This window comes from Streptomyces canarius, from assembly GCF_014650735.1.
GTDB lineage: Bacteria > Actinomycetota > Actinomycetes > Streptomycetales > Streptomycetaceae > Streptomyces > Streptomyces olivaceoviridis.
Genome location: NZ_BMVN01000010.1, coordinates 1 through 112,431, shown reverse-complemented (window position 1 = coordinate 112,431; position 112,431 = coordinate 1). Strand labels below are relative to the sequence as shown.

Sequence of the window (112,431 nt, the reverse complement as noted above, 5' to 3'; positions counted from 1 at the left end):
TCGGGTCGAGGCGCACACCGCGGCCGAGGTCCGCCTGGGCGACCGGGGCGAGGTCGCGGACGGCGGAGAGGACGACGTGGTGCCACATCTTCAGCCCTTCCGCCGCGAGGGCCTCGGCGACCAGGGCACGGCCCCGCGCGGCGGCCCGGCCGAGGAGCCAGCTGGGCAGGGAGCGGATCGCGGGCAGGGGTGCTTCGGCCATGACGGCAGCCTAGCCGAAGAATCGTTGGACTTCCCCATGAACTTTCCTCTACCGTTGGGGCTCCCAACGATTTCATGGGTGTTCCCAACGATCGCTTGTGCCGGGTACGCCCGGCCTCTGGAGGTTCGATGCGTCGCGTCCGGTACGAGTCCACCGGCGGCCCCCTGTTCGTGGAGGAGGTGCCCGTCCCCGTGCCCGGCCCCGGTGAGCTGCTGGTGCGCTGCGCGGCCGTCGGGGTCACCCTGCCGGTGGTCCGCAAGGTGACCGAGGCCGCGGAGCCGGTGCCGGTGGGCGGTGAGATCGCGGGCGAGGTGGTGGCGGCCGGCGAGGGCGTGACCCGCTTCCGCCCCGGCGACCGGGTGACCGGGTTGTGCTTCGGACACGGGTACGCCGAGTACGCCCTGCTGCACGAGGCCATGGCCTCACCGGTGCCGGACGGCGCCGACGCCGTGACCGCGGTGGCGCTGGTGCGCAGCGGTCTGGTGGCCTGGGGGGCGCTGGAGGCGGCCCGCCCGGCACCGGGAGAGTCGGTCCTCGTCACGGCGGCGGCGAGTGGCGTGGGGCATCTGGCGGTGCAACTGGCGCGGGCGCGGGGTGCGGGGCGGGTACGCGGAGCCGTGTCCGGCCCGGGACGGGCCCAGGCCGTGGCCGGTCGGACCAAGGCGGACTTCGTGCGCTCGCTCGGCGCGGACGACTGCGTGCGGTACGGCGACGAGGGCTGGGGCGATCCCGTGGACTGCGTCCTGGACGCCGTCGGCGGCGACCTGCTCACCCCGGCCCTCGCCGCGCTCGCCCCGCACGGCCGCCTGGTCGCCTACAGCTCGGGCGGCGGCACCATCCAGGCGTACGACCTGCTGGTGGGGGCCAAGTCGGTGATCGGCTTCCAGATGGCGCTGATCGCCCGCGGCCGGCCGGAGCTGTACGAGCGGTGGCGGCAGGAGCTGTGGCGGCTGTTCGCCGAGGGTGCCCTGAAGCCCGTCGTGCACGGGGAGTTCGCCCTGGAGGACGCGGCGGCGGCGCACGAGGTGATCACGGGCCGGGCCAACCTCGGCAAGGTCGTCCTGCGCCCGTAACCGTCCGCACGCTCCTTGTGACCCGCGCCACTGCCAACTACCGTTCATGGGGCGCACGTTGGACGTGGGATGTCCGGATGTCCAGATGTCCGGCCGACGAAGGGCAGGTCGCACGTGCCGTCAGGTCTTCGCGCCCGTCTCAGATCCGCACTCGCCACCGCCGTCCTCGCCGCGGCCGGAACGGTCCTGCCGTTCCTCCCCGCTCATCCGGCGCACGCCCAGCCGGCGGGCGGCTCCCCGGCGTTCGAGCAGCAGGTGCTGTTCAAGTCCGCCCAGGACCCGGGCTACGCGTGCTTCCGCATCCCGGCGGTCGTCAGGACGGCCGACGGCGCCCTGCTGGCGTTCGCCGAGGGCCGGGTCCTCAACTGCGGGGACGCGGCGGACATCGACATCGTGCTCAAGCGCTCCACCGACGGCGGGCGTACCTGGGGCCCGTTGCAGGTGGTCAACGAGGGCGCCGGCGACACCCACGGCAACCCGGCCCCGGTCGTGGACCGCGTCACCGGCCGGGTCTGGCTCGCACAGACGTACAACACGGGGCGTACGGACAGCGCCAGTTGCCCGGTCCCCTGCGACCGCACCCCGCACCTCCAGTACAGCGACGACGGCGGCCGGACCTGGTCCCCGCCGCGCGATCTGAGCCCCGAGATCCTGCCCGCCGACTGGAACTCCTGGTACGCCACCGGTCCCGTGCACGGCATCCAGCTCACCCGCGGCCGGTACGCCGGACGCCTGGTCTTCGGGGTGAACACCGAGACCTGGGACGGCAGCCGGGTCACCGCCAACCACGCGGCCCTGATCGTCAGCGACGACCACGGCGGCCACTGGCGGATCGGCGCCACCGACACCTGGCCCATCGCCACCGACGGCACCTTCCGGCAGAAGCCCTCCGAGCTCACGCTCGCCGAACGCGGCGACGGCTCGATCCTGGTCAGCGGACGGGAGCAGGACGGCACCGACCTCGGCCACCGCACCCAGGCCGTCAGCCGCGACGGCGGCGGCAGCTTCACCGCGCCCTTCCGCGACCTGCCGGACCTGTACACCCCGCAGGTGCAGGGGTCGCTGCTGCGGCTGGGCGACCGCCTGCTGCTCGCCTGCCCCGGCGATCCCGACCGGCGCCGCACGATGATGATCCGCTCCTCCTACGACGGCGGCCGGACCTGGGACGGCGTGGACCGCGGCACGGTCGTCACCACGGACTGGGCCGGCTACTCCGACCTGGTGCGGGTCGACTCCGGGACGGTCGGCCTGCTGTACGAGGGCGGCGCCGTGGACGCCCGCGACGAGATCCGCTTCGCCCGCTTCACCGAGGACTGGCCGGCCCCCCGCCGCGGCCCCGACCCGGTCACCGCCGACCTCGCGCCGCACGCCCGCCCGGCGGCGGTGCTGGGCGGGCCGGGGGCGACGGAGGGGGTGTCCGGGGGCGCGCTGGAGTTCGACGGCACCGACGACGCCGTACGCCTGCCGTACCGCACCGGGCTCCCGCTGGGCGCGAAGGACTTCACGGTGTCGCTGTGGTTCCGGTACACGGCGACGGCCGGGGAGCAGCCGTTGCTGTGGATGGGCGGGATCGGCACCAGCCAGCCGCAGGTGTGGCTGCGCGGGGAGCCGGCGAACAACCGGGTGCGGGGGCTGATCACCGTGCGGAACGGAGCCACCCCGCCGCAGACCGCGTCCGTGTCCACGGACACCGCGTACAACGACGGCCGGTGGCACCACGCCGTACTCCGCCGCAGCGGGGGCCGGCTGTCGCTGTCCGTCGACGGTGCGCTGTCCTCCGCCGCCGATGTGCCGGGCTCCGTCAGCCGCAACTCCCCCTTCGGCGTGCACCTCGGTCAGCGCATGGACAGCCGTGCCCTCCTCACCGGCGCGCTGGACGAGGTGCGCGTCTGGGACCGGGCGCTCACCGACGCCGAACTCGCCGACCCCAAGGTGCTGCGGTCACCGCAGGACACGGTCCTGTGGCTGCCCCTGAACCGCGTGCGCGGCTGACGCGTCGGGCGCGTCCGTGGCCGCCTCCGGGTCATGGGCGCGCCGCTTGGCGATGACCGCGCACACCATCAGCTGCATCTGGTGGAAGAGCATCAGCGGCAGGACGGCCAGCGAGGCCTGGGTGCCGAACAGGACGCCGGCCATCGGCAGCCCGGAGGCGAGGGACTTCTTCGACCCGGCGAACTGGATGGCGATCCGGTCCCCCCGGCCGAAGCCGAGTGCCTTGGCGCCGTACCAGGTCAGCGCCAGCATCACGGCCAGCAGGACGGCCTCGACACCGAGCAGTCCGGCCAGCCGCACGGGGTTGACCTGGTGCCAGATGCCCTGGTTCATGCCCTCGCTGAACGCGGTGTAGACGACCAGCAGGATCGAGCCTCGGTCGACCAGCCCGAGGACCTTCTTGTGCCGGGTGACGAACCCGCCGATCCAGCGCCGCAGCAGTTGCCCGGCGAGGAACGGCGCCAGCAGCTGGAGCACGATCTTCACGACCGAGTCGGCGGAGAACCCGACCGCCTCACCGCCGAGCAGCCCCGCCGCGAGCAGCGGCGTGAGGACGATGCCGACGAGGGAGGAGAAGGACCCGGCGCAGATCGCGGCGGGCACGTTGCCCCGGGCGATCGAGGTGAACGCGATGGACGACTGGATGGTGGACGGCACCAGCGTCAGGAACAGCAGGCCCTGGTAGAGGGGCTGGGTCAGCAGCACCGGCACCAGCCCGCGCGCGGCGAGCCCGAACACCGGGAAGACGACGAAGGTGCAGGTCAGCACGGTGACGTGCAGCCGCCAGTGCTTGAGCCCGTCCAGCGCCTCACGGGTGGACAGCCGGGCGCCGTAGAGGAAGAAGAGGAACCCGATCGCGGCCGTGGAGGCACCCGAGCTCACGTCGGCGGCGGTGCCCCGGGCCGGCAGGAGCGCGGCGAGACCGACCGTGCCGAGCAGCAGCACGATGTACGGGTCGATCGGCATCCAGGTCGGCCGGCGCAGGCGTTTCACGGTGCTCCGATTGCTGTGGGTGACGTGCGGTCGCGGGCCCGTGGGACCCCCGTCGATTGTCCTCCTCCGGCCATTGATCGGGAATCCCGCATACCGCTCTGACTGTCATCATGGTGCGCGATGGCCGACTAGGCTCGGCGTCGTGTACGAACCGACGCACCTGCGCACCTTCCTCGCGGTCGCCCAGACGCTGAGCTTCACGCAGGCCGCCCGGCGGCTGGGGCTGCGCCAGTCCACGGTCAGCCAGCACGTGCGGCGGCTGGAGGACGCGGCCGGCCGGCAGCTCTTCTCGCGGGACACCCATTCGGTGGAGCTGACCGAGGACGGCGAGGCGATGCTGGGGTTCGCCCGCCGGATCCTGGAGGTGCACGAGCAGGCGACGGCGTTCTTCGGCGGCACGCGCGTGCGTGGCCGGTTGCGCTTCGGCGCCTCGGAGGACTTCGTCCTGACCCGGCTGCCGGAGATCCTGGAGGCCTTCCGCTCCGACCATCCGGAGGTCGACCTGGAGTTGACGGTGGAGCTGTCCGGCACCCTGCACGAGCGGCTGGCCGCCGGCAAGCTCGACCTGGTGCTGGCCAAGCGGCTCCCAAAGGACCCGCGCGGCGAGCTGGTCTGGCGGGACGACCTGGTGTGGATCGGCGCCGAGCGGCTGCGGCTGGAGCCCGACCGGCCCGTTCCGCTGATCGTGTACCCGCCGCCGGGCATCACCCGGGCCCGCGCGCTGGAGGTGCTGGAGCGGCAGGGCCGTGACTGGCGGATCGTGTGCACGAGCGGCAGCCTCAGCGGGCTGATCGCGGCGGCCCGCGCCGGCCTGGGGGTGATGGCCCACTCCCGGCGGCTGATCCCGCCGGGCCTGTTCCGGCTGCCCGACCGGGCCGGCCTGCCCGAACTGGGCAAGGTCGACTTCGTCCTCGTCCACGGCCACCGCCGGGGCCCGGCCGAGGCCGCCGCGGACGCGCTGGCGGCGGCGGTCCTGGCGGGCGGCGAGCGGCTGCGGCGCAGGAGCGACTGACCCACCCGCTGCGCCCCGCGTGCTCGGCGCCGTAATCGGGGCGTACAGATTCGGTGGAGATTACGGCACCGAAACTTACTGACCAGTCAGTAGTTGTGTCCGCCCTACCCCATGTGCGGGCATTTCAGGGTCACCGTCCCGGCGGAACGTGAGGTTTGCTCGGTTTCCGCACCCCTCCCGCACGCCGATCGGGTGGGGTAGCTTTCACGGCGCTGTGCGGTGCGTGGACCAACGTCACTGAGGCGCGAACACGGGGAGCGAGGTTGCGCGAGTTCACCAACCCTCCGTTGGCGTCGCCGCCGCCGGTGGGCGGTCTGGCAGACGTCGTCTTCGACCATGCCCGGACCGACCCGCTGCACATCGCACTCGGCCGCAAGGACGCCTCGGGACGGTGGCGGGACGTCACCGCCGCCGAGTTCCGCGACGAGGTCATGGCCCTCGCCAAGGGGCTGCTGGCCCACGGCATCCGCTTCGGCGACCGGGTCGCGATCATGTCCCGCACCCGCTACGAGTGGACCCTGTTCGACTTCGCCCTGTGGACCATCGGCGCCCAGGTGGTGCCCGTCTACCCCACCTCCTCGGCCGAACAGTGCTTCTGGATGCTCTACGACGCCGAGGTGACCGCGGCGATCGTGGAACACGAGGACCACGCGATGACCATCGCCACCGTCATCGACCGGCTGCCGCGGCTGCGCCGGCTGTGGCAGCTGGACGCGGGCTGTGTACAGGAGCTGTACGACGTTGGGGCCCACCTGGACGACGAGGTGGTGCACCGGCACCGGGAGGCGGTCACCCCGGACTCGGTGGCCACCGTCATCTACACCTCCGGCACCACCGGCCGCCCCAAGGGCTGTGTGATCACCCACGGCAACTTCATGGTCGAGGCGGACACCGTGATCCAGCGCTGGGAGCCGGTGTTCCACTCGAAGAAGGGCGACGAGGCGTCGACGCTGCTGTTCCTGCCGCTGGCGCACGTCTTCGGCCGGATGGTGGAGGTCGCCGCGATCCGCGGCCGGGTCCGCTTCGGGCACCAGCCGCAGCTGCACGCCGCGGCCCTCCTGCCCGACCTGGCCGCCTTCCAGCCGACGTTCGTCCTCGCGGTGCCGTACATCTTCGAGAAGGTGTTCAACGCGGCCCGCCGCAAGGCCGAGAAGGAGGGCAAGGCGGGGCCGTTCGAGAAGGCCGTCGACATCGCTGTCAGGTACGCGGAGGCGGTCGAGGCGAAGGCATGGGGCACCGGGCCCGGCCCGTCGGCGGGGCTGCGGTTGCAGCACCAGCTCTTCGACAAACTGGTGTACGCGAAGGTCCGGGCCGCGATGGGCGGCCGGATCCGGAACGCGATGTCGGGCGGATCGGCGATGGACCGCCGGCTGGGGCTGTTCTTCGCGGGCGCGGGCGTGCAGATCTACGAGGGGTACGGCCTGACCGAGTCGACGGCCGCGGCGACCGCCAACCCGCCCGAGCGCACCCGCTACGGCACCGTGGGCCAGGCCATCCCGGGCATGACCGTGCACATCGCCGACGACGGGGAGATCTGGCTGCGCGGCGCGAACGTCTTCCAGGGGTACCTCAACAACCCGAAGGCCACCGACCAGACCCTGCACGACGGCTGGCTGGCCACCGGCGACCTCGGCTCCCTGGACGAGGACGGCTATCTGACCATCACCGGCCGCAAGAAGGAGATCCTGGTGACCTCCGGCGGCAAGAGCGTCTCCCCGGGCGTGCTGGAGGAGCGGGTCCGCGAGCACCCGCTGGTCAACCAGTGCATCGTCGTCGGCAACGACCGCCCGTTCATCGCCGCCCTGGTCACCCTCGACCAGGAGGCGGTCGAACACTGGCTCCAGATGCGCGGCAAGCCGAGGATGACCCCGGCCAGGCTGGTGCGCGACGCGGACCTGGAGACGGAGGTGCGGCGGGCGGTGGTCGCCGCCAACACCCTCGTCTCCCAGGCCGAGTCGATCCGCACCTTCCGCATCCTGGCCCAGCCGTTCACCGAGGAACACGGCCTGCTGACACCGTCGCTGAAGCTGAAGCGGAAGGCCATCGAGAAGGCGTACGCGAACGAGGTCGAGGCCCTCTACCGGGCCTGACCCCCTGTCAGTCTCCTTTCGTCAGCTGATCGTCACCCGGAAGACCTGGTCGGACCCGTCCGCCGCACCTCCGTTGTTGTCGCAGTTGGTGGTGGTCAGCCACAGCTGGTCGGCGCCCGGGACCTTGGTGACCGTGCGCAGCCGGCCGTAGGTGCCCACGTAGTACGCGGTCGGGGTGCCGACCTTCTCGGTGTCGCCCTCGATCGGGACGCGCCAGAGGCGTTCGCCGCGCAGGGACGCCATGTAGACGACGTTGCGGACGATGGCGATGCCGCTGGGCGAGGCCTCGGAGACGTTCCAGGTGGCCTTGGGGTTGGTCATGCCGGCGACGGAGCAGGTGCCCTCGCAGGTCGGCCAGCCGTAGTTGGCGCCGGGCTTGATCAGGTTCAGTTCGTCCTTGGAGCTGTTGCCGAACTCCGCCTCCCACAGCCGCCCGGTGCGGTCGAAGGCGAGGCCCTGCGGATTGCGGTGACCGAGGCTGTAGACGTAGTTCCCGAACGGGTTGCCGGGGGCCGGCTTCCCGTCCGTCGTCATGCGCAGGATCTTGCCGTTGAGGGAGTTCCTGTCCTGCGCGAGGTCGGGCTGCTGGGCCTCGCCGGTGGAGACGTACAGCAGACCGTCCGGGCCGAAGAGCAGACGTCCGCCGTTGTGGTAGCGGTTCTTCTTGATGCCCTGGAGCAGGACCTTGTAGCCGCCGAGCGTGCCGCCGTCGTAGGTCATGCGGACGACCCGGTTGCCCTCGGCGGCGGTGTGCATGAAGTAGACGTAGTGGTTGGTCTCCCACCTGGGGTCGACGGCCACCCCGAGCAGTCCGCCCTCGCCGTTGGTGGTGACGGCGTTGGGGACCGTGCCCACCTGGGTCCGGGTGCCGTTCCTGGTCAGCTTCCACACCCGGAAGTCGTCCCGCTCGGTGACCAGCGCGGACTGGCCGTCGGGCAGCCAGGAGGTGCCCCAGGGGATGGTCCAGCCGCTGGACAGGGTGCTGATGGAGGACGGGACCCCGCCGTCGGTGGCGCAGGCATTGGTGGTGAAGGTGACGGTGTTGCCGGGCGGGGAGACGTTGCCGGCCGCGTCCCGGGCGACGACGTCCAGGCTGTACGGGCTGTCGCAGGCGAGGCCGGTCAGCGTGGTCGACGTGCCGGTGGTGACGGTCTTGTAGACGGTGGTGCCGCTGCGCACGTCGTAGGCGACGACGGCCCGGTCGTCGGTCGAGGGCCCCCAGGTGAGGTCGGCGCTGCTCGACGTGACGTTGTCCGCGCGCAGGGTGCCGGGCACGGTCGGCGGTGTGCTGTCGGAGCTGGGCCTGGTCGTGCAGTCGACGACCGGGCTGGCCGGTGAGGTGTTGCCGGCCGCGTCCCGGGCGATGACCGTGAGGTCGTACGTGGTGTTCGGAGTGAGCCCCGTCAGCGTCCTGGCGGTGGCGGTGCCGGGGGCCTCGCCGAGCTTGTTGCCGTGCTCGTAGAGGTCGTACGCCGTGACGCCCGTGTCGTCCGTGGAGGCGCCCCAGGCGAGGGTGAGCCGGTCCTCGCCGATGTCCGGGCAGGAGGGTGCGCCGGGGCGGGTGGGGGCCTGGGTGTCGGCCGGGGTGCCGAGGCTGACGCGGTCGAGGTTGGGGCCGCCGTTGTCGGTGGTGGCCGTGGCGCGCAGAGTGTTGGTGCCCGCCTTCAGGGTGACGTTCACGGCCTTGGTGGCCCAGGTGTTCCAGTCGGCGGTGGCCGGAAAGGAGACGGCGGGCGCGGCGACGGCGCCGTTGACGGAGAGGTCCATCGGCCGGTCGGTGGCGGTGCCGTTGGCGTACCGGAGGGCCACCGACGCGGTGCCGGCGAAGGCCGCGTCGACCGTGAACTCGACGTAGGAGCCCTTGACGTTGGTGTAGTCGACGAAGCCGCTGCCCGTGTACCCGGTGTGGTTGGTGGCCACGGTGCCCTGGGAGATGCGGGCGTCCTCGGCCTGGTAGTCGGTGGCCGCGCTCGCGGTGCCCTGGCCCAGCGCGACGAGCGGCACGGCCAGGGCCAGGGAGACGGAGCAGGCCAGGATTCCGTCGCGTGTCATGACTGCCCCCTCGACTGGCTGTTGACCGGGTTCACCCGGATGAGCCGTGTTTCGCCCGGCCGCAGCATCGCGCTGTACGTGTCGGCGATCACGCCCGTGTGGGAGCCGGACCAGAGGTCCGTGACGTCACCGGAGCCGGTGAAACCCACCTGCGACCAGTTCACGGAGACCGTCGCGTTGCCGGACGTACCGGTGTTGAACAGCGCGACCACGTACGCGCCGCTGTTCTCGCGTTTGCTCCAGACCTGCTTGACACCACTGTTCACCACCCGCTGCGCGGCCACGCCGTCCTGGTCGACGCCGATCAGCCGGTCGTTGGTGAGCATCGCCCTGTCGACCGGGTCGAGACGGGTGAGGTCCGTGCCGAGCAGCAGCGGTGCCGCCGCCATCGCCCACAGCGTGACGTGCGAACGGCGCTGGTCGGCGGTGAGACCCACCTGGTCGCCGTTGCCGATCTCCAGCGAGTCCAGGTCGTTCCAGCCGCCCGGCCCGGCGTACGGCTGCCAGGCCGCGGCCGAGGCGAAGCGCGCCGAGACGTGCGACCAGTCGGTGAGCGGATAGCCGCTGCCGTGGTCCCCGGGACCGCAGTAGCACTCCACGTCGCCCTGGGTCCGCCAGCTGTTGGCGAGCTGCCGCCAGGTGGTGGCGTGGTCGATCGGGAGGTTGTTGGACAGCGCGAAGGTGATGGGCCGGCCGGTGGCGCGCAGCGCCTTGTCCCAGGCATGGACGTCGGGGACGTCCTGGCTGCCCACACCGTCGATCTTCAGGTAGTCGACCCCCCAGGAGGCGAACTGCCGGGCCCAGGAGTCGACGAACTCCTGGGCGCCCGGCTTGGAGTAGTCGATGTAGTACATGTTCTTGCAGTTGTAGTTCTTCTCGGTCTTCGAGGTGTCCGCGATGTCCTTCGCGTGGTACGGCGTCCCCTCGATCGGCGTGTTCTTCAGGACCGCGTTCTTGGCGATGCCCGGGGTGACGTAGAAGCCGAACTTCAGGCCCTTGGCGTGGACGTGGTCGGCGAGGGCCTTGATGCCGGACGGGAACTTCGCCGGGTCGACGGCCCAGCGGCCGTAGGAGTCGACGGTGAAGCCGTTGTCGTCGCACTTCTGCCAGAAGTCGTCCAGGTTGACCTGGACGAAGCCGTGGTCCTCCAGACCGGCCGCGACCAGCGCGTCGGCCTGTGCCTTGATCTTCGCCTCGGTCGGCTGCCGCCGCACGAAGCTCCAACTGCTCCAGCCCATGGCGGGGCGCAGGGCCTGCCCGTTGTCCGAACGGACGCGCACGGCGGTCGCCGGGGTGGCGTACGACGTGCCGACCCAGGCCTCGTCGATCCGCAGCCGCTGGTAGCGGGTGGTGTCGGTGGCGGCGGCCCAGGTGGAGTCGACCTCCAGGCGGACGTACCGGGCGGTGGCGGCGGTCAGGTCGATGCCCTGCACGCCGCGGGCGCTCGGCAGTCGGCCCGTCTTCACGGCACTCCCCCAGTGCCTGCCGTCGTCGCTGAGGAACACCTTGTACGCCTTGATCCGGGCCGACTGCTCGGTGTCGGAGCGGGCGTAGGCGACGGAGTCCTCGCGCTGGTTGAGCCCGAGGTACCGCACCTTCTTCGCCGAGCCGAGGTCGAAGGTGAGGGTGACGGGCAGGGTCTTGCCGTTGTCCCAGTAGGTGAGGTGGTCGCCGTCGCCGGCGGCGGAGCCGGGGTGGCCGCTCGCCGAGGCGCTCGCGGTCACGGTGACGCCGGACAGGATGCCCTGCCGGCCTGCCGTGGTCACCTTGAAGACGGTGTCGTACGGGTCCCAGGCGCCGAGCCCGGTGAGCGTGAGCACACCGCCGGACTGCGACCAGGAGACCGCCTTGCCGGTACGGAGGTCGGTCACGGACACGACGCGGTAGCCGTTGTCGCGGATGCGCAGGGTGCTGGTGCTGGGCGGGGTCAGGACGTGGACGTACTGCCGGTCGGGGTCGTCCTTGGCGATGGTGGTCACGCCGTGGGCGCCGTCGTTCCAGAAGCCCGGCTTGAGGCCGCCGTACATGTAGCCGCCGCCCTCGGTGCCGTGCAGGGACTCCCAGACGGGGTCGAGGTAGCTGTCCGCGAAGGTGTTGAAGGCAGCCTGGTTGGCCGGGAACTTACCGTTGACCTGGGCGGTCTCGGCCATCAGGGCCTTCACCGAGGAACCGGCGTTGGTGATCAGCCGGCCGAGGGTGAGCCCCCGGTCGACCGCGGGATCGGATCCGTCGTACCACCAGGCGCCGGTCGACGGCAGTTTGAAGTCCGCCTCGGTCAGGCGCGGCTGGGCGGTGTACACGGCCTGCGGATAGTCGTACGCCGGCGTCATCCCCGTCTTCTGCTCATTGCTGATCATGTCCATGATCGGCGTGTCCTCGTTGTTGTTGCTGAGCGTGTAGGCGGGGCGCTTCTCGCGGATCTGCTCGTACAGGTGGTGGCTCTCCCAGTAGGCGTTGTCGTTGTCGATCCAGAAGCCGCCGAGGTCCGGGTAGCGGTCCATGACCTCGAAGAAGTTGTCGTAGGAGAACCGGCCGAAGCCGTCGCGGGTGGTCAGGTCGACGTCCTCGCCCTTGTAGGCGGAGTACGCGGCGGAGTCGAGCCATTCGTGGCCGCCCTCGGCGTGCCACTGGGGGTCGTCGGTCATGTAGAGGACGACCTTCATGCCCTTGGCCTTGGCGGCGCCTATCAGTTCACCGAGGAAGTCCCGCTGGGTGGAGCAGGAGCCGGGGATCCTGGACGGCCAGGGGCGGGCGTAGCCCAGCCGGCTGTGGAAGGTCGCCAGGACGAGGTACTGCGTGTGCAGTTTCCTGGCCTCGTTCACCCAATAGTCCGGCGTCCAGCCGCCGTTGGTGACGTCCTTCTCCCAGGCGGCGCAGCTCGTGTGGGCGGGCGCGGTGCGCAGGCCCCAGTGCAGGAAGAGGCCGCCGACGGAGGCGCGGAGGAAGGCCTGGCGGGTCTCGTCCGCCGCACGCGGGCGCACCGGCGTGGAGCAGTCCTGGCTGGAGCCGCTCGCCGAGACCCGCAGGGCGCCGCCGGAGGTGGTGTGGCTGTCGCTCAGGCAGTAGCCGGTGACGTTCCGGAAGCCGATGTCGTGCGGGGAGCCGCCGCCCTTCTGGGTGGTGAACCGGGTGAAGCGCAGGTCGCGCGCCGCGTCGGCGATGACGGCGGGGCGGCCGTCGTCGGCGGCGAAGCGCACCCTGCTGTCGGTGAACCGCACGTCATCAGCGTTGTGCAGGTACCAGCCGTAGGCCGGCCGGGTCCCGATGCTCTTCGGGTTGTAGTCGGTGGGGTTGTTGCCGGGCACATCGGTGGACATGGTGCCGTTGCCGCCGGGCACGGTGATGTCGACGTCGTCGAACCGCACGTCGCTGATCCGGTGGCCGCTCTCGCCCCACAGGGTCGGGCTGAAGGACGGGCTGCTGCCGGTGGCCGTGATGTGGTCGTAGGTGATGTCGCTGATCGAACCGACACCGGGACTGTTCCCGCACCGTTTCCGGGTGCCGATCTTCTGCATGATCGGCGAATGGACGTCCGTCATGGTGATGTCGCGGTAGTGGACGTCGGAGATCTTCGCGCCGTCCATGGAGACCATGCCGAGCCCTGACTTGTCGGCGCCCTCGATGCGGATCTTCTCGAACTGGTAGTCGGAGAAGTCGCCGCAGGTCTCGGAGCCGAACATCAGGGCGTTGCAGCAGCGCGCGGACAGGTAGGAGTCGCTGACCCGGACGTGGCCGTTGGGGAGCTTGGCGCCGAGGGCGTAGTCGCTCTTGAAGACCAGGGCGTCGTCGTTGGCCTCGATGTGCGCGTTGGTGACCGTGACGTCGGTGGTGGAGATGATGTTCCAGCCGTCGCGGTCGCTCGCGGTGTCGATGGTCAGACGGTCGGAGACGACGTTCTTGCAGCCGTTGATCAGGGCGGCGAAGTGGCCGCCGCGGCGCAGGGTGAGGCCGTCGCCGAGCCGCAGTCCGTCGCACCGGGTCAGGGACAGGATCTTGTCGGCCTCGCCTGACTTGGGGTTGCCGGTGATCAGGTTGCCGCCGCCGTCGATGACCCCTTCACCGGTGAAGCCGATGTCGGTCAGCCGGTCGCCGTAGATCATCGCGTTGTGGAAGTGGCTGTGGCCGTAGTCCTGGTACGCGTCGTTCGCGTTGGGTTCGGGGGCGTCGTAGGTGTCGGCGGAAGAGCCCTGGAGGGTGGCGCCCTTGTCGAGCCGGAGCGTCACGTCGCTCTTCATGTGGATGGTGTTCTTGGACTTGTAGGTGCCGGCCGGGAAGCGGACGGTGCCGCCGCCGGCCGCGTTGGCCGCCGTGATGGCCTTGTCTACGGCGGGGGTGTCGTTGGTGGACCCGTCGCCCTTGGCGCCGTAGTCGCGCACGTCGTAGACGGCGGCGGTCTGCCGCTGCGGGGCCGCGAGGGCCGACGGGTGGGCGAGTCCGAGGACGACGGCGAGGACGCAGAGCACGACGGCCGCGGCCGGCCTTCTGTGCGCGCCCCGAAGGCGCACCTGACGGTTCGGCGAATGCATGACGCCCCCTCAGACGAGTTGGTAGCCGCGGAGGTTGGTGAGGAGCAGGTAGGTGTCCTGGAGTGAGCCGGAGGTGTCGCCGAGGGAGCGGTAGATGCCCCACTTGGGGCGGACCCGGTCGGCCAGGAAGGTGTCCCCGGTCTTCGACTTGTCGACGACCGTGGTGGAGCCGCTCTTGAGGATCCAGCGGACGGAGCCGGCCGAGCCGTTGCCGATCTTGATCTGGAAGTCCACGTCGGTCCACTTGTCGTGCAGCGGCTCCAGGTCCGCGCGGCCGACGAGGACGTCACCCTCGACGATCTTCAGTTCAATGGTCTGCCTGCCGTCCACCCGGCGCAGGGACTGCACGACGATCGGCGAGGAACCGGCGCCGGGCTGTTTCATCTGCATGATGTGCGTGAAGGTGGTGGTGGCCTTCAGGCTGCTGGGGATGTACATCGAGTAGGTGATCCGCCAGGTCTGGCCCTCGGTCCACTTCAGGTAGCTGCTGCCGCTCGTGCGCAGCCCGGTGACCTCCTGCCGCTGGCGGTCGTCCGAGGTGTCCCGGTCGACCTTGTGCATGTCGAAGCGCCAGTTGTCGCCCGTGGCGTAGATGTGCGGGTGGCCCGCCGGATGGGAGTCCGCGCGGTCGTCCTCGATGGTCTCGAAGGCGCCGAGCCCGTCGGAGCGCGCCGACGGTGACCACTTCGGCTGCCAGGACGCCGCGTGGGCACCGGTCGCGGGGACGACCGCCGCCGCGGCACCGCCGAGCGCGGCACCGAGCACCGCTCTTCTAGACGTGTTCATGACACTCCTTCGGCTCGCAGTTGTTCGTTCATGATCAGAAAGGCCCCGAGGCCGTGGAAGTCGTTGGTGGCCCGGGTCCGGCCGACGTAGTACGCGTAGTCGCCGACGTTCGTGCCGACGGAGATGCCGGCGAGCTGGGTACGGCCGTCCGCGCCCACCGAGAGCCGGGCGAGCACGCCCTGGTAGGCACGCCGGGCGACGGCCGTGTACCGCGGGTCGAGGTAGCCCTGCCGGACCCCGCGGGCGAGGGCGTAGGCGAACATGCTGGAGCAGGACGTCTCGGTCCAGTTGCCGGACCGGTCGCCCCGGTCCATCACCTGGAACCAGCGGCCGGTCGCCGGGTCCTGGTACGTCTCCAGTCCACCGGCCAGCTTCCGGAGGATGCGCAGGAGTTCCGGTCGGCGCGGCTGGTCCGCGGGGATCGCGTCCAGGACGTCGACCAGCGCCATCGCGTACCAGCCGACGGCACGGCACCAGTGCTCGGGGGCGAGCCCGGTGCGCGGGTCGGCCCAGCTCGCCGACTCCGACTCGTCGTAGGCGTGCTTCAACAGGCCGTTCGGCGCCTGGAGATGGCCGCCGTACACCGCCAGTTGCCGGGCCGCCTCGTCGTCCGCGTAGCCGCTGTCACCGAACTCCTCGCCGTACTCGACGAGGAACGGGTTCACCATGTAGACACCGTCCGCCCAGAGTTGGTGGGCGCGGCTGCTGGTGTCGGCGTGCCAGAAGCCGCCGTCGGCGGTGCGCGGGTAGCTGTTCAGACGGTCGCGGATCTTCCGCGCGGCCTTGCGGTAGCGGTCCTGGCCCGTCTCGTGGTGCAGGATCACCAGCAGCCGGCCCGCCTGCATGCTGTCGAGGCTGTCGAACGACTGGCCGATCGTGCCGTCGGCGCGCACGAACCGGTCGGCGTAGGCCTTGATGTACGACAGATAGCGGGGGTCGTGGGTGCGCCGGTACACGAGGTACTGGCCGTAGAGGTACAGGCCCACCGGGTACGACCAGCCGCCGATGGTGTCCGGGGTGTAGCGCGCCATGGTGGAGTCGACCACGGCCGTGGACCAGTCGGGAGCGGCGGCGGGACGGTGCCCGGCGGTGCGGGCCGTGGCGGCCGGGGCGGGAGCCGCGGTGGCCGGCGGGGCGACGGCGGGGAGCGTGACCAGGGTGGCGGTGGCGAGCGCGGCGGCCGTCAGCGCCGCCCGCAGGCGTCGGCGTCTCATGGTCCTCCTTCACGGTAGGCGGACGCGGGCCCGTCGCCGGCGCGTGCGGCGCCGTGCACCAGGGCGCGTACGGGGTGGTGGTCCGGGGCGTTCCGGCGGCGGGGTGGGTACGGTCCGGGCCGGGCGGCGCGGCGGCGGACGGCAGTCCGCGAGCGCGTACGCGGCCATCCCCAGCGCGGTCTCCACGATGCGGTAACCAGGGCTTTGCCAGACCTTTTCATCCGATGTCTGTGCGCTGGACGGTTCAGATCGATACGGCACGGCAGGGCTCTCGTTCATGTGGGTGTACCCGCTTTCCTGAGAGTGGGGGAAGCCCAGAAGGGGGACAGCGGCCATGGTCAGGGCCGGTTCACATGCATGCGCCTGGTTCAGTCAGATGTCCGGCGGCGCGATACAGAGTCGCGGCATGACGGTCACCGGTCAATGGTCCGGACCGAGAACATCGGATGCATTTCCGGCCATTCTCGGCCCGGGACACTGACTCGCCGGTCAGTTGCGACGGATTCCGCGGTCAGGAATGCGAAGCGGGCCGTGATCGTTGAGGATGGGAGTACCACCTTGTCGACAAGCGAAGGATCAAGAGGCTCGTGAGCAGCAAGGTCCCCCCGATCATCCTCAACAACGGCGTCGAGATGCCCCAGCTGGGCTTCGGTGTCTGGCAGGTGCCGGACGACGAGGCCGAGCGGGTCGTCGCCACGGCGCTGGAGGCCGGGTACCGCAGCATCGACACCGCTGCGGCCTATGGCAACGAAGAGGGCACCGGCAAGGCCATCGCCGCCTCCGGCCTGCCCCGCGAGGACATCTTCGTCACCACCAAGCTCTGGAACGGCGACCACGGTTACGACTCCACGCTGCGCGCGTTCGACACGTCGCTGGAGAAGCTGGGGCTCGACTACGTCGACCTCTACCTGATCCACTGGCCGCTGCCGTCCCGGGGCACGTACATCGACACCTACAAGGCGTTCGAGAAGCTGCACGCCGACGGCCGCGTCCGCGCCATCGGTGTCTCCAACTTCCTTCCCGAGCACCTGCGGCGGCTGATCGAGGAGACCTCGGTCATCCCCGCGGTCAACCAGATCGAACTGCACCCGCACCTGCAACAGCGCGAGGCGCGCGAGTACCACGCGGAGCAGGGCATCGCCACGGAGGCCTGGTCGCCGCTCGGCCAGGGCAAGGGCCTGCTGGAGGTGCCGGCGATCGTCGCCATCGCCCAGAAGCACAACCGCACCCCGGCCCAGGTCGTGCTGCGCTGGCACGTCCAGCTCGGCAACGTCGTGATCCCGAAGTCCGTGACGCCGTCCCGGATCAAGGAGAACATCCAGGTGTTCGACTTCAGCCTGGACGACGAGGACCTCGCCGCGATCAGCGCGCTCAACGAGGACCGGCGCCTGGGTCCCGACCCGGCCGTCTTCGACGTGGTCTGACAACCGGCCCCGAACGCACATCGCGCACCACCCGGCACGGCCGTGCGTCCCGCTCCGCAGCGGGGCGCACGGCTGTGTGCCGTTCGGCACCCCGCGGACCCGCCGCTCAGTGGAAGCGCACGTCCGCGTGCACGACCTCGAACTCCTCCAGGCCGACCACGTCCGCGTGCGCCTTGGCCGACACCGCGTGACGCAGGCCCGCGACGGCCGCGCGCGAGGCGCCCAGGGAGGCGCGGTCCAGGAACAGGGAGCCGGTCATGGCCCGGCCCCGTTCCCGGTCGATCAGCAGGGTCGTCTCGGCGAGTCCGGGCAGCGACTCGGACCTCGGCACCACCGTGGCCCGGAAGGTGTCGACGACCAGGTCGGCGTCGCGCGGGTCGAACTCCATCCTGGTGACCCGCAGTCCCCCGCCCTGCCGCGGGTGCCTGACCTCGTGGAACACGGCGGCCTCGTAGTCGGCGACGGCCATGGTGCCGGCGAAGGGCTCCAGGAGCCCCCTGCGCCGCTCGCGCATCACCGCGTCGCTGTTGCGCCGCGCCTCCTCGGTCTCCCACCAGCTCACCGTGAGGAGCTTGCCGAGTTCCCGGTCCGCGAACACGCCCGCGCCACGGTACCCGGGGCGTTCCTCCAGCAGGTCCCGCCCCTCGCTGTTCACCGATCGGATGGCCGTGTCCAGCAGTGCCGGATCACCGGTCGCGTACACCGCACGGACGAACATGAGCCTCACCTCCGGGGGAAGGGGACCTCCGACAGCGCCGGGCAGAACAGGACATATCCGTCTCGTCCAGTCTTACCGGCGGGAGAATTCACCGCAATACGCGCACATTTCGGCCGTTCGCAACTCCAGGGTTGACGGGAGCATGGCGAAGACGTCACCGTGTACGACACCCGGTAAGGAAACTTTCCTAACAGAAGGGCCCCCCACATGCGTCTCCGTACCCTCACCCTCGCCGCGGCCTCCGGCACCGCCCTGCTCGCCGCCGGCCTCCTGCCCGCGCACGCCTCCGCCGCCGCCTCCCCCAAGTCCGCGCAGGAGGGCACGGTCAGCGCCGCCGACCTGCTCGCCAAGGTGACGTCCTGTTCGCAGATCTCCAGCGGCAAGTACCGGACGGACGAGGAGACGTCGGCCACGGTCCCGGTGTGCGGCAAGAACGGCGCGGTGTTCTGGAAGGCCGACATGGACATCGACTGCGACGGACAGCGCACCACCAACTGCAACGAGGACCGCGACCCCTGGTACCAGGACGACACCGCCTTCCACCAGTCCGACGGCAAGCCGCTGAAGGCGGAGACCCTGCCGTACGTCGTCGTACCCAGCACCAGCAGCATCTGGAACTACTCCAACGCCGGCATCAAGGGCGGCGGTGTGGTCGCCGTCATCTACAACAACAAGGTCGAGTACGCCGTCGTCGGCGACACCGGCCCCACGCAGATCATCGGCGAGGCGTCGTACGCCACCGCCAAGGCGCTCGGCATCGACCCGGACCCGGCCACCGGCGGCGCCGACTCGGGCGTGACCTACATCCTGTTCAAGAACTCCACGGTCTCCCCCATCGAGAGCCACAGCGCGGCGGTCTCCCTCGGGGACCAGCTGGCCAAGCAGTTCATCGCGAACAACTGAAGCCGGTCGTCCGTCAGTTGGGCTGGCCCAGCGGGCGGACGACGACGGTGTTGACATCGACCCCGGCCGGTTGCCGGATCGCCCACACCACCGAGTCGGCGATCTGGCCCGCGGTGAGGAGGTGCCCCGGGGGCAGGCTGCCGTAGCCGTCCCAGAAGGGGGTCTCCACCCGGCCGGGGGCGACCAGCGTGACACCGATCCCGAACTCCGTGACCTGGCGCCGGGTGTTCTCGGCGAGGCCGGTCACCGCCCACTTGGTGGCGCCGTAGAGATTGCCCGGAGTGTGCACGAACCCGGCGACGCTGCCGACGAGGACGATCCGGCCGCGGGTCTCCTTCAGCGCGTCGACGGAGGCGCGGATGAGGAGGGCGGGACCGAGGACGTTGGTGAGGACCATCTCGGTCCAGCCGGACGGATCGCCCTCCGCCACGGAGTCGTGGGTGGCGACGCCGGCGTTGGCGACGACGGTGTCCAGCCGGCCGTACGCCTCGAGCGTGCGGTCGACCGCGTTCCGTACGTCGTCGTACGCCGACGCGTCACCGGCGACCGTCAGCAGTCCCTCGGGATGTCCGAGGCTCTCGGCGGCATCCCGCAGCCGTCGCTCCGCGCGCCCGGTCACGGTGACCCGGTGTCCGGCATCCAGCAGCCGCCGCGCCACAGCGGCGCCGATACCGCTGCCCCCGCCCGTGATGAGCGCGACCGGAGCGTCGTTCATGGTCCCCCTGCGTGGTGTGTCCCGCGGTGTCGAAGTGCCCGGAGTCCATCACTCGGAGACCACTCGAAGTCAAGCCCCGCCCCGCCCGGCCGGCTAGCCCCGGCGGACCGCCGTGTGCACGGTGTGCGCCGACAGGACGAACAGGTCCGGCCGTACGTGCGCGCTCGCCGGGTCGGACGGGTCGAGCAGCCGGTCGAGGGTGGCGCGGTCGTCGGCGTCCAGCGCTTCGCCGATGCCCTCGCGCAGCCGGGACAGGTGCGCGACGACGTAGGCGCGGGCCCGGTCGGTGACGGGGGCCGGCAGGTCGAGCAGGAAGGTGCGGGTCCCGGCGTGCTTGAGGCCGGCGGCGGTCAGCAGGGCGGGCCAGTCCTCGGTCTCGGCGACGGAGCCCGGCAGGCCGGCGCGCATCCGGCCGAACCACTCCTCCTCCAGGGCGTCCAGCCGCGCCTGGAGTCCGGGGCGGCCGATCCCGATGTCCCGGGGCAGGAAACGGGAGGGCAGACCGCCTTCCAGGAGGGCCAGCGTGCCGCCGGGGGCGAGCCGCTCGGCGAACGCGGTGAGCGCCGCCCGCTGGTCACCGAGGTGGTGCAGACTGCGGCTGGCCCACAGCAGGTCGACCGGGTACTCCACCTGGTCCAGCACGTCGGGCAGTTCGCCGGTGACGGTGTCGAAGCGGTCGGCCACGCCCCGGCGGACGGCCCGCGCGCGGGCGCGCTGGAGCAGGGGCGCGGCGGCGTCGACGGCGACGACCCGGGCCCCGGGGAACGCCTCGGCGAACAGGCAGGCGACCACTCCGGGCCCGCTGCCCGCGTCCACGATCAGCCCCGGCTCGGTCACCTCCCGCGCGAGCCACGCCATGGCCCGCTCGTACACCGGGGCGAACAGCTCCGCCTGCGTCTCCAGCAGGGGTCCCAGCTCGCTCCAGTCGATGTCCGTGCCGTGGTGCCCGTGCCCGTGACCGTGCCGGTGCTCGGTGTCGTGGTGGTGGTCGTGCGCCATGGTGGTCAGCCTCTCTTCCGGATGCGGTCAGGGTGCGACGGCACGCCCGGCGGAGGCCAGCGGTGTTGCCGATGCGGCAAAAACGGGATGCGTCCCGGCAAGGTCACCGGCGACCATGGGCCCGTGGACGACAATCTGGTGGAACGCTTCGTCGCGGACGGGTTCGTGAAGATCGAGGGAGCGGTCCCGCCACGGGTCGCCGCGGACTGCGCGCGGCTGCTGTGGCGGGAGACGGGCTACGACCCGGAGGACCGCGCCACCTGGAAGGACCCGGTGGTGTGGGTGGGCGGCATGGCCCAGGGCCCGTTCGCGGCGGCGGCCAACTCCCCGGTGCTGCACGACGCGTTCGACGCGCTGGTGGGCGCCGGACGCTGGGAGCCGCGCTACTCGCTGGGCACCTTCCCGCTGCGCTTCCCGCACCCCGAGGAGCCGGACGACGCCGGGTGGCACATCGAAGGCAGCTACCTCCCCGAGGGCCAGGCGCACTACCACACCAACCTGCGCTCCCGGGACCGCGCGCTGCTGATGCTGTTCCTGTTCAGCGAGGTCACCCAGGCCGACGCCCCGACCCGGATCAGGGTCGGCTCGCATCTGGACGTGCCCGCGGTGCTCCGGCCGTACGGCGAGGCGGGAGCCTCCTTCCTGGAGCTGGGACCCCAGGTGGCGGCGGCCTCGGCCCACCGCCCCCTCGCCCATGCCACGGGCCGCCCCGGCGACGTCTACCTCTGTCACCCGTTCCTGGTGCACGCGGCCCAGCCGCACCACGGCACCCGGCCGCGCTTCCTGGCGCAGCCCCCGCTGCACCCGGCCGCGCCGTACGAGCTGGACCGGCCGGACAGGGCCTGCTCACCGGTGGAGCGCGCGATCCGCCGGGGCCTGGCCGGCGCGGTCTGAACCGCTGCGGTCCGGCCCCGGCGGACGCTCACCCCGCTACGGCAGCGGCGGGTAGGCGTTCTGCATCAGCTGCTGGAACTGGGCGGAGAACCAGTGCCCGGCCAGCGGCGAGTTCGGCAGCGCGCCCGTGGGGTTGTTGCCGTTGCGGGCGTTGCCGCCGTAGGTGGGGTCGCACATCCGGTCGAAGCCCTTGCCCTCGTCGTTGGAGATGGCGGAGCTGGCTCCGTCCGACTCCCCCGGGGGCTTGACCCACACGTAGGCGTCGATCCCGGCCGCCGGCGCGGCGGTCGGCCGTTCGCCGAGGCCGGCGCCGCTCTGGTTGCACCAGTTGCCGGCGTGGATGCGCCGGTCGACGCGGCTGCCGTTGACGTAGTCGTCGACGGAGGTGAGCGGGCCGGACTTGGTGGGCCGGGCGGAGCCGCCCCAGCCGTTGCGGGAGGTGTCGATCAGCATGCCGAGGTTGCTGTTGAACCCGGATGCGACGAGCTTGTCGCGCAGTGCCTGGGCGAAGGACTGCTCGTCCACGTACTGGTTCCAGTCGACCCACTTCGACTGGCGCACGGTCTGCCCGTTGACGCTGTCGGTGACCTTGAAGTACGGCTCCTTGGTGGCGCCGTAGTTGGCGGTGTTGACGATGAAGCCCGTCACGTCGTTCACGCCGGCACCGTTGGTGGTGGCGACCTTGTAGAACTCCTGGACGGTGGGCCCGAAGTTGGAGTCCCAGCCGAGCCAGGCGTGGTGGCCGGCGTCGATGTAGTTGTAGACGTTCGGGATGGCGCCCAGCTTGTCGAGGGCGTAGCTGACGCCCTTCTCGTAGTTGCCGTTGGCCTTCATGGTCGCGCAGGCGTCGGTGCTGCCGGCGGTGCCGCCCGCGTTGGTGACCAGGTTGGGCAGGGAGTCGGGTTCGATGACGGTGGCGATGCGCAGGCCCGCGTACTTGGCGTCGGAGAGGATCGACGCGATCGGGTCGATGTACTGGCTCTTGTACTTGTCGATGTCGTTCGGGCCCAGTTCGCCGTTGGAGGCGAGGGCGGAGCAGTCGCGGCCGGGAAGGTCGTAGATGACGAGCTGGACGACGAGTTCGCCCGAGCCCTTCTGCTTCAGCGCCTCGTCCAGGTGGGCGCGCAGGCCCATCCCGCCGTTCACACCGTTGATGGCGGCGATCCGGTCGAGCCACACGGCGGTGGGCTGGTTGGCGACGCGGCTGCCGCCCGGTTCGGCGGCGGCGTGCGCCGACCACTCCGGGTTCACGTAGCCCTTGGCTCCGCTGTAGGGGTTGTCGACGCGGCTGCCGGTGTCTCCGCCACCGCCTCCGCCGCCCGTGCCCCCACCGGTGTCCCCGCCGGTTCCGCCGCCGGTGTCCCCACCGGTGCCGCCGCCGCTGCCGCCGCTTCCGTCGTCCACGTTGCAGGTGACGCCGTCGAGCGTGAAGGTGGCGGGGGCGGAGTTGGTGCCGCTGAACGTGCCGTTGAAGCCGAAGCTGACCGTGCCGCCGGTCGCGAGCGCGCCGTTGTAGCTCTCGTTGGCCGCGGTGACCGCGGTGCCGCTCTGGCTGATCTTCGCGCTCCAGCCGTTCGTGACCTTCTGGTTGCCGCCGTAGGACCACTTCAGCGACCAGGCCGACTTGGCGGCGCCGTTGTTGGTGAGGGTCACGGCGGCGGTGAAGCCGGTGTCCCACTGGCTCTGGATCTTGTAGTCGACGGCACAGGGCACGGCGGCGACGGCGGCGCCCGAGCCGCCGGGCATGGCCGCGAACGCTGTTCCGGAGGCTCCGGCGAGCAGCCCCAGGGCCACCAGCAGGGTTGTCTTGGTACGAGTCATGAGTGCGGGTTCCTTCGGGGTTCCGTGGGATCTACGGGTTGAGGGCGCGCAGATGGTCACGCAGCCCGGCGCCGTACGCGGTGGGAGTGCCGTCGTAGGCGGAGATGAGGGACGGCCCGGAGGAGCAGTCCCAGGTGTTCCAGGTCCAGCCGAGGTAGGACAGGTCGTGGTCGTCGAACCACTTCATGACCCGGTCGGTGAACCCGTGCGAGCAGGTGTTCTCGCCGATCTCCCCGGCCACCAGGGGCACGTGGGCGGCTACCGGGACGAGGGTGGAGTTCCAGCAGCTCTCGCTCGCGCAGGAGTTGAAGTTGTAGACGTGGTACGCGGCGGCGAGATTGCCGGCCGGGTCGGTGGGCTGGTACGCGGTCCACTGGCCGAGGTCGTTGGAGTACGCCAGGCCGCCGGCCATGATGACGTTCCTGGCGCCGGTGGCCCGGACGCTGTCCACGAGGTCCTGCATGCCGGCGACCTCGTAGGAGATGCCGGGGCAGGTGCCCCCGTCCCGCCAGCACTTCCAGGCGTCCATGGCACTGGAGGCCGCCCGGTCCGGATACGGCTCGTTGAACAGGTCGAACACGGCCGCCTCGTCGTCCTTGAAGGTGCTCGCCACCGACGACCAGAACGACGGGGAGTACCGCATGTCGGGCATCGGCTTCTGGCAGGTGGCGTGCACGTCGGAGCAGCCGGCCGAGTTCCCGGTGTACTCGCCGTAGGACCAGTGCAGTTCGAGGACCGGGGTCATGCCGTGCGCCTCGACGCGGGCCGCCAGTTCCTTGACGGCGGCGATGTAGTTGGCGCCGCCGTACTCGGGCTTGACGTTGGACAGGCCGAGCCAGCACTCCTCGTTGAGCGGGATGCGGACCGCGTTGGCCTTCCAGTCGGCGATCGCCTTGATCGCCGCGTCGTCCACCGGTCCGTCCCAGATGCCGTAGCCCTGCACGCACATGAACTCGCCGCCGGACCGGTTGACGCCGAGCAGGCGGCGGGTGGTGCCGTCGGCGTCCACGAGCTTGTTGCCCAAGACCCGCAGCGCGGGCGGGGTACCGCCGGACGGCGGCGGGGTCGTCGGCGGCGGGGTGGTGGGCTCCGAGTCGACGTTGCAGGTCGTGCCGTTGAGCGTGAACACGGCCGGCGCGGGGTTGCTCCCCGACCAGGAGGCGAGGAAGCCGGCGCTGACGCTCGCACCGGTGCCGAGCGCGCCGTTCCAGTCCTCGCCGGCCGCGGTCACGGTGGCGCCGGACTGGGACCACTTGGCGTTCCAGCCCTGGCTGACCTTCTGTCCGCCGGCGAAGTCGAAGGTGAGCTTCCAACCGCTGAGCGCGGCCTGGTTGTTGGTGACCTTCACCGAGCCCTGGAAGCCGCTGTCCCACTGGCCGGTGACGGTGTACTCCACCGTGCAGGCGGGCGTGGCTCCCTGGGCCGCCGCCACCGGCACGACCGCGCTCCCGACGAGCGCGACCGCACCGGTGGCGGCTAAAAGTACTGAACGCGGGGGGTGTCGCATGAGCGACTCCTTGCAGCTTGGCGCGCCGTGACGGACGCGTCGACTGAACGGAACCGCTCCCACTGGTGCGAGTGAAGGTAGCGCCAAGCGGCCGGTCTGCCCAGGGGAGTCGCCTGACTTTTCCTCAGCCGGATCCGTCGAATCTTTTCGACTCCTCAAGCACCTTGACCGCTCGGGGCCCCGTCCCCACTATGGGAGCGCTCCCACTGGTTCAAGCCTTGACTTCTCCCGAGCCGCACGCCCGCAAGGAGGAACCAGCACATGGATCCCGGACGTAAGCGCAGAGCCGTGCGCCGGCTGTGGACCGCGGTGGCCGCCGCGTTCGCCCTGCCCCTGACGATGCTGGCCACCGGCACCCCGGCCGCGCACGCGGCGTCCGTGCAGTGCAGCGTCGACTACAAGACCAACGACTGGGGTTCCGGCTTCACCGCCGACCTCACCATCACCAACCGCGGTACCGACGCCATCGACGGCTGGACGCTGACGTACGCCTACACGGGCAACCAGAAGCTGACCAACGGCTGGAACGGCACCTGGTCCCAGTCGGGCCAGACGGTCACCGTGAAGAACGCCTCGTACAACGGCACGATCGCGACGGGCGCCGCCGTCTCCACCGGCGCCCAGTTCACCTACAGCGGCGCCAACACCGCCCCCACGTCCTTCGCCGTCAACGGCACCACGTGCGCCGGCGCGCACCAGCCACCGGTGACCGTGCTGACCAGCCCGAGCGCGGGCGCGGTCTACTCGCAGGGCGAGCCGGTGCCGCTGGCGGCGACCGCGGCGGCGGCCGACAACGCGACCATCGGCAAGGTGGAGTTCTACGACGACACCACGCTGCTGGGCACGGACACGAGCGCGCCGTACTCGCTCTCGGTCTCCGGTTTGACCGTGGGCAGTCATTCCCTGGTGGCGAAGGCGTACGACAGCCTGGGCGCGTCCGCCGCCTCCACCCCGGTCGGCATCACGGTCGCCTCCGGCCCCGCCGTGGTCGCCTCGCCGTCCCAACTCGGCGTCCCGCAGGGCAAGTCGGGCACGTTCTCGGTGAAGCTGTCGACACAGCCGAGCGGGAACGTGACGGTGAGCACGAGCCGCACGAGCGGCAACACCGGGCTGTCCGTGACGGGCGGTTCCTCGCTGACCTTCACCCCGTCGAACTGGAACACCGCGCAGACGGTGACCGTCACGGCGGACTCCTCCGGCACCGGCAGCGCGACCTTCACCGCGTCGGCCACGGGCCACACCAAGGCGACGGTCACGGTCACGGAGCTGCCCGCGTCGAAGGCGTACGACGCCCGCTTCCTGGACCTGTACGGGAAGATCACCAACCCGGCGAACGGCTACTTCTCCCCCGAGGGCATCCCGTACCACTCGGTGGAGACGCTGATCGTCGAGGCCCCGGACCAGGGCCACGAGACCACCTCGGAGGCGTACAGCTATCTGCTCTGGCTCCAGGCGATGTACGGCAAGGTGACCGGCGACTGGTCCAAGTTCAACGGCGCGTGGGACATCATGGAGAAGTACATGATCCCCACCCACGCCGACCAGCCGACGAACTCCTCCTACAACGCCTCCAAGCCGGCCACGTACGCGCCCGAGCTGGACACCCCGAACGAGTACCCGGCGAAGCTGGACGCGTCGGTGCCGGTCGGCCCGGACCCGATCGCGGGTGAGCTGAAGTCGGCCTACGGCACGGACGACGTCTACGGCATGCACTGGATCCAGGACGTGGACAACGTCTACGGCTACGGCAACGAGCCCGGCAAGTGCGAGGCCGGTCCCACCGCCACCGGACCGTCGTACATCAACACCTTCCAGCGCGGCTCGCAGGAGTCCGTCTGGGAGACGGTCCCGCAGCCGACCTGCGACGCCTTCAAGTACGGCGGCAAGAACGGCTACCTGGACCTGTTCACCGGCGACTCCTCCTACGCCAAGCAGTGGAAGTACACGGACGCCCCGGACGCGGACTCCCGTGCCGTGCAGGCCGCGTACTGGGCGGATGTGTGGGCGAAGGCGCAGGGCAAGGGTTCCGACGTGTCCGCGACCGTCGCCAAGGCCGCCAAGATGGGCGACTACCTGCGGTACGCGATGTACGACAAGTACTTCAAGAAGATCGGCAACTGCACGAGCCCGTCCTGCCCGGCCGGCACCGGCAAGGACGCCTCGCACTACCTGCTGTCCTGGTACTACGCCTGGGGCGGCGCCACCGACACCTCCGCCGGCTGGGCCTGGCGGATCGGCTCCAGCCACGTCCACGGCGGCTACCAGAACCCCCTCGCCGCCTACGCGCTCAGCTCGGTCGCCGACCTGAAGCCCAAGTCGGCGACGGGCGCGACGGACTGGGGCAAGTCGCTCCAGCGGCAGCTGGAGTTCTACCAGTGGCTCCAGTCGTCCGAGGGCGCCATCGCGGGCGGCGCGACCAACAGCTGGCAGGGCCGGTACGCCGCCCCGCCGGCCGGCGCGTCCACCTTCTACGGCATGTACTACGACTGGCAGCCCGTCTACCACGACCCGCCGTCGAACCAGTGGTTCGGGTTCCAGGCGTGGTCGATGGAGCGGGTCGCCGAGTACTACCAGCAGACCGGGAACGCCTCGGCGAAGGCGATCCTCGACAAGTGGGTCACGTGGGCGCTGTCCAAGACCACGGTCAACCCGGACGGCACCTACCGCATCCCCTCCACCCTCCAGTGGTCGGGCCAGCCCGACACCTGGAACGCGTCGAGCCCCGGTTCCAACAGCGGACTGCACGTCACCGTCGCCGACTACACCGACGACGTCGGCGTGGCCGCCGCCTACGCCAAGACCCTGACGTACTACGCCGCCAAGTCCGGTGACAGCGCCGCCAAGTCCACGGCGAAGGCGCTGCTGGACGGCATGTGGAACAACTACCAGGACAGCCTCGGCATCGCCGTCCCCGAGACCCGCACCGACTACAGCCGGTTCGGCGACAGCGTGTACGTGCCGAGCGGCTGGACCGGCACCATGCCGAACGGCGACGCGATCAACTCCTCGTCCACGTTCGCCTCGCTGCGGTCGTTCTACAAGAGCGACCCGAACTGGTCGAAGATCGAGGCGTACCTCAAGGGCGGCGCCGCGCCCGTCTTCACGTACCACCGCTTCTGGGCCCAGGCGGACATCGCCCTGGCCATGGGCTCGTACGCGGAGCTCCTGGAGTAGACCGGCACCTCTTCGGGGGCGGCCCCCGCCCGCACCGGGGGCCGCCCCCCTGTCATGAGAGGACCCCGCCATGCGCAGGCTGGACCCGCGTCAACGACGACGCCCACCAGTGGGGCTGGACGGGCGCGGCGATCACCGGCGACCCACGGGTGTACGGCCGGGTGTACCTCGCGACCAACGGCCGGGGCGTCGTGTACGGCGACACGAGCGGTGGCGGTGACGGTGGTACGGATCCGCCTCCGTCCGGCGCCTGCACGGTCACCTACAAGGTCACCAACCAGTGGGCCGACGGATTCCAGGCGGACGTGCGGCTGACCAACACCGGCACCACGGCCTGGAACGGCTGGTCCCTCGGCTGGACGTTCCCGGACGGCCAGAAGATCACGCAACTGTGGAACGCCGGCCACACGCAGTCGGGTCCGGCGGTGACGGCGAAGAACGTGAGCTGGAACGGCACCGTGACGGCGGGCTCCTCGGTCGCCTTCGGCTTCACGGGAAGCTGGTCGGGCGCGAACACGAAGCCGCCGGCGTTCACCCTGGGCGGCAAGCCCTGCGCGACCGGCTGACCTCGCGGCACTGGTGCGGCGGCGGTTCCCGTGGTGTCCTGGTGGTGACGGGAAGGACGCGTTGCAGACGCGGGGAAGCGGCCGGCAGCCGCGCACCGCGCAATCCTGATCCGCGAGAAGCGGGTGACGCCCTTCCCGTCCTGTCGTACCGGGGCGGCCTCGCTCCTCGGGCCGAAGGTCCCGCGTCCGGATCCGTGCGGCCCCTGGTGACGGACGGCGGACGCGGACAGCCTGGGGGCGGGAGCGAGGAAGGGAGCCTCCGCGAGGTCGCCTTCGAGACCGGCACCCGCCTGCGCGAGGAGGGCCGGCGCCGACTGGTCGGCTGGTCCTGGCACTTCCCGCCGTACCTCTGGCACCTCGGCGCCGAGGCGACGAGCCCGGTGCGGGCCTGGGAGTTCGCCGCCGGCCCCGTGCGCGCGATGTGCGCGGCGGATCCCGAGTCCGGCCGGGCGATCGCGACCTGGGTGGGGGCCGCCGAGCGGCTGCACGCCTCCCGGGTCCGGCTGCCCCCCGCCTCACCGCCCGGGACGAGGGCCGTGGGAGGACGGCCCGCGCGCGTCCTGTTCGCGGGCCGTCACCCGGTGGGCAGCGGGACCCGCCAGCTGAGCGTGGTGCCGCCGCCGTCGGGGCGCGTCAGCTCCAGGCGCCCGCCGAGCTTCGCCGCGCGCTCGGCCATGTTGCGCAGCCCGCTGCGGCGGCCGTCGGGCGCGATGCCCACGCCGTTGTCCGAGACGGTCAGGCACACCTCGCGGCCGTCGGTCGTCAGCACCACCTGAGCGCGGTCGGCGCGCGCGTGCCGGGCGATGTTGGTGAGGGCCTCGGAGAGCACCGCCATGACGTGGTCGGCGATCTCGGGCGGTACGTCCGTGTCCACCAGGCCCTCCATGCGCACGCTGGGCGCGAGGCCCAGGACGGGGGCCGCCTCGCCCACCGCGCGCACGACCCGGGCCCGCAGGCCGCCGCCGCTCGCGGCGCCCCCGTGGGTCCGCAGCCCGAAGATAGTCGACCTGATGATCTTGATGGTCTCGTCGAGGTCGTCCACGGCCCGCAGGACCCGCTCGGCGGCCTCGGGGTGCTCGATGAAGCGGCCCGCGCTCTGCAAGGTCATCCCGGTCGCGAACAGCCGCTGGATGGCCAGGTCGTGCAGGTCCCGGGCGATCCGGTCACGGTCCTCCAGCACGGCGATCTGCTGGGCGTCCCGCCGGCGCTCGGCCAGTTCCATGGCGATCGCGGCCTGGCCGGCGAACCCCCGGAGCATCTCGGTCTCCTTGGCCAGGAAGACCGGCCGGCCCGCCTCGCGGGCCACCAGGACCACCCCGCGCACCCCGCCCTCCCCGGTACCGATGGGCACGGCCACGGCGGGGCCGAGACCGCCGAAGCGCGGGGGCTCGGACGAGATCCGGGTGTCGTGGTCGACGTCGTCGCTGGAGACCGGGGCCGCGGCGGAGAAGGCCAGGCCCATGAGGCTGTCCCGCGGGGGCAGCACGAGTCCGCGGTGTGCCTCCGCCTCCGCGCCCACGGCGATCTCCACGGAGAGCGACCCGGTGTCCGCCATGGGCAGCGCCACCGCCGCCAGGGCCGACCCCGTGATCTCCCGGGCGCGCTCCGCGATCAGCTCCAGGGCCTCCGCGCGCTCGCTGCCGGACATCAGACAGTGACCGATCTCCGCGTTCGCCAGCAGCCAGCGCTCGCGCAGCCGGGACTCCTCGTACAGGCGGGCGTTGTCGATCGCGACGCCGGCGGCGACGGCGAGCGTCGACAGCACCGATTCGTCCTCCTCGTCGAAGTCCGCGCCCCCGCGCTTCTCGGTCAGGTAGAGATTGCCGAAGACCTGGTCACGGACCCGGATCGGAACGCCGAGGAAGCTGTTCATCGGCGGATGGCCGGGCGGGAAGCCGTACGAGGCGGGGTGCTCCGAGATCTTCGGCAGGCGCAGCGGTTCGGGGTGACGGATCAGCTCGCCGAGGATGCCGTGCCCCTCCGGGTAGGGCCCGATCGCGGCGATCTCCTTCTCGGACATGCCGACGGTGTGGAAGGCCGACAGGGTCGTGCCGTCGGGCCCGATGACGCCGAGGGCGGCGTACTCGGCGTCCACGAGCACGGCCGCGGCCTCCACGATCGAACGGAGCGCCTGTTCCAGCTCCAGCTCACGGCCGACGGAGAGGACCGCCTCCAGGAGGCTGTGCACCCGGTCGCGGGTGCCCCGGGCCGCGTCGATCCGGGCCTGCAACTCCTCCAGCAGCTCGTCCAGTCTCAGCTGCGGCAGGCGTACGCGGGGCTCCTCCGGGCGCTCCACCACATGCCTCCAGGTCCCCTCACCGCGCCGGCCCGGCGCCGACGGGGCTTCTCCACGGTATCCGGTCCTGCTCCGGGGGCGGCACGCGGTACCGGCCCCCGCCCACCGGCCGCGGCCGGGACCCTCGGCCGCCGATCGGGGACGTACGGCACTGGCGCAGCGGACGGTCCTCGCCGAGGGTGGACCCAGGAGCGGCACCGATCCCCCGCGGTGTCGCTCCGTCGCGTCACCCTGACCGTCCGCCGGCCGGTGCGGGGCCGGGTCCCGGTGGGGACGGGTCCCGACCGGGCCGGGAGTGGGGCCGTCCGGCCCTTCCGGGAGGCGGGCGGGCCCGGTTCGCTGGTGCCATGCCCGAGAACCACGAGCTGCCCGGGTCGGCGCTCCTCGCCGGGCCCGTCGCGGCACCGGCGCAGGAAGACGGCCCCGGCCCCACGGTGCTGACCCTGCGCGGAGAGATCGACCTGCTGACCGCGCCGGCCCTGTCGGAACGGCTCGACGCGCTCACCGCGCGTCCGCGCCCCGACCTGGTCCTGGACCTGCGCCCGACCGAGTTCATCGACTGTGCCGGCCTGGGCGTCCTGTGCCGGGCGCGCAACCGCACCCTGGCCCGGGGCGGACGGCTGCGTCTGGTCACGAACAGCGCCCGCTTCCTGCGGATGCTGCGCCTGACGGGCCTGTGGGGCATCTTCGAGGTGCGGCCCCGGCTCCCCCGGCCCGCGCGGCGCGCCGCGTGAGGGGGGCCGATCGGCCCTGGTGCGTACGGCACCGGCAGGTCATGATCGGGCTCTGGGACAGTCCGCAGCCCGCCGTCCCCGGGGAAGAAGAGGTCGCCATGCCCGAGACACGCACCTTCACGGAGCAGGACCCGATCCGGGTCTTCCTGGTGGACGACCACGAGGTGGTCCGGCGCGGTCTGGCCGACCTGCTCGACACCGAGCCGGACATCCGCGTGGTCGGTGACGCGGACACCGCCGGACACGCGCTCGCCCGCGGTCCCGCCCTGCGCCCGCACGTCGCCGTGCTCGACGTACGCCTGCCCGACGGCGACGGCATCTCGGTCTGCCGGGAGCTGCGTGACCGGATGCCGGGGCTGGCCTGCCTGATGCTCACCTCGTTCGACGACGAGGACGCCCTGCTGGACGCCATCATGGCCGGGGCCTCGGGTTACGTCCTCAAGCAGATCAAGGGCTCCGACCTGGTGTCGGCGGTCCGTACCGTCGCCTCCGGACAGTCGATGCTGGACCCCGCGACCACGGCCCGGCTGATGCGCTCCCTGCGGGCCGATCCGGCCGGGAACCCGTCCCTGCCGCCCGAGTTGGCGGGTCTGTCACCGCGCGAACGGGACATCCTGGCGCTGATCGGGGACGGGCTGACCAACCGTGAGATCGGCAAGAGGCTGTACCTGTCGGAGAAGACCGTCAAGAACCACATCTCGCGCCTGCTGGCCAAACTGGGGGTGCAGCGCCGGGTCCAGGCCGCGGTCCTCGCCTCCCACCTCGGCCAGCACGGGTCGGACGCGGGCCCGTTGCGCTGAGCCGGACAGGACGCGCGCTCGATTCACGGTGTCCTCGCGGGAGCCTGCGCCGGCTTGCGGAAGGCCCTCAGGCTGAAGCGCGGGTCGGGGCGCGGGCGGTCCTGGTCGGGGAGTCCGGCCAGGCGGGCGGCGAACTCCTCGGTGCGCGGCTCACCGGGCGGCAGCAGGGTGAACCAGCCGCGGTGCAGGTCGGCGATGGTGGTGCGGGGGCTGCGCCCCTGCCCCGAGCCGCGGAAGGAGCCGTGTCCGGCGGGTCCGAGTCCGTGCCGGGCGGCGTGGGCGGTGACGGTTCCCGCGGCGTCGGCGGCGGGACGGCGCGGGCGGGCGGCGAGGACGGTGTCGATGTCGCTGCCGACGTCGTGCGCGGCGGCCTTGTCGACCGTGGTGACGTACACCCCGCCGGGCCGCAGCACGCGGGCGCACTCGCCGACGACCGCGCCCACGTCCTCGGGGTCCAGCAGGTGCAGCAGCCAGATGCTGGTGACCGCGTCGAAGGCGCCGTCCGGGAAGGGCAGTCGGCGGCTGTCTGCCCGTACGACCGCGCCAGGCAGCCGGGCCGACGCCCTGCGCACCATGGCCGGGGTGAGGTCCGCGCCGGTCACCCGCAGCCCCGGGCGTGCGGCGGCGAGCCGCCGGGTGACGATCCCGGTGCCGCAGGCGACGTCCAGGAGACGGCCCGGCCCCCCGGGTATCAGACCGAGGACGGCCCGTGCGGCCTCCTGGGCGCGGGCCTCGCCGCCGCGCGAGGTGTCGTAATCGCCGGCTTCCTTGTCGTAGTCGAGCACATCGCTCAGTGTGCTCCGTGGCCTGGCGCGATGTCCTCCACCCTGCGGGCGAGGGCGAAGTCCTTCGCGGTGACGGCGCCGCCCGCGCTGTGGGTGTTGACGCCGAGGGAGACGGTGTTGTAGCCGAGGGTGAGGTCGGAGTGGTGGTCCAGCTCGTCCTGGATGCCGGCGATGTGCACGACGAGGGCCGCCGCCGCGAAGTGGGAGCCCAGCCGGTAGGAGCGGGTGAGGCGGTCGCCGTCCACCGACCAGCCGGGCAGCTCGGCCAGCCGGTCCTCGATCTCCTTCTGCGACAGCGGTTCGACGGCCATGGCCCGGGCTCCCTTCACCGCGTGCCCCCCTCCGGGGCGTGGCGGGTACGGGTTCAGCCTGCCACGCCGGCGAAGGGCTCGGCATACCGACGCGGCCCGGACACCATCCGGTCGTCCCCCCGCCCCGGCTCCACTAGGGTCGGCTGCATGCCTCTCCTCGCGTCCGCTCCCACCGCTCCCGTCGACGTCACCGGCAAGGGCGTCGGCCCGCTGTTGCGCGCCTGGCGTGAGCGGCGCCGGATCTCGCAGCTGGACCTGGCGCTGCGCGCCGACTCCTCCGCGCGGCACATCAGCTTCATCGAGACCGGCCGGTCCCGGCCCAGCGAGGAGATGGTGCTGCGGCTCGCCGAGCAGCTCGACGTGCCGGTGCGGGAGCGCAACGCCCTGCTGCTGGCGGCCGGTTACGCGCCGCGCTATCCGGAGACCCCGCTGGACGACCCGGCGCTGGACGCGCTGCGAGACGGCCTGGAGCGGCTCATCCGGGGCTACGAGCCCTATCCGGCGCTGGTGGTCGACGCCGGGTACACGGTCGTCGCCGCGAACCGGGGCATCGCCCTGCTGCTGGACGGCGTGCCGGAGGAGCTGATGGTCCCGGCGCCGAACGCGATGCGGCTGACCCTGCACCCGCAGGGGATGGCGCCGCGCATCCGGAACCTGCGGCAGTGGCGCGGACATCTGCTGGCCCAGATGGAGCGGGAGATCGCCCTGCACCGCTCGGACCGGCTCCGCGCCCTGTACGAGGAGGTGGCGGCCTATCCGGTGCCCGAGGAGCCGTCCGGCGGCGAACCGGCCGAGCCCGTGCCGTACTTCGCGCTGCCGCTGCGCATCGAGCACGCCGGGCGGACCCTGTCGTTCGTGTCCTCGATCTCCACGTTCAACACGCCGATGGACGTCACGGTCGCCGAGCTCGCCATCGAGACGTTCCTGCCGGCGGATCCGGCGACCGCCAAGTACCTGCACACCCTGGCCGGTTGAGGTTGGTCGCCTCGGGCAGGTGTGCGAGACGGCAACACGTGACAGACTGCTCCCCGCGTTGATCGGTGCGCAGGGGAGGGCGTGGCGGTGAGTGAGCGGCGGGCTGCGCCCACCGTGGGCCAGGTGGTGCTGGGCAAGCGGTTGCAGGAGCTGCGGGAGGCGGCGGGCCTGAGCCGTGAGGAGGCCGCCCGGGTCCTGCGGGTGGCGTCGGCGACCGTACGGCGGATGGAGATGGCCGAGGTCGCGTTGAAGATCCCCTACGTACAGGTGCTGGTGACCACCTACGGGGTGCCCGAGGAGGAGGCCGACGCGTTCGTGCGGCTGGCCGAGGAGGCGAACCAGCCGGGCTGGTGGCAGCGGTTCCACGACGTGCTGCCGGACTGGTTCAGCCTGTACGTCAGTCTGGAGGGCGCCGCCCGGGTCATCCGCTCCTACGAACCGCACTTCGTGCCCGGTCTGCTCCAGACCGAGGAGTACGCGCGCGCGGTCATGGAGGCGGGGACGATCGGGCAGACCTCGCCGGAGACGGTCGAACGGCATGTCTCGCTGCGCATGGAGCGGCAGCGGCTGCTGGAGCGGGAGGACCCTCCCCACCTGTGGGTGATCATGGACGAGACGGTGCTCAGACGTCCGGTGAGCACGCGGTCCGAGGTGCTGCGGGACCAGTTGGACCGGCTGCTGGAGTACGCCGTGCGGGACCGGGTCACGCTCCAGATCGCCGAGTTCGCGGCGGGCCCGCATCCGGGGACGTACGCACCGTTCACGCTGTTCCGGTTCGCCGAGCCGGAGCTGCCGGACATGGTGTTCACCGAGTACCTGACGGGCGCCCTCTATCTGGACTCGCGTCAGGAGGTGGCCGCGCACCTGGAGGTGCTGGACCACATGACGGCCCGGGCCGCGTCCGCCCAGCGCACGCTGAAGCTGCTGCGGGAGCACCGCGAGAGCCTCTGAGCCCCGGGTGACCCGTAGGGGCCCGCTGGTGCCGCTCCTGGTCCGGCGTGACCCGTACGGGTCTGCGGACAGGTGCGTCCCCGGGGCCGCCCCTAGGTTCTGAGTAGTGCCCGAGGGGTGCGGCCCCCGTCGACGCGGGCGGGCCCGCCCCGACGACGCGAAGGAGGCCCGATGCCCTCGGACGCGGTGCTCTACCAGGCGGCGGCCCTGTGCCTGACCTACCCGGACGACGACCTGGTCGCCCGGCTGCCACTGCTGCGCGAGGCCGCCCCGCCGCTGCGGGCGTTCACCGACCACGCGGCCGTCACCCCGCGGCGGGAACTGGCCGCGCACTACGAGCGGGTCTTCGACCTCGGGAACCGGCACAGCCTGTACCTGAGCCGGTGGCACGACGGCGGCACCCGGCGGCACGGGACGTCCCTGGTCCGCTTCCAGGACGTCTACCGCCGGCACGGCCTGGAGTGCAGCGGCGAGGAACTGCCGGACTTCCTGCCGGCGGTGCTGGAGTTCACCGCGCGGACCGGCGACACCAGCCTGCTGACCGAGTACCGCGACGGCCTGGAGCGGCTGCGCACGCGGCTGACCGACTACGGCACCCCGTACGCGGACGTCCTGGACGCGGTCTGCGCCACCCTGCCGGCCGCACCCACCGGAACGCCCCCGTGACGCGCCCCGGCCGGGCGGCCGGGGCGCGACGGCCACCGGCGGACGATCGCCCCCCGGGCGAGGGCGCGGCAGCCCGCGTGGGGCGGGGGTCAGGCCAGCTCGGCCGTCAGGGTGATCGTCGTACCGGTCAGGGCCTGGCTGACCGGGCAGTTCTTCTTGGCGTCCTCGGCGGCGGACCGGAAGCCGTCCGCGTCCAGGCCGGGCACCTCGCCGCGCACGGTGAGGTGGATGCCGGTGATGCCCTCGCCGGGCTGGAAGGTGACGTCGGCGTTGGTCTCCAGCCGGGTGGGCGGGGTGCCGGCGCCGGCCAGGGCGTGCGAGAGGGCCATGGAGAAGCAGCTGGAGTGGGCGGCGGCGATCAGTTCCTCGGGGCTGGTCTTGCCGTTCGCGTCCTGGGCGCGCGAGGCCCACGTGACCGGCTGCTGGCCGATGCCGGAGGAGTCGAAGGTGACGATGCCGTTGCCTTCGAGCAGGTTGCCTTCCCAGACGGTGTGCGCGGTGCGCGTGGTTGCCACGATGCTTCCTTTCGCGAGTGTCGCGGTTCCGGGGTTCCCGGATGTCCCTATCCGATCACATCCGGGCTCATCGCACTCCGAAGACCGGCCCACGGCGCGTGAACGGCAGGTGACGTCCCCGCGGGACCGGAGTCCGAGGACGGTGCGGGGGGTACGGCGGTGCGGCCGGGGGTCAGGCGGCCCGCTCCTCCGCCACGTCCGGGGCGAGCGGCACCTGGGGGCCGTCCAGCTCGCTCAGCCAGCGGCGCAGCACACGGTGGATGTGCTCGGCGCCGGTCAGCTCCTCCCCGTCCCCGGCCGGTGCGGACAGCTCGTGCGGGGAGAGCAGGAACGGGTGGGACTGCGCGCCGCCGAGCCCGCCGTGCGAGCCGATCTGCTCCTCGAAGGCGAGGACTTCGCCGTCGGCGGGGTCGTAGGCGGAGTTCACCATGATGTCGGCGGTGTGCGGGAAGGAGTGGGTGCGGCGGACGGCGTCGGCGGCACCGGGGCCGAAGCGGGCCAGCGGGCCGGGCTCGTCGTCCAGCTCGGCCAGGGGGATCTCGGCACCGTAGGCGCCGAGGACGACGCCGTCGTGCTCCTCGCTGCGCACGAGGAGGAAGCCGACGCCCGGGTGGTTGGCGAGCGTGGTGAGCAGGGCGGGGTGGCGGGCGTCGATCTCTTCCTTGGTCATGCGGTGCGGGACGTCCGGGAAGGAGATGAGGCCGAGGTTGCCGGAGGCCAGCACGATCGGCTCGGAGCGGCGGGAGGGGCGGTGGTGCTCGCCCTTCTCCTCCACCGGCCGGCGCAGGGCGGCGCGGACGGCCGCGCGGGCCTCGGCGCCGCTGCGGGTGCGCTGGGCCCGGCGCGGGACGTGCAGTCCGCAGCCGGCCCGGACCAGGTCGCCGAGGGTGAGGCCGTAGCGGGCGCGGAACGTTTCGCCGGGGCTCTGTCCGTGGTCGGAGAGGACGACGATCCGGTAGGGGCGCGGGGCGTGTTCGGCGACCCGTTCGAGGAGGGCGAGGGAGCGGTCGAGGCGTTGCAGGACCTTCTCGGCGTCGCGGCTGCGCGGGCCGGAGTGGTGGGCGACCTCGTCGTAGGCGACGAGGTCGGCGTAGACGGCGGTGCGGCCGGCGAGCATGTCGCCCATGACCGCGGCGACGACGACGTCCCGTTCGACGACGGTGGCGAAGGCGCGGACGAACGGGTAGAGGCCGCCCCGGCCGACGCGCGGGCGTTGTCCCCGCAGCCGGGCGCGGGTGGACTGGCCGATCTCGCGGCCCACCTCGGCGACGAACGACAGGGCGGTGCGGACGGCGCCCGCCGGGTCGCGGAAGTAGGCGAAGTACCCGGCGCGGGAACGGTTCCCCGGGCCGCGGCGGCGGGCGGCGATCGACAGGACGAGGGCCTGCTCGGCGGCGCCGCCGCTGAACAGGTTGCCCCGGCTGGCGCCGTCGACGGTGAGCAGTCCGCCGTCGCCCGTGTGCCGTATGGCCCGGCGTTGCAGTTCGGCGGCGCTCGTCGGCCGGTTGCAGACCATCACCTCGCCCCGGTCCTTCTCGTACCAGCGGAACGCCGGCACGTCGAAGGTGCTGCCGTGCAGGATGCCGAGCTGGCTGGCACCGGTCTGGCTGGACCAGTCGGTGCGCCAGGGGGTCAGGCGGTGGGTGGGCCGGGCACGGCCGACCGCCGCTCGCGGGGTGCCGTCCGCCGGCCGTACGCCGTCGCCGCCGGACAGCCAGCGGCCCACCGTCGGCATCAGCCCCTTGCGGACCGCGTCGACCAGGACGTCGTGGCCGACGCCGTCGAGTTGCACGCACAGCAGTCCGGGCGCGGTGGGACAGGGCGGATGGTCCCGTCGGCTGCGGGTGGCGAGGCGGTGCAGGCGGCGCCGGTAGGTCTCGTCGTCGCGCACGGCGAGGGCCGCGCCGGTGGCGGACGCGACGGCGGACATCACGGCGGCCACGATGACGGCCGTCTCGGGCGCGGCCTCGCCGCGCCCGGAGGGATTGATGCGCAGGGCGAGCAGCAGCAGGGAGCCGTTGAGGAAGAAGACCAGCAGGCCGAGGACGAGGGCGGGGACGAGCAGCAGCAAGCGCACCAGGAGCGGCCAGACCACGGCCGAGAGGATGCCGAAGGCGCCCGCACCGCAGGCGGCGGCCACGGCGATGCGGGTGGCGCTGTCACCGTCGGCGGACTGGAGCTGGAAGTCGGGCAGGATCGCGGCGAGGACCAGCATGGTGACCGTGGAGACCGCCCATACGGCGACGCTCCGCCCGACCTGACTGGCGATCCGTCGCCACCGCACCCCGCCCACGCCCCGCACACCTCACGTCCCGGCCCTCCCCCACCCTGTGGCCGGGGGGCCTCCTCTCGCTTCACCGGCCCGATCGAGCCGGCTCCACCTTGTCACACGTGCGGCCGTCCGCCCGGGCGGGCCATCGGAAAACGGGGACCGGGAGGGGGTCACCGTCCGTCGTAGCCGGCCGTCGGCATCGACAGCCGGCGGTGCACCCGCGCCTTCATCTGCGCGTCGTACGCCGGCTCGGCCCGCCCCACCGTCTCCACGCGCACGCCCCGGCGCGCGCATTCGGCGGTGAACTCCTCCACCGACGACAGGGCCCGGCGCAGCACCCGGAGGCTGGGCGCGACGAACACGTCCACTCCGGGCCGCACCCCGTCCCAGAGCGCGCAGTGGTCGAAACGCAGTCCGCCGACGAGAAGTTCCCGGGCGACCACGTAGCCGTGCTCGGCGGCCCAGCGGGCGCACATCGCGTGCTGGCTGCGCGAGTCCACCAGGAAGGGGTCGGCCTCCAGCTCCACCAGGGGTGTGAGGCTGGCGATGGCGGTGACCCGCACGGTCGTGAGCGCCCCGAAGGCACCCCGCGGCTGTCCCATGGCGTCCCCCTCACCTCCGGGTTTCGCCGCCGACCCTACTCCTGCCCGTAGGCTTCGGGGAGTCGCGTGAAGGAGGCGAAGAAGGTGCCGGTGGAGATCACGTGGTGGGGTCACGCCACCTGTGCGCTGGAGGATGCGAACGTACGCCTGCTGACCGACCCCCTGTTCGCCCGCCGGCTGGCGCACCTGCGGCGCCGCCGGGGTGCGGTGCCGCCCCCCGGGGCCCGGCGCGCGGACGTGGCGCTGGTCTCCCACCTGCACGCGGACCATCTGCACCTGCCGTCGCTGGCCTGCCTCGACCCGGGCACGCGCCTGCTCGTGCCCCGGGGCGCACCACGGGCGGTACCCGGTCTGCGCCGGCTGCGGCAGCTGCGGCAGCTGCGGATCACCGAGGTGGCTCCCGGTGACGAGGTGCGGATCGGCGAGCTGCTGGTGCGTGTGGTGCCGGCGCTGCACGACGGGCGGCGGCTGCCGGTGGGTCCGCACCGCTCGCCCGCGCTGGGCTACGTCGTCGAGGGCGAGGCGCGGACGTACTTCGCCGGGGACACGGGGCTGTTCGACGACATGGCCGAGCGGGTGGGGCCGGTGGACGTGGCGCTGCTGCCGGTGGGCGGCTGGGGGCCGTACCTCGGGGAGGGGCATCTGGACGCGGGCCGCGCGGCACGCGCGCTGGCCCGGCTGGCGCCGCGGCTGGCGGTGCCGGTGCACTACGGGACGTACTGGCCGATCGGCATGGACGCGGTGCGCCCGCACGAGTTCCACGCGCCGGGCGACGAGTTCGTGCGGCTGGCGGCGGTGGCCGCGCCGGGGGTGGCGGTGCACAAGCTGGGGCACGGGGAGAGCGTGCGGCTGGAGGTCGCGCGGTGACATGGCTGGCCGACGTGTCGCGGGCGGTGACGCCCGGGCCGACGCAGCAAGTGATGGGCTATCCGTCGTTGTTCCTGCTGGTGCTGGTCGGGGCGCTGGTGCCGGTCGTGCCGACGGGCGCGCTGGTGAGTTCCGCGGCGGTGGTGGCGTTCCATCAGACGACGCCGTTCCCGCTGGCGTTGGTGTTCGTGACGGCGTCGCTGGCCGCGTTCCTGGGGGACGCGGCGCTGTACTGGCTGGGGCGGCGCGGGATGCGTTCGAAGAACGGGTCGCGGTGGCTGGAGGCGATACGGTCGCGGGCGCCGGAGGAACGGCTCGCGCAGGCGCGGGGGAAGCTGGCCGAGCACGGGGTGGCGGTGCTGGTGCTGTCCCGGCTGGTGCCGGCCGGGCGGATACCGGTGATGCTGGCCTGTCTGATGGCGGAGTGGCCGCTGAGGCGGTTCGCGCGGGGGAATCTGCCTGCCTGTCTCGCCTGGGCGGCCACGTACCAGGTGATCGGGATAGTGGGGGGTTCGCTGTTCGCCGAGCCGTGGGAGGGGGTCGTGGTGGCGGTGGTGCTGACCGTCGTCATCAGCGCGGCGCCCGGTGTGTGGCGGCGGGTCCGGGCCGCCGGGTGAGGGGGCGCCGGGACGCCGCGTCAGTCCAGCACTCTTGAGCCGCCGACCGGCAGGTCCCACAGGTCCTCGCGCTCCAGCCCCGCCTTCTCCCAGGCCGTCCGCGCTCTGGTGAGCGGCTCCAGGACCGGCTCCGCGGAGAGGATGAACGTGGCCCAGTGCATGGGGGCCATGCGGCGGGCGCCGAGGTCGAGGGTGGCCTGGACCGCGTCCTCGGGGTCGCAGTGGACGTCGCTGAGCCACCAGCGGGGGTCGTAGGCGCCGATGGGCATCAAGGCGAGGTCGATGCCGGGGTAGCGGCGGCCGATGCGGGAGAACCAGTGGCCGTAACCGGTGTCGCCGGCGAAGTAGAGGCGCTGTCCGTCGGGGTCGGTCAGGACCCAGCCGCCCCACAGGCTGTGGCAGGTGTCGGTGAGGGTGCGCTTGGACCAGTGGTGGGCGGGGACGAAGTCGAAGCGGACACCGGACAGTTCGGCGCCCTCCCACCAGTCGAGTTCGGTGACGCGGGTGAACCGGCGGCGCCGGAACCAGCGGCCGAGGCCGGCGGGTGCGAACACCGGGGTGTCGCGCGGGAGTCGGCGCAGGGTGGGGGCGTCCAGGTGGTCGTAGTGGTTGTGGCTGATGACGACGGCGTCGACGCGGGGCAGGCTCTCCCAGGGCACGCCCACGGGGGTGACGCGGGCCGGGGTGCCGAGGATGCGGCGGGACCAGACGGGGTCGGTGAGGACGGTCAGGCCGCCGATACGGACGATCCAGCTGGCGTGTCCCGCCCAGGTGACGGCGAGGGTGCGGGTGTCGACGCGGGGCAGCGGGGCCGGTGCGTAGGGCAGACGGGGGATGTCGGCGAGACCTTCGGGTCCGGGGCGCACGGCGCCTTCGCGGGCGAAGCGGGCGAGGGCCTTCAGGCCGGGCAGCGGGGCGGTGAGCCGGTCGTGGAACGTGCGGGGCCAGGCGCGGTGTTCGCCGAGCGGGCGGGGCTCGGCCAGGGGCGGGGAAGGGGGCGCGAGGGGGGCCGGCGTGCCGGGTTCGCCGGCTGCCACGGCCGTGGCCGGGCCGGGCTCATGCGTCTGCTGCGTCTGCTGCGTCATCGAGGATGCTCCCATCGCTGAGCGTCGTCGCGGAGATCGTCGAAGGCCGACCTCAAGGAGATCAACGCCCGTTGCACGTGTGGCAGTTCCAACGGTTCGGGTGACGTGAGGCTTTCCGTGCGTTCCTCGTCCGTGGCGCCCAGCAGGGGCCCGGTGGCGAGCCGGACGCGCAGCGCTCCGAGGTCGTCGCCGAAGCGGTGGCCGCCGGGCGCGGGCATGCCGAGCCGTGCGGTGAGGAAGTCCTCCAGTTCCTGTGCGTCGCCGACGCCCTGGGCGGCGAGCGGTTCCCGCAGCGGGCCGAGATCGACGTACAGGTGCCGGCCGGCCTGCGGGGGCCGGGCGAGCGCGCCGGCGGCGACGACGGCGGCGTGCGCGGCGGCGGCCACGCGCGCGTGCAGCCGTACGGTGGCCTCGCGGCGCTCGATGACGGGCGGGGGCTCGTCCAGGGCGTAGCCGGCGACCGCCGCGACCGGTGCGGGGAGACGGGCGCCGAGGGCGGTGAGGATGTCGAGCACGCGCGCGTGGAGGTGCCGTCCGCTGTCGGTGGCCGGGAAGCGGGCGACGGCGGCGGGCCAGCCGGGGGGCAGCAGGGCGCCGGCCAGGTCGGTGACGACGGTGACCTGGCCGGGCCACATCTCGGCGGGGCTGAGCAGGACGGTGTCGTGCGGGGCGTGCAGGGTGTCCCGCCAGGTCTCGTCGCTGACCAGGTGCAGGCCCTCGGCGGTGGCCGCCTCGACGGTCTCGTGCAGCAGTTCGGGCGGGGTGACGGTGGCGGTGGGGTCGTCGGCGACGGACAGCACCAGCAGCCGGGGGTCACCCCCCTCGGCACGGACCCGGCGGACGGTCTCCAGCAGCGCGTACGGGTCGGGGACCCCGCCGCCCTCGGCCGGGGTCGGGACGTGGAAGGCGGGCCGGCCGAGGACGCGGGCGTACGGGGCCCACCAGGCCGGGCACGGCCGGGGTACGAGGACGTCCGCCCCGTCACCGGCGAGCGCGGCGGTCAGGGCGAGCAGCAGGGCGGGGGCGCCGGGTCCGGCGGCCACCTGGTCGGGGACGCAGGGCAGGCCGCGCCGGGTCCAGTAGCCGCAGGCCGCCTCCAGCAGGGCGGGGGCGCCGCCGACGGGCTGGGCGTCGGCGCGGCTCGCGGAGGCGGAGAGCACGGCGGACAGTTCGGGGAGCACGGGCAGGCCGTCGCCGGGGAGCGGCGGGCCGTAGCGGACGGCGCCGTGGCCTTCTTCGAGGTCCGTCCGCCGCATGTCCGCCTCCGCGCAGTCCGTGGTGCCGTCGTGCCACCCGCTCCGGGCCGTGCCGTCCGCGTGGGCTGCCGTGCCGTCCGCGTGTGCCGCGTGGGTCTGCGACCTGTCCGGGCGGGTGTCCGTCTCGTCGTGCGTGTCCTGCCGTGTCCTGTGGTGCTCCGGGCCGGCTGTGCGGCGGGCGGTTCCGGTGAGGTCCGTGGGAGGTGCCCTCGGGAAGGTGTGTACCCGCCGGACGGCCCTCCATGGGCGGTGCCGGGAGTTGCCCGGATCACATCCCCGCGCTTTCGCCTCCCCGGAAGAGTCGGTGGCCGGACACCCGGTGGCCGAACAGCCGGTAGACGGCGCCCGCGCAGGCGGCGGCGATGAGGGCGGCGCCGGCGGCCAGGGCGGGGACCGAGTCGTCGAAGGTGCCGCCCCGTCCCGCGTCCACGCCGTGCTGGACGCCGGCGGGCGCGCAGGGGTCGGAGCCGTGGGACTCGCCACAGGTGCGGCCGTCCGAGCAGCCCCCCTCGCCGGACTCCGCGCACCAGTGGTCGTCATGGCCGCAGGAGCCCGCCCCCGCACCGGCTCCCACCCCCGCGCACTCCCGCCCGGAACCGTCCTGCCCGGCGGGGTCCTTGCCCGTGCCGGCGGCGTCCTTGCCCGTGCCGTCCCGCCCGGCGGAGTCCTTCCCGGTGTTCTGCCGTCCACCGCCGTCCTGCCCGCCCCCGTCCTGCCCGGCACCGTCCCGCCCGGCTCCCGTCCCGCCCCCGTCCTGGCCGCCGTCGTCCGGCCCGGTCACCCGCCCGGGCCCCACCTCGCCCGCGCCGGCCCGGCCGGCACCGTCCTGGCCGAAACCGTCCTGCCCGGCGCCGTCCCACCCTTCGTCCGGCCCGGTCCCGGCGCCCGGGTCCCCGAGGCCGTCCAGTCCGGGCACGGCCCCCGTGCCCTCCCGCCCGGCGTTCTGCGGGCTGTCCTGACCGCACAGTGCGCCGTCCGCGCAGGCCGTGACCGGCGCCGTGGGGGCCTCGCCGCTCCGGGTGACGGAGTGGCCGCCGGTCAGGGGCGTGCCCGGGGCCGGGGAGCCGGACGGACAGGGGGCGCCGGCGGTCCGGGCGGCAGCGGGGCCGGTGGCCCGACGCGCCCTCCCGGTATCGCCCCCGGCGGTGGCGCGGGTGGTGCCCGAGGCGGCGGCCGGCACGACCGGCGCCGGCACGCTGAGGGGGTCGCAGAACGCGGGCGCGGTGGGGGTGCCGGAGACGGGGGCCGCGGCGGCGGGGCCGGTGAGGGCGAGCACGGCACCGGCGGCGAGGGCGGCGGACAGGGCGCGGGCGGTGCGGCGCATGGAGGGACTCCTCGGCGGGCAGCGGACGGCGGACGGCAGGCAACGGGCAGCGGCGGCACGGCCGGGCGCCGGTGCGCGGTGCGGCGTACACCGGCGTGCCGGTCGCGCGCGGTGTGACCGTCGCACAGCGCGTCGGCGACACCGTGCGGTGCCCGGGTGACGGAAGGACACGGGTCGTGCCCTCGCTGCCATGACAGCCCGCGTGCCGCCGTACCGCGCGCGGCCGGAGCCCATTCGCGGGACACCCGGGGCCGGCCGGGTGACAGTCCGGCCGACGGCAGGCTCAAGGCGCCCCGGAACCCGCTCCGTACCCGCCCCCGGAGGTTTTCCGCCCCCCGCGCAGGTCACTCGGTATCCGCTGACCGGATCGTCCGCTACGCACTGCACCGGGAGGTCTCTCCATGAGCACCAAGGTCTCGGACCACATCCTCGAGCGCCTGCGCGCCTGGGGGGTGGAACAGGTTTTCGGCTACCCGGGTGACGGCATCAACGGGCTGCTCGCCGCCTGGGGCCGCGCCGAGGACCAGCCGCGGTTCATCCAGTCCCGGCACGAGGAGATGTCCGCGTTCGAGGCGGTCGGGTACGCGAAGTTCAGCGGCCGGATCGGGGTCTGCGCGGCGACGTCGGGGCCGGGTGCCATCCATCTGCTCAACGGCCTGTACGACGCGAAGCTGGACCACGTGCCGGTGCTGGCGATCGTCGGGCAGACCAACCGGACGGCGATGGGCGGTTCGTACCAGCAGGAGGTCGACCTGCACACGCTGTACAAGGACGTCGCCTCGGAGTTCGTCGAGACGGTGACCGTGCCGGAGCAGCTGCCGAACGTGCTGGACCGGGCGATCCGGACGGCGTACGCCCGGCGCTGCCCGACCGCGCTGATCATCCCGGCCGATGTGCAGGAGCTGGACTACTCGCCGCCGACGCACGAGTTCAAGATGGTGCCCTCCAGCCTGGGGATGAGTGACTACACGGTGACCCCGACGGACGAGGCGCTGCGCCGGGCCGCGGACGTGCTGAACGCGGGCGACAAGGTGGCGATCCTGGTCGGGCAGGGCGCCGCGGGCGCGGTCGCGGAGGTCCGGGAGGTCGCCGAGATGCTCGGCGCGGGGGTGGCGAAGGCGCTGCTCGGCAAGGACGTGCTGAGCGACGAGCTGCCGTACGTCACCGGGCCGATCGGACTGCTGGGCAGCCGGCCGTCGTACGAGATGATGCGGGACTGCGACACGCTGCTGACGATCGGCTCGTCCTTCCCGTACGCGCAGTTCATGCCGGACTTCGGCAAGGCGCGCGGAGTGCAGATCGACATCGACCCGCACATGATCGGGATGCGCTACCCGTACGAGGTGAACCTGGTCGGTGACGCCCGGGCCACGCTGCGGCGGCTGATCCCGATGCTGAAGGCGGAGGGGCGCGGGCGCGAGTGGTACGACACGGTGTGCGCGAACGTGAAGCGCTGGCACGAGACGATGGAGCGGCGGGCCGGGCTGTCGGCCGATCCGATCAACCCGGAGCACGTGGCCCGGGCGCTCGACCCGCTGCTGCCGGACAACGCGATCCTCACCTCGGACTCGGGGTCGGTCGCCAACTGGTACGCCCGGCACATCACGATGCGGCCGGGCATGCGCGGTTCGCTGTCCGGGACGCTGGCGACGATGGGCCCGGGGGTGCCGTACGCGATCGGGGCGAAGTTCGCGCACCCGGACCGGCCGGTGTTCGCGCTGGTCGGGGACGGGGCGATGCAGATGAACGGCCTGGCGGAGATGATCACGGCGGCGAAGTACCGGGACCGCTGGTCGGATCCGCGGCTCGTGGTGGCCGTGTGGAACAACCAGGACCTGAACCAGGTGACGTGGGAGATGCGGGCCATGGAGGGCGCCCCGTCGTTCCTGCCGTCGCAGTCGATCCCCGATGTGCAGTACGCGGCCTTCGCCCGCTCGCTCGGTCTGACCGGGATCCGGGTGGAGAAGCCGGAGGACGTGGAGGCGGGCTGGCGGGCCGCCCTGGAGGCGGACGGACCGGCGGTGGTCGAGTTCCTCACCGACCCCGCCGTACCGCCGATCCCGCCCCACGCCAGCTGGGAGCAGATGGAGGCCACGGCCGCGTCGATCCTCAAGGGCGACGCCGACCGGGGCTCGATGGTCAAGCAGGGGCTGAAGGCGAAGGTGCAGGAGTTCCTGCCGGGCCGGCAGAAGCACTAGGCCGAGCGGTGACCGGGCGGCGCCGACCCCGTGTCGGACGTGCGGTACCGGGTACGCGGTGCGGACCTTCGACCCTCTGGAGGGAGACATGCAGCGAGGCAGTGACCGGCTGAGCGTCCACCGGGACGACGAGATGAAGCACGAACTGAAGGGGCTGCTCCGGTCCGGCCATCCCACACGCGTCGAGGAGTGGCACGACCCGGAGCCCGCCGCGGACGACGATCCGGAGGTGTGGAGCGGACCGGTGGGCGGTCTGGGGTCTCCGGCGTCGCTGGAGCGGACCCGGCTGGAGCTGGCCCGGCACCTGAGCCGGCACACCTTTCCCGCGAAGCCGGGCGAGCTGGCCCGGGCGCTGCGCCGGAGCAACGCGCCCGGCGGGCTGGTCGACGCGGTGGCCGCGCTGCCGCACGGCGGCCGGTACGAGAACATGCAGCAGCTGGCCGAGGCCGTGGCGGGCGGCGCATGAGCCAGGACCAGGCGGCCGGCATCGCGCGCGGTGCCACGGCCGACGTGGGGGACGCCACCACGCGGTCCTGCTGTACGGGCTGCTGCCCGGCTGGTTCGTGCCGGGGCTCGCCGACTGGGCGATGCACCGGCGGACCCGGATCGAGGACACGGCGGGGACGAAGGAGTCCCTGATCCATTCGTTGATGATGGCGGAGGTGGGCCTGCCCATCGCGCTCACCCTGCGCTACGAGGTCAATCCGCTGCTGCTGTCCGTGCAGCTCGGCGCGGCGGCGGTGCACGAGGCGACGGCGCTGTGGGACGTGCGGACCGCCGTCCACAGCGACCGTGAGATCAAGCCCGTCGAGCAGCACATCCACAGTTTTCTGGAGTCGCTGCCGTTCGGCGGGCTGGTCTCGCTGATGTGCCTGCACGCCGATCAGGTGCGGTCGCTGCTGCGCGGGGGGCGCGGGGACCCGGACGCGTGGCGTCTGGTGCCGCGCCGGCGCCCGCTGTCGCCCGGCTACCTGACGGGCATCGGTCTGGTGGTCGGCGCGTGCGTGCTGCTGCCGTACGGCGAGGAGCTGGCGCGTTGCCGGCGGGCGGCCCGGGCGAGGAAGCACCGGGCCCGGGCCCACCGGGCCACGCTGCGGAGAGTGAAAGGAAGCTGAGGATCATGCGTATCGCGTTTCTGGTGGCACCCGAGGGCGTCGAGCAGGTCGAGCTGACCGAGCCGTGGCAGGCGGCCTCCGGCGCCGGGCACCAGCCGGTGCTGGTGTCGACCCGGTCCGGGAAGATCCAGGCGTTCAACCACCTGGACAAGGCGGACACGTTCCCCGTGGACGAGGTGGTGGGTGAGGCCTCGGCCGGATCGTTCGGCGGTCTCGTCCTGCCGGGCGGGGTGGCCAACCCGGACTTCCTGCGAATGGACGAGAAGGCCGTCGCGTTCGTGAAGGACTTCTTCGAGCGGGGCCGTCCGGTCGCGGCGATCTGCCACGCGCCGTGGACGCTGGTGGAGGCGGACGTCGTACGCGGCCGGGTGCTGACCTCCTGGCCGAGTCTGCGCACGGACATCCGAAACGCCGGCGGCACCTGGGTGGACGAGCAGGTGAAGATCTGCGACCACGGCTCCAACCAGTTGGTGACCAGCCGCAAGCCGGACGACCTGAAGGCGTTCTGCGACGCGTTCCTGCACGTGTTCGCCGGCGAGGCCGGCTGACCGGACGCGGAGGTGAGGGGGCCGGCCCGTCAGGGGCCGGCCCTTTCGTGTCGGCGCCTGATCGGGTGAGGGGTGCCGTCCCGCGGGTGTTGCCGTGGGCGGCGTCAGGTGCCGGCCGTGCCCGGGGTCGCCGCCTCGCCGCAGCCGCGCTCACGGGCGCCCTCCCGGGTGCGGGCGGCGCTCACCAGGCGGCGGGGGTTGCGGCGCAGGTACTCGCCCTCCAGCTGCGCCATGCGCTCGTTGTGGGCCCGCAGCGCGTCGTTCGAGCCGTACAGGAGAGTGTCGTGGCGCGTGCGGTGGATCGTCTCCAGCTCCTTCATGAGCTGCTGGTCGTCCAGCCGGCTGGGGTCGACTCCGGTCATGGTGGTGCCCCGCTCGTCGTGTTCGTTCATGGGCTACGGGTACCCGCCCGGCACGCACTGCCCCGAGCGATTTCCGGGAGGAATCCATGGAGCTCGCGTTCCTGAATCCACTGTACGAACATCCGGGGTCCTGGGCCTCCGCATACATCGACCTGTCGCAGCACGACGAGGGCATGGAGCACCGCAGGCATCTGACGGCGGAGGCGGTGGCCCGGCGGCTGCGCGAGGAGGGCGCCGACGAGGCCACGTGCCGGGCGGTGTACGACACCGTGGACGCGCTGCGGCACAGCACGGAGCCGTACGGGCGGGCCGTCTTCGCCCGGAACGGCGAGATCGTGCTCCAGGTGCCGCTGACCCGGGCCCCGCCGCGGGGCCTGGTGCACTGGGGCACCCTGCCGCACGTCACGCCGCTGCTGGACCTGGCCGGGGAGGACCCGGTGTCGCTGGTGGCGTACATCGACCGCGCCGGTGCCGACTTCGAACTGCGCAGCGCGGTGCTCCGGGAGGAGGCCGGGCATGTGACGGGCAGCAGGCAGTGGCCGATGCACCGGGCGAGGGCCTCCGACTGGTCCGAGCGGCACTTCCGGCTGAAGGTGGAGAACACCTGGGAGCACAACGCCCGGGAGGTCGCCGGGGCCCTCGCGGCCTGCCAGGCCGAGACCGGGGCCGACCTGCTGATCCTGTGCGGGGAGGAGCGCGAGTGCCGGTCGGTGCGCGAGCAGCTTCCCCAGCGGCTCCGGGACCGGACCGTGGCGGCCGGGCACGGCATCGGCAGCAGGCTGCTGCCGGGGGAGGTGGAGGACATCCGGGCGCGGCACGTCCGGGAGCGGGTGCTGGCCGAGGTGGCCCGGTACCGGGCCGCCCGGACGCCCGACGAGGAGCGGCGGGCCGCGGCGGTCGAGGGTGTGCCGCAGCTCGTCGAGGCGGCGCGCGAGCACCGGCTGGCCGAGCTGCTGATCCGCCCGGACGCGCCGGACACGCACCGCGAGGTGTGGATCGGCGAGGACCCGGACCAGCTGGCGGCCCGCCGTACGGAGCTGAGGAACATCGGCGAGCAGCACGCCTGGCCGGCCCGCGCCGATGACGCGCTGGTGCGGGCGGCCGTGGTGACCGACGCGCCGGTCGTCTCGCTGACGCCCGTGCTGGAGGAGGCCGGCGACGAGGTCGCGGCGGGCGGCATGGGCGCGCTGCTGCGCTGGAAGTGACGGCCCCGGCGCGGCGGGCGGTCCGGGTTACCGGGCCCGCTCCACGCGCCGTTCGTCCCAGACCGGTTCGGGTGTCTCACGGACCCGGCCGTCGGAGCCGAAGACCAGGAAGCGGTCGAAGGAGCGGGCGAACCAGCGGTCGTGGGTGACCGCGAGGACCGTTCCCTGGAACGCCTCCAGACCCTCCTGGAGTGCCTCGGCCGACTCCAGGTCGAGGTTGTCGGTGGGCTCGTCGAGGAGCAGCGCGGTGGCGCCGGCCAGCTCCAGCAGCAGGATCTGGAAGCGGGCCTGCTGTCCGCCGGAGAGCCGGTCGAAGCTCTGTTCGGCCTGTTGGGTGAGCTCGTAGCGGCGCAGCCGGGACATGGCGGCGCCCCGGTCCTGGGCGTGCTCCTTCCAGAGGATGTCGAGGAGGGTGCGGCCCTGGAGCTCGGGGTGGGCGTGGGTCTGGGCGAAGTGGCCGGGCACGACCCGGGCGCCCAGCTTCCACTCCCCCGTGTGGGCGACGTCCTCGCCGGCGAGCAGCCGCAGGAAGTGCGACTTGCCGGAGCCGTTGGAGCCGAGGACGGCGACCCGTTCGCCGTAGAAGACCTCCAGGTCGAACGGCTTCATCAGTCCGGTCAGCTCAAGTCCCTCGCAGGTGACGGCCCGTACGCCGGTACGGCCGCCCTTCAGCCGCATGGTGATGTCCTGCTCGCGGGGCGGCTCCGGCGGCGGGCCGGCCTCCTCGAACTTGCGCAGACGGGTCTGGGCGGCCTGGTAGCGGGAGGCCATCTCGTGGCTGACGGCGGCTGCCTGACGGAGCGTCAGGACAAGTTTCCTGAGCTGGGCGTGCTTCTCGTCCCAGCGGCGGCGCAACTCCTCGAAGCGGGCGAAGCGTTCGCGGCGGGCCTCGTGGTAGGTGGCGAAGCCGCCGCCGTGCACCCAGGCGTCGGCACCGGCCGGGCCCGGTTCGACGGAGACGATCCTCTCGGCGGCGCGCGCGAGGAGTTCACGGTCGTGGGAGACGAACAGGACCGTCTTCCGGGTCTCCTTGAGCTGTTCCTCCAGCCACCGTTTGCCGGGCACGTCGAGGTAGTTGTCCGGCTCGTCCAGCAGCAGCACCTCGTCGGTGCCGCGCAGCAGCGCCTCCAGCACGAGCCGCTTCTGCTCACCGCCGGAGAGGGTGCGCACCTGCCGCCACTGGGCGCGCTCGTACGGCACGCCGAGCGCGGCGGTGGTGCACATGTCCCACAGGGTCTCGGCCTCGTAGCCGCGCACCTCGGCCCAGTCGGCGAGGGCCTGCGCGTACCGGAGCTGGGCCGCCTCGTCGTCGACGGTCATGATGGCGTGCTCGGCCTCGTCGACCGCCTTCGCCGCCTCGCGGATGCGCGGCGGGGCGACGGAGACGAGCAGGTCGCGCACGGTCGTCTCGTCCCGTACGGAGCCGACGAACTGGCGCATGACGCCGAGGCCGCCGCCGACGGTCACACTGCCGCCGTGCGGTTTCAGCTCGCCGGAGATCAGCCGCAGCAAGGTGGTCTTGCCGGCGCCGTTGGGGCCGACCAGGGCGACGACGGCCCCTTCGCCCACCCGGAAGGACACATCGCCGAGCAGCGCCCTCCCGTCGGGGAGGTAGTACTCCAGGTGCGCGGCTTCGAGATGTCCCATGGCCAGGCATTCTCCGAGCCACCCCCCGCCCGGGGCAAACCGTTATCCGCCGCCCGCCGGGCAGCGAGCGGGACCGGGGCCCGGCACCTCCCGGCCCGCCGGGCAGGGCAGAACACCGGCCGGCACGAGGAACTCCACGGCCACCGACTGGGAGCCGGTCTGGTGGCGGGCGCGGTGGCGGGCGGTCGTGGTGGTGCCGGATCTCACGAGCGGGCTCGTCGGACCACCGCCGCATCGGCCGCCGCCTCCGGGCCGCCGGGGAATGCGGCGCGCGGACCGTGCGCCACCGTGCCCCGTCGCGGCCCCGGACGCCACAGAGACCATGGGCCACCGTGGCCGCGCCAGCCAGCCCGCGCCGAGCCGGCCCGCCCGCGCCGGCCCCCGACGACCTCCTGTCGGTGGCGGAGCCGTCGGCTACCCCGTCGTCCCCAGTGCCTCGCCCGCCGGGCCGCTCTCGCCGGCCGGTTCCACCGTGGCGCCCTCCCAGGACAGGGCCTTCCAGCCGTCCGCCGGGGAGCCCTCCAGGACGATCACACCGGTGTTCTCCAAGGGGTGGGCCGCGGCGAAGGCGACGTCGACGTTGGCGGCGCGGGCGGCGGTCCAGACGCGGATCGCGGCACCGTGGCTGACCATGGCGACGGACCCGGCACCGCTCGCGGCGGCCTCGGCGACCACCGCGTCGTACCGGGCGAGGGCCTCCTCACCGCTCTCCCCGCCGGGCATGCGCAGCGCGGTGTCCCCCGCGGCCCAGGCGAAGACCGTGCGCAGATACCGCTCGCCCTCCGGGGTGTGGCCCGGCAGCATCTCCAGGTCGCCGGCGGACAGCTCGCGGATGCCGTCGCGCACGACGACGTCCAGGCGGCGGGCGGCGGCCAGCGGGGCGGCCGTCAGCTGGGTGCGGATCAGCGTGGACGCGTAGAGCGCCTCGATGTCCTCTCCGGCGAGCGCCTCGGGCAGCGCGGCGGCCTGCGCCTCGCCGAGCGGGGTCAGCCCCGGGCCGGGCACGGCGGTGTCCAGCAGGTGGTTCAGGTTGGACGGGGTCTGGCCGTGCCGGACGAGGAGCAGGCGCATCCGGGTTCTCCTCTCGCACCGGGCCGGCCGGCGCACAGGACAAGAAACGGGCACTTCAGGGTAACCGCACCCCATGAGCCCAGACGTGGACCTGACTACCCCCGCGACCGCCGCCCGCGCCCCGCTGCGCACGCTGCTCGACCTCGACGGCCGCCTGTTCAACGCCGCCGCCGCCTGGCACTGGCCCGGCGCCGAACGCGTCCTGCCCCGCCTGAGCCGCAGCGCGAACCACGGGGTGCTGTGGTTCGCGACGGCCGCCGCGATGGCCGCGAGCCGCACACCCCGGGCCCGCCGGGCGGCGGCCCGCGGTCTGGTCTCGCTCGGCCTGGCCTCGTTGACGATCAACACGCTCGGCAAGCGCTCGGTACGCCGGGCCCGGCCGGTGCTGGACCCGGTGCCGCTGGTGCGGCAGCTCAAGCGGCAGCCGATCACCACGTCCTTCCCCTCCGGCCACGCGGCGTCCGCCGCCGCCTTCGCGACCGGTGTCGCCCTGGAGTCCCCGGCGTGGGGCGCGGCGGTGGCACCGGTGGCGTTCTCGGTGGCGATGTCCCGGGTGTACACGGGGGTGCACTTCCCCAGTGACGTACTGGCCGGGGCGGCACTCGGCGCGGGCGCCGCCTTCCTGGTACGGCGTCTGGTGCCGACCCGGTCCCAGATCCGGCGGCCCGACCGGCCGCGCGCCGCGGCCCCCGCGCTGCCCGAGGGCGACGGTCTGGTGGTGGTCGCCAACCGGGCGTCGGGGACGGCGGACCGGGTGCGGGCGCTGCACGACGCGCTGCCGCGGGCGGAGATCGTCGAGTGCGCGCCGGAGGAGGTCGGCGACGAGCTGGAGAAGGCGGCGGCCCGGGCCCGGGTGCTCGGGGTATGCGGGGGCGACGGCACGGTGAACGCGGCGGCCGTGGTCGCGCTGCGGCACGGCCTGCCGCTCGCGGTGCTGCCGGGCGGCACCCTCAACCACTTCGCCTACGACCTGGGCGTGGAGGACGAACGCCAGCTGGCCGAGGCCGTCCGGTACGGCGAGGCGGTCCGGGTGGACGCGGTCCGGTTCACCACCCGGGAGGCGCGGGGGCTGTTCCTCAACACGCTGAGCCTGGGGGTGTACCCGGAGCTGGTGCGCGCGCGGGACAGCTGGTCGAGCCGGATCGGCGGCTGGTCGGCCGGGGTGCTCGGCGCGCTCCGCGTGCTGCGCGCCGGCCGGCACCCGCTGGAGGTGGAGCTGGGCGGTGAGCGGCGGCCCCTGTGGCTGCTGTTCGTCGGCAACGGCGTCTACCACCGCATGGGCCTCACCCCGGGCCGCCGTACCGATCTGGCGGACGGCCTGCTGGACGTGCGGGTGGTGCACGGCAACGGCAGGCCCGCGCTGCGGCTGCTCACGGCGGCGGTCGCGGGTCCGCTGACCCGCTCGCCCGGGCACGCGGCGGTCCAGGTGGACCGGCTGCGGCTGACCGGCATCGCCCCGGACACCCCGCTGGCGTACGACGGTGAGGTGACGGCGGTGTCGGGCGAGATGGCCCTGGAGAAGCTCCCGGAGGCACTGACGGTCTACCGCCCGCTGCCGGCCACCCGTTGAGGTACGCGGGACAGTGCCCTTCTTGCCCACATAGTGAAACCCGGGTCTCATCATTCGGCACGCCCGCGTACGGTTGAGCCGTACCGGCGGACGGGTCCGGCCGGTCCGCCGACGAGGGTGAAGGGGTTCAGCCATGCCGAAAGCGCAGGAGACCGCCGTCTACACGCACGGGCACCACGAGTCGGTGCTGCGGTCGCACACCTGGCGGACCGCCGCCAACTCCGCGGCCTACCTGCTCGGCGCGCTGAAGCCCCACATGAGGATCCTGGACATCGGCTGCGGACCCGGGACCATCACCGCCGACCTGGCGGAACTGGTCCCCGACGGCCGGGTCACCGGCGTCGACCGGGCGCCCGGCGTCCTGGAACAGGCCCGGGCCACCGCGGCCGGACGCGGTCTGACGAACGTCGACTTCGCGGTGGCCGACGTGCACGCCCTGGACTACCCGGACGACACCTTCTGCGTGGTCCACGCCCACCAGGTGCTCCAGCACGTCGGCGACCCCGTGCGGGCACTGCGCGAGATGCGCCGGGTGACGAAGCCGGGCGGGTTCATCGCCGTACGGGACGCGGACTACGCGGCGATGACCTGGTACCCGGCGGTGCCCGGCCTGGACGACTGGCTCGACCTGTACGAGCGGGTGGCCCGGGCCAACGGCGGTGAACCCGACGCCGGGCGCCGGCTGGCGGCGTGGGCGCGGGCCGCGGGCCTGCGCGACGTCACGGCCGGCTCCAGCACCTGGACGTTCGCCACGCCCGAGGAGCGGGCCTGGTGGAGCGGCCTGTGGGCGGACCGCACCCTCGCCTCCGAGTATGCCGACCGGGCCACCGGGGGAGGTCACGCGACCGCGGAGCGGTTGCGGGCCGTGTCGGAGGCCTGGCGGGACTGGGGCCGGCGGGAGGACGGCTGGTTCGCGGTCCTGCACGGGGAAGTCCTGTGCCGGAAAGAAGCCTGATTCGCGGATTTCCGGAAACACGGACCGCAGGAGGTTCACATGATGGTTCCCATCCTGCTGGTCCTGCTTCTGGCGCTGATTCTGTTCGGTGCCGGATTCGCGTTGAAGGTACTGTGGTGGATCGCCCTGGCAGTGCTCGTCGTCTGGCTGCTGGGATTCCTGGTGCGCGGCACGACCGCGGCCGGCGGCAGGGGCCGCTGGTACAGGTGGTGAGCGATCCGCCGCGCCGGTGTCCGGCGATCCGCCGCACTAGTGTCCGTCGCGCGGAAGCAGCGGTCCGAGCGGCCCGAGGTCCAGGTTGAGGTCCTCGGGCCGCAGTCCGTACCGGTCCCGCAGCTCGGCCATCCGCTCCTCCAGGAGCATCAGGGTGAGCCCGATCCGCTCCTCCTGCTCCTCGGTCAGCTCACCGGTGTCGAAGCGGCGCACGGCCTGCCGCTCCATCAGCTGGCGCAGCAACTCCACCACCGTGAGCACGAGTTTCACCAGGTCGCGTTCGACCGTGTCGGGTTCCAGGTCGAGCCGTTTGCGGCGCTGCCGCGCGGTCATAGGAGCTCCTCGAAGGGCGACGGGACCTGCTGGTTCACGGAACTGATCAGCGCGTTCAGGTCGATGCGGACGAGATCGACGTCCGCGATGCGCAAGGTGATGTCGCCGGTGATGACGACCCCGCCGGCCAGCAGCCGGTCCAGGAGGTCCACCAGCGCGATCTCGCGGCGTTCGACTACGGTCACCGCGCCTCCCCCGATTCCACACTCGGTTCCGCTCCCGATTCCTCACCGGAAAATGAGTAAGCGGCCCACGGACCGGTGAGTTCCACCCGGATTCCGGGCGCCTCGTCCTTGGTCCGGTCGACCAGTTCCACGAATTCCTCGGAATGCGCCCGGGGCACCAGATAGGCCGCGTTGAGCACATTGCGTCCCGGCGTTCCGGAGAGCGCGGAATTCTGCGGGGGATGCATCCGGAAGTTCTCGGCGCGCTCGGCGAGGCGCTCGTGCAGGGAGTGGGCGAACCGCTCGGCCTGCTGCCACTTCTCCTCCTGCGCGTGGCTCTGCTGCCGCCGTCGGCGCAGGTAGTCCCGCCCACTGGCCGGCCGCGCCGCCGCGGCGGGCTCGGGCTCGGCAGGCTCCGGCTCGGGTTCCAGATACACCTTCACGCCCCACTCCACGCGGCCGTGCAGCCGGTCGAGCAGGCGCCCGAAGTCCTCCTCACGGGCCTCGATCATCATGCGGACGGCGCTGTCGTCGCGGAAGACGGTCGCGAGCCGCAGCGGCAGCGGGGTGGTGACCGTGGTGAGCGCGTCGACCACGCCCTGGTGGGCGCGGGCGGTCGCGGCCAGCCAGTCGAGGTCCTCCAGGTGGGCCTTCAGCGCCTCCTCGCGGAAGTCGGCCTCCGGGACCGTGCTGACCACCGCGACCAGCCCGTGGTGGTGCAGCAACGCCGGCGGGGCGCCGCCGACGCCCCGCAGCTCGGCTTGCAGGGGCGTACCGAAGGGGCGGCAGACGGCGTACACGTACCGCAGTCCGGTCGTCATGGTGCCTCCTTCGGGGCGCGGCCCAGCTCCAGTTCCTCCAGCCGGGCGAGCCGTTCTCGCAGCTCGGCGTTCTCCCGGGTGAGCTCGTCGCGGCGGGCCCGGGAGGAGAGGGCCGGGTCGCTCTCCCACCAGTCGATGCCCATCTCCTTGGCCTTGTCGACCGAGGCGACGATGAGGCGGAGCTTGACGGTGAGCAGTTCGATGTCGAGCAGGTTGATCCTGATGTCCCCCGCGATGACGACACCCTTGTCGAGCACACGTTCCAGGATGTCGGCGAGGTTCGCCCCCGAGCCCTGGCCATAGGGCTCGGGAAAGCGGCTGGGTGTCGTCATCGACGGCTCCCGCGCTCGGCGAACTCAGGCTCCTCTTCCTCTTCCTCGTACTCGTCCTCGTCTTCCTCGCCTTCCTCGTCCTCCTCGCCTTCCACGGGCTCCTCGGCCTCGTTCTCGTACGAGTCCTCGTCGCCTTCCTCGGCGCCTTCCTCGGCCTCGCCCTCGTACTCGTCCTCGTAGGGCTCCTCTTCCTCCTCTTCCTCCTCTTCCCCTTCTTCCGGGCCCTCCCGGTCCTCAGGCTCCTCGCCCTCTTCCTGCTCTTCTCCCTCTTCTCCCTCTTCGCCCTCTGCCCGGGACTCCTCTTCCTCCGCGAGGGCGTCCTCGTGGCTGCGGACCACCTCGCCGTCGCGGATCTCGCCGCGCCAGCTGTCCTCCGCCTCTCCCTTGAGGGTGATGAAGCGGGCGAAGTTCTTCAGGTCCAGCCTGGCCCGGCGGCCCTGGGCGCGCCAGATGTTGCCGGTCTTCTCGAAAAGGCCGGTGGGGTAGTACTCGATGACCAGCAGGACCCGGGTGAGGTTCTCCTCCAGCCGGTGGAAGGAGACCACGCCCTTGGTGGTGCCCTTGGCGCCCTCCGAGGTCCACTGGATGCGGTAGTCGGGGATCTGCTCGGTCGTCTTCGCCTTCCAGCTGCGACTGGACCAGAAGATCTTCGCCTGCCAGTCGGAGTGGGTGTCGTCGGCGCGGTTGGCGCTCTTGACGCCCTTGGCGAAGGCGGAGAAGGACTGGTACTGGGTCCACTGGTCGTAGGCGGTGCGCAGCGGTACACCGACGTCGACAGACTCGATGATGACGGTGGGCTTCTTGCCCGCGCCGCCCTTCTTGCCCTTGCTGCCGCCGAGGCCGCGCAAGGTGCCGAGCACCTTGTCCTTGGCGTGGGAAGCGCCCAGCTCCAGCGCGGAGCGCAGCGGTCCCTTGCCCTGGGCGAGCTTGCGCCCGCCCTCCAGCGCCAGTTTGGCGAAGCCCGGGCTCTTGCCCTCGGCGATGTCGTTCAGCTTGCCGGTGGTCTGGCCCAGCTTGCGGCCGAGCCCGACCAGCATCCGCTGGCCCTGTGCGCTCAGATACTCCTGGGCCTCTTCCTTCAGCCGGCCGGCTGCCTCGCTGTGGGCGAGGCCGGCCAACGGGGCCGCTATACCACCCGTGGCCTGTCCGGCCTTGGAGGTCGCTCTTCCGAGGGTCTCGGTCATCGGTCATCGCCGCCCTTCGACTGCCGGGAGACGGCGCTCCGGGCGGCACCGCCGACCGCGGCCGTCTTCTTCGCGGCCGTCTCGCGTGCCGCGTCCGTCTTCTTGGCCGCGGTCTTCTTGGCCGGGGCCTTGTCGGCTGCCGTCCCACCGGGAGCCTTCTTCGCCGGAGCCTTCTTCACCGGCTTCTTGCCCGTCCGCTTCCGGGGCGCCTCGACCGCGTCACCCCGGTCCTCCCCGCTGGAGGGTGTCTCACCCCGCGTCTCCTCCTGTTCCTCCTGCTCCTCGTCCTCGCTCTCTTCCCGCTCCTCGTCGGAGCCGGTCGGCACGACTCCGGACAGCTGCTCGCGTACCTGCGACGTACGACCGTGCAGCCGGTCGGCGAGCGAGTTCATCTGCCGCTCGACCATCGCACCGGAGGCGGCCTTGCCGACGCCGCGCAGGTCCTGGCGCAGCTGGTCGCCGATCTCCTTGAACTGCGGATTGTTCTTCAGCTGCTGGTTCACCAACTCCGCGAGCATCTTCGGGCTGAGATTGAGCTTCTTTCCGGCCACGGCGGAGCCGATCGCGAGCGCCATCTTCAGCTTCTTGGTGCGTCCGAGCAGATATCCGGCCCCTACGGCGAGGCCCAGTGCGGTTCGGTTCATGGTCACGTCCCATTGCCTGTCGTGTCGCCGTGATGCAGGGCGATCTCCAGCCGGTCGAGCAGCTCGTCCTCGCGCCGGTCGAACTCCTCCTCGGTGATCTCGCCCGCCTGAAGCTGCTCCTCCAGGCGGGCCAGCTCGGCCCGGACGGTGGCCGGGTCGTAGTAGATCCGCTCCGCCTCCCGGAGCACCTGCCGAATCGCCCACGCGCTGCCGCGCGCCGGTGCGAAGGGCAGCAGCAGCACCTCCGAGATCAGTCCCACGGGTCTCCTCCTTCCGTCCGGGCCCCGGCCGTTACGACGCTCCGGCGTCGGCGCCGGCCGTGGCGCCCGCGGGCGCGGTCGGGCCGGGTTCGACGAAGCTGTACGGCGGCAGCGGGCCGTTGACCCGCAGCTCCAGATGGGCATGGTCCTTGCGCACCCGCTCGGCCGCGGCCAGGAAGTCCTCGGCCGACTCCCGGGACACCAGGAACGAGACGTTGAGCAGCCAGCCGGTGGACTCCGGGCCCACGCTGACCGCCGCGGCGCACGGCTGGAGCAGGCGCTGCACCTCGGCGGCGTCCTCTGCCTCCTTGGCCTTGACGGCGCCGGCGACCATCTCACCGAGGCGGATCCGGTCGTCGTAGCTGCCGCCACCCGCCCGCCGGTTGGCCTCGGCGAGGGCGCGGACCTGCGCGTTCTCGGCCATCACGCGGTGCAGCACGGCCTCCTCGATGTGGGTGGCCTTGACGTTGTACTCGACCTTGCCGTCCAGCTCGCGCAGCCGCTCCAGGTAGTGCTCGGCCCGTTCGGCCAGCACCGACGTGACGGTGTCGTCGTCGGGGGAGACGCTGCCGAAGCGCATGGGCAGCACACAGCCGGCCGCGCCCGCCTCGGCGAGCACGTTCTGGTGCGCGAGGAGGTCCCGGCGCTTGGGGCGCAGGCCCTCCGGGGCGTCGCTGACGACGGCCGCGAGCTCTCCCGCCGTGAGGACCCGAACGGGGAGCGGCGGTTCGCCCACGCCGGTCATCCCCTCGGGGAGCGCCGGGTGCGAGCGCGCGGTGATGCCGTAGACGTAGGTGCTCACTCGTCCTCCTCCTTCCGGCGGGCCGCGGTCTTACGGGGGCGCCGGGGCTCGGCCTCGCCTTCCTCCCGGGCCTGCTTGAACGCGTCGGAGATGGTCTGCGCGGCGCCGGACAGCGCGCCCTTGGACTTGCCGCGGGCCCCGCTCTCGGTGATCTCGCCGACGAGATCGGGCAGTCCGGGGGCCCGGTGAGGCCCTGCCTCCAGGTCGAGGCGGTTGCACGCCTCGGCGAAGCGCAGATAGGTGTCGACGCTGGCCACGACGACCCGGACGTCGATCTTCAGGATTTCGATGCCGACCAGGGAGACCCGTACGAACGCGTCGATGACGAGACCCCGGTCGAGAACCAGTTCCAGGACGTCGTAGAGGCCACTGGTGCCGCCTCCTCCGCCGGACTGCTGTGCCGGAACAACGGTCATGCCAGCCGCTCCTCCTCGTGAGAATGATGGGTGTGCGGCGCCACGCGGGCCGCGTGGCCGCCGGACGCGGGGGCCTAGCCGCCGCGGCGTGCGTCGGCCCGCCCGCGCTCGTATCGGCGAACGCGCCGGTAGCCGGTGAGCTGACCCTCGGGGTCCAGGTCGACCTGGTAGCTCGCCATCAGGCTCATGGTGTCCGGGACCCGTGCGAGTTCCATCACCTCGACCTCCAGCGACCAGCCGTCCTCGGTCTGCTCGAAGGAGGACACGGTCTCCGGGACGAGTCCCGTCAGTTCGGCGAGCTGGCTGCGCGCCTCGCGCAGCACCTCCATGAGGGTCGGCCGCCGGTCCTCCGTCTCGTTCTGCGTGGTGTCGTGCGTCTGCTCGGCGTCCTCCGATTTCTGGGATTTCTGTGAATTCTGTGACGGTGATGTGCTGTGTGTGTTCGACATGGCCACCTCTTCCTGCGGGTGGCCCCTCATTCCTAGGCCAAACCTTCAGGGGCACATGTCGGCGAGGCGGCGCCGGGCGGGGCCCAGGGAGCGCCCCCGGGCCGGCAGCCCGGCCCACGGGTCGGTACGGGCCTGGTCGACGGCGTCGGCGATGGTCCAGCGGCGCGCGTCCAGCCCGGGGTCGTCGAGCTGCTCCCAGGTGAGGGGGACGGCGACCGGGGCGCCGGGGCGGGCGCGGACGGTGAAGGGCGCGACGGCGGTCTGGGCGTACGCGTTGCGCTGCACGTCGAGGTAGAGGCGGTCGCCGCGGTCCTGTTTGCGGGCGGCGGTGGTGAGCCGGTCCGGGTGCCGTGCGGCGGCGAGTTCGGCGACGTCGTGGGCGAACTCCCGTACGGCGTCGAAGTCCTGGCGGCCGTCGAGCGGGACGACGAGGTGCAGTCCGCGCGAGCCCGTGGTCATCGGGGCGGCGGGCAGGCCGAGTTCGTCCAGCAGCTCGCGCAGCCAGGCGGCGGCCTCGCGGACGGCGCCGAAGTCGTCCCCGGGCGGATCGAGGTCGAAGACCAGCCGGTCGGGGTGGTCGAGGCCGCCGGCCCGGCCGGTGCGCGAGAGCCAGCGGTGCAGGGTGAGGCAGGCCTGGTCGGCGAGGTACAGGAGGGTCGCGGTGTCGTCGCAGACGACGTGCGTGACTGTGCCGCCCTCCTTGGCGACCTCGGCCCGGGTGATCCACTCCGGGTAGTGCTCCGGGGTGTTCTTCTGCATGAACCGCTGGCCGTCTAGGCCGTCCGGATAGCGTTCCAGCATCAGCGGACGGCCCCGCAGGTGCGGCAGCAGGTACGGCGCGACGGACCGGTAGTAGTCGGCGAGGTCGCCCTTGGTGTACTCCTTCGCACCCTCGCCGCCGGGGAAGAGCACCTTCCCCGGCCGCTTGATCTCCACCGTGCGGCGGCCCGCGCGCATGGTCCGCGCGTCGTCGCGGCTCATCGCACGACCGCCTCCTCGACCAGCATCCTGGCCGCCGCCGCGATGCCCAGGGCGTCGATGCCGGCCGCGTACAGCTGCTCGTCGGGCGCGGCCGAGCCCGGCATGGTGCGCACGGCGAGCCGGACCAGGCGGGGCACCGGCCTGCCGTCGCCGAACACCTCCGCGACGGCGTCGCCGAGGCCGCCCTCCGGGTGGTGGTCCTCCACCGTGAGCAGGCAGCCGGTCTCCTCGGCGGCCCGGTGCAGGGTCTCGGCGTCGACGGGCTTGACCGAGTACAGGTCGATCACCCGGACCCGGATGCCGTCCGCGGCGAGCCGGTCGGCGGCGGCCAGCGCCTCGGGCACGGTCACCCCGGCCGCCACGACGGTCAGCCGGTCCTCCTCACTGGAGCGCAGCGTCTTGCTGCCGCCGACCGGGAACTCCTCGTCGGGGCCGTAGATCACCGGCGTCTTGCCGCGGGAGGTGCGCAGGTAGCGGATGCCGTCCAGGCCGGCCATGGCCGCGACCAGCCGGGCGGTCTGGTTGGCGTCGCACGGGTACAGCACCGTCGAGCCGTACACGGACCGGAACATCGCCAGGTCCTCCAGACCCATCTGGGACGGCCCGTCCTGCCCGATCGCGACGCCCGCGTGCGAGCCGACCAGGTTGATCCCGGAGCCGCTGATGGACGCCATGCGCACGAAGTCGTGGGCGCGGGTCAGGAACGCGGCGAACGTGGCGGCGTACGGCACCCAGCCGCGCGTGGCCATGCCGACGGCGGTGGCGACGAGCTGCTGTTCGGCGATGTAGCACTCGAAGAACCGGTCGGGGTGCGCCTTGCCGAACTCCTCGGTACGGGTGGAGTCGCCGACCTCGCCGTCCAGGGCGACGACGTCACCGCGGGCCGTGCCGAGCGCGGCGAGGGCCTTGCCGAAGGCGTCCCTCGTCGCGGCCTCGTCGCCCTGCTCGAAGCGCGGTAGCTGGACCACCTCGGTGGTGCGCGAGCGCAGCGCGGCGGCGGCGTGCGGCTCGGCCACGCAGACGTGCAGCGAGCGCGGTCCGCCGAGTTCGGCGATGGCCTCCTCGGCCTCGGGCAGCGGCTTGCCGTGCAGGCCCTCGCGGTCCTCGACGGCGGCCACGCCCTTGCCCTTGAGGGTGCGGGCGAGGATCACGGTGGGCTGGCCGGTGGTGGACAGCGCCTCCCCGTAGGCCCGGTCGATCGCGTCGACGTCATGGCCGTCGATCTCGATGGTGTGCCAGTCGAAGGCCTGGAACCGGCGGGCGTAGGCGTCCAGGTCGTGGCCGTGCCGGGTGGGGCCGCGCTGGCCGAGCCGGTTGACGTCCACGACGGCGACGAGGTTGTCCAGGTTCTCGTGGCCGGCGTGTTCGGCGGCCTCCCACACCGAGCCCTCCGCCAGCTCGCTGTCGCCGCACAGCACCCACACGCGGTAGTCGGTGCGGTCCAGCCGTTTCCCGGCGAGCGCGATGCCGACCCCGACCGGCAGGCCCTGGCCGAGCGAGCCGGTGGCCGTCTCCACCCAGGGCAGCCGCCGGGGCGTCGGGTGACCCTCCAGCCGGCTGCCGAGCTTGCGGAAGGTGACCAGCTCGCCGTCCTCGATCGCGCCGACCGCCTTGTACGCGGCGTACAGCAGCGGTGAGGCGTGTCCCTTGGACAGCACGAAGCGGTCGTTCGCGGGATGCTCGGGGCGCTCGAAGTCGTAGCGCATGTGGTTCGCGAGCAGGACGGCCAGCAGATCGGCGGCGGACATCGAGGACGTGGGGTGCCCGGATCCCGCGGCGGCGGACGCCCGCACGCTGTCCACGCGCAACTGCTGCCCCAGTTCGGCCAGTTCGTCGGTGTTCATGAGTCTCCTCGGTCTCCTTGCACTCGGCCGCGCTCGGTGGCGCTCGGTCGCGCCCGTCGCGGTCAGTCGGGTTCGTTCGCGCGGTCCGCGGGATCGGCGGGGTCCGTGCGCTTGACGGGGCCGGGGGCCGGATGGTCCCGGCCGGCACCGGCGGACTCACCGCCGGGCTGGTTCCTGGCGGGTTCCCCGCCGGGCTGGTTCTTCGCGGGTTCACCGCCGGGCTGGTTCTTCGCGGGCTCGCCGCACGGCTGTGGCTTCACCGGTTCCTCGGGCCTCGGCTTGTGGGTCATGAGTTCGTCTCCTGCCTGTACGGCCGGCCGCTCCGGGCCGCCCGGTACCCGCGCCAGTTCGGGTGAGGCCGTGTCCAGCGGGACCGACCAGGCGCGCACCAGGCCCAACTGGACGCCCTGAAGCGGGAGTACGGCGTCCAGCAGCCAGTCGGCGGTGACCCGGACGCGGTTGCCGGGCAGCGCCGCCAGGTGGTAGCCGCGGGTGACGGCACCGGCCGCCGGGCCGGACAGCGGGATGCCGAACGGGTTGGCGGCGGCCCGGACCCCGCCGAGGTCGACGGCGAAGCCCAGGTCCCGGTGGCGGTAGGGGCGCCGGCGCCGGCCGAGGCCGAGCGAGCCGGCCACGTTCTCCCCGGCCACGCGGCCCTGCCGCCAGGCGTGCTGGGCCGTCATGGGCGTGAACGCCCCCGGACGCTCCAGGTCGGGCACGGCAGCCGCGTCCCCGCAGGCGAACACGTCGGACCGGCCCGGCATCCGGAGATAGGGGTCGACGATCAGCCGGCCGTGCTCCAGTGGCTGCCGGACGGCCTCCACCAGCGGATCCGGCCGTACGCCCACGCACCACACCAGCGTCCGGGACGGGACGAACTCCCCGTCGGTGAGCAGCACCCCGTCCCGGGTGGCCTCCTTCACCGACGTGCCCATCCGCACGTCGACGCCCCGCGCCCGCAGCACCCGGTCGGCCGTGCGGGACAGCCGCTCGTCCAGTTCCGGCAGCACGCGCGGCGCCACGTCCAGCAGGAGCCAGCGGGGGCGCAGCCCGCCGGGCAGCGGGTGCCGGCGGACCAGGCGGTCGGTGAGCATCTGGAGGTGGGCGGCCACCTCGGTGCCCGTGTAGCCGGCGCCGACCACCACGAAGGTGCACCGGGCGGCGCAGCTCTTCGTGTCCTCCTCGGCGGCGGCGAGTTCCACCTGCCGGGTCACGTGGTCGCGCAGGTACAGCGCCTCCGGCAGCCCACGGAAGCCGTGCGCGTGCTCGGCGACACCGGGGATCGGCAGCAGCTTGTTGACGCTGCCGACGGCCAGCACCAGCCGGTCGTAGCCGAGGGTGCCCGCAGCGCCCTCGGGGTCGACGTAGCGCACGGTCCGCGCGTCCAGGTCGACACCGTCCGCCTCGCCGAGCACCAGGCGCACCCCGCGCAGCGTGCCGGGCAGCGACACGGTGACCCGGCGGGCCTCCAGGACCCCGGCGGCGACCTGCGGCAGCAGCGGCAGGTACAGAAAGTAGTCGGTCGGGTTCAGCACAGTGATGTCGGCCCGGTCGCGGGTCAGCCGGGCCAGGGTGCGCGCAGCCCGGTACCCGGCGAAACCGGCGCCGACGATCAGGACGCGAGGTCGGCTCACGGTGCGCCTCCGGCGGTGTGGCTCGTCCGAGGTCTTCCGCGTAACCGGGGCCGGGGCACCCAAACGCCGGGCCGGTCACCCGGACGCCGGTCGGAGTACCCGAACGCCGCCGCGCCGCACACCGGGGCCCACCGCGCACCGCCGTACCCGCGTTTCGCGCTGTCGGCCCCGGTTACCCGGGCCGCGTCCGGATCACCCCACCAGCTTCGCCCGCGCGGAGGTTCCCCCATGCCCGAGTACGGCTATTTCCTGGCGAGCGAGGAGCACGACCCCGCAGCCCTCGTCGAACAGGCCCGGATGGCCGAGCAGGCCGGTTTCCAGGCGCTGTGGATCTCCGACCACTACCACCCGTGGAACGACGCGCAGGGACAGAGCGCGTTCGTGTGGTCGGTGATCGGAGCGCTGTCGGAGGCGGTGTCGCTGCCCATCGAGACCGCGGTCACGTGTCCGACCGTGCGGATGCACCCGGCGGTCGTGGCGCAGGCCGCGGCGACGAGCGCGGTGATGACACAGGGCCGCTTCCGGCTCGGCCTCGGCACCGGCGAGGCGCTGAACGAGCACATCCTCGGCGACCCGTGGCCGCCGTCGCACGTGCGCCTGGAGATGCTGGAGGAGGCGATCCAGGTGATGCGCCGGCTCTTCACCGGCGAGGAGGTCAACCACCACGGCACCCACTACACCGTGGAGAACGCCCGCCTCTACACCGTCCCCGAGGAGCCCGTCCCGATCGACATCTCCGGCTTCGGCCCGAAGGCGACCTCGCTGGCCGCCCGCGTGGGCGACGGCTACATCACGATGATGCCGGAGGAGGAGATGGTCACCCGGTTCCGCAAGGGCGGTGGCGGGGCCAAGCTGGTCAGCGGCGGCACGAAGGTCTGCTACGGCACCGACCGCGACGAGTGCGTCCGTACGGTGCACCGGCTCTGGTACAACGAGCTGCTGCCCGGCGAGATGGGGCAGGTGCTGCCCTCGCCGCGGCACTTCGAGCAGCTGCACGAGCTGGTCACCGAGGACATGGTGCGGGAGAAGTCGGTGTGCGGGGACGACGTGGACGAGCACGTCTCGGCGCTGAAGGCGTTCGCCGACGCCGGGTTCGACCGGGTGTACGTGAACCAGATCGGCCCGGACCAGCGGGGGTTCTTCGACTTCTACCGGACGAAGGTGCTGCCGCAACTCGGCTGATGGGGAGCGGGGTGGGGCCGCCGGCCCCACCCCCTCGCCGTCAGGCCCCGCGGTGAGGTGCGTCCGGCGGTGTCTGCGGCATCGGGGGAGTCTCCGGCATCGGCGGGTACGGCATGCCCAGACCTCCCGGCGGGGCGGGCGGCGGGGTGCCGCCGACCACACGGTGCGGGGCGTGGGGTCCGTGCCCGGAGTGGGCGGCGCCGCGGAGGAAGCAGGCCACCGCGCCCAGGAGCGCGGCGGTGATCAGTGCCGCGGCCCAGCCGGGCAGGCCGATCGCCAGGGCCAGGCCCACGGCCAGGGCCACCGCGCCGCCCGCGTACAGGGCGGCGGTACCCGACGCCGCGTAGAGCATGGCGGTGCGGCGCTGTGTGCGGGACTGCTCGCGCAGCTCGTCGCGTACCGTCTCGCGTGCCACCTGTGCCAGCTCTTCGACGAGGTGCTTGTCCAGATGTTCCAGGTGATCCAAACGGTCCATACCCTGCGGGTACCCGCCGGACACAGCGGGTAACGCCCGGGGGGCCTGCGCGCGCCCGGCGGCCCCAACTAGGCTCGGGCGCATGGAGATTCTGGGCGCCTCGCTGCGCATCTGCGTCGACGACCTCGAAGCCGCGATCCCCTTCTACGAGCGCCTGTCGGGCGGCACCGCCCTGCGCTTCCAGCGCGGCGGCGTCCAGGTCGCCGCGGTCGGTTCCTTCCTGCTGATGAGCGGTCCCGAGTCGGAGCTGGAGATCCTGCGCAAGGTGACGGCGACGATCGCGGTGAAGGACGTGGACGAGGCCCACCGGCTGCTGACCGGGCTGGGCGCCACGATCGTCGCGGGGCCGGTACCGACGCCGGTGGGCCGGAACCTGCTGGCGGTGCACCCGGACGGCTCGGTCTTCGAGTACGTGGACCAGCGGGGCTGAACCCGCTCAGTCGCGCATCTCGGTGGTGAGCGCCCAGCGTTCGTGATCGCGCCAGGCCCCGTCGACGTAGATCATGTCGGGTGAGAACCCCTCCCGCCGGAACCCGGCGCCCCGGGCGAGGGCGAGGGAGGCCGCGTTGCCCGGCTGGGCGTTGATCTCCAGCCGGTGCAGGCCGAGCGGCCCGAACGCGTACCCGATCACCAGCTCCAGCCCTTCGCGCATCAGGCCCCGCCCGGCCGCGTGCGCGAAGACGCCGTAGCCGAGGGCGCCGGACTGGAAGCCGCCGCGCACGATGTTGTTGATGTTGATGAAGCCGGCGATGGCCCCGCTGTCCTTCTCGCACACCAGGAAGCCGGCCCGCGCCGGGTCCTCGATGAGCCGGCCGGCGTAGTCGGCGTACGCCTCGTCGGTGTCCGGCGGGAACAGCCAGGGCCGGTGCAGGTCCTTGCTCTCCCGGGCCCGTGCGGTGAACTCGGGGCCGTCGGCGAGGGTGAAGGGGCGCAGGGCGACGCGCGGGCCCTCGGCGAGGGGGCGGGACGGCGGGTGCGACATCCGGCCAGCCTACGGCGTCCGCGCGGCGCCGGCTCCTCCGGCCGGCCTCCGCGTCAGCGCAGCGCCGGCTCGTCCAGCGTCAGCGTGCCCGCCTCCGCGTCCAGCGTGGCCGCGACGCCGAGCGGCATCGTCAACGCCCCTTCGCCGTGGCCGAATCCGACGTTCTCCGCCACCGGGACCCCGAGATCGCCGAGCCGGTCGGCCAGCAGGGGCCGCAGCCCGGCGTAGTCCGCGCAGCCCTCCCAGGAACCGAGCAGTACCCCGCGCACCCCCTCCAGCCAGCCGGAGCGCAGCAACTGGGTGAGGTACCGGTCCAGCCGGTACGTCTCCTCGCCCACGTCCTCCAGGCAGAGCAGTCCGCCGCGCGCGGAGGGCCGCGCGTGCGGGGTGCCGAGTTCGGCGGCGAGCAGGGACAGGCAGCCGCCGAGGGTGACGCCCCGGGCCCGGCCGGGGACGAGGGCCGTACCGCCGGAGGCGATCGTGCGGACGGTCTCGGGGGCGAACAGCGTGGCCCGCAGGTGCTCCTGGGCCCGCGCGTTCTTGATGAAGTCGATGCCGGCCGCCATCGGCCCGTGCAGGGTGGCCAGGCCCAGGCGCGTCGCGAAGGCCTCGTGCAGGACGGTGAGATCGCTGAACCCGACGAAGACCTTGGGCCCGGCCGCCCGCAGCGCGTCCCAGTCGAGCAGGTCGACCATGCGCTGCGCGCCGTAGCCGCCGCGGGCGCACAGCACGGCGTCCACGGTGGGGTCGCACCAGGCGTTCTGGAGGTCGGCGGCGCGGTCGGCGTCCGTGCCGGCCAGGTAGCCGAACTCGGGGTGCCGGTCCAGGACATGGGGTCCGACCACCGGGTCGAGGTCCCAGCCGCGCAGCACGTCGAGGCCCGCCTGGAGCCGCTCTTCGGGCACCGGTCCGCTGGTGGCGACGACGGCGACCCGCGCGCCCGGGGCCAGTCGGCGCGGTCGCAGGAGTTCCTTCACGGGTTCAGCTCCACCTTCGGCACCGGCGGTGTCGGGTCCAGCCCGAACACCTGGGAGTACAGGGACAGTTCGGCTTCCAGGGCGCGGACCATGGTGTCGGCCCGCCGGAACCCGTGCCCCTCCCCCGCGAAGGTGAGGTAGGCGTGCGGCACGCCCCGGCCCGCGATCCGGGCGAGGAAGCGTTCGCACTGGGCGGGCGGGCAGATGACGTCGTCCAGGCCCTGGAGCAGCAGGAACGGCGCGGTGAGCCGGTCGGCGTGCGTGGCCGGCGAGCGTTCGGCGTACCGGGCGGCCACCTCGGCGCGCGGGCCGATCAGCGACTCCAGGTAGCGGGACTCGAAGTCGTGGGTCTCGCCGGGGCCCCAGGTGGCGAGGTCGAGCACCGGGTAGATGACGGTGCCGCAGGCGTAGACGTCGGTCGTGGCCAGGGAGGCGGCGGTGGTCCAGCCGCCCGCGCTGCCGCCCCGGATCGCCAGCCGGGCGGGGTCGGCGGTGCCCTCGTCGGCGAGGGCCCGGGCGACGGCCGCGCAGTCCTCGACGTCGACCACGCCCCACTGTTCGCGCAGCCGCTCCCGGTAGGCCCGGCCGTACCCGGTGGAGCCGCCGTAGTTCACCTCGGCGACCCCGATGCCCCGCGAGGTGAAGTAGGCGATCTCCAGGTCCAGTACGAGTGGCACCCGGCTGGTGGGGCCGCCGTGCGCCCAGATGACGTACGGCGGCAGTTCGCCGTCGGGGGCGGTGCGGGCGGGGTGGTGCGGCGGGTAGAGGTGGGCGTGCACCTCGCGGCCGTCGGGGCCGGTGAAGGTGCGGGTCCGCGGCTCGGGGTAGTAGGCGGGGTCGACGGGGTCCCGGTGCGGGGATCCGATCGCCCGGGCGCGGCCGGTGGCGGTGTCCAGTTCGACCACTTCGTAGGCGGTGCGGGGGCCGGCGGCGACCGTGACGACGCGTGTGCCGTGGGTGGCGAGGCCGGCGGCGCACTCCGTCCACGGCCCGACGGCGTCGACGATCTCGCCGGACTCCGGGTCCAGTATCCCGAGCGCGGCCGGCCCCCGGCCGTGCACGACCGCGAGCAGACCGTTGTCCAATGGCGCGAACCAGCGCAGCCCGAGCTGCCACAGCGGCCCGCCGAACTCCTCCTCGCGCGGGCACAGGGGGGTGCCGTCGCGGTAGAGGTTCCACCAGCCGCTGCGGTCGCTCACGTACAGCAGGCCGCCGTCCGCCGACCACTCGACCTGGGCGACGGCCTCGTCCGGGCCGCCGGCGACGGTCCGCGCGTTTGTCAGTCGGCCGTCCTCCGCCACGTCGGTGACCAGCAGCTCCGTCCCGTCCCACGGCATCCGTGGGTGGTCCCAGGCCAGCCAGGCGGCCCGCCGGCCGTCCGGGGAGAGCCGGGCCCCGGTGACGAACCGGTGCCGGGGCTCGATCAGCTCGCGGACGGCGGCGCGGTCGCCGGCGGCCGAACCGTCCAGCGGTACGGCGGCCTGCACCCGCCGTATGTCGTCGGGGCCGTCCCCGGTGGACTCCTCCAGCACGCACCACACCTCACCGCGGGCGAGGTCGATCCGGGGCTCCGCCCAGCGCAGGCCGCCGCCCACCGGGGAGACGGGGGTGAGCGGGGCGGGCTCGCCGCCGGGCTCGTACCGGTACAGCCGCTGGTCGGCGAAGTGCACGAAGACGATCAGCGGCCGGCCGTCGTGGACCGCCCCGGTCCAGGGCCGGCCGCCGTACTCGATGACCCGGCTGCGCACGTTCCACGGCGCGGGCAGTACCGACTCCTCGCCCCCTTCGGCCCGCCGCCGCACCAGGGCCCGCCGGCCGCCCTCGGCTGGCCGGGGCTCGGTCCACCAGACCTCGTCCCCGACGAACCCCACCCAGTCCGGCCGCCCGTCGTGCGCGGCGGCGAGGGCCGCGTCGATCGGCGAGGGCCACGATCCGTACGGCGCGCTGCGCATCCGCTCCCCCATTCTCTAGGCCGTCCGCAGGAACCGGTCCAGGACGCGGACCCCGAAGTGCAGCGCCTCCACGGGCACCCGCTCGTCCACGCCGTGGAACAGCGCCTGGTAGTCGAGGTCCACGGGCAGCTTCAGCGGGGCGAAGCCGTAGCCGGTGATGCCGAGCCGGGAGAACTGCTTGGCGTCCGTGCCGCCCGACATGCAGTACGGCACCACGTGCCCGCCCGGCGCGAACTCCTCCACCGCGGCCCGCATCCTCGCGAACACCGGCGCGTCCACCGGTGCCTGGAGGGCCACTTCGCGATGCGCGAACTCCCAGTCGACGTCCGGCCCCGTCAGCTCGTCCAGCGTGGCGGTGAACTCCTCCTCCGCGCCGGGCAGACAGCGCCCGTCCACGTGGGCGACCGCTTCGCCCGGGATGACGTTGAGCTTGTAACCGGCGTCCAGCATGGTCGGGTTGGCGCTGTTGCGGACGGTCGACTCGACGAGCTTGGCGGCCGGGCCGAGCTTCTCCAGCAGCCGGTCCACGTCGGTGAAGTCGGGGTCGATGCCGTACAGCGCGGCGAGCTCGGTGAGGGCGGCCCGTACGGTGGGCGTGAGCCGGAGCGGCCACTCGTGCTCGCCGATGCGGGTGACGGCGGCGGCCAGCCGGGTCACCGCGTTCTCCCTGTTCACCTTGGAGCCGTGCCCGGCCCGGCCCCGCGCGGTGAGCTTCAGCCAGGCGGTGCCCCGCTCCCCCGCGGCGATCGGGTAGATCTCCCGCCCGGACCCGTCGTGGAAGGTGAAGGCGCCCGACTCGCTGATGCCCTCCGTGCAGCCCTCGAAGAGTTCGGGGTGCCGGTCGGCGAGGAACCCGGAGCCGTCCTCGGCGCTGGCCTCCTCGTCGGCGGTGAACGCGAGGACGATGTCCCGGCGGGGCCGTAGGCCCTGCCGGGCCCAGAACCGGACCACGGCCAGGATCATCGCGTCCATGTTCTTCATGTCGACGGCGCCCCGCCCCCACACCACGCCGTCGCGGACCTCGCCGGAGAACGGGTGCACGGTCCAGCCGGCGGCCTCGGCCGGCACCACGTCGAGATGCCCGTGCACCAGAAGCGCGTCGGCGGACGGGTCGGTGCCCTCGATCCGGGCGACCACGTTGGTGCGGCCCGGGGTGCGCTCCAGCAGCAGCGGGTCCAGGCCCGCCCCCGCCAGCCGCTCGGCCGCGTACTCGGCGGCGGGGCGCTCCCGGCAGTCCCCGCCGCCCCGGTTGGTGGTGTCGATGCGGATCAGGCCGGAGGTGAACTCCACGACCTCGGCCAGGGCCAGTTCGTCGGCCTGCTGGTCAGCCATACTGCTCCTCCACGGCGGCAGAGACGATCGTGGTGACCGCCTTGAACGTCCTGATCCCCTCGTACATCGTGGCGCTGGTGTACGCCACCTTGCGCTCCCCGGTCCGCGCCACGCCGGGCACGACGGTCGCGGCCATCGCGAGGTGTTCGGCGTCGAACTCGACGGTGACCGTGAACGGCCCGGCGTCCACCGGTTCCTGACGGACCGCCAGCCGCGCGGCCTCCTTGGCCGCCGCGCGGATGTCGGCCGCGGTCCGGGACGGGGTCCGGCAGACGGCCGCGTACCGCGACACATGGTCCTTGACGGCGACCTTCAGCGCCTCGGGCGCGTAGCCGAGGGCGTCCTCGCAGGCCACGTCGTCGCCGGTGACGAGGACGACGGGGACGCCGTACTCGGCGACGACGCGCGCGTTGAGCAGACCCTCGCTGGCACGGACGTCGTTCAGCCACACCCCGGTGATCTGGTTGGCCAGGTAGGTGTGGGCGAGGACGCCCTCCATGCCGGCGCCCGCGTGGTAGCCGACGAACGCGATGCCGTCGACGTCACCGTGCTGGACGCCCTCCACCATGGACAGCGCCTTGTGCCGGCCGGTGAGCATCTCGACCCGCTCGTCGAGGCGCTCCAGGAGGAGGTTGCGCATGGTCCAGTGGGCCTCGTTGACGAGCACCTGGTCGGCGCCGCCGTCGAAGAAGCCCTCCACGGCGGCGTTCACGTCCGAGGTGAACATCGACCGGCACCGCTCCCACTGCGGCGTCCCCGGCAGCACGTCGGCGGGCCAGGTGACGCCCGTGGCACCCTCCATGTCGGCACTGATGAGGATCTTCATGGTCCGTCACGTTACGCGTCGAGCGGCGGACAGGCTACGACCTCGCCCGGGGAAGCGATCCCGGGTCCGGTCAGGCTCCGGCGAGGACGAACCAGCGGGCCGGCAGGTCGATGCGGGTGCCGTCCGCGAGGTGCTCGGTCTGCGGCAGTGTCGTCCCGCCCTCGGCCAGGACGGTGAGACCGGCCTTGACGAGCAGCTGCGGGATCTCCTCGTCGGGGGCGTCGGCGGGCTTGAGGCCGTGGTGGAAGACGCGCTGGAGCTTGGGTCCCGGGCCGCCCGGCTCGGACGCCGCCCGCCGGAGGACGTCGCGGGAGCCGGAGGTGAGCTCGACCACGAAGGCGCGGCCTTCGGTGCCGATGAGTTCGGCGACGGCGGCGGCCACCGCGGGGCGCGCGGCCGGTTCGCTCTGGTGGATGACGGCCCGCATGTAGACATGGCTGTCGCCGAGCCGCTGGTGCAGGGCGCGGACGGCGTCGGTGTCGGTGAGGTCGAGCTGCTGGAACTCGACGGGGCCGCCGTTCGCGGCGCGGCGGGCGTGCTCGACGGCGGCGTGCGAGAGGTCGACGCCGACGGCGCGGGCGAAGCGGGTGGCCAGGTAGCGGGTCTGGGTGCCGTTGCCGCAGCCGAGGTCGACGATCGTCCGGCCGGTGTCGGCGTGGGGCAGGAGCAGGTCGCTGTGCGGTGCGGCGCTCAGGGAGGGGTCGGCGTCCCAGATCGCCTGGCCCCGGCCGTCGGAGGTCTCACGCCAGTAACTCTCCCACGCGTTGCGGTAGTTCTCCGAGACGTTCATATGATCTCCCCACGGGTCGGTTCCGTGATCGGAATATCGTGGGGACCGGGAGCAGGGCAAGGGTCAGGTGGTCACCTTCACGAGATGGACGGCCCGTGGTCGCTCCGGGCGGCGCGGTCCTCGCACCGCGTCCGACGTCAGTGACCGCTGGTGACGGCCTGCTCGAACCAGACGGTCTTGCGGTGTCCGCTGGCGCTGGCGCCCCATTCCCGGGCCAGCCGGCTGACCACGCGCAGGCCACGGCCCGACTCGTCGTGGGGGCCGGCGCTCAGCATGGCGGGCAGGGCGGGTTCGTCGTCGGTGACCTCGAACAGCAGCGCGTCCGTGCGGACCACCCGCAGTCCGATCCGGTCGCTCTCCGCGTGCCGGACGGCGTTGGTGACGACCTCGCTGACCAGTAGCTCGGCCGTCTCCACGGCCTGCGGCAGGCCCCACTCCAGGAGCCGTTCGCGGACCAGGCGGCGGGCCCGGGCCACCTCGCGCGGGTCGGCGTCGAGCCGCCACTCGGCGACGTGCTCGTCGGGGATGCCGTTGAGGCGGGCCATGAGCAGGGCGACGTCGTCCTTGCGTCCGCCGCGGGTGTTCAGGGCGCGGATGATCGTGTCGCAGGCGTCGTCCATGGAGGCCGCGGGGTGGGCGGCGGACTCGCAGAGCGCGGCGAGGCCCTCGCCGATGTCGGAGCCGCGCACCTCGACCAGGCCGTCGGTGCACAGCACCAGCCGGTCGCCGGGCGCGACCTTGACGCGCGTGACCTCGAAGGGGACGCCGCCGACGCCGATCGGGGCGCCGGTGGGCAGTTCGAGGAGCTCGCTGCGGCCGTCCTCGGCGCGGACCAGCACGGGCGGGATGTGGCCGGCGTTGGCGAGGGTGAGGTCGCCGCGGATCGGGTCGTACACGGCGTACAGGCAGGTGGCGAGGTAGGTGTCGCCGAGCCTGCGGGCCAGGTCGTCCAGGTTGCGCAGCAGTTGGGTGGGCGGGGTCTCCATCGCGGCCATGGTCTGCACGGCGGTGCGCAGCTGGCCCATCATCGCGGCCGAGTTGAGGCCGTGGCCCATGACGTCGCCGACCACGAGGGCGGTGCGGGAGCCGGGCAGTTTGATGGTGTCGAACCAGTCGCCGCCGATCCGGCCGAGCCGGGTGCCGGGCAGATAGCGGGTGGCGATGTCGCAGCCGGCCATCCGCGGGGTGACCTGCGGCAGCATGCTGTCCTGGAGGGTGTCGGCGACGTTCTCCTGGTAGGTGTACATACGGGCGTTGTCGAGCACCAGGCCCGCGCGGGCGGCGAGTTCGGCGCCGGTGGTGCGGTCCATGTCGTCGAACTGCGGCCGGTCGGGGCGGCGCATCAGCACCATGAAGCCGAGGACGACGTTGCGCGCCTTGAGCGGGACGATGAGCAGTGACCGGCCGCCGATGAGGGGTCGCAGGTCGCGCTTCTCGAACTCGCCGGAGATGCGCTCGGACAGTTCCTCGGTGACCCTCGGGATGAGCACCGGCCCGCCGGTGACCATGCACTTGTAGAAGGGGGTGTGCTCGGGGAAGGCGAAGGCCTCGCCGACGGGCACGGTGTCGTCCCAGCGGCCCGGTTCGTCGTTGTGCTCCACCCAGACGCGGAACATCACGGTGCTGGCGTCCGGCGGGCCGTCCGGGAAGCCTTCGCCGGCCAGCACCGCGGCGCGCAGATGGGTGCCGGCGAAGTCCGCGAACCGGGGCACGGCGGCGCTGGTGACCTCGCGGATGGTCTCGCCGAGGTCCAGGGAGGAGCCGATGCGGGAGCTGACCTCGTTGAGGAACTCCAGCCGCTCGCGGACGGCGGCGTACTCCAGGTCCTGTTCGGCGCCGGCCGGGACCACGGCCACGGCCCGCTGCTGCGGTACGACGGCTTCTTCGGCGCGGGTGCGCCCGGGGCGGCGGGGCACGCCCCAGTACGGGGTCACGGGCACCCGCTCGTACTGGCTGAACTCCAGGACCGGATAGCCGAGTTCGAGGACCTGCGCGACGATGCGGGCGCTGAGTCCCGGACCCATGTTGGGCAGGATCTCGGGCAGCCGCCGTTCGAGTTGGTCGGAGGCGGGCAGTTCGGTGTGGCGGGCGAAGCCGGGCGCGATGCGTTCGGCGGTCTCGTCGTCGTAGCCGCGTTCGTCGCGCAGCCGGGTGGCGTCGGCGGCGAGCACGAGCAGCCGGGCGGGACCCGGGCCGACCAGCGGGTAGGCCCACCACAGCACGTCCAGCCGCTCGCCGTCGGGCGTCTGCGGGGGCGGGCAGAGGCGGGCGCGGCCGGCCGTGGCGTAGCCGGTGTGCCCGCCGAGCGAGGTCTCCAGGTCGGGGCCGGGTCCGTCGTACGTCTCGTACGCGTCGGGCATCGCGCCGTCCTGAAGGTCCTCCGGCAGGGCGCCGGAGACGGGCAGCAGATCGGCCGCGGGCTGTCCGACGGCGTCCTCGCGGCTCACGCCGAACAGGCGGCGCGCACCGGTGCTCCAGTGGGACACCAGTCCGGCCCGGTCGACGACGACCACGGCCAGCGGAATCCGGCCCGCGGCGGTGTCGCCGATGCCGCGCCCGGGAGCTGTGTCCCGCTCGCTGCCACGGTCCATGGCCCAGGCCCTCTCTCCCCACGGCTGTCCGCAAACGATCTGTGCCGCCCGCCACTACGGTAGGACGGCCGCCGGTCGCGATGTGCGGCAATCCTGGAATTGGTTCCGGCGGATCGCTCCGGCGCGGCGAGCGGGCGCCCCGCTCAGTCCTCGTGGCCCAGTTGGAGATCGCGTTCCGTCCGGCCACCCCCCGCGACCTGCAACACCGTGGCGACCGGCGGGTAACCTGCGGCGATGACGGTGTACTCGCCGGAGGAGAGATCGACGAACCGGAACGTTCCGTCGGCTCCGGTGGTGAGGGTGTCGACGACGTTGCCGGCGGCGTCGAGCAGGGTCACGCGGGCGTCCTCCACGGGGCGTCCGCCGCTCGCCCGGACGGTGCCCCTCAGCACGGCGCCGCCCGCGAGTTCGACGTCCTGCCTGGTCTCCCGGGAGGCCTGCACGCTGACCGGGAGCGCGGCGGGCCGGAAGGCGGGGGCGCTGGCGGCGAGGGTGTACTCGCCCGCGACCAGTTCCGTGATGACGTAGCCGCCCTCGCGCCCGCTGCGGGTGCTCGCGACGACCTCGCCGTGCACGTTGGTGAGCGTGACGGCGGCGTCGCGGACGGGGCTGCCGTCGGCGGTGAGCACGCTGCCGGCGAGGCGGCCGGCGCCGCCGAGGACGACGTCGAGTTCGACGGGGCGTTCGCCGACGGTGACGGAGACGGCCTGCGGCTGGTGCCCGCCGGCGGCGGCGATCAGCACGTACGACCCGGAGCCGGGCGTGCTGAGCGCGTACCGGCCGTCGTCGCCGCTGGCGCCCCGCCCGATCTGCTGTCCGGCGACGTCGATGAGGGTGAGGGCCGCGCGGGGCACCACGGTGCCGTCGGGGTGCTGCACGGTGCCGCAGACGGGGACCCCGGCGGCGTAGGGCGCCCGGGCACCGGGGATCGAGGCGGTCACGGGCTGCGGCTCTGTTTCGGCGGTGTTGTGGGACACCAGTGGTTTCTCCTTGAGGAAGAAGGCGATGAGCAGGCCGAGGGCGAGCACCGGGACCAGGTAGAGGAAGATCCGGGGCATCGCGTCGGCGTAGGCGCGGATGTAGGCGTCGCGCAGGGCCGGGGGCAGCGCGTGGACGAGCTGCGGGGTGATCGAGTCGGCGGCGGGCAGTCCGGTGCCCGCGCGCGGGGGCAGCTCCTTGTGCAGCGAGGAGGTGAGCCGGTCGGCGAAGAGGGTGCCGAAGACGGCGGCGCCGACGCTCCCGCCGATCTGCCGGAAGTAGTTGTTGGCGCTGGTGGCGGTGCCGAGGTCGGCGGGGCGGACGGAGTTCTGCACGGCGAGGACGAGGACGGGCATGACCAGGCCGATCCCGGCGCCGAGGACGGCCATCCAGACGCTGTAGTGCAGCCGGGGCGTGTCGGTCTGAAGCCGGGACAGCAGCCACATGCCGACGGTGGCGACGGCGCAGCCGAGCACGGGGTAGATCTTGTAGCGGCCGGTGTGGCTGATGAGCTGTCCGCCGACGATGGAGGCGCCGACGATCCCGGCCATCATCGGCAGCATCAGCAGCCCGGACTCGGTGGCGCTGGCGCCGTCGACCATTTGCAGGAAGGTCGGCAGATAGCTGGCGGCGCCGAACAGGGCGACGCCGATCACCAGGCCGACCAGGCCGCTGAGGGCGAACACGGAGTCGCGGAACAGCCGCAGCGGGATCAGGGGTTCGGCGGCGAAGCGCTCGGCGACCAGGAAGAGGACGGTGGCGAGGAGGGCGCCGGCGCCGAGGCCGAGGATCTGCCGGGAGCCCCAGGCGTACTCGGTGCCGCCCCAGCTGGTGAGCAGGACCAGGCAGGTCGAGGCGGCGGCGAGCAGCAGGGTGCCGAGGACGTCGAGCCGGCCGCGGGTGCGCGGTCTGGGGAGCTTGAGGACGACGGCGATGACGGCCAGGGTGACCAGGCCGAAGGGGACGTTGACGTAGAAGCACCAGCGCCAGGAGAGGTGGTCGGTGAAGTAGCCGCCGAGCAGCGGTCCGGCGACGGAGGCGAGGCCGAAGACGGCGCCGATCAGGCCCATGTACCGGCCGCGCTCCCGGGGCGGCACGATGTCGGCGATGATCGCCTGCACACCGATCATGAGGCCGCCGGCGCCGACGCCCTGGACCGCGCGGAAGGCGATCAGCTGGTCCATGGTCCCGGCCCGGCCGGCGAGGGCCGAGCCGAGGACGAAGACGGCGATGGCGAACTGGAAGACGCCCTTGCGGCCGACCAGGTCGCCGAGTTTGCCGTAGACCGGCAGGCCGATGGTGGAGGTGAGCAGGTACGAGGTGATCGCCCAGGACATCTTGTCCAGGCCGTGCAGTTCGCCGACGATCTTCGGCAGGGCGGTGGCGACGATCATCTGGTCGAGGGCGGCCAGCAGCAGGGCCAGCATCAGCCCGAGGAAGACCAGCCGCACCCGGCGGGGCCCGATTCCGGCGGGCGGCGCGGGAGGCGGCGGTGCGACCGCGGTCTCCTCGCCGGGAGCCGGTGCCACGACCGGCTCGCGCTGCACCAGTGTCGTCCCGCCCACGTACCGCTCCCCTCGTCACACCCGTTCACATTTCCCGCGTTAGGCGACAACTGCGAACAACTGCGGCGAGTTACGGCACCATCCGGTATGGGCCGGAGATGCACTCGAACCGGTGAAGGGGCCGACCGGCGGTCAACCCCCGTTCACCGGTGGGCGCTTGGGCTACTTCTCGACCTCGGCGGCGAGCCTGGCGAGCAGGGCGTCGTAGATCCGGCCGAGGCCCTTGGGCGCGAAGGTCCTCTCGAAGAAGCCGCCGATGCCGCCGGCGCCCTGCCAGGTGGTGGTGACGACCACGCGCGACGCGCCCTCACCGGCGGGGGTGACGCGCCAGGTGGTGACCATGGAGGAGTTGCGGTCCTTCTCGACCAGCTCGCCGTCGGTGGGCTCGCTGACCTCCAGCAGGCAGTCGCGCACCCGCTTGCTGGTGGCCTGGAGCTTCCAGTGGACGAGGGTGCCCTCGCCGTCGCCGCCCTCGCGCACCTCGTACTCGCTGAACTGCTCGGGCAGCAGCTTCTGCCGCGTGCCGCGGTAGTCGGCGAGGGCGTCGAACACCTTCTCCGCGTCCGCCGCGACGACCCGCTCCGTAGTGGCCTCGACCTGCGCCATTGCGTTCCTCCACGACCTGGTTCCTCGGGGTTGGCGCAAGCCAACCACCCCGGCGCCCGGCCGCCCAAATCGAGGGTCACGATCATGAGAACATGTGTTCTATTCTGTGGGCAGTGCGAGCGAGGAGGCGTCATGCGCTGGGAGAACCTCACAGACGAGAGCGAACACGGCCGGGCCGCCGACGCCGCGCTGTTCGGCGCGGACGCCGTCACCACCAGGACGTTCGACACGCCCGAGTTCCAAGGCATCACCTTCCACGAGGTCCGGGCGCGCTCGGTGCTGAACCGGGTGCCGGGCGCCTCCCGCATGCCGTTCGAATGGACGGTCAACCCCTACCGGGGCTGCACGCACGCGTGCGTCTACTGTTTCGCCCGCAAGACGCACGGCTACCTGGACCTGGACACCGGCGTCGGCTTCGACACCCAGATCGTCGTCAAGGTGAACGCCCCCGAGGTGCTGCGCCGCCAGCTCGGCTCCCCCCGCTGGCGGGGCGACCACGTGGCGATGGGCACCAACGTCGACTGCTACCAGCGCGCCGAGGGCCGCTACCGGCTGATGCCGGGCATCATCTCCGCGCTCACCGATCACGCGAACCCGTTCTCCATCCTCACCAAGGGCACCCTGATCCTGCGCGACCTGGACCTGCTGGTCCGGGCGGCGGAGGTGACGGACGTGGGCGTCTCGGTCTCCGTCGGCTTCCTGGACGCCGGGCTGTGGCGCACGGTGGAGCCGGGCACGCCCGCGCCCGAGCGCCGGCTGGACGTCGTCCGCGCCTTCGGGGAGCACGGGGTCGGCTGCGGGGTGCTGATGGCGCCGGTGATCCCGTTCCTGAGCGACCACCCGGCCCAACTGCGGGCCACGGTACGGGCCATCGCGGCGGCCGGGGCCACCTCCGTCACACCCCTGGTGCTGCATCTGCGCCCCGGCGCCCGGGAGTGGTTCATGGCCTGGCTCGGACAGCACCATCCGCACCTGGTGCGGCGGTACGAACGGCTGTACGCGGAGGGCGCCTACGCGCCCAAGTGGTACCAGCGGCGGATCACCCGTCAGGTGCACGAGCTGGCGCAGGAGTACGGCATCGGGCCCGCGCGCGCGGGGCTGGCCCGCCGGATCCGCCCGGCCGAGCCGGCACCGGCCCCCACGGAGCCGGAGCCGGTCCAGCTCAGCCTCATGTGAGGACGCCCGGGGGCATGGGAGGGCATCCCACGGCCCCATGGGGCCGAGTATCGCCGCAACGCGTTCTCCAGGGCCCCGGCTCCGGGACGATCCGGCGAGAACCGTGAGCCTCGCGGTTCGCCGAAGACCTCCGTCCCGGGAGGACCGTTCGGTGGGGTGGGCCATCATGGGGTCATGAGCGAACCGACCCGGGCCGGTCGTGGACCGATCCGCATTCCCGCGCCGGCCGGGGTGTTCCCCGCCGCCCAGTACACCCATGTGGTGACCGCGACCGGCCGCCTCGTCGCCGTCTCCGGCCAGCTTCCCCTGGACGAGGACGGCGAGTTGGTCGGGCCGGGCGATCCGGCGGCCCAGGCGCGGCAGGTGTTCGCGAACCTGCGGCGCTGCCTGGCCGCCGCGGGGGCCCGTTTCGAGGACGTGGTGAAGCTGACGTACTTCGTCACGGACATGGCCCACATGCCGGCGATCCGCGCGGCCCGCGCCGCCCACATACCCGACGACCGCCTGCCCGCCTCCTCCGCGGTGCGGGTGGCCGGGCTGGTGGCGCCGGAGTTCCTGCTGGAGGTCGAGGCTCTCGCGGTGGTGGCCGCGTGAGTGCCCTGACGATCCGGGAGATGACCCTGGCCGACTGTGACCGCGTCTCCGAGATACGGATCCGTGGCTGGCGGCACGCCTACCGGGGGCTCATGCCGCAGCCGTACCTCGACGGGCTCAGCGTCACCGCGGACGCCGAGCGGCGGCGGGCCCGGTTCGCCGAAGGGAACGGCTCGGTGGTGAACCTGGTCGCCGAGCGGGACGGCACGGTGGTCGGGTGGGCGGCGCACGGGCCGTACCGGGACGGCGGGACGCGCACCGGCGACGCCGAGCTGTACGCGATCTACGTGGACCCGGCCCGGCTCGGCGGCGGGATCGGGCGGGCGCTGCTCGCCGCGTCGGCCGAGCGGTGCCGGGCGTTCCCGCGCATGCTGCTGTGGGTCCTCAAGCAGAACGCGCCCGCCCGCCGCTTCTACGAGCGCGCCGGGTTCCGGCCCGACGGGGCCGAGGAGCCCTTCGAGGTGGGCGGCGTGCCGGTGCCCGAGGTGCGGTACGTGAAGGCGCTGGGCGGCTGACCGGGCGTCAGCTCGGCTGCTGCTCCGGTATCCGCGCCAGCGCGTGCACCGCGGCCTCGGCGAGCGCGGGGTGCGCGAGGGCCTCGGTGAGGACCCGCCGGGCGCGGGCGTCGCCGAGCGCGCCCAGGCCCTCCACGCAGGCGAGGGCCACCCGGCGGTAGGGGTCGTGCGGGCGCAGCCGCCGCTCCAGCGTGGTGATCAGCGCGGGCACGGACTCCGGGGCGCGCAGGGCGACCAGGAGCCGTACCGGGTGCAGGGCGTAGGCGACGCGGAGTTCGTTGGTGGCGAGGGCCGCGGCGGCCCGTGCCGTGCGCGGGTCGCCGAGCCGGGCGAGGGCGTGCGCGGCGGAGGCGCAGCGCGGCGGGTCGCGGTGGTTGAGCAGCAGTACCAGGGACTCGAAGGCGCGCCGGTCGCCGGCCCGGCCGAGGCGGAACGCGGCCAGCTCCCTGGCCCAGAGCGGCTGTCCGGGCGCGGTGAGCACCTCCGCCAGTTCGTCCTGGTCCCCGGTGGCCACCAGGTGCTCGAACGCGGCCGAGCCGCCCGACTCCTGCCGTAAGCGTTCCGTGAGCGATCGCGACTCTTCGTCCACGAGGTCCAGGGTAGGCGGGTCGCGGCGGCGGAGGGAGCTACATCACAAAGTCGGTTCGCACGCGGGGACTAGCGCGCTCGTTACCCGCCGGTTAAGCTCATACGAGCGAGTAACCCTCGCGCATTTCCGCTGGCGACGGTCTGGTGACGCGGCCGTCGCGAGCGAGCAGGTCGGTTCGGTACGCCGTGCGTACCGCGGTACGACCCGGCTTCGGGACAGAGCCGGTCGGAAGTCCGCCGCTCCCGGGCGTGTGCACGCCCGTGGCACCGGCGCCCCCGGGCGTGTGCGCTCGCAGCCCGGCAACACCCGCACCCTCCCGCTCCGTGGTGCGCCCTGAGGCGCACCCGGCGCGCTCCTCGTCGTCACCCTCATTCCTGGAGTCCCGCGATGGCCACTCCCCTGTCCGACTCAGCCCTGTCCCCGCTGTCCCCGCTCAAGACGATCGCCGTGGTCGGCCTCGGCACCATGGGCACCGGCATCGCCGAGGTCCTCGCGAAGGCCGGCCGCGAGGTGATCGGCATCGACATCAGCGAGGCGCGCACCGCGCAGGCGCTCGCCACCCTGGAGGCCGCCACCACCCGTGCCGTGGCGCGCGGCCGGCTCACCGAGGAGGAGCGCGTCCGGGCCCTGGCCCGGGTCCGCACCGCCACCGACCTCGGCGCGGCGGCCGACGCCGACCTCGTCATCGAGGTGGCCCCGGAGTCGTACGAGATCAAGCAGCAGATCTTCCGCGAGCTGGACGGCATCGTCCGCCCGGGGACGATCCTGGCGACCGGCACCAACGCGCTGTCGGTGACCCGGCTGGCGGCCGACTCCGCCCGTCCCGAGCGCGTGCTCGGCCTGCACTTCTTCAACCCGGCGCCGGCGATGCGGCTGGTGGAGGTCGTCTCCTCGGTGCTGACCGCGCCGCAGGCCGTGGCGGCCGTCACCGACCTGGCGATCGAGCTGGGCAAGGAGCCGGTCGCGGTCGGCGACCGCCCCGGCTTCGTGGCGGACGGGCTGCTCTTCGGCTACCTCAACCAGGCCGCCGCCATGTACGAGGCCAGGTACGCCTCCCGCGAGGACATCGACGCGGCCATGCGGCTCGGCTGCGGCCTGCCCATGGGCCCGCTCGCCCTGCTGGACCTGATCGGCGTCGACACCGCGCGGACGGTCCTGGAGGCCATGTACGCCGAGTCCCGGGACCGGCTGCACGCCCCCGCCCCGATCCTCAAGCAGCTCAGCGAGGCGGGCCTGACCGGCCGCAAGTCGGGGCGCGGCTTCTACACCTACGAGGCGCCGTGCAGCGGGACCGTCGTGCCGGACGCGCTGACCCCGGCGGCGGGCACCTCCCCGGTCGCGGGCCGCGAGGTGCGCTCGGTGGGCGTCGCCGGCTCCGGCACCATGGCCTCCGGCATCGCCGAGGTGTTCGCCAAGGGCGGCTACGACGTCGTCCTGGCCGCCCGCAGCGAGGAGAAGGCGCAGGCCGCCAAGGCCCGGATCGGCACGTCGCTCTCCCGCTCCGTCGACAAGGGCCGGCTGACCGCCGAGGCCGCCGCGCGGGTCCTGGACCGGATCACCCCGGCGGGCTCCTACGACGCCTTCGCCGAGGTCGATCTGGCGGTCGAGGCGATCGCCGAGGACCTGGAGGTCAAGCGGCAGCTGTTCGCCACGTTGGACAAGGTGTGCAAGCCGGGCGCGGTCCTGGCCACCACCACCTCGTCGCTGCCCGTCGTCGCCTGCGCCCGCGCGACCTCGCGCCCGCAGGACGTGATCGGCATGCACTTCTTCAACCCGGCACCGGCGATGAAGCTGGTCGAGGTCGTGCGGACGGTGCTGACGGCGGACGACGTCCACGCGACCGTGCGCGAGGTGTGCACGAAGATCAGGAAGCACGCGGTGGACTGCGGCGACCGCGCCGGATTCATCGTGAACGCGCTGCTGTTCCCGTACCTCAACAACGCGATCAAGATGGTGCAGGAGCACTACGCGTCCCTCGACGACATCGACGCGGCGATGAAGCTGGGCGGCGGCTACCCGATGGGCCCCTTCGAGCTGCTGGACGTGGTCGGGCTGGACGTCTCGCTGGCCATCGAGAAGGTGCTGCACCGCGAGTTCCGCGACCCCGGTCTCGCCCCGGCTCCGCTGCTGGAGCACCTGGTGGCCGCGGGCTGCCTCGGCCGCAAGACCGGCCGCGGCTTCCGCGAGTATGCCCGCCGCTGACGGCGTCGGCGACTGGTCACGGACGGAGCCGGACTGGGGCGGGCTGCTCGACCCGGGTGGCCCTCCCCCGTCCGTCCGGCCCGGCGGTCCCCCGTCCTCCGGGGGCGGGGGACACCCCGGACCTGCGCATCGGGCTGCGCGCATGCAGTACGTTCGGGTCATGTCCCAGCCCGCCAAGTCCTCACGTACACCAGCTACGCCCGACGCGCCGGAGAGTGCCGCAGGCAGTCGCGCCGCCGCCCAGCGGCTCAAGATGCGCCGGGAACTGGCGGCAGCAGCCATGGAGCTGTTCGCGACCAAGGGGTACGAGGCCACCACCGTCGACGAGATCGCCGCCGCCGCCGGCGTCGCCCGGCGCACCTTCTTCCGCCACTTCCGCTCCAAGGAAGAGGCGATCTTCCCGGACCACGACGACACGCTGATCCGCGCGGAGGCGGTCCTCAACGCCGCGCCCGCGCACGAGCACCCGCTCGACACCGTGTGCCGGGGCATCAAGGAGGTCATGAAGATGTACGCGGCGCGGCCGGACATCTCGGTCGCCCGCTACAAGCTCACGCGTGAGGTGCCCACCCTGCGCGAGGCCGAGATCGCCTCCGTGGCCCGCTACGAGCGCCTGTTCACGCGGTACCTGCTCGGCCATTTCGACGAGCACGCGCACGCGGACGACGCCAACGACGATCCGCTGCTGGCCGAGGTCGCCGCCTCCGCCGTGGTCACCGCGCACAACCACGTCCTGCGGCGCTGGCTGCGGGCGGGCGGCCAGGGCGACGTGGAGGCCCAGCTGGACCACGCCTTCGCCATCGTGCGCAAGACCTTCGGCACCGGCATCGGGGCCGGGCGCGGCACGGCGCCCCGGTCGGCCGCCTCCGCCTCGGCGGCGGCCTCCGTCGAGGGCGAGGTGCTGGTCACCGTCGCACGCACCGACGCACCCCTGGAAGAGGTCATGCGCACCATCGAACAGGCCCTCAAGGAACGCTGACCCGACCTTTCCCGCTGTGACAACGGCCACCCACCGGGTGGCCGTTTTTGCACGTCAGCGCCCTTTTTGACCCGCCGACAGAGAGCCGTTCGATCGATCATCGCTCATCTGTCAAGTAAAGAATTCATTTGAGGGGAAGTTCTGGCACTCAGTGCCTTGCGGGGTGACACGGGGTGTCATACGTTGAAGGAGTCCGGGCTGTCCCCGCAGACCATCACCTGCGCGTCCGGACGCCTGCGTCACAGGCAACCTCCCGCGCCACCAAGCGCTGCCGAAGCACCACCGAGCCGAACCGACGGCACACCCTCACCACCCTCAGCAGCACTGACAGCACCGACGAACCCTCAGGCGCCCCTCCCTCAAGGGCGCTCACCCGCCGGAGGCAACACCGTGACCGTGAAGGACATCCTGGACGCGATCCAGTCGAAGGACGCCACGTCCGCCGACTTCGCCGCCCTGCCGCTCCCCGACTCGTACCGGGCGATCACCGTCCACAAGGACGAGACGGAGATGTTCGCGGGTCTGGAAACGCGCGACAAGGACCCGCGCAAGTCGATCCACCTGGACGAGGTGCCCGTGCCCGAGCTGGGCCCGGGCGAGGCCCTGGTGGCCGTCATGGCCTCCTCGGTGAACTACAACTCGGTGTGGACCTCGATCTTCGAGCCGCTGTCCACGTTCGGGTTCCTGGAGCGCTACGGCCGCACCAACGAGCTGGCCAAGCGCCACGACCTGCCGTACCACATCATCGGCTCCGACCTCGCGGGCGTCGTCCTGCGCACCGGCCCCGGGGTGAACGCCTGGAAGCCGGGCGACGAGGTCGTCGCACACTGCCTGTCGGTCGAGCTGGAGTCCTCCGACGGCCACAACGACACGATGCTCGACCCCGAGCAGCGCATCTGGGGCTTCGAGACCAACTTCGGCGGCCTCGCCGAGATCGCGCTGGTCAAGTCCAACCAGCTGATGCCGAAGCCGGCCCACCTCAGCTGGGAGGAGGCCGCCGCTCCGGGCCTGGTCAACTCCACCGCGTACCGGCAGCTGGTGTCCCGCAACGGCGCCGGCATGAAGCAGGGCGACAACGTCCTGATCTGGGGCGCGAGCGGCGGTCTCGGCTCCTACGCCACCCAGTTCGCGCTGGCCGGCGGTGCCAACCCCGTCTGTGTCGTGTCCTCGCCGCAGAAGGCGGAGATCTGCCGGTCCATGGGCGCCGAGGCGATCATCGACCGCAACGCCGAGGGCTACAGGTTCTGGAAGGACGAGCGGACCCAGGACCCGAAGGAGTGGAAGCGCTTCGGCAAGCGCATCCGCGAACTGACCGGCGGCGAGGACATCGACATCGTCTTCGAGCACCCCGGCCGCGAGACCTTCGGCGCCTCCGTCTACGTCACCCGCAAGGGCGGCACGATCACCACCTGCGCCTCGACCTCGGGCTACCTGCACGAGTACGACAACCGCTACCTATGGATGTCGCTGAAGCGGATCATCGGCTCGCACTTCGCGAACTACCGCGAGGCCTGGGAGGCCAACCGCCTCATCGCCAAGGGCAGGATCCACCCGACCCTGTCGAAGGTGTACTCCCTTGAGGACACCGGGCAGGCCGCCCACGACGTCCACCGCAACCTGCACCAGGGCAAGGTCGGCGTGCTGTGCCTCGCCCCCGAGGAGGGCCTGGGCGTGCGCGACCAGGAGACGCGCGCGAAGCACATCGACGCCATCAACCGCTTCCGGAACGTCTGAGAGCCGGGAGGCCATAGATGACAGAGCGTCAGGCGCAAAAGGAAAGGGACCGGCCGTGGCTGATGCGGACGTACGCCGGTCACTCCACGGCGGAGGCGTCCAACGAGCTGTACCGGCGCAACCTCGCCAAGGGCCAGACCGGTCTGTCGGTGGCGTTCGACCTGCCGACACAGACCGGCTACGACCCCGACCACATCCTCGCGCGCGGCGAGGTCGGCCGGGTGGGCGTGCCCGTCGCGCACCTCGGTGACATGCGCCGGCTGTTCCAGGACATCCCCCTGGAGCAGATGAACACCTCGATGACGATCAACGCCACCGCCATGTGGCTGCTGGCGCTCTACCAGGTCGTCGCGGAGGAGCAGGGCGCGGACATCACCAAGCTCCAGGGCACGACCCAGAACGACATCGTCAAGGAGTACCTGTCCCGGGGCACCCATGTGTTCCCGCCGGAACCCTCGCTCCGCCTGACGACGGACATGATCGCGTACACGGTCTCCCACATCCCGAAGTGGAACCCGATCAACATTTGCAGTTACCACCTGCAAGAGGCCGGGGCCACGCCGGTGCAGGAGATCGCGTACGCGATGTCCACCGCCATCGCCGTCCTCGACGCCGTGCGCGACTCCGGCCAGGTACCCGAGGAGCGCATGGGTGACGTGGTCGCCCGTATCTCCTTCTTCGTGAACGCGGGCGTCCGCTTCATCGAGGAGATGTGCAAGATGCGCGCGTTCGGCCGCATCTGGGACAAGGTCACCCGCGAGCGGTACGGCATCGAGGACCCCAGGCAGCGCCGGTTCCGGTACGGCGTCCAGGTCAACTCGCTCGGCCTGACCGAGGCGCAGCCGGAGAACAACGTCCAGCGGATCGTGCTGGAGATGCTGGCGGTCACCCTCTCCAAGGACGCACGCGCGCGTGCCGTGCAGCTTCCCGCCTGGAACGAGGCGCTGGGCCTGCCCCGGCCCTGGGACCAGCAGTGGAGCCTGCGCATCCAGCAGGTCCTCGCCTACGAGAGCGACCTGCTGGAGTACGACGACATCTTCGAGGGCTCGAAGGTGGTCGAGGCGAAGGTGGACCAGTTGGTCGAGGACACCCTCGCGGAGATCGACCGCATCCAGGAGATGGGCGGCGCGCTGGCCGCCGTGGAGTCCGGCTACCTCAAGTCGCAGCTGGTCGCCTCACACGCCGAGCGCCGGGCCCGGATCGAGTCCGGCGAGGAGAAGATCGTCGGCGTCAACGTCTTCGAGGGCACCGAGCCCAACCCGCTCACGGCCGATCTGGACACCGCCATCATGACGGTCGACCCGGCGGTCGAGGCCCGCGTCGTCGAGTCCCTCCGGTGCTGGCGGGACACCCGTTACCAGCCGCCCTTCAACCACCCGCGCCCCTGCAAGGCGCTGGAGCGGCTGAAGGAGGCCGCCAAGGGCACCGACAACCTGATGGAGGCCACGCTGGAGTGCGCCCGCGCCGGGGTCACCACCGGCGAGTGGGCGGGCGCCCTGCGCGAGGTGTTCGGCGAGTACCGGGCGCCCACCGGGGTCTCCTCCGCGCCGGTGGCCGTCGCCGCCGAGCCCGGCTCGGCGCTCGCCGAGGTCCGCGCCAGGGTGGACGCCACCGCCCGCGAGCTGGGCGTCGCCCGCTTGCGCTTCCTGGTCGGCAAGCCGGGCCTGGACGGGCACTCCAACGGCGCCGAGCAGATCGCCGTCCGCGCGCGGGACGCCGGCTTCGAGGTGGTGTACCAGGGCATCCGGCTGACGCCCGAGCAGATAGTGGACGCGGCCCTGGCCGAGGACGTGCACGCCGTGGGCCTGTCGATCCTGTCCGGCTCGCACGCCCGGCTGGTCCCCGATGTGCTCCAACGGCTGCGTGTGGCCGGTGCCACAGATATACCGGTGGTCGCCGGTGGCATCATCCCAGGCGGTGACGCCGAGCAGCTGAGGCGGGCGGGAGTGGCCGCCGTCTTCACCCCGAAGGACTTCGACATCACCGGGATCATCGGCCGCATCGTCGACGAGATCCGCACAGCGAACAAGCTCGACCCCCTGGAGGTCCCCGCATGACGACCCCTGTCAACCGCCTTCGCCCGCGGCGCTCCTGCCTGGCCGTACCGGGCAGCAACCCGCGCTTCCTGGAGAAGGCGCAGGGCCTCCCCGCGGACCAGGTCTTCCTGGACCTGGAGGACGCGTGCGCGCCGCTCGCCAAGCCCGAGGCGCGGCACACCATCGTCAAGTTCCTCAACGAGGGCGACTGGACGGGCAAGACGCGCGTGGTCCGGGTCAACGACTGGACGACCGAATGGACGTACCGGGACGTCGTCACGGTGGTGGAGGGCGCGGGCCCGAACCTGGACTGCATCATGCTGCCGAAGGTGCAGAACGCCCAGCAGGTCGTCGCCCTGGACCTGCTGCTGACGCAGATCGAGAAGACGATGGGCTTCGAGGTCGGCCGGATCGGCATCGAGGCGCAGATCGAGAACGCGCAGGGCCTGAACAACGTCAACGAGATCGCGCAGGCCTCCCCGCGCGTGGAGACCATCATCTTCGGCCCGGCCGACTTCATGGCCTCCATCAACATGAAGTCCCTGGTCGTGGGCGAACAGCCGCCCGGCTACCCGGCGGACGCCTACCACTACATCCTGATGAAGATCCTGATGGCCGCCCGCGCCAACGACCTCCAGGCGATCGACGGCCCCTACCTCCAGATCCGCAACGTCGACGGCTTCCGCGAGGTCGCCGGCCGCGCCGCCGCGCTGGGCTTCGACGGCAAGTGGGTACTGCACCCGGGTCAGGTCGACGCCGCCAACGAGGTCTTCTCGCCCTCGCAGGAGGACTACGACCACGCCGAGCTGATCCTCGACGCGTACGACTACTACACGTCCGAGGCGGGTGGCAAGAAGGGCTCCGCGATGCTCGGCGACGAGATGATCGACGAGGCCAGCCGCAAGATGGCGCTGGTCATCGCCGGCAAGGGCCGCGCCGCCGGCATGCGGCGCACCAGCACGTTCGAGATCCCGGAGGCGTGACGGCGATGCAGTTCGGACGCACGTACGAGGAGTTCGAGGTCGGGGCGACGTACAAGCACTGGCCGGGCAAGACGGTCACGGAGTACGACGACCACCTGTTCTGTCTCCTCACCATGAACCACCACCCGCTCCACATGGACACCAACTACGCCGAGAAGACGACCGACTTCGGCAAGAACGTGGTGGTCGGGAACTACGTCTACTCCCTCCTGCTCGGCATGTCCGTCCCGGACGTCTCCGGCAAGGCGATCGCCAACCTGGAGATCGAGTCGCTCAGGCACGTGGCGCCGACCTTCCACGGCGACACGGTCTACGGCGAGACGACCGTGCTGGACAAGTGGCCGTCGAAGTCGAAGAACGACCGCGGGATCGTCTACGTCGAGACCAAGGGCTACAAGCAGGACGGCACCCTGGTGTGCGTCTTCCGCCGCAAGGTGATGGTGCCCACCGAGACGTACATCAAGGAGCGCGGCGGCGAGCAGCCGGGCCGCCCCGAGCTCAAGGAGCAGGAGAAGTAGCCATGGCCCGTCTCGCCCAGACCGCCGGTCTGACCGACGTCCAGCAGGAGATCCTCTCCACCGTCCGGGACTTTGTCGACAAAGAGATCATTCCGGTCGCGACCGAGCTGGAGCACCGCGACGAGTACCCGCAGGCAATCGTGGACGGCCTGAAGGAGCTCGGCCTCTTCGGCCTGATGATCCCCGAGGAGTACGGCGGCCTGGGCGAGTCGCTGCTCACCTACGCGCTGTGCGTGGAGGAGATCGCCCGGGGCTGGATGTCGGTGTCCGGCATCATCAACACGCACTTCATCGTCGCGTACATGCTCAAGCAGCACGGCACGCAGGAGCAGAAGGACCACTTCCTGCCGAGGATGGCGGCCGGCGACGTCCGGGGCGCCTTCTCGATGTCGGAGCCCGGACTGGGCTCCGACGTGTCGGCGATCACGTCGAAGGCGGTCAAGGACGGCGACGAGTACGTCCTGAACGGTCAGAAGATGTGGCTGACGAACGGCGGCACGTCCTCGCTCGTGGCCGTACTGGTCCGCAGTGACGAAGGACACCCCGAGGGCACGGCGCCGCACAAGTCGATGACGACCTTCCTGATCGAGAAGGAGCCGGGCTTCGGCGAGGTCCGCCCGGGCCTCACCATCCCCGGCAAGATCGACAAGATGGGCTACAAGGGCGTCGACACGACCGAGCTGATCATGGACGGACTGCGCGTTCCGGCCGATCGGGTGCTCGGCGGGGTCACCGGCCGAGGTTTTTACCAAATGATGGACGGCGTCGAGGTCGGCCGCGTCAACGTGGCGGCGCGTGGCTGCGGCGTCGCCCAGCGCGCCTTCGAACTGGGGGTCCGCTACGCCCAGCAGCGGCACACGTTCGGCAAGCCGATCGCCCAGCACCAGGCCATCCAGTTCAAGCTGGCGGAGATGGCGACCAAGGTCGAGGCCGCGCATGCGATGATGGTCAACGCGGCACGCAAAAAGGATTCCGGGGAACGAAACGACCTCGAAGCGGGGATGGCGAAGTACCTCGCCTCCGAGTACTGCAAGGAGGTCGTGGAGGATGCCTTCCGGATCCACGGCGGCTACGGCTTCTCCAAGGAGTACGAGATCGAGCGCCTCTACCGAGAGGCCCCGATGCTGCTCATCGGTGAAGGTACCGCCGAGATCCAGAAAATGATCATCGGGCGCAGGCTGCTCGAAGAGTATCGATTCCACGGCTGATTGTCCGGGTACGGGGTGTTTTCTTCGAGAAGAAGATCACACCCCGTAGACACTCTTCAGCCGCCGACTCGGCTTCCTGGCTTGCCCAGTTGTGGCCCGCGACCGGTACGATCCCGGGAAAGCCGCCGTCCCCCGTCAGAGCGCGGCATCATCCGCTACGAAGGTCATCCATGCCCCACAGCCAAACCTCTGCACCTCGCGACAGCCGAGTCGGCGTACGCCTCGCGCGCGGAGCATCGCCGTGGCTTCTCCCGACCGTCGCCACCGCAGCCCTCAGCCTGGCCCGCGCTCGCCGCTCGGGCGTCGCCAAGGCCGTCGCCGTGCCCGCCACCGCGCTCGCGGCGGGCATGCTGTGGTTCTTCCGCGACCCCGAGCGCGAGATCGCCCAGGGCCAGGTCATCTCGCCCGCCGACGGTGTGGTGCAGAGCATCATGCCGTGGAAGGACGGGCGTACCCGCGTCGCCATCTTCATGAGCCCGCTCAACGTCCACGTCAACCGCGCGCCCCTCGCGGGCACCGTGACGTCCGTCGAGCACATCCCCGGCGGCTTTGTTCCGGCTTTCAACAAGGAGAGCGAGAACAACGAGCGCGTAGTCTGGCATTTCGACACCGAACTCGGCGACATCGAGATGATCCAGATCGCCGGCGCGGTGGCCCGCCGCATCGTTCCCTACGTCCCCCAGGGCACGAAGGTCGAGCAGGGCGACCGCATCGGTCTGATCCGCTTCGGCTCGCGTGTCGACCTCTACCTGCCCGAGGGTGTGGAGGTCGCTGTCGAGGTCGGCCAGAAGACCGTGGCTGGGGTGACTCGCATTGACCGTGATTGATCCGGAGACCCAGGCGGGCTGGGTGCCCGAGGCCGACGAGGTGGACGACGAGGAGGAGATGCCTCTTTCTCTCCGCCTGTCGATAGCGGACACCCTCACGCTGGGCAACGCCACGTGCGGCTTCATGGCGGTGTACTTCACCACCACCGGCATCCTGATCCCGCACCTCACCGGCAGCCAGGAGTCCGGCATGGCCCGCCACAGCGCGGCCACGGCGGTCATCCTGATGCTCTGCGCGGCGGTCTTCGACCTGTTCGACGGGCTGGTGGCCCGCAAGCTGCGCTCGTCGCCGATGGGCGCGGAGCTGGACAACCTGTCCGACCTGATCAGCTTCGGTCTGGCCCCCGCGTACTTCGTCCTCGTCTACGGCATGGTCGCGGACGACGCGCACCAGCGGGTGGCGGCGGTGGGCGCGATCGTGGTGCTGCTGGCCGTGGTGCTGAGACTGGCCCGCTTCAGCTGCGTGACGATGAAGGACGGCATGTTCCAGGGCATGCCCTCGCCGTTCGGCGCGCTGACGGTCGTCTCGATCGTGCTGCTGGAGCTCCCGTTCGTGGCGACCCTGCTGGCGATCCTCGGGACCGCGTGGCTGATGGTGAGCCGGGTGGAGTACCCGAAGCCCCGGGGACGCCTCGCGGGCGCGATGCTCTCCTGGATCGTGCTGTCGATGGGGCTGCTGGCGGCCTGGGCCTTCGACGCGCCCAGCGGACAGCTGCTCCTCCAGACGGGCTGCGCACTGCAACTGGTGATGGGCGCGGTGATTCCGCTGTTCGCCACGGCTCGACGGGTGAACAACTTCCGCGACAACCGTCGTGAGGCACGGGCCGCGCAGTTGCCGTAGCGGTACGTGGACGAGGGGCCCCCTGCCCGGGTCGGGTAGGGGGCCCCTCGTCTGTGCGGCCGATCAGAGGCCTCAGGCCAAGTGGTCCTCGGCCAGCCGCGCGGCGACCCGTTCCAGGATCGGCCCCGCGTCCGCGATGCACCGGGCGACGTCCGGCTCGACGGATGTCAGGGGGTAGGCCCGCGAGATCCCGGCCCCGAGCAGCGCCTCCGCAGGCAGCGCCAGCCGCCCGCACACCGCCACGACCTCCTTGCCCGCCGCCCGCGCCGCCGCGGCGACCCCCGCCGGTGCCTTGCCGTGCAGCGTCTGCTCGTCCAGCGACCCCTCCCCGGTGATCACCAGCGAGGCCCGCTCCAGGGCGGGCGCGAAGCCCAGCACGTCGAGCATCACCTCGATACCGGGACGGAACCGCGCACCGAGCAGCAGGGCCCCGTATCCGATGCCCCCGGCGGCCCCCGCACCCGGCGCCGCCGCGTACTCGGCGGCGCGCGGCCCGGCCTCCGCCTCCAGCACCTTCGCGAAGTGGGCCAGCGCGGCGTCCAGCGTCTCCACGTCGTCCGGCGAGGCCCCCTTCTGCGGGCCGTACACCGCCGGCGCGCCCTTCGGGCCGGTCAACGGGTTGTCGACGTCGCTGGCCAGCACCAGCTCGACCGAGGACAGCCGCGGGTCGAGGCCGGACAGGTCCGCGCGGGCGAGGTCGGCGAGTCCGCCGCCGCCCGGCGACACCGGCTCGCCCTCCTCGGTCAGGAACCGCGCGCCCAGCGCGGACAGCATGCCCGCGCCGCCGTCCGTCGTGGCGCTGCCGCCGACGCCGAACACGATCGTCCGCGCGCCCGCGTCCAGCGCGGCCCGCAGCAGTTCCCCGGAGCCGTACGTCGAGGCGGTCAGCGGCGCGAAGAGCCCGGCCGGCAGCCGCTGCAAGCCGCTCGCCTCGGCCATCTCCACCACCGCGGTGCCGCCGCGCAGCGCGAACGCGGCCGTGACCTCCTCGCCGAGCGGCCCGGCGACCCGCACCTCCCGGCGCTCGAAACCGGCCGCGACCGCCGCGTCCACGGTCCCGTCGCCGCCGTCGGCCACGGGCAGCGCCTCCACCTGAAGATCCGGCACGACCCGGCGCAGCCCGGCCGTCACCCGCTCGGCGACCTGCACGGCCGTCAGCGAGCCCTTGAACTTGTCCGCGGCGATGAGCACCCGACGGGTCTCGTTCACTCCAGCGTCCGCCACCTTGTCTTCCCCTTGCTCTCCGGGCCCCGCGCACGTCAGGGCCAGTCGCGCCGCTGTGACCATAACCGCAGGGCACCCCCGCCGTCATGCCCCGCCCGAACCCTGGTCGAGCCGCTGGGAGCCGGCTGGGCAAAGTGGGTACACCCCTGCCATGAGCACCCAGCGCACCGGTCCGGACCTCGCCGACCGCGTCCACGGCGGCTGGCTCGGCCGGATCGCGGGCAACATGCTCGGCAAGCCGGTCGAGCAGGGCGAGGTGTGGACGCGCGACCGCATCGACCGCTATCTGCGCCGGGCCGCGGCCCTGCCGCTGACCGACTACCTGCCCGAGCCGGCGGACGCGGACGAGGCCGCCGTACTGCGCCCGGAGTGGCGCGCTTGCGTGCGCGGCCGGATCCACGGCAGCTGCCGGGACGACGACGTCGACTACGCGATCCTCGGCCTGCACCTGCTGGAGACCCACGGCTTCGGCTTCAGCACCGAGCAGGTCGGCGAGCTGTGGCTGCTCAGGCTGCCGTACCTCCAGACGTTCACGGCGGAACGGGCCGCGTACCGGAACCTCGCGAACGGGCTGAAACCGCCGCTGACGGCGACGTACGACAACCCGTACCAGGAGTGGATCGGCGCGTTGATCCGCGCCGACGTCTACGGTTGGACCTGCCCCGGCGACCCCGTCCGGGCCGCCGGGCTGGCCCGCCGGGACGCGGTGCTCTCGCACACCGGCAACGGCGTGTACGGCGCGATGTGGGCCGCCGCGCTGATCTCGGCGGCGTTCACCGCCCCGACCGTGCGGGACGCCCTGGACACCGCGCTCTCGGTCGTCCCGGCGAGCAGCCGCCTGGCCCGGACCGTGCGGCGGGTGACGGGCCTGCACGAGGCGCGGCTGCCGTGGGAGGAGACCCTGGCCACGGTGTCCGCGGAGACCGCGGGGCTCGGCTGGATCCACACGGTCCCGAACGCCGCCGTCCTCACCGCCGGACTGCTGTACGGCGACGGCGACTTCACCCGGACCGTCGCCCTGACCGTGCGCGGCGGCCTGGACACCGACTCCAACGGGGCGACGGCCGGTTCGGTGGCCGGGGTCCGCACCGGGGCGGAGGCCATTCCGGCGCGCTGGCGGGACCCGCTGGAGGACACGGTGCGCAGCGCGGTGTTCGGCTTCGACGGCGTACGGATCAGCGCGCTGGCCGAACGCACCGTGCGCCTGGCGACGAGCGGGACGTAGCCGGCGGCCGGCTGGTTACCCTTCCCCCCATGACCACGACCCAGGATTTCGCCGCGTACATCGCGAGCCTGCCCCGTGTCCTCGCCGGGGCCGCCGCCCTCTTCCGGGACGCCGGGGGGCGGGTGCTGCTCGTCGAACCCAACTACCGTGACGGCTGGGCCCTTCCGGGCGGGACCATCGAGTCCGACGACGGTGAGACGCCGCGCCAGGGCGCCCGCCGGGAGACGCTGGAGGAGATCGGGCTCGACCGCGAACTCGGCCGGCTGCTGGCCGTGGACTGGGTGCACGGCGCGGGCCGGCCGCCGCTGGTGGCGTACCTGTACGACGGCGGTGTCCTGACCGAGGACGAGCTGAAGGCCATCCGTCTCCAGGAGGAGGAACTGCTCTCCTGGCGCCTGGTCGCCCGCGAGGACCTCACCGCCCATCTGCCCGGGGCGCTCGGCCGCCGGGTGCTGGCCGCGCTGGACGTCCTCGCGGACGGCTCCGGGACGGCGGAACTGGAGAACGGCCACCGGGTGGCCTGACCGCCCGGTCACCTGGCCATGCGGGGACGCCGGCACCGGGGACCGTGCCATGGGACCGTCTCGCCGGTCCCGTCCCCGCGGTTATCCGTTCGCGGCGGGCACGCCGCCCGCCCTACCCTCGATGCCATGGCCAAGCCCCTCGTCGCCCTGCTCAGCGGGGCCGGTATCTCCACCGACTCCGGCATCCCGGACTACCGCGGGCCGAACGGGCTGTGGCGGCGCGATCCGGAGGCCGAGAAGCTCGTGACGTACGAGTACTACATGACGGACCCGGAGATCCGGCGGCGGTCCTGGCGGATGCGCCGCGAGAACCGGACGCTGCGGGCCGAGCCGAACGCGGCGCACCGGGCCGTCGCCGAGCTGGAGAGGTCCGGCGTGCCGGTCCGGGTCATCACCCAGAACGTGGACGGCCTGCACCAGCTCGCCGGTATGCCCGCCCGCAAGGTGCTCGAACTCCACGGCAGCGCCCGGGGCGTGGTGTGCACCGGGTGCGGGGCCCGGGGGCCGATGGAGGACGCCCTCGCCCGGGTGGAGGCCGGCGAGGCGGACCCGCCGTGCCTGGAGTGCGGCGGCATCCTGAAGTCGGCGACGGTGATGTTCGGCGAGCGGCTGGATCCGGTGGTCCTCGGGCAGGCCGTCGCCGTCACCAAGGCCTGCCAGGTGTTCATCGCCGTGGGCAGCAGCCTCCAGGTGCAGCCCGCCGCCGGCCTGGCCGGCGTGGCCGCCGACCACGGCGCACGCCTCGTCATCGTGAACGCCGAACCCACGCCCTACGACGACCGGGCCGACGAGATCGTCCGGGAACCGATCGGCACCGCGCTGCCCGCACTCCTGCGCACGCTGGGCGACTGAGCACGCCGGGCCGGCGCCGGTCGGCGGGGCCGGCGCCGGTCGGCGGGGTCAGAACAGGGCGGTTCCCCGTTCGAAGTCCAGCAGGCGGCGTTTGCGGTCGAGGCCGCCGCCGTAGCCGGTGAGGCTGCCGTCGGAGCCGATCACGCGGTGGCAGGGCACGATGATGCCCACGGGATTGCGGCCGTTGGCGAGGCCGACGGCGCGGGAGGCCCGGGGGTTGCCGAGGGCGTCGGCCAGTTCGCCGTAGGTGCGGGTCTCGCCGTACGGGATGGCGGTCAGCTGCTGCCAGACGCTGCGCTGGAACGGTGTGCCGTGCAGGCCGAGCCGGACGGTGAACTCCTTGGTCTCGCCCGAGAAGTACGCCGTCAACTGCTCGGCCGTCTCGGCGAAGACGGGCAGGGAGTCGTCGCGCGGGCCGAACCTCTCCTCGCCGGGGCGGTGCCGCTGGTCCACCATGTACAGGCCGCACAGGGCGCCGTCGGCGTCGGCGACGAGGGTGAGCGGACCGTACGGGCTGTCGGTCACGGTGTGGTGGTTCATCGGAGTCGAGTCCTTCAGGCCGGGAGGAAGTTGATCGGGTGGCTGTCCGTCGCCCACAGGTACTGCACCGCGTACGACCGCCAGGGCCGCCACATCTGCGCGCGGGCGGTGAGTGCGGCCGGGGTGGCCGGCAGGCCCAGTTCCTTCGCGGCGCGCCGTATGCCGAGGTCGGTGGGGAGGAAGGCGTCGGGGTCGCCGAGGGCGCGCATGGCGATGACGTCCACCGTCCAGGGCCCGAAGCCGGGCAGCGCGAGGAGCCGGGCCCGCGCCTCGGCCCAGTCGGCCTCCACGCCCAGGTGCAGTCCGCCGTCGGCGAGTTCGCGGACGAGGGTGGTGAAGGTGGTGCGCCGGGTGCGGGGCATCGCCAGGGTCTCGGGGTCGACGCCGGCCAGCGCCTCGGGTGAGGGGAAGAGGTGCGTGAGGCCGCCTTCGGGGTCGTCCAGGGGCTTGCCGTGCGCGGTGACCAGGCGGGCCGCGTGGGTGCGGGCGGCGGCCGTGGAGACCTGCTGCCCGAGCACGGCCCGGACGGCGAACTCGGCCTCGTCGACCGTGCGCGGCACCCGCCGGCCCGGGGCCCGGTCGACCAGGGGGGCCAGGGACGGGTCGGTGCGCAGGTGGCCGTCGACCGCCACCGGGTCGGCGTCCAGGTCGAGCAGGCGGCGGCAGCGGCTGATGGCCACGGTCAGATCGCGCAGGTCGCTGAGGGTGAGGCGGCAGGCGATGTGGTCGGGGCGGGGTGCGAGCGCGGCGATGCCGTGGCCGTACGGCAGCCGCAGGGTGCGGCGGTAGGCGCCGTCGCGCCACTCCTCGACACCGGGGACGGCGGTGGCGGCGAGGTGGCCGAAGAGGTTGGACGGGTTGAGCGGGGCGCGGAACGGCAGCCGCAGGGTGACCACGCCGGGGGTGCCCGCGCCGCTCTTCGGCGCCCGGGCGCGCAGCTCGCTCGGGGACAGGGCGAAGACCTCGCGGACGGTGTCGTTGAAGGCGCGGACGGAGGCGAAACCGGCCGCGAACGCGATCTCCGCCATCGGCAGGGCCGTGGTCTCGATGAGCAGCCGCGCGGTCTGGGCCCGCTGCGCGCGGGCGAGCGCGAGGGGGCCGGCGCCCAGCTCGGCGAGCAGCTGGCGCTCCACCTGCCGGGTGCTGTAGCCGAGCCGGGCGGCGAGTCCGGGCACGCCCTCGCGGTCCACGACCCCGTCGGCGATCAGCCGCATGGCCCGGGCCACGAGGTCGGCGCGCGCGTTCCACTCCGGGGAGCCGGGGCTGGTGTCGGGGCGGCAGCGCTTGCAGGCCCGGAACCCGGCCTGCTGGCAGGCGGCGGCGCTCGGGTAGAACGTCATGTTCTCCGGCTTGGGCGGCACGACCGGGCAGCTCGGCCGGCAGTAGATCCGGGTGGTCAGGACGGCCGTGAAGAACCATCCGTCGAACCGCGCGTCCTTGGACCGCACGGCGCGCACGCAGTGCTCCCGGTCGTGGTGCATCCCTGTCTGCATGCGCCCAGCATGGCCCACCGCACGCCCCGGTCGCTGGCGAAAATCCGACATCAACGTGGGCCTGGCCAGGGCCCCCGACCGCTCGATCTCATGATCGAGCGGTCTGCCGCTCCTCGCTGATCCGTTCGGATCCCTGCCGGAAGCGGGTGATCCAGTCGGCGGTGGTCCGCAGGCCGCCGAACGTGTAGAAGTGCACCTTCACCGTGCCGTGCCGGGCCGGGTCGTACCGGTCGGCCAGTGCGTGCAGGAAGCGGTCCGGGCCGGCCGTGCCCATGAGATTGGTCAGCGAGAAGCCGTATTTGCGGGCCACGGAGGCGCTGGTGCCGACGCCGAACCGGCCGGCGTAGCGCAGCAGCCGGCGCACCCCCGCGGGTCCGGGGACGCCGACGCGGACGGGCAGGTGCACGCCCCGCGCGCGCAGGGCCTCCAGCCAGGCGAGCACCGGGTCGGCGTCGAAGCCGAACTGGGTGATGACGTCCCCGGTGAACCGGTCCGCGCCGATGGCCGCCGCTTTGTCCGTGAGCGCCGGCCACAGCAGCCGGTCGGCTATGCCGGGGTGGCCCTCGGGATAGCCGGCGATGCCGACGTGCCGGACGCCGTGGCGCCGCAGCAGCCCGGTGCGCAGGACGGCGAGGGCGTCCTCGTAGGGCCCCTCGGGGCGGGCCGGGTCGCCGCCGACGACGAACACGTTCCCGGCGGTGCCGTCGGCCGCCAGCCCGGCGAGGAACTCCTCCAGGGCGGTACGGGAGGGCAGACGGCGCGCGGAGATGTGCGGTACGGGGACGAAACCGAGCCGTTTGACCGCGCGGGCGGCGCTCAGCCGCGTACCGGTGTCCTCGCCGGCCAGGAACGTGATGTTGATCCGGGTGCCGGGCGGGACGCTGTCCCGCGCCTCCTCCAGCCCGGGCACGTCCTTGCCGGTCATCTCCAGGGAGAAGTCGTCCAGCAGCGCGGGGTCCATCGTGCTCCTCGTACTCCTCGTGCCGTGCGGACGGCTCACCGCGGCCCCCACGGCTGCGGTCGGGGACCGCGCCGATGATGCCACGTGCAGGCGCGGAGCCCGTGAGCAGGGGCCGGGAGCGGCTGCTGGACGGGGGCGGGGGCGCGGGCCGGGGCGCTGGTGGGCGGAGGCCGGGAGCGGCCGGTGGGCGGAGGCCGGGAGCGCGGGCCGGGAGCGGCTCTTGGATGGGGTCCTGGTTTGTGGCCCGGGGCCGCTGCCGGACGGGGGCCGGGAGCCCGGCCGGGAGCGGCCGGTGGGGCGGCGTCGGGGCGCGGCCAAGGCTGGGGACCTGGATCGCATTGTGTCGGCGGGCCCGGGGTCCTGGTTCGCGGGCCGGGAGCAGCTGCTGGATGGGGCCGGGGGCGCGACCCGGGGCGGCTCTTGGACGGGGTCCTGGTTTGTGGCCCGGGGCCGCTGCCGGACGGGGCCGGGAGCGACCCGGGGCGGCTCTTGGGCGGGGGCCGGGAGCCCCCGGCCTGCGGGTCGGCGTGATGGAGGCGTGCCGGGCGCCGCGGGGGTTCAGGCCGCCGCTTCGCGGTGTGACGCGAGCGCCCAGAGCACGAAGACGTCGATCGCCAGCAGGACCAGTGACCAGACGGGCGCGTACGGCAGGAACAGGAACTGCGTGATGAGGCTGAACGCGACGAGGACCAGGCCGACGATGCGGGCCCAGGCCATGCCCATGAGCAGGCCGACGCCCGTCGCCAGGACCAGGGCGCCGATGACGATGTGGATCGTGCCCCAGCCGGTGAGGTTCATCTTGTAGATGTAGCTGCCGATGCGGTAGTAGACGGCGTCCCCGGCGACGGCGGCGATCCCCTGGAAGAGGGCGAGGAGGCCGCTGCACATCATCAGGACTCCGGCGAACGTGACGCCGCCGGTCGCCCAGGCGCCACCCCGGGCGCCGGGCTGCCGCGGCGGCCACGAGCCGCCCGGACCGGTCGGTCCGCTGGGCTGCGCTGCCTGGCTCATGAGCGTGTCCTTTCTGCCTCCCCGTTCGTTCGGATCCCGCGCGCTCGCGGGGAGCACGTGGGGCACTCCGAGCGTTGGCCAGGCAGCCGCCGGGCGCACCGAGGGATACGCCGTTCGGGTGAGCCGGCCGAGCGGTTCGGGTCGGTCGGCGGCGGCGTCCGTCAGCCGGCCTGCCGGGCGAACGCCTCGTACGCCCGTTCGTCGAAGAGCACGAACCGCGCCTCCTCCACCGCCGTCGGCGTGTTCCGTACGGTCTCCACCGCGATACGGGCCGCGTCCTGCATCGGCCAGCGGTAGACGCCGGTGGAGACGGCCGGGAAGGCGACGGTCCGGGCACCGAGTTCGTCGGCGACGCGCAGTGCCTCGCGGTAGCAGGAGGCGAGCAGGCCGGAGCGGTCCTCGGTGGCGGACCAGACGGGTCCCACGGTGTGGATCACCCAGCGGGCGTCCAGTTCGCCCGCCGTGGTGGCGACCGCCCGGCCCGTGGGCAGGCCCTTTCCGTACCGGGAGGCGCGCAGGGCGCGGCACTCCTCCAGGATGGCGGGGCCGCCCCGGCGGTGGATCGCGCCGTCCACGCCTCCGCCGCCGAGCAGGGAGGAGTTCGCCGCGTTGACGATGGCGTCGGCGTGCTGCCGGGTGATGTCGCCCTGGACGAGGGTGATGGCGGTCATGTCTGCCTCAGTCGATGTCCGTCAGGTCTGTCTCAGTCTCCGCCAGACGGCCTTGGCCGCGTTGTGTCCGGACATGCCGTGGACACCGGGTCCGGGCGGGGTGGCCGAGGAGCAGATGAAGACGGCCGGGTGGGGGGTGTGGTACGGGAACAGGGTCGGCTTGGGGCGCAGCAGCAGTTGGAGTCCGGAGGCCGCGCCGCAGGCGATGTCGCCGCCGACGTAGTTGGCGTTGCGGGCGGCCATCTCGGCGGGTCCGGCGGTGGCGCGGGCGAGCACGCGGTCGCGGAAGCCGGGGGCGAAGCGCTCGAGCTGGCGTTCTATGGCGTCCGTGAGGTCGCCGGACCAGCCGTTGGGCACATGGCCGTAGGCCCAGAAGACGTGCTTGCCCTCGGGGGCGCGGGACGGGTCGACCAGGCTGGGCTGCACGGTGATCATGAACGGTCTGTCGGGGGCGCGCCCCTCGCGGGAGGCGGCGCGCAGGGCGGTGCCGATCTCGGCCTGGCTCGCGCCGATCTGGACGGTGCCGGCGGTGCGGGCCTCGGGCGCGGTCCAGGGCACGGGGCCGTCCAGCGCGTAGTCGATCTTGAAGACGCCGGGGCCGTAGCGGTAGCGCGCGTAGTGGTCGCCGAAGCCGGCGATCCGGGCGAGCGCGGCGGGCGAGGTGTCGAAGACGTACGCGCGCGCGGGCGGCAGGTCGTCGAGGCGCTTGACCTCGTAGTCGGTGTGCACGGCGCCGCCGAGGTCGGTCAGGTAGGCGGCGAGGGCGTCGGAGATGGCCTGGGAGCCGCCGCGGGGCACCGGCCAGCCGCGGGCGTGGGCGGACAGGGCGAAGACCAGTCCGATGGCGCCCGTGGCCAGGCCGTTCAGCGGCGCCATGACATGGGCGACCAGGCCCGCGAAGAGGGTCTTGACCCGCTCGTCCTTGAAGCGGCGCATCAGCCAGGTGGACGGCGGGAGCCCGGCCAGGCCGAAGCGGGCCAGGGTGACGGGGTCGCGGGGCAGCGCGGTCAGCGGCAGGGACATGAAGTCCCGGACCAGGGTGTCCCAGTGGGCGAGGAGCGGCTCGACCAGCCTGCGGTACGCGCCCGCGTCGCGCGGGCCGAAGGAGGCGGCGGTCTCGGCGACCGAGCGGGAGAGCACGGCCGCGGTGCCGTCCGGGAACGGGTGGGCCATGGGCAGCGGGGCGTGCAGCCATTCGAGGCCGTACCGGTCGAGCGGCAGGGCGCGGAACGCCGGGGAGTTGATGCCGAGGGGGTGCGCGGCCGAGCACGGGTCGTGCCGGAAGCCGGGCAGGGTCAGCTCCTCGGTGCGGGCGCCGCCGCCGACGGTGGACTTCGCCTCGAACAGGGCCACGGAGAAGCCGCGGCGGGCCAGCTCCACGGCTGCGGTCAGTCCGTTCGGCCCCGCACCCACCACGACCGCATCGAGCATCGACGGCACCTTCGGACCCCTTCGTCAGCCGACGGCCATTCGGGATCAGGATATGCCGGGGGTCTGACACCGCCCCGGCCCGGGTGGTCCCGGGGGTCAGGACGCGGTGCGCAGCAGGTCCGCGACCCGGCGGGCGGTGGCGGCGTCCCGGGCGGCGGTGAACGGCAGGGCGTTGCCGCCGGTGACGCGGAACGGCTCGCCGGTCAGCGTGAGGTGCGTGCCGCCCGCCTCCTCGACCAGGAGCAGACCGGCCGCGTGGTCCCAGGCGGCCTCCCAGGAGAACGCGACGGCGTCCAACTCGCCCCGGGCCACGGCGAGGTACTCCAGGCCCGCCGAGCCGCACACGCGCGGGGCGAGGCCGTCGGTCCACAGGGGGCGCAGGGCGCGCTTCTGCTCGTCGGTGGTGTAGTCCGGGTGGGAGGTGGCGACGACGAGGTCCCGGCCGGGCGCGGGCGGGCCCGCGAACAGCCGCTCGCCGTCGAGGAAGGCGCCCTGGCCGCGGACGGCGGTGGCGAACTGGTCGCGCGCCGCCGCGTAGGTCCAGGAGGCGATCACGACGCCCCGCTGGACGAGCGCGACCAGGGTGCAGAAGCCGTCGTCGCCGTGCACGAACTGGCGGGTGCCGTCGACCGGGTCGACGATCCACACCGGTACGTCGTCCTGGAGCGCCCGGTACACCGCCGGGTCGGCGTGCACCGCCTCCTCGCCGACGACCACCGAGCCGGGCAGCAGGGCGCCGAGGTCCTCGGTGAGCCGCAGCTCGGCGAGGCGGTCGGCGTCCGTCACCAGGTCGTGCGGGCCGCTCTTCTGGTCGACCTCGTGCGCGGCGAGGCGGCGGAAGCGGGGCAGGATCTCGGCCGCGGCGGCCTTGCGGACCGCTTCCTCCACGTCGGCCGAGCAGCGGGCGAGAAACTCGTCGATGGTCTCCGTCTCTTCGATCATGCCTCCCATAAGAGCACGTCCCACTGACAATCCCCGCCCCCATTCGGTGCACTCGGGGTGGAATCGGGGTGAAGAGCGGGGATCGGCACCGCCCGCCGGGCCGGGCACGGCCGTCAGCGGCCGACGGCGTATCCCTGCATGCCGCGCGGATTGGCCGCGGCCGACAGGACGCCGGTCTCCGGGTCCCGGGCCACCGCGCACAGCCGCCCCTCGGACCAGGCGGGACCCACGGTGACGTCGTGGCCGCGCCGCCGCAGCTCCTCGATCACCCCGGCGTCCATGCGGGACTCCACGGTCACGCCGCCGGCCTGCCGGCCGCGCGGGTGGAAGGAGCTGGGGTGGTTGTCGTTGTGCCAGTTGGGGGCGTCGACGGCGCCCTGGAGGTCGAGGCCGCCGCGGACGGGGGCGCGCAGGGAGGCGGCCAGGAAGAAGTGCAGCTGCCACTGGTCCTGCTGGTCGCCGCCGGGCGTGCCGAACGCCATGACCGGCACGCCGTCGCGCAGCGCGAGGGACGGGGTGAGGGTGGTGCGGGGGCGGCGGCCGGGGGTGAGGGAGCCCGGCAGGCCCTCCTCCAGCCAGGTCATCTGCAAGCGGGTGCCGAGCGGGAAGCCCAGTTCGGGGACGACGGGGTTGGACTGGAGCCAGCCGCCGCTGGGCGTGGCCGCGATCATGTTGCCCCAGCGGTCGACGACGTCCAGGTGGCAGGTGTCGCCGCGGGTCGTGCCGTCGGCGGCGACCTCGGGCTCGCCGGGCAGCCCGGCGACGGTCGGTTCGCCGGCGCCCATCGGGTCGACGCCGTGCGCCGCGCCGGCCGGCACGCGCGCGTGTGCCCGCGCGGGCAGCCGCGGGGTACGGCCGCCGGGGCTGCCGGGGCGCAGCTCGTGGTCCGCCTTCTCGCCGACGAGGGCCCGCCGGGCCGCGTTGTACTCGTCCGACAGCAGGTCCGCGAGTGGCACCTCGGCGGCGTCCCCGTACCAGGCCTCGCGGTCGGCCATGGCGAGCTTGCAGCCCTCGATCAGCAGGTGGACGTAGTCGGCGGAGCCGTAGGCGGGCAGCTCGGGCGGGAGCAGGGCGAGCTGCTGGAGCAGCACCGGGCCCTGGCTCCAGGGGCCGGCCTTGCACACCGTCCAGCCGTTCCAGTCGTACGTCACCGGGGTCTCGTAGGTCGCCGACCAGCCGGCGAGGTCGGCCTCGGTGAGGGTGCCGGTGTGCCGCTCGCCGCTGGTGTCCAGGGTGGGCCGGCGGGACTGCCGTACCAGGGCCTCGGCGATGAAGCCGGAGCGCCACACCTCGCGCGCGGCGTCGATCCGGGCCTCCCGGCCGCCCGCGCGGGCGGTCTCGGCCAGCAGCCGCTTCCAGGTGGCGGCCAGGGCGGGGTTGCGCAGCAGCGTGCCGGGGCGGGGTGCCCGGCCGCCCGGCAGGTACAGCTCCGCCGAGGACGTCCACTCGGTCTCGAACAGCCGCCGTACGCTCTCGACGGTCAGGCCGACGTTCTCCACGGACGCGTGCCCGTGCTCGGCGTAGCCGATGGCGTACTTCAGGACGTCGTCCAGGGATTTGGTGCCGTGGTCGCGCAGGAGCAGCAGCCAGGCGTCGAAGGCACCGGGCACGGCGGCGGCGAGCGGTCCGGTGCCCGGTACGAGGTCCAGCCCGAGCCCCCGGTAGTGGGCCACCGTCGCGCCCGCCGGGGCCACGCCCTGTCCGCACAGCACGCGCACCGCACCGCCCGCCGGGGCGAGCAGGACCGGGACCTCGCCGGCCGGCCCGTTGAGGTGCGGCTCCACGACGTGCAGCACGAACGCCCCGGCCACGGCCGCGTCGAACGCGTTGCCCCCGTCCTCCAGCACCGCCATCGCCGACTGGGAGGCGAGCCAGTGGGTGGAGGACACCATGCCGAAGGTGCCCTGGAGGGTGGGGCGGGTGGTGAACATACGGCCTCTCACCTCGTTGTTTGCGCGCATCGGTCCGTCCGATCGGCGCTCAGGAACCGTCCTGGGGAGAATCTGGGGAGTTCGAGCCAGGACCCGCGTTCCCCCGGTCACCGAGCAGGCTATCGATCGCCTTGCGTCCCATCTCCCCTGCCTCAAGCACCATAGAGGCGTAGGTGTGGCGCAGCACATGGAACCCGTCTTTCGGCGCCGCCTGCCACTGAGCCCTTTCCAACCTGTCTCTGGTGTCTCGGTAGTTGGGCTGGCAACGTGATGAAGCCCCTGGTGGATGGGTTTTCGACCAAGAGAACCGTCTCCACCAGAGGCTTCACGTGCTTGTCTGCCCGTCCGGGCTGGACGTGTCCAGCTCTGCCCTCCGTTTCCTCGCGCAGCAGCTGCGGCGGCACCGCCGTGCGATCGGTTCCCGCTGGCGACGGCTGAGCGCCGGCCGCCAGGCCCTGCCCACGCTCGCCCACCTGCGGATAGGCCACACGTATGCCCAGCTCGCGGCTGGATTCGGTGTCGGAACCACCACCGCCTACCGGTGTGTCACCGAGACCGCCGACCTCCTGGCCGCCCTCGCACCCACCCTGGCCGACGCCGTCCACGCCGCGTCGACGAAGGCGTACCTGCTCCTGGACGGCACGCTGCTCCCTGCGCGTTCTCAAGCCCGGCGGCACAGCCATCAGCGTCGCGGGCCCGCCCGACCCGGCCTTCGCCCGCGAACTGGGCGCGAACCCGATCCTCCGCCTGGCCATGACAGCCCTCGGCTTCACAGCCCGGCGCAACGCCAAGCGCCACGGTATGACGTACTCGTTCCTGTTCATGAAGGCCAGCGGCAACCAACTGCGCGAACTCACCCCCCTCATCGACACCGGGAAGGTCCGTCCCGTCATCGACCGCGTCTTCCCGTTCGAGCAAACCCTCCAGGCCATGGAGTACGTGGAAAAGGGGCGGGCAAAGGCCGGCAATGCCGTCGTCGCAATGACGTAAGGGCGGTGACGAGTCGCAGGCGCCCGTCACCTCCGACAACCACAAGTCCCTGAACACCCCGCTCCCCGCCACACCACCTGAGGACCCGGCCGTGAGCACGCCGCCCAGCTCCCCCGCCCCGACGTCGCACGAGAACACCCCGAACCGCTCCGTTTCCGTGCGTGGCGTGATCTTCGTCTACCGGCAGCTCGGCCCGGACGACGGCGTACCACTGATCCTCCTCAACCACCTGTCCGCAGTCCTGGACAACTGGGATCCCCGCGTCGTCGACGGACTCGCCGCCCGGCGCCCGGTGGTCACCTTCGACAAGCGCGGCGCCGGCGCGTCCGGCGGCACCACACCTGACACGATCGAGGCGATGGCCCGCGACACCGTGCTGTTCATCCGGGCCCTCGGGTACGACAGGGTCGACCTGCTCGGCCTGTTGATGGGCGGGCTTCATCACCCAGGTCATCGCGGCAGAAGAACCCGATCTTGTACGCAAGCTCATCCTCGCCGGCACGGGACCCGCCGGAGGCCCCGGCATCGACAAGGTCACCAGCCTCACCGTCAAGGACACCATCAAGGCCGTCCTGACCCGCAAAGACCCCAAGCGGTACCTCTTCTTCACCGGCACCGCGGATGACCGCCGAGCGGCCCACGCCTTCCTGGCCCGGCTGAAGGAACGCACGGACGACCGCGACGAAGCCATCTCGCTCTCATCATTCCGCGCCCAGCTCAAGGCCATCCACCACTGGGGCCGCCAGGCACCGGCCGACCTGTCGCGCATCCACCAACCGGTCCTGGTGGCCAACGGTGAGAGCGATCGCATGGTCCCGAGCGTCAACTCAGTCGACCTGGCGGCCCGACTGCCCCAGGGCGAACTCGAACCCCTCTACCCCGACGCCGGACACGGCGGGATCTTCCAGCACCACGACAGATTCGTCCCGCGGGCGCTTGAATTCCTGGAACCGTAGCCAGCCGCCTGGCAGGCCCAGGCCCCTGCCCCGCACCCACGAATCCGTCCTCGCACATCGCCACCATGAACGGTGACCTCGGCTCCGGCCGGCAGTCCATTCGCTGCTTCGCCGCGCCCTCGGCCCGGCCACCCCCTCTGCCGTGGGCCGGGGCGGGCCTGTAGACGGCGGGACCATCGTCTACGTGACCGCCCGTCTGGGCGGTGAGGAGCCAACGAGTGTGGTCCCATCGCGCACTGCCCGTAAGACAGCAAGCTGATGCGCTCGTGCAGACCGCCCTCGACCTGCCGGCCTGAATGCCGATGCTTGTCCCGACGGCCAGGTCAGGCTCAAGGAATCTCTGGTGGAGGTCGGATCCCAGAGGGCCGGACAGCAGATCCACACGGAGGGGTACGAAGTCCTCAAGGCGCTGCGGAGACCTTCCGAGGCCGACGCCTGGTCGCCAGGCCGGTGGCAGCCGGACGAGGTGGCGAGCACCGCCCCACGCCCTGGGGAGTGTGCGGGAGGAAATCACGAGAGCAGTAGAGTGAGGGAGGAGCGAGGGAGGAGTAGTGAGAGCGCCGCGCGTACTGCCAACCCTGGACGAGGTGGACATGGGCGATCATGTCTGCCACCTGTTGGATCGTGCCGATGACGTCATCGACCGCAGCCGGGCTTTCGTTGCGGACGGTGCGTTGCACGGCGACAAGGTCGTGATCGTCGGCCCCGCTCCGCGGGCGGAAAGCGAGTTCGCGCCGCTTGTACTGGACCCTGCCCGGTTGCAGGGTTCTCTTCTCTCCGTGGTGCGGCGGGAGGCGGCCGCCGCCGACCGGGAGGGATTCCGCTCGCTTCGCGTGCTGCACCACGTCGTGCCCGGACCTCGCGCGGACCGGAACGGGGAGTGGCTGCGCAGCGAGCTCGATCTGGAGGAGTTCGCCGCCGACACCGGAGCCATGGTGGTCTGCGCCTACAGCGGTGCTGACTGGGACCTGCCGGCTCTGCAACAGATCAGTTGTGTGCATCCTCATCATCTGGGCAGCCGCCCGGTCTCCCCCGCCTTCCGGGTGTACCGAACCGAGCTGGAAGGCTGGAAGGTGACCGGGACCGTCGACAGCGACGGCGCGGCGGCCTTCGGCACCATCCTGTGCACCCTCCTCGCTCACACGCCGACCGTGCGTCTGCTCTGCCAGACCCTGGAGTTCTTCGATGCCGCCGGGATGAGCGCACTGGCCGATGCCGCCAGGCACCTTCCGGATCGCAAGGTCATCCTGGAAGGCACCAACGAGACCGTGCGGCTCGCCTGGAAGCTGTCCGGCTTCGCGATTCCCGACGTTCCGGTGGTGATGACGCCGTGACCTCCTCTTCGTCCACACCCCTCGAAGGCACGGGATACCGGCACGAGCTGTACCCGTACTCGGGCAGCGATGAATTCGTCGCGGGCGCATTGGGTTTCATCCAGGAGGCGCTCGCCGGTGACGAGGCCGTCGTCGTGGCCGTGCCGCAGGAAAAAGCGTCATTGCTGCGTGCGGAGATCCGTGAGAACGACACCGTGCGCTATGTCGACACCAGCCGGGTGGCGCGTCATCCGGGGCGGCTCATCGCTGCCTGGCAAGAATGGATCAAGGAACACGTCTCGGAGGGGCGGCCCGTCCGCGGGATCGGCGAATCCCCCTGGGACCAGGTCCGCACTGCTGCCGAGGCTGAGGAACTGCGCTACCACGAGTGGCTGCTCAACAGGGCGTTCGCCCAGGGCCCGGCATGGTGGCTGTTGTGCCCCTACGACGTCGCACGCGACCAGGCCGCCCTGACCCAGATGGCACGCTGCCATCCCCAGATCCGCAGAGACGGCCGGACGGTGCTGAGCGAGGACTACGACGCGCACGCAGCGTATGCCTTCGCTGCCCTCACCGACCCCTGCGACCCGTACGACGAGTTCCGCTACAGCAGCGGCGACCTGCCCGCCCTCCGAGAGAAGATCTCTGCCTGCGCCGAACAGCACGGACTGACCGGTCGGCGCCTGCGCGAACTGCACCTGGCAGCGACAGAGGTGGCCACCAACAGCATCCGCCACGGCGGCGGACAAGGCGTGCTGCGCACCTGGAGCGAGGAACGACGGCTCATCTGCGAGTTCCGCGACGCCGGCTACCTGGACGACCCACTGGCCGGACGTACGATGCCGACCCCGAGACAGGTGGGTGGACGCGGGCTGTGGCTCGTCCACCAGCTCTGCGACCTGGTCGAGATCCGGTCCACACCGGACGAAGGGACCACGATCCGCCTGCACACCGAGCTGCCCGGCTAAGCCCGCTGGTGTCAACGGTCTGCTCACCGGCCCGGCGCTTGAAGGCACGCTTGACCTATGTCGCTCCAGGGTATGCGGGGTGGTGTCGCCGGGCGGCGACAAACAGAAAGGCGCCGGTGGCACGGGCATAAGCCATGGGGACGGGAGTCGGTTCTCGATGCTGAGGGTGCGTGTACGGCACGCGGACACGACGGTTGTCCGGCTGCCGACCGAGGTCGACTACGACAACGCCTCCGACATCGGCGCCCGGTGCGAAGACCTGATCAAGGAGGGCTGCGGCACCCTCGTACTCGACGCCTCCGAAGTGCAGTACCTCGACTCCTCGGGCGTCAGCATGATCATCACGCTGTCCCGCGCGCTCGACAACCATGCCGGCACCCTGCGCCTCGCCGCCCTCAGCGACCACTACCAGCAGGTGTGGCGCCTCCTCGGCCTTGGCACGCTGCTCCCCGTCTTCCCCACCGTGCACGCTGCGCTCGACGGGCGCGTCACAGGCGCCTGCGCTGATACCTCGGAGTCACTCGACCACGCCTGAAACCAAAACCCGGACAAACGGCATGTGGACGAGCCACCACCTTCGCTCATCGCGTCTGCGAGCCGCTCAGATCCGCGCCGTCGGTGTCCTGCCCGCTGCGCCGCCTGGTGTCCCTGGTCCTGCCTCGCCCGGCGGACTGGGCCGTAACAACCGGATCACCGAGCATGACAAGGTGTGGCGCACCGCCGTGGTGCAGGGCGACGGCGACACCCTGGTCCCCCATGTGGACCTCGAAGGGCCTATGCCACCGATCCCGTAGGAATCCGTGATGCCTCTGTCCAAGCTCTGCGAGGTGTCACTTCCAGCCTGGCCGGCCCCAACACCTACCGACCGGTACCGGACTCCGGCATCACGGCCGAGCAGCACCGCCTGTTCGAGACCACCGGCCGTGGCGGTCACGGGAGCGGCCAGCGCTGTCGGCGGCTACGCCCTCCAGCTGGCCAAGGCAGACGGGCTAGCTCCGGTGGTCGCTGACGCGGCGCCGACAGACGAGCGGTTGGTGAGGGGGCTCGGCGCCGACGTGGTCCTGTCGCGAGGACGCCGTGCCAGTGCTCCTCATCGGGCGGGCACTTGACCGTCTGGCCGGCGCTGGCGCGTACGACGTGGCCGTCGCGGGTGCCGACGAGACCGACGCCGTCGGTGAGGCAGAGGGTCTGACCGTTGGCGTGGGAGTGCCAGCGGGTGCGGGCGCCGGGTGAAGCGGACCAGGGCGGTCGCCGACCGGGCCGGCTCGGCGGGGGTCTCGATCATGTTGAGGTAGACGTCGCCGGTGAAGCGCTCGGGGCCGGCCCGGTGGGCCGGTGATGAGGCTGGACATCAGGAACGACTCGTCGCCGAGTTTCACCTCGTGCACGTCCGCGTCCGGCCCCGGACGCCTCCCGGGCTGTGGCTCAGGCGTCGATGATGACGGGGATGATGAGGGGTTTGCGGCGGTGGGCGCG

Annotated in this window: 100 protein-coding genes and 8 pseudogenes (1 of these 108 only partly in view); 50 read left to right on the top strand and 58 right to left on the bottom strand. The window is 72.6% G+C overall.

Features of this window, described 5'->3' with window-relative positions; genetic code table 11:
• On the bottom strand, positions 1-202 hold the start of the coding sequence (locus IE294_RS16995; protein ID WP_189886858.1) for a MarR family winged helix-turn-helix transcriptional regulator. 236 nt of this gene lie to the left of the window's left edge; 202 of the gene's 438 nt are visible here — the first part of the coding sequence; the start codon lies at positions 200-202; the stop codon falls past the left edge of the window.
• 128 nt (positions 203-330) lie between these two features.
• Between IE294_RS16995 and IE294_RS16990 the strand changes: the two genes are divergently transcribed.
• Both IE294_RS16990 and IE294_RS16985 read left to right on the top strand, forming a co-directional pair.
• Positions 331-1,275: a quinone oxidoreductase family protein gene (locus IE294_RS16990; protein WP_189886856.1), complete on the top strand. Its 945-nt coding sequence runs from the start codon at positions 331-333 to the stop codon at positions 1,273-1,275.
• A 114-nt stretch (positions 1,276-1,389) separates the two neighbouring features.
• A complete protein-coding gene (locus IE294_RS16985; protein WP_189886854.1) occupies positions 1,390-3,267 on the top strand; it encodes a sialidase family protein in 1,878 nt (625 codons plus the stop codon).
• Here IE294_RS16985 and IE294_RS16980 read toward each other — a convergent pair.
• Positions 3,217-4,260 (bottom strand): bile acid:sodium symporter family protein, encoded by a 1,044-nt coding sequence (locus tag IE294_RS16980; protein ID WP_373315824.1) that lies wholly within the window; start codon positions 4,258-4,260, stop codon positions 3,217-3,219. The two genes, IE294_RS16985 and IE294_RS16980, sit on opposite strands and share 51 nt — an antisense overlap.
• A 142-nt stretch (positions 4,261-4,402) precedes the next feature.
• On the opposite strand from IE294_RS16980, the gene IE294_RS16975 reads away from it, so the two are divergent.
• Together IE294_RS16975 and IE294_RS16970 are read left to right on the top strand one after the other, a co-directional pair.
• Entirely contained in the window at positions 4,403-5,272 is an 870-nt protein-coding gene (locus IE294_RS16975) for a LysR substrate-binding domain-containing protein (RefSeq protein ID WP_189886851.1), read from the top strand.
• A gap of 263 nt (positions 5,273-5,535) precedes the next feature.
• Positions 5,536-7,362 (top strand): AMP-dependent synthetase/ligase, encoded by a 1,827-nt coding sequence (locus IE294_RS16970; protein WP_189886849.1) that lies wholly within the window; start codon positions 5,536-5,538, stop codon positions 7,360-7,362.
• Positions 7,363-7,383: 21 nt separating this feature from the next.
• On the opposite strand, the gene IE294_RS16965 is transcribed toward IE294_RS16970, so the two are convergent.
• The 4 genes from IE294_RS16965 to IE294_RS16950 are packed head-to-tail and all read right to left on the bottom strand — an operon-like array spanning position 7,384 to position 15,940.
• Positions 7,384-9,414: a PQQ-dependent sugar dehydrogenase gene (locus IE294_RS16965; RefSeq protein WP_189886847.1), complete on the bottom strand. Its 2,031-nt coding sequence runs from the start codon at positions 9,412-9,414 to the stop codon at positions 7,384-7,386.
• Positions 9,411-13,940 (bottom strand): glycosyl hydrolase family 28 protein, encoded by a 4,530-nt coding sequence (locus tag IE294_RS16960; RefSeq protein ID WP_189886845.1) that lies wholly within the window; start codon positions 13,938-13,940, stop codon positions 9,411-9,413. Before IE294_RS16960 ends, IE294_RS16965 begins: the two co-directional genes overlap by 4 nt.
• 9 nt (positions 13,941-13,949) lie before the next feature.
• On the bottom strand, positions 13,950-14,726 hold the full coding sequence (locus IE294_RS16955) for a heparin lyase I family protein (protein WP_189886843.1): 777 nt from the start codon (positions 14,724-14,726) through the stop codon (positions 13,950-13,952).
• Complete coding sequence (locus IE294_RS16950) at positions 14,723-15,940, bottom strand: glycoside hydrolase family 88/105 protein (protein WP_189886841.1); 1,218 nt, start codon at positions 15,938-15,940, stop codon at positions 14,723-14,725. The genes IE294_RS16955 and IE294_RS16950 overlap by 4 nt, the downstream gene beginning before the upstream one ends.
• A gap of 587 nt (positions 15,941-16,527) precedes the next feature.
• Between IE294_RS16950 and IE294_RS16945 the strand changes: the two genes are divergently transcribed.
• On the top strand, positions 16,528-17,364 hold the full coding sequence (locus IE294_RS16945) for an aldo/keto reductase (RefSeq protein ID WP_189886839.1): 837 nt from the start codon (positions 16,528-16,530) through the stop codon (positions 17,362-17,364).
• A gap of 106 nt (positions 17,365-17,470) precedes the next feature.
• Here the strand turns inward: IE294_RS16945 and IE294_RS16940 are convergent, their stop codons facing one another.
• Positions 17,471-18,082, bottom strand: coding sequence for a hypothetical protein (locus IE294_RS16940; protein WP_189886837.1), 612 nt, complete (start codon positions 18,080-18,082; stop codon positions 17,471-17,473).
• A 207-nt stretch (positions 18,083-18,289) separates the two neighbouring features.
• Between IE294_RS16940 and IE294_RS16935 the strand changes: the two genes are divergently transcribed.
• The gene (locus IE294_RS16935; protein ID WP_189886835.1) at positions 18,290-18,985 is read left to right on the top strand and encodes a glycoside hydrolase family 75 protein; all 696 of its coding nucleotides are present in this window, start codon (positions 18,290-18,292) and stop codon (positions 18,983-18,985) included.
• Between the two features lie 13 nt (positions 18,986-18,998).
• Here the strand turns inward: IE294_RS16935 and IE294_RS16930 are convergent, their stop codons facing one another.
• Together IE294_RS16930 and IE294_RS16925 are read right to left on the bottom strand one after the other, a co-directional pair.
• Positions 18,999-19,700: an SDR family oxidoreductase gene (locus tag IE294_RS16930; protein WP_189886833.1), complete on the bottom strand. Its 702-nt coding sequence runs from the start codon at positions 19,698-19,700 to the stop codon at positions 18,999-19,001.
• A gap of 93 nt (positions 19,701-19,793) precedes the next feature.
• Positions 19,794-20,699 (bottom strand): class I SAM-dependent methyltransferase, encoded by a 906-nt coding sequence (locus tag IE294_RS16925; RefSeq protein ID WP_189886831.1) that lies wholly within the window; start codon positions 20,697-20,699, stop codon positions 19,794-19,796.
• A 123-nt stretch (positions 20,700-20,822) separates the two neighbouring features.
• On the opposite strand from IE294_RS16925, the gene IE294_RS16920 reads away from it, so the two are divergent.
• Positions 20,823-21,593, top strand: a complete 771-nt coding sequence (locus IE294_RS16920) for a phytanoyl-CoA dioxygenase family protein (RefSeq protein ID WP_189886829.1) — start codon at positions 20,823-20,825, stop codon at positions 21,591-21,593.
• A 36-nt stretch (positions 21,594-21,629) separates the two neighbouring features.
• On the opposite strand, the gene IE294_RS16915 is transcribed toward IE294_RS16920, so the two are convergent.
• The gene (locus IE294_RS16915) at positions 21,630-23,414 is read right to left on the bottom strand and encodes a glycoside hydrolase family 6 protein (protein ID WP_189886827.1); all 1,785 of its coding nucleotides are present in this window, start codon (positions 23,412-23,414) and stop codon (positions 21,630-21,632) included.
• Positions 23,415-23,445: 31 nt separating this feature from the next.
• Positions 23,446-24,921: a cellulose binding domain-containing protein gene (locus IE294_RS16910; protein ID WP_189886825.1), complete on the bottom strand. Its 1,476-nt coding sequence runs from the start codon at positions 24,919-24,921 to the stop codon at positions 23,446-23,448.
• Positions 24,922-25,182: 261 nt separating this feature from the next.
• On the opposite strand from IE294_RS16910, the gene IE294_RS16905 reads away from it, so the two are divergent.
• The 3 genes and pseudogenes from IE294_RS16905 to IE294_RS47615 all read left to right on the top strand — a co-directional run.
• On the top strand, positions 25,183-28,095 hold the full coding sequence (locus IE294_RS16905; RefSeq protein WP_189886822.1) for a glycoside hydrolase family 48 protein: 2,913 nt from the start codon (positions 25,183-25,185) through the stop codon (positions 28,093-28,095).
• A 74-nt stretch (positions 28,096-28,169) separates the two neighbouring features.
• A pseudogene (locus tag IE294_RS16900) lies at positions 28,170-28,661 on the top strand (cellulose-binding domain-containing protein); the annotation flags it as partial.
• Positions 28,662-28,864: 203 nt separating this feature from the next.
• Positions 28,865-29,167: pseudogene (locus IE294_RS47615) on the top strand (hypothetical protein); the annotation flags it as partial.
• Between the two features lie 68 nt (positions 29,168-29,235).
• Here IE294_RS47615 and IE294_RS16895 read toward each other — a convergent pair.
• Positions 29,236-30,957: a sensor histidine kinase gene (locus IE294_RS16895; protein ID WP_189886820.1), complete on the bottom strand. Its 1,722-nt coding sequence runs from the start codon at positions 30,955-30,957 to the stop codon at positions 29,236-29,238.
• 347 nt (positions 30,958-31,304) lie between these two features.
• Between IE294_RS16895 and IE294_RS16890 the strand changes: the two genes are divergently transcribed.
• Positions 31,305-31,691 carry an STAS domain-containing protein gene (locus IE294_RS16890; protein ID WP_189886818.1) on the top strand — a complete coding sequence of 129 codons (387 nt, stop codon included), beginning with the start codon at positions 31,305-31,307 and terminating at the stop codon, positions 31,689-31,691.
• Positions 31,692-31,789: 98 nt separating this feature from the next.
• Positions 31,790-32,491, top strand: a complete 702-nt coding sequence (locus tag IE294_RS16885; RefSeq protein WP_189886816.1) for a response regulator — start codon at positions 31,790-31,792, stop codon at positions 32,489-32,491.
• Between the two features lie 23 nt (positions 32,492-32,514).
• On the opposite strand, the gene IE294_RS16880 is transcribed toward IE294_RS16885, so the two are convergent.
• Both IE294_RS16880 and IE294_RS16875 read right to left on the bottom strand, forming a co-directional pair.
• Positions 32,515-33,276, bottom strand: coding sequence for a class I SAM-dependent methyltransferase (locus IE294_RS16880; RefSeq protein ID WP_189886814.1), 762 nt, complete (start codon positions 33,274-33,276; stop codon positions 32,515-32,517).
• Positions 33,277-33,281: 5 nt separating this feature from the next.
• Positions 33,282-33,587 carry a 4a-hydroxytetrahydrobiopterin dehydratase gene (locus IE294_RS16875; protein ID WP_189886812.1) on the bottom strand — a complete coding sequence of 102 codons (306 nt, stop codon included), beginning with the start codon at positions 33,585-33,587 and terminating at the stop codon, positions 33,282-33,284.
• Between the two features lie 147 nt (positions 33,588-33,734).
• Between IE294_RS16875 and IE294_RS16870 the strand changes: the two genes are divergently transcribed.
• From IE294_RS16870 to narJ, 3 genes are all read left to right on the top strand, one after another.
• Positions 33,735-34,562 (top strand): helix-turn-helix domain-containing protein, encoded by an 828-nt coding sequence (locus IE294_RS16870; RefSeq protein WP_189886811.1) that lies wholly within the window; start codon positions 33,735-33,737, stop codon positions 34,560-34,562.
• Between the two features lie 87 nt (positions 34,563-34,649).
• A complete protein-coding gene (locus IE294_RS16865; protein WP_189886810.1) occupies positions 34,650-35,513 on the top strand; it encodes a Sco1979 family transcriptional regulator in 864 nt (287 codons plus the stop codon).
• Positions 35,514-35,684: 171 nt separating this feature from the next.
• Entirely contained in the window at positions 35,685-36,179 is a 495-nt protein-coding gene (narJ, locus tag IE294_RS16860; protein WP_189886809.1) for a nitrate reductase molybdenum cofactor assembly chaperone, read from the top strand.
• A gap of 89 nt (positions 36,180-36,268) precedes the next feature.
• Here narJ and IE294_RS16855 read toward each other — a convergent pair whose 3' ends face one another.
• From IE294_RS16855 to IE294_RS16845, 3 genes are all read right to left on the bottom strand, one after another.
• Positions 36,269-36,694, bottom strand: coding sequence for an OsmC family protein (locus IE294_RS16855; RefSeq protein WP_014676038.1), 426 nt, complete (start codon positions 36,692-36,694; stop codon positions 36,269-36,271).
• Between the two features lie 172 nt (positions 36,695-36,866).
• Positions 36,867-38,996: a phage holin family protein gene (locus tag IE294_RS16850; RefSeq protein WP_189886808.1), complete on the bottom strand. Its 2,130-nt coding sequence runs from the start codon at positions 38,994-38,996 to the stop codon at positions 36,867-36,869.
• Between the two features lie 140 nt (positions 38,997-39,136).
• Entirely contained in the window at positions 39,137-39,568 is a 432-nt protein-coding gene (locus IE294_RS16845; RefSeq protein WP_189886807.1) for a hypothetical protein, read from the bottom strand.
• A gap of 84 nt (positions 39,569-39,652) precedes the next feature.
• On the opposite strand from IE294_RS16845, the gene IE294_RS16840 reads away from it, so the two are divergent.
• Positions 39,653-40,435 carry an MBL fold metallo-hydrolase gene (locus IE294_RS16840; protein ID WP_189887098.1) on the top strand — a complete coding sequence of 261 codons (783 nt, stop codon included), beginning with the start codon at positions 39,653-39,655 and terminating at the stop codon, positions 40,433-40,435.
• 53 nt (positions 40,436-40,488) lie between these two features.
• Positions 40,489-41,052: a DedA family protein gene (locus IE294_RS16835; RefSeq protein WP_189887096.1), complete on the top strand. Its 564-nt coding sequence runs from the start codon at positions 40,489-40,491 to the stop codon at positions 41,050-41,052.
• A gap of 20 nt (positions 41,053-41,072) precedes the next feature.
• Here the strand turns inward: IE294_RS16835 and IE294_RS16830 are convergent, their stop codons facing one another.
• The 3 genes from IE294_RS16830 to IE294_RS16820 all read right to left on the bottom strand — a co-directional run bounded on the left by IE294_RS16830 (position 41,073) and on the right by IE294_RS16820 (position 44,717).
• Entirely contained in the window at positions 41,073-42,137 is a 1,065-nt protein-coding gene (locus tag IE294_RS16830; protein WP_189886806.1) for an MBL fold metallo-hydrolase, read from the bottom strand.
• On the bottom strand, positions 42,134-43,393 hold the full coding sequence (locus IE294_RS16825; protein WP_189886805.1) for an aminotransferase class I/II-fold pyridoxal phosphate-dependent enzyme: 1,260 nt from the start codon (positions 43,391-43,393) through the stop codon (positions 42,134-42,136). Before IE294_RS16825 ends, IE294_RS16830 begins: the two co-directional genes overlap by 4 nt.
• 268 nt (positions 43,394-43,661) lie before the next feature.
• On the bottom strand, positions 43,662-44,717 hold the full coding sequence (locus tag IE294_RS16820) for a hypothetical protein (RefSeq protein WP_189886804.1): 1,056 nt from the start codon (positions 44,715-44,717) through the stop codon (positions 43,662-43,664).
• 401 nt (positions 44,718-45,118) lie between these two features.
• Between IE294_RS16820 and IE294_RS16815 the strand changes: the two genes are divergently transcribed.
• From IE294_RS16815 to IE294_RS16800, 4 genes and pseudogenes are all read left to right on the top strand, one after another.
• Complete coding sequence (locus IE294_RS16815; RefSeq protein WP_189886803.1) at positions 45,119-46,915, top strand: thiamine pyrophosphate-requiring protein; 1,797 nt, start codon at positions 45,119-45,121, stop codon at positions 46,913-46,915.
• 88 nt (positions 46,916-47,003) lie between these two features.
• The gene (locus IE294_RS16810; protein ID WP_189886802.1) at positions 47,004-47,381 is read left to right on the top strand and encodes a DUF2795 domain-containing protein; all 378 of its coding nucleotides are present in this window, start codon (positions 47,004-47,006) and stop codon (positions 47,379-47,381) included.
• Positions 47,378-48,030 (top strand): annotated as a pseudogene (locus IE294_RS16805) (diguanylate cyclase). Before IE294_RS16810 ends, IE294_RS16805 begins: the two are co-directional and overlap by 4 nt.
• A 5-nt stretch (positions 48,031-48,035) precedes the next feature.
• Positions 48,036-48,578: a type 1 glutamine amidotransferase domain-containing protein gene (locus IE294_RS16800; RefSeq protein ID WP_189886801.1), complete on the top strand. Its 543-nt coding sequence runs from the start codon at positions 48,036-48,038 to the stop codon at positions 48,576-48,578.
• A gap of 104 nt (positions 48,579-48,682) precedes the next feature.
• Here IE294_RS16800 and IE294_RS16795 read toward each other — a convergent pair whose 3' ends face one another.
• Positions 48,683-48,970, bottom strand: a complete 288-nt coding sequence (locus IE294_RS16795; RefSeq protein ID WP_014676026.1) for a DUF6158 family protein — start codon at positions 48,968-48,970, stop codon at positions 48,683-48,685.
• Between the two features lie 56 nt (positions 48,971-49,026).
• On the opposite strand from IE294_RS16795, the gene IE294_RS16790 reads away from it, so the two are divergent.
• Positions 49,027-50,145 carry a baeRF2 domain-containing protein gene (locus IE294_RS16790; protein ID WP_189886800.1) on the top strand — a complete coding sequence of 373 codons (1,119 nt, stop codon included), beginning with the start codon at positions 49,027-49,029 and terminating at the stop codon, positions 50,143-50,145.
• A gap of 27 nt (positions 50,146-50,172) precedes the next feature.
• Here IE294_RS16790 and IE294_RS16785 read toward each other — a convergent pair whose 3' ends face one another.
• The 3 genes from IE294_RS16785 to IE294_RS16775 form a co-directional block, all read right to left on the bottom strand.
• A complete protein-coding gene (locus tag IE294_RS16785) occupies positions 50,173-51,792 on the bottom strand; it encodes an ABC-F family ATP-binding cassette domain-containing protein (RefSeq protein WP_189886799.1) in 1,620 nt (539 codons plus the stop codon).
• Between the two features lie 42 nt (positions 51,793-51,834).
• Entirely contained in the window at positions 51,835-51,999 is a 165-nt protein-coding gene (locus tag IE294_RS16780) for a hypothetical protein (RefSeq protein ID WP_189886798.1), read from the bottom strand.
• Positions 52,000-52,206: 207 nt separating this feature from the next.
• Entirely contained in the window at positions 52,207-52,863 is a 657-nt protein-coding gene (locus tag IE294_RS16775; protein ID WP_189886797.1) for a histidine phosphatase family protein, read from the bottom strand.
• 73 nt (positions 52,864-52,936) lie between these two features.
• On the opposite strand from IE294_RS16775, the gene IE294_RS16770 reads away from it, so the two are divergent.
• From IE294_RS16770 to IE294_RS16760, 3 genes are all read left to right on the top strand, one after another.
• Positions 52,937-54,433 (top strand): bifunctional phosphatase PAP2/diacylglycerol kinase family protein, encoded by a 1,497-nt coding sequence (locus tag IE294_RS16770; protein ID WP_189886796.1) that lies wholly within the window; start codon positions 52,937-52,939, stop codon positions 54,431-54,433.
• 133 nt (positions 54,434-54,566) lie between these two features.
• Positions 54,567-55,388 (top strand): class I SAM-dependent methyltransferase, encoded by an 822-nt coding sequence (locus IE294_RS16765; RefSeq protein WP_189886795.1) that lies wholly within the window; start codon positions 54,567-54,569, stop codon positions 55,386-55,388.
• A 42-nt stretch (positions 55,389-55,430) separates the two neighbouring features.
• On the top strand, positions 55,431-55,601 hold the full coding sequence (locus IE294_RS16760) for a hypothetical protein (RefSeq protein WP_014676019.1): 171 nt from the start codon (positions 55,431-55,433) through the stop codon (positions 55,599-55,601).
• A 36-nt stretch (positions 55,602-55,637) separates the two neighbouring features.
• Here IE294_RS16760 and IE294_RS16755 read toward each other — a convergent pair whose 3' ends face one another.
• The 13 genes from IE294_RS16755 to IE294_RS16695 form a co-directional block, all read right to left on the bottom strand.
• A complete protein-coding gene (locus IE294_RS16755; protein ID WP_171151115.1) occupies positions 55,638-55,934 on the bottom strand; it encodes a gas vesicle protein K in 297 nt (98 codons plus the stop codon).
• Entirely contained in the window at positions 55,931-56,119 is a 189-nt protein-coding gene (locus tag IE294_RS16750; protein ID WP_014676017.1) for a gas vesicle protein, read from the bottom strand. The genes IE294_RS16755 and IE294_RS16750 overlap by 4 nt, the downstream gene beginning before the upstream one ends.
• Positions 56,116-56,919 carry a GvpL/GvpF family gas vesicle protein gene (locus IE294_RS16745; RefSeq protein WP_189886794.1) on the bottom strand — a complete coding sequence of 268 codons (804 nt, stop codon included), beginning with the start codon at positions 56,917-56,919 and terminating at the stop codon, positions 56,116-56,118. Before IE294_RS16745 ends, IE294_RS16750 begins: the two co-directional genes overlap by 4 nt.
• Positions 56,916-57,251, bottom strand: a complete 336-nt coding sequence (locus IE294_RS16740; RefSeq protein ID WP_014676015.1) for a gas vesicle protein — start codon at positions 57,249-57,251, stop codon at positions 56,916-56,918. The genes IE294_RS16745 and IE294_RS16740 overlap by 4 nt, the downstream gene beginning before the upstream one ends.
• Positions 57,248-58,435 (bottom strand): SRPBCC family protein, encoded by a 1,188-nt coding sequence (locus IE294_RS16735; protein ID WP_189886793.1) that lies wholly within the window; start codon positions 58,433-58,435, stop codon positions 57,248-57,250. Before IE294_RS16735 ends, IE294_RS16740 begins: the two co-directional genes overlap by 4 nt.
• Positions 58,432-59,079 carry a DNA primase gene (locus tag IE294_RS16730; RefSeq protein WP_189886792.1) on the bottom strand — a complete coding sequence of 216 codons (648 nt, stop codon included), beginning with the start codon at positions 59,077-59,079 and terminating at the stop codon, positions 58,432-58,434. Before IE294_RS16730 ends, IE294_RS16735 begins: the two co-directional genes overlap by 4 nt.
• Positions 59,080-59,081: 2 nt before the next feature.
• Positions 59,082-59,339 carry a gas vesicle protein GvpG gene (locus IE294_RS16725; protein ID WP_189815898.1) on the bottom strand — a complete coding sequence of 86 codons (258 nt, stop codon included), beginning with the start codon at positions 59,337-59,339 and terminating at the stop codon, positions 59,082-59,084.
• 31 nt (positions 59,340-59,370) lie between these two features.
• Positions 59,371-60,141, bottom strand: coding sequence for a GvpL/GvpF family gas vesicle protein (locus IE294_RS16720; RefSeq protein ID WP_189886791.1), 771 nt, complete (start codon positions 60,139-60,141; stop codon positions 59,371-59,373).
• Entirely contained in the window at positions 60,138-60,557 is a 420-nt protein-coding gene (locus tag IE294_RS16715) for a gas vesicle structural protein GvpA (protein ID WP_189886789.1), read from the bottom strand. Before IE294_RS16715 ends, IE294_RS16720 begins: the two co-directional genes overlap by 4 nt.
• A 74-nt stretch (positions 60,558-60,631) precedes the next feature.
• Positions 60,632-61,006, bottom strand: coding sequence for a gas vesicle protein GvpO (locus IE294_RS16710; protein WP_189886787.1), 375 nt, complete (start codon positions 61,004-61,006; stop codon positions 60,632-60,634).
• Positions 61,007-61,051: 45 nt separating this feature from the next.
• Positions 61,052-61,987: a non-homologous end-joining DNA ligase gene (gene ligD, locus IE294_RS16705; RefSeq protein ID WP_189886785.1), complete on the bottom strand. Its 936-nt coding sequence runs from the start codon at positions 61,985-61,987 to the stop codon at positions 61,052-61,054.
• A complete protein-coding gene (locus tag IE294_RS16700; protein ID WP_189886783.1) occupies positions 61,984-63,831 on the bottom strand; it encodes a transketolase in 1,848 nt (615 codons plus the stop codon). The genes ligD and IE294_RS16700 overlap by 4 nt, the downstream gene beginning before the upstream one ends.
• Before the next feature lie 62 nt (positions 63,832-63,893).
• Positions 63,894-65,465 carry an FAD-dependent oxidoreductase gene (locus IE294_RS16695; RefSeq protein WP_189886781.1) on the bottom strand — a complete coding sequence of 524 codons (1,572 nt, stop codon included), beginning with the start codon at positions 65,463-65,465 and terminating at the stop codon, positions 63,894-63,896.
• 228 nt (positions 65,466-65,693) lie between these two features.
• On the opposite strand from IE294_RS16695, the gene IE294_RS16690 reads away from it, so the two are divergent.
• Positions 65,694-66,647, top strand: a complete 954-nt coding sequence (locus tag IE294_RS16690; protein ID WP_189886779.1) for an LLM class F420-dependent oxidoreductase — start codon at positions 65,694-65,696, stop codon at positions 66,645-66,647.
• A gap of 40 nt (positions 66,648-66,687) precedes the next feature.
• Here the strand turns inward: IE294_RS16690 and IE294_RS16685 are convergent, their stop codons facing one another.
• Complete coding sequence (locus IE294_RS16685; protein ID WP_189886777.1) at positions 66,688-67,122, bottom strand: phage holin family protein; 435 nt, start codon at positions 67,120-67,122, stop codon at positions 66,688-66,690.
• Positions 67,123-67,204: 82 nt separating this feature from the next.
• On the opposite strand from IE294_RS16685, the gene IE294_RS16680 reads away from it, so the two are divergent.
• The gene (locus IE294_RS16680) at positions 67,205-67,552 is read left to right on the top strand and encodes a VOC family protein (RefSeq protein WP_189886775.1); all 348 of its coding nucleotides are present in this window, start codon (positions 67,205-67,207) and stop codon (positions 67,550-67,552) included.
• 6 nt (positions 67,553-67,558) lie between these two features.
• On the opposite strand, the gene IE294_RS16675 is transcribed toward IE294_RS16680, so the two are convergent.
• The 9 genes from IE294_RS16675 to IE294_RS16635 form a co-directional block, all read right to left on the bottom strand.
• Entirely contained in the window at positions 67,559-68,104 is a 546-nt protein-coding gene (locus IE294_RS16675; RefSeq protein WP_189886772.1) for a GNAT family N-acetyltransferase, read from the bottom strand.
• A gap of 53 nt (positions 68,105-68,157) precedes the next feature.
• Positions 68,158-69,081: a S66 peptidase family protein gene (locus IE294_RS16670; RefSeq protein ID WP_189886770.1), complete on the bottom strand. Its 924-nt coding sequence runs from the start codon at positions 69,079-69,081 to the stop codon at positions 68,158-68,160.
• Positions 69,078-71,045, bottom strand: coding sequence for a S9 family peptidase (locus IE294_RS16665; protein ID WP_189886768.1), 1,968 nt, complete (start codon positions 71,043-71,045; stop codon positions 69,078-69,080). The genes IE294_RS16670 and IE294_RS16665 overlap by 4 nt, the downstream gene beginning before the upstream one ends.
• A gap of 3 nt (positions 71,046-71,048) precedes the next feature.
• The gene (locus tag IE294_RS16660; RefSeq protein ID WP_189886766.1) at positions 71,049-72,365 is read right to left on the bottom strand and encodes a M20/M25/M40 family metallo-hydrolase; all 1,317 of its coding nucleotides are present in this window, start codon (positions 72,363-72,365) and stop codon (positions 71,049-71,051) included.
• The gene (locus tag IE294_RS16655; protein ID WP_189886764.1) at positions 72,358-73,191 is read right to left on the bottom strand and encodes a M55 family metallopeptidase; all 834 of its coding nucleotides are present in this window, start codon (positions 73,189-73,191) and stop codon (positions 72,358-72,360) included. The genes IE294_RS16660 and IE294_RS16655 overlap by 8 nt, the downstream gene beginning before the upstream one ends.
• A 70-nt stretch (positions 73,192-73,261) precedes the next feature.
• Positions 73,262-73,981, bottom strand: coding sequence for a class I SAM-dependent methyltransferase (locus tag IE294_RS16650; protein WP_189886762.1), 720 nt, complete (start codon positions 73,979-73,981; stop codon positions 73,262-73,264).
• 137 nt (positions 73,982-74,118) lie between these two features.
• Positions 74,119-76,572: an ATP-binding SpoIIE family protein phosphatase gene (locus tag IE294_RS16645; protein WP_189886760.1), complete on the bottom strand. Its 2,454-nt coding sequence runs from the start codon at positions 76,570-76,572 to the stop codon at positions 74,119-74,121.
• Positions 76,573-76,715: 143 nt separating this feature from the next.
• Positions 76,716-79,115: an MFS transporter gene (locus tag IE294_RS16640; RefSeq protein ID WP_189886757.1), complete on the bottom strand. Its 2,400-nt coding sequence runs from the start codon at positions 79,113-79,115 to the stop codon at positions 76,716-76,718.
• Positions 79,116-79,277: 162 nt separating this feature from the next.
• Positions 79,278-79,721 carry an SRPBCC family protein gene (locus IE294_RS16635; protein ID WP_058082695.1) on the bottom strand — a complete coding sequence of 148 codons (444 nt, stop codon included), beginning with the start codon at positions 79,719-79,721 and terminating at the stop codon, positions 79,278-79,280.
• A gap of 132 nt (positions 79,722-79,853) precedes the next feature.
• Between IE294_RS16635 and IE294_RS16630 the strand changes: the two genes are divergently transcribed.
• The 3 genes from IE294_RS16630 (at position 79,854) to IE294_RS16620 (ending at position 82,006) form a co-directional block, all read left to right on the top strand.
• Positions 79,854-80,897 (top strand): Rv2578c family radical SAM protein, encoded by a 1,044-nt coding sequence (locus IE294_RS16630; protein WP_189886755.1) that lies wholly within the window; start codon positions 79,854-79,856, stop codon positions 80,895-80,897.
• A 174-nt stretch (positions 80,898-81,071) separates the two neighbouring features.
• Positions 81,072-81,491: a RidA family protein gene (locus IE294_RS16625; protein WP_058082693.1), complete on the top strand. Its 420-nt coding sequence runs from the start codon at positions 81,072-81,074 to the stop codon at positions 81,489-81,491.
• Positions 81,488-82,006, top strand: a complete 519-nt coding sequence (locus IE294_RS16620) for a GNAT family N-acetyltransferase (protein WP_229917186.1) — start codon at positions 81,488-81,490, stop codon at positions 82,004-82,006. The genes IE294_RS16625 and IE294_RS16620 overlap by 4 nt, the downstream gene beginning before the upstream one ends.
• A 7-nt stretch (positions 82,007-82,013) precedes the next feature.
• Here the strand turns inward: IE294_RS16620 and IE294_RS16615 are convergent, their stop codons facing one another.
• Positions 82,014-82,595, bottom strand: a complete 582-nt coding sequence (locus tag IE294_RS16615) for an adenylosuccinate lyase (protein ID WP_189886752.1) — start codon at positions 82,593-82,595, stop codon at positions 82,014-82,016.
• A 387-nt stretch (positions 82,596-82,982) separates the two neighbouring features.
• On the opposite strand from IE294_RS16615, the gene IE294_RS16610 reads away from it, so the two are divergent.
• From IE294_RS16610 to pssA, 9 genes are all read left to right on the top strand, one after another.
• Complete coding sequence (locus IE294_RS16610; RefSeq protein WP_189886750.1) at positions 82,983-84,797, top strand: 3-hydroxyacyl-CoA dehydrogenase family protein; 1,815 nt, start codon at positions 82,983-82,985, stop codon at positions 84,795-84,797.
• Between the two features lie 160 nt (positions 84,798-84,957).
• Positions 84,958-85,776 carry a TetR family transcriptional regulator gene (locus tag IE294_RS16605; RefSeq protein WP_229917185.1) on the top strand — a complete coding sequence of 273 codons (819 nt, stop codon included), beginning with the start codon at positions 84,958-84,960 and terminating at the stop codon, positions 85,774-85,776.
• A gap of 396 nt (positions 85,777-86,172) precedes the next feature.
• A complete protein-coding gene (gene ccrA, locus IE294_RS16600; protein ID WP_189887092.1) occupies positions 86,173-87,510 on the top strand; it encodes a crotonyl-CoA carboxylase/reductase in 1,338 nt (445 codons plus the stop codon).
• Between the two features lie 17 nt (positions 87,511-87,527).
• Entirely contained in the window at positions 87,528-89,567 is a 2,040-nt protein-coding gene (locus tag IE294_RS16595) for an ethylmalonyl-CoA mutase (protein ID WP_189886747.1), read from the top strand.
• Positions 89,564-90,529, top strand: a complete 966-nt coding sequence (locus IE294_RS16590; protein ID WP_014675984.1) for an HpcH/HpaI aldolase/citrate lyase family protein — start codon at positions 89,564-89,566, stop codon at positions 90,527-90,529. The genes IE294_RS16595 and IE294_RS16590 overlap by 4 nt, the downstream gene beginning before the upstream one ends.
• 5 nt (positions 90,530-90,534) lie before the next feature.
• Entirely contained in the window at positions 90,535-91,047 is a 513-nt protein-coding gene (locus IE294_RS16585; RefSeq protein WP_014675983.1) for a MaoC family dehydratase, read from the top strand.
• Positions 91,048-91,049: 2 nt separating this feature from the next.
• The gene (locus IE294_RS16580) at positions 91,050-92,255 is read left to right on the top strand and encodes an acyl-CoA dehydrogenase family protein (protein ID WP_189886745.1); all 1,206 of its coding nucleotides are present in this window, start codon (positions 91,050-91,052) and stop codon (positions 92,253-92,255) included.
• Between the two features lie 170 nt (positions 92,256-92,425).
• Positions 92,426-93,082, top strand: a complete 657-nt coding sequence (locus IE294_RS16575) for a phosphatidylserine decarboxylase (protein ID WP_189886742.1) — start codon at positions 92,426-92,428, stop codon at positions 93,080-93,082.
• A 22-nt stretch (positions 93,083-93,104) separates the two neighbouring features.
• Positions 93,105-93,923 carry a CDP-diacylglycerol--serine O-phosphatidyltransferase gene (gene pssA, locus IE294_RS16570; RefSeq protein ID WP_014675980.1) on the top strand — a complete coding sequence of 273 codons (819 nt, stop codon included), beginning with the start codon at positions 93,105-93,107 and terminating at the stop codon, positions 93,921-93,923.
• 72 nt (positions 93,924-93,995) lie between these two features.
• Here the strand turns inward: pssA and IE294_RS16565 are convergent, their stop codons facing one another.
• Entirely contained in the window at positions 93,996-95,132 is a 1,137-nt protein-coding gene (locus tag IE294_RS16565) for a glycerate kinase (protein ID WP_229917184.1), read from the bottom strand.
• A gap of 166 nt (positions 95,133-95,298) precedes the next feature.
• Between IE294_RS16565 and IE294_RS16560 the strand changes: the two genes are divergently transcribed.
• The 3 genes from IE294_RS16560 (at position 95,299) to IE294_RS16550 (ending at position 97,748) form a co-directional block, all read left to right on the top strand.
• The gene (locus IE294_RS16560; RefSeq protein ID WP_189886740.1) at positions 95,299-96,372 is read left to right on the top strand and encodes an ADP-ribosylglycohydrolase family protein; all 1,074 of its coding nucleotides are present in this window, start codon (positions 95,299-95,301) and stop codon (positions 96,370-96,372) included.
• Positions 96,373-96,401: 29 nt separating this feature from the next.
• Positions 96,402-96,896 (top strand): NUDIX domain-containing protein, encoded by a 495-nt coding sequence (locus tag IE294_RS16555; RefSeq protein WP_189886738.1) that lies wholly within the window; start codon positions 96,402-96,404, stop codon positions 96,894-96,896.
• A gap of 126 nt (positions 96,897-97,022) precedes the next feature.
• On the top strand, positions 97,023-97,748 hold the full coding sequence (locus tag IE294_RS16550; protein WP_189886736.1) for an SIR2 family NAD-dependent protein deacylase: 726 nt from the start codon (positions 97,023-97,025) through the stop codon (positions 97,746-97,748).
• Between the two features lie 48 nt (positions 97,749-97,796).
• On the opposite strand, the gene IE294_RS16545 is transcribed toward IE294_RS16550, so the two are convergent.
• The 8 genes from IE294_RS16545 to IE294_RS16510 all read right to left on the bottom strand — a co-directional run bounded on the left by IE294_RS16545 (position 97,797) and on the right by IE294_RS16510 (position 106,728).
• On the bottom strand, positions 97,797-98,288 hold the full coding sequence (locus IE294_RS16545; RefSeq protein WP_014675972.1) for a methylated-DNA--[protein]-cysteine S-methyltransferase: 492 nt from the start codon (positions 98,286-98,288) through the stop codon (positions 97,797-97,799).
• Positions 98,289-98,302: 14 nt separating this feature from the next.
• Positions 98,303-99,781 carry a DNA-3-methyladenine glycosylase 2 family protein gene (locus IE294_RS16540; RefSeq protein ID WP_306433451.1) on the bottom strand — a complete coding sequence of 493 codons (1,479 nt, stop codon included), beginning with the start codon at positions 99,779-99,781 and terminating at the stop codon, positions 98,303-98,305.
• Between the two features lie 88 nt (positions 99,782-99,869).
• Positions 99,870-100,742, bottom strand: coding sequence for a methylenetetrahydrofolate reductase (locus tag IE294_RS16535; protein ID WP_189886734.1), 873 nt, complete (start codon positions 100,740-100,742; stop codon positions 99,870-99,872).
• Between the two features lie 558 nt (positions 100,743-101,300).
• Positions 101,301-101,753 carry a DUF7144 family membrane protein gene (locus IE294_RS16530; protein ID WP_189886732.1) on the bottom strand — a complete coding sequence of 151 codons (453 nt, stop codon included), beginning with the start codon at positions 101,751-101,753 and terminating at the stop codon, positions 101,301-101,303.
• Between the two features lie 161 nt (positions 101,754-101,914).
• Positions 101,915-102,424 carry an O-acetyl-ADP-ribose deacetylase gene (locus IE294_RS16525; protein ID WP_189886730.1) on the bottom strand — a complete coding sequence of 170 codons (510 nt, stop codon included), beginning with the start codon at positions 102,422-102,424 and terminating at the stop codon, positions 101,915-101,917.
• Positions 102,425-102,445: 21 nt separating this feature from the next.
• Positions 102,446-103,864, bottom strand: coding sequence for a phytoene desaturase family protein (locus IE294_RS16520; RefSeq protein WP_175252310.1), 1,419 nt, complete (start codon positions 103,862-103,864; stop codon positions 102,446-102,448).
• Positions 103,865-103,951: 87 nt separating this feature from the next.
• Positions 103,952-104,797 carry an inositol monophosphatase family protein gene (locus tag IE294_RS16515; protein ID WP_189886728.1) on the bottom strand — a complete coding sequence of 282 codons (846 nt, stop codon included), beginning with the start codon at positions 104,795-104,797 and terminating at the stop codon, positions 103,952-103,954.
• A gap of 113 nt (positions 104,798-104,910) precedes the next feature.
• Positions 104,911-106,728, bottom strand: a complete 1,818-nt coding sequence (locus IE294_RS16510; protein WP_189886726.1) for a gamma-glutamyltransferase family protein — start codon at positions 106,726-106,728, stop codon at positions 104,911-104,913.
• Positions 106,729-107,057: 329 nt separating this feature from the next.
• Here IE294_RS16510 and IE294_RS16505 point away from each other — a divergent pair.
• From IE294_RS16505 to IE294_RS47600, 8 genes and pseudogenes are all read left to right on the top strand, one after another.
• Positions 107,058-107,381: pseudogene (locus IE294_RS16505) on the top strand (transposase family protein); the annotation flags it as partial.
• Positions 107,377-107,718, top strand: a pseudogene (locus IE294_RS16500) (zinc-binding dehydrogenase); the annotation flags it as partial. The pseudogenes IE294_RS16505 and IE294_RS16500, both read left to right, overlap by 5 nt.
• A gap of 91 nt (positions 107,719-107,809) precedes the next feature.
• Positions 107,810-108,097, top strand: a pseudogene (locus tag IE294_RS49670) (alpha/beta fold hydrolase); the annotation flags it as partial.
• Between the two features lie 61 nt (positions 108,098-108,158).
• A complete protein-coding gene (locus IE294_RS49340; protein WP_306433453.1) occupies positions 108,159-108,674 on the top strand; it encodes an alpha/beta fold hydrolase in 516 nt (171 codons plus the stop codon).
• Between the two features lie 551 nt (positions 108,675-109,225).
• The gene (locus tag IE294_RS16490; RefSeq protein ID WP_189886724.1) at positions 109,226-110,008 is read left to right on the top strand and encodes an MEDS domain-containing protein; all 783 of its coding nucleotides are present in this window, start codon (positions 109,226-109,228) and stop codon (positions 110,006-110,008) included.
• Positions 110,005-110,955 (top strand): anti-sigma factor RsbA family regulatory protein, encoded by a 951-nt coding sequence (locus tag IE294_RS16485; RefSeq protein WP_189886722.1) that lies wholly within the window; start codon positions 110,005-110,007, stop codon positions 110,953-110,955. Before IE294_RS16490 ends, IE294_RS16485 begins: the two co-directional genes overlap by 4 nt.
• A gap of 157 nt (positions 110,956-111,112) precedes the next feature.
• Positions 111,113-111,490 (top strand): STAS domain-containing protein, encoded by a 378-nt coding sequence (locus IE294_RS16480; protein WP_189886720.1) that lies wholly within the window; start codon positions 111,113-111,115, stop codon positions 111,488-111,490.
• Between the two features lie 89 nt (positions 111,491-111,579).
• A pseudogene (locus IE294_RS47600) lies at positions 111,580-111,877 on the top strand (DNA-binding protein); the annotation flags it as partial.
• Positions 111,878-112,017: 140 nt separating this feature from the next.
• Here the strand turns inward: IE294_RS47600 and IE294_RS49665 are convergent.
• Positions 112,018-112,279: pseudogene (locus tag IE294_RS49665) on the bottom strand (cupin domain-containing protein); the annotation flags it as partial.
• Positions 112,280-112,431 lie beyond the last annotated feature (152 nt).

Bases quoted from the DNA above. Each gene is read 5' to 3' on its own strand.
- IE294_RS16990 (WP_189886856.1), top strand. From the start codon at position 331: ATGCGTCGCGTCCGGTACGAGTCCACCGGCGGCCCCCTGTTCGTGGAG.
- IE294_RS16965 (WP_189886847.1), bottom strand. From the start codon at position 9,414: ATGACACGCGACGGAATCCTGGCCTGCTCCGTCTCCCTGGCCCTGGCC.
- IE294_RS16960 (WP_189886845.1), bottom strand. From the start codon at position 13,940: ATGCATTCGCCGAACCGTCAGGTGCGCCTTCGGGGCGCGCACAGAAGG.
- IE294_RS16955 (WP_189886843.1), bottom strand. From the start codon at position 14,726: ATGAACACGTCTAGAAGAGCGGTGCTCGGTGCCGCGCTCGGCGGTGCC.
- IE294_RS16950 (WP_189886841.1), bottom strand. From the start codon at position 15,940: ATGAGACGCCGACGCCTGCGGGCGGCGCTGACGGCCGCCGCGCTCGCC.
- IE294_RS16940 (WP_189886837.1), bottom strand. From the start codon at position 18,082: ATGTTCGTCCGTGCGGTGTACGCGACCGGTGATCCGGCACTGCTGGAC.
- IE294_RS16935 (WP_189886835.1), top strand. From the start codon at position 18,290: ATGCGTCTCCGTACCCTCACCCTCGCCGCGGCCTCCGGCACCGCCCTG.
- IE294_RS16930 (WP_189886833.1), bottom strand. From the start codon at position 19,700: ATGAACGACGCTCCGGTCGCGCTCATCACGGGCGGGGGCAGCGGTATC.
- IE294_RS16925 (WP_189886831.1), bottom strand. From the start codon at position 20,699: ATGGCGCACGACCACCACCACGACACCGAGCACCGGCACGGTCACGGG.
- IE294_RS16915 (WP_189886827.1), bottom strand. From the start codon at position 23,414: ATGACTCGTACCAAGACAACCCTGCTGGTGGCCCTGGGGCTGCTCGCC.
- IE294_RS16910 (WP_189886825.1), bottom strand. From the start codon at position 24,921: ATGCGACACCCCCCGCGTTCAGTACTTTTAGCCGCCACCGGTGCGGTC.
- IE294_RS16905 (WP_189886822.1), top strand. From the start codon at position 25,183: ATGGATCCCGGACGTAAGCGCAGAGCCGTGCGCCGGCTGTGGACCGCG.
- IE294_RS16890 (WP_189886818.1), top strand. From the start codon at position 31,305: ATGCCCGAGAACCACGAGCTGCCCGGGTCGGCGCTCCTCGCCGGGCCC.
- IE294_RS16885 (WP_189886816.1), top strand. From the start codon at position 31,790: ATGCCCGAGACACGCACCTTCACGGAGCAGGACCCGATCCGGGTCTTC.
- IE294_RS16875 (WP_189886812.1), bottom strand. From the start codon at position 33,587: ATGGCCGTCGAACCGCTGTCGCAGAAGGAGATCGAGGACCGGCTGGCC.
- IE294_RS16870 (WP_189886811.1), top strand. From the start codon at position 33,735: ATGCCTCTCCTCGCGTCCGCTCCCACCGCTCCCGTCGACGTCACCGGC.
- narJ (WP_189886809.1), top strand. From the start codon at position 35,685: ATGCCCTCGGACGCGGTGCTCTACCAGGCGGCGGCCCTGTGCCTGACC.
- IE294_RS16845 (WP_189886807.1), bottom strand. From the start codon at position 39,568: ATGGGACAGCCGCGGGGTGCCTTCGGGGCGCTCACGACCGTGCGGGTC.
- IE294_RS16835 (WP_189887096.1), top strand. From the start codon at position 40,489: ATGGGCTATCCGTCGTTGTTCCTGCTGGTGCTGGTCGGGGCGCTGGTG.
- IE294_RS16830 (WP_189886806.1), bottom strand. From the start codon at position 42,137: ATGACGCAGCAGACGCAGCAGACGCATGAGCCCGGCCCGGCCACGGCC.
- IE294_RS16825 (WP_189886805.1), bottom strand. From the start codon at position 43,393: ATGCGGCGGACGGACCTCGAAGAAGGCCACGGCGCCGTCCGCTACGGC.
- IE294_RS16820 (WP_189886804.1), bottom strand. From the start codon at position 44,717: ATGCGCCGCACCGCCCGCGCCCTGTCCGCCGCCCTCGCCGCCGGTGCC.
- IE294_RS16815 (WP_189886803.1), top strand. From the start codon at position 45,119: ATGAGCACCAAGGTCTCGGACCACATCCTCGAGCGCCTGCGCGCCTGG.
- IE294_RS16810 (WP_189886802.1), top strand. From the start codon at position 47,004: ATGCAGCGAGGCAGTGACCGGCTGAGCGTCCACCGGGACGACGAGATG.
- IE294_RS16800 (WP_189886801.1), top strand. From the start codon at position 48,036: ATGCGTATCGCGTTTCTGGTGGCACCCGAGGGCGTCGAGCAGGTCGAG.
- IE294_RS16795 (WP_014676026.1), bottom strand. From the start codon at position 48,970: ATGAACGAACACGACGAGCGGGGCACCACCATGACCGGAGTCGACCCC.
- IE294_RS16790 (WP_189886800.1), top strand. From the start codon at position 49,027: ATGGAGCTCGCGTTCCTGAATCCACTGTACGAACATCCGGGGTCCTGG.
- IE294_RS16785 (WP_189886799.1), bottom strand. From the start codon at position 51,792: ATGGGACATCTCGAAGCCGCGCACCTGGAGTACTACCTCCCCGACGGG.
- IE294_RS16775 (WP_189886797.1), bottom strand. From the start codon at position 52,863: ATGCGCCTGCTCCTCGTCCGGCACGGCCAGACCCCGTCCAACCTGAAC.
- IE294_RS16770 (WP_189886796.1), top strand. From the start codon at position 52,937: ATGAGCCCAGACGTGGACCTGACTACCCCCGCGACCGCCGCCCGCGCC.
- IE294_RS16765 (WP_189886795.1), top strand. From the start codon at position 54,567: ATGCCGAAAGCGCAGGAGACCGCCGTCTACACGCACGGGCACCACGAG.
- IE294_RS16760 (WP_014676019.1), top strand. From the start codon at position 55,431: ATGGTTCCCATCCTGCTGGTCCTGCTTCTGGCGCTGATTCTGTTCGGT.
- IE294_RS16755 (WP_171151115.1), bottom strand. From the start codon at position 55,934: ATGACCGCGCGGCAGCGCCGCAAACGGCTCGACCTGGAACCCGACACG.
- IE294_RS16745 (WP_189886794.1), bottom strand. From the start codon at position 56,919: ATGACGACCGGACTGCGGTACGTGTACGCCGTCTGCCGCCCCTTCGGT.
- IE294_RS16740 (WP_014676015.1), bottom strand. From the start codon at position 57,251: ATGACGACACCCAGCCGCTTTCCCGAGCCCTATGGCCAGGGCTCGGGG.
- IE294_RS16735 (WP_189886793.1), bottom strand. From the start codon at position 58,435: ATGACCGAGACCCTCGGAAGAGCGACCTCCAAGGCCGGACAGGCCACG.
- IE294_RS16730 (WP_189886792.1), bottom strand. From the start codon at position 59,079: ATGAACCGAACCGCACTGGGCCTCGCCGTAGGGGCCGGATATCTGCTC.
- IE294_RS16715 (WP_189886789.1), bottom strand. From the start codon at position 60,557: ATGACCGTTGTTCCGGCACAGCAGTCCGGCGGAGGAGGCGGCACCAGT.
- IE294_RS16710 (WP_189886787.1), bottom strand. From the start codon at position 61,006: ATGTCGAACACACACAGCACATCACCGTCACAGAATTCACAGAAATCC.
- ligD (WP_189886785.1), bottom strand. From the start codon at position 61,987: ATGAGCCGCGACGACGCGCGGACCATGCGCGCGGGCCGCCGCACGGTG.
- IE294_RS16700 (WP_189886783.1), bottom strand. From the start codon at position 63,831: ATGAACACCGACGAACTGGCCGAACTGGGGCAGCAGTTGCGCGTGGAC.
- IE294_RS16690 (WP_189886779.1), top strand. From the start codon at position 65,694: ATGCCCGAGTACGGCTATTTCCTGGCGAGCGAGGAGCACGACCCCGCA.
- IE294_RS16685 (WP_189886777.1), bottom strand. From the start codon at position 67,122: ATGGACCGTTTGGATCACCTGGAACATCTGGACAAGCACCTCGTCGAA.
- IE294_RS16680 (WP_189886775.1), top strand. From the start codon at position 67,205: ATGGAGATTCTGGGCGCCTCGCTGCGCATCTGCGTCGACGACCTCGAA.
- IE294_RS16675 (WP_189886772.1), bottom strand. From the start codon at position 68,104: ATGTCGCACCCGCCGTCCCGCCCCCTCGCCGAGGGCCCGCGCGTCGCC.
- IE294_RS16665 (WP_189886768.1), bottom strand. From the start codon at position 71,045: ATGGGGGAGCGGATGCGCAGCGCGCCGTACGGATCGTGGCCCTCGCCG.
- IE294_RS16660 (WP_189886766.1), bottom strand. From the start codon at position 72,365: ATGGCTGACCAGCAGGCCGACGAACTGGCCCTGGCCGAGGTCGTGGAG.
- IE294_RS16655 (WP_189886764.1), bottom strand. From the start codon at position 73,191: ATGAAGATCCTCATCAGTGCCGACATGGAGGGTGCCACGGGCGTCACC.
- IE294_RS16650 (WP_189886762.1), bottom strand. From the start codon at position 73,981: ATGAACGTCTCGGAGAACTACCGCAACGCGTGGGAGAGTTACTGGCGT.
- IE294_RS16645 (WP_189886760.1), bottom strand. From the start codon at position 76,572: ATGGACCGTGGCAGCGAGCGGGACACAGCTCCCGGGCGCGGCATCGGC.
- IE294_RS16635 (WP_058082695.1), bottom strand. From the start codon at position 79,721: ATGGCGCAGGTCGAGGCCACTACGGAGCGGGTCGTCGCGGCGGACGCG.
- IE294_RS16630 (WP_189886755.1), top strand. From the start codon at position 79,854: ATGCGCTGGGAGAACCTCACAGACGAGAGCGAACACGGCCGGGCCGCC.
- IE294_RS16625 (WP_058082693.1), top strand. From the start codon at position 81,072: ATGAGCGAACCGACCCGGGCCGGTCGTGGACCGATCCGCATTCCCGCG.
- IE294_RS16610 (WP_189886750.1), top strand. From the start codon at position 82,983: ATGGCCACTCCCCTGTCCGACTCAGCCCTGTCCCCGCTGTCCCCGCTC.
- IE294_RS16605 (WP_229917185.1), top strand. From the start codon at position 84,958: ATGTCCCAGCCCGCCAAGTCCTCACGTACACCAGCTACGCCCGACGCG.
- IE294_RS16595 (WP_189886747.1), top strand. From the start codon at position 87,528: ATGACAGAGCGTCAGGCGCAAAAGGAAAGGGACCGGCCGTGGCTGATG.
- IE294_RS16590 (WP_014675984.1), top strand. From the start codon at position 89,564: ATGACGACCCCTGTCAACCGCCTTCGCCCGCGGCGCTCCTGCCTGGCC.
- IE294_RS16585 (WP_014675983.1), top strand. From the start codon at position 90,535: ATGCAGTTCGGACGCACGTACGAGGAGTTCGAGGTCGGGGCGACGTAC.
- IE294_RS16580 (WP_189886745.1), top strand. From the start codon at position 91,050: ATGGCCCGTCTCGCCCAGACCGCCGGTCTGACCGACGTCCAGCAGGAG.
- IE294_RS16575 (WP_189886742.1), top strand. From the start codon at position 92,426: ATGCCCCACAGCCAAACCTCTGCACCTCGCGACAGCCGAGTCGGCGTA.
- IE294_RS16560 (WP_189886740.1), top strand. From the start codon at position 95,299: ATGAGCACCCAGCGCACCGGTCCGGACCTCGCCGACCGCGTCCACGGC.
- IE294_RS16555 (WP_189886738.1), top strand. From the start codon at position 96,402: ATGACCACGACCCAGGATTTCGCCGCGTACATCGCGAGCCTGCCCCGT.
- IE294_RS16550 (WP_189886736.1), top strand. From the start codon at position 97,023: ATGGCCAAGCCCCTCGTCGCCCTGCTCAGCGGGGCCGGTATCTCCACC.
- IE294_RS16545 (WP_014675972.1), bottom strand. From the start codon at position 98,288: ATGAACCACCACACCGTGACCGACAGCCCGTACGGTCCGCTCACCCTC.
- IE294_RS16540 (WP_306433451.1), bottom strand. From the start codon at position 99,781: ATGCAGACAGGGATGCACCACGACCGGGAGCACTGCGTGCGCGCCGTG.
- IE294_RS16535 (WP_189886734.1), bottom strand. From the start codon at position 100,742: ATGGACCCCGCGCTGCTGGACGACTTCTCCCTGGAGATGACCGGCAAG.
- IE294_RS16530 (WP_189886732.1), bottom strand. From the start codon at position 101,753: ATGAGCCAGGCAGCGCAGCCCAGCGGACCGACCGGTCCGGGCGGCTCG.
- IE294_RS16525 (WP_189886730.1), bottom strand. From the start codon at position 102,424: ATGACCGCCATCACCCTCGTCCAGGGCGACATCACCCGGCAGCACGCC.
- IE294_RS16515 (WP_189886728.1), bottom strand. From the start codon at position 104,797: ATGATCGAAGAGACGGAGACCATCGACGAGTTTCTCGCCCGCTGCTCG.
- IE294_RS16510 (WP_189886726.1), bottom strand. From the start codon at position 106,728: ATGTTCACCACCCGCCCCACCCTCCAGGGCACCTTCGGCATGGTGTCC.
- IE294_RS16480 (WP_189886720.1), top strand. From the start codon at position 111,113: ATGCTGAGGGTGCGTGTACGGCACGCGGACACGACGGTTGTCCGGCTG.